Annotated in this window: 107 protein-coding genes, 3 pseudogenes and 1 CRISPR repeat array (2 of these 111 cut by a window edge); of the genes and pseudogenes, 29 read left to right on the top strand and 81 right to left on the bottom strand. The window is 42.0% G+C overall.

Annotated features, from left to right (window positions below; all coding sequences use genetic code 11):
* Both FD05_RS01195 and FD05_RS01190 read right to left on the bottom strand, forming a co-directional pair.
* Positions 1-610, bottom strand: the 5' end (the start) of a protein-coding gene (locus tag FD05_RS01195; protein WP_020281604.1) for a glycoside hydrolase family 127 protein. Its footprint begins 1,358 nt before the window's first position; the window shows 610 of its 1,968 coding nt (coding positions 1-610); it begins with the start codon at positions 608-610; the stop codon falls past the left edge of the window.
* Between the two features lie 14 nt (positions 611-624).
* Positions 625-1,965, bottom strand: coding sequence for an MFS transporter (locus FD05_RS01190; protein ID WP_020281603.1), 1,341 nt, complete (start codon positions 1,963-1,965; stop codon positions 625-627).
* A 151-nt stretch (positions 1,966-2,116) separates the two neighbouring features.
* Here FD05_RS01190 and FD05_RS01185 point away from each other — a divergent pair, with 151 nt between their 5' ends.
* Positions 2,117-3,073, top strand: a complete 957-nt coding sequence (locus tag FD05_RS01185; RefSeq protein WP_039933080.1) for an AraC family transcriptional regulator — start codon at positions 2,117-2,119, stop codon at positions 3,071-3,073.
* A gap of 173 nt (positions 3,074-3,246) precedes the next feature.
* Here FD05_RS01185 and FD05_RS01180 read toward each other — a convergent pair whose 3' ends face one another.
* Complete coding sequence (locus tag FD05_RS01180; RefSeq protein ID WP_020281601.1) at positions 3,247-4,170, bottom strand: helix-turn-helix transcriptional regulator; 924 nt, start codon at positions 4,168-4,170, stop codon at positions 3,247-3,249.
* 198 nt (positions 4,171-4,368) lie between these two features.
* Between FD05_RS01180 and FD05_RS01175 the strand changes: the two genes are divergently transcribed.
* Entirely contained in the window at positions 4,369-6,840 is a 2,472-nt protein-coding gene (locus tag FD05_RS01175; RefSeq protein ID WP_020281600.1) for a DUF5695 domain-containing protein, read from the top strand.
* 59 nt (positions 6,841-6,899) lie between these two features.
* The gene (locus FD05_RS01170; RefSeq protein WP_039933077.1) at positions 6,900-8,474 is read left to right on the top strand and encodes an MFS transporter; all 1,575 of its coding nucleotides are present in this window, start codon (positions 6,900-6,902) and stop codon (positions 8,472-8,474) included.
* Positions 8,475-8,575: 101 nt separating this feature from the next.
* Here the strand turns inward: FD05_RS01170 and FD05_RS01165 are convergent, their stop codons facing one another.
* The 3 genes from FD05_RS01165 to FD05_RS11880 form a co-directional block, all read right to left on the bottom strand.
* Positions 8,576-8,914 (bottom strand): hypothetical protein, encoded by a 339-nt coding sequence (locus FD05_RS01165; RefSeq protein WP_039933075.1) that lies wholly within the window; start codon positions 8,912-8,914, stop codon positions 8,576-8,578.
* A gap of 238 nt (positions 8,915-9,152) precedes the next feature.
* A complete protein-coding gene (locus FD05_RS01160; RefSeq protein WP_020281598.1) occupies positions 9,153-10,847 on the bottom strand; it encodes an oleate hydratase in 1,695 nt (564 codons plus the stop codon).
* 27 nt (positions 10,848-10,874) lie between these two features.
* Positions 10,875-10,997: a hypothetical protein gene (locus FD05_RS11880; RefSeq protein WP_020281597.1), complete on the bottom strand. Its 123-nt coding sequence runs from the start codon at positions 10,995-10,997 to the stop codon at positions 10,875-10,877.
* Between the two features lie 272 nt (positions 10,998-11,269).
* Between FD05_RS11880 and FD05_RS01155 the strand changes: the two genes are divergently transcribed.
* The gene (locus FD05_RS01155; protein ID WP_020281596.1) at positions 11,270-12,709 is read left to right on the top strand and encodes a DHA2 family efflux MFS transporter permease subunit; all 1,440 of its coding nucleotides are present in this window, start codon (positions 11,270-11,272) and stop codon (positions 12,707-12,709) included.
* A gap of 62 nt (positions 12,710-12,771) precedes the next feature.
* Here the strand turns inward: FD05_RS01155 and FD05_RS01150 are convergent, their stop codons facing one another.
* The 9 genes from FD05_RS01150 to FD05_RS01110 form a co-directional block, all read right to left on the bottom strand.
* Positions 12,772-13,947 carry an aminotransferase class I/II-fold pyridoxal phosphate-dependent enzyme gene (locus tag FD05_RS01150; RefSeq protein ID WP_020281595.1) on the bottom strand — a complete coding sequence of 392 codons (1,176 nt, stop codon included), beginning with the start codon at positions 13,945-13,947 and terminating at the stop codon, positions 12,772-12,774.
* A 170-nt stretch (positions 13,948-14,117) separates the two neighbouring features.
* Positions 14,118-14,756, bottom strand: coding sequence for a DUF421 domain-containing protein (locus FD05_RS01145; RefSeq protein WP_020281594.1), 639 nt, complete (start codon positions 14,754-14,756; stop codon positions 14,118-14,120).
* Positions 14,756-15,208 (bottom strand): DUF3290 domain-containing protein, encoded by a 453-nt coding sequence (locus FD05_RS01140; RefSeq protein ID WP_020281593.1) that lies wholly within the window; start codon positions 15,206-15,208, stop codon positions 14,756-14,758. Before FD05_RS01140 ends, FD05_RS01145 begins: the two co-directional genes overlap by 1 nt.
* Before the next feature lie 70 nt (positions 15,209-15,278).
* On the bottom strand, positions 15,279-16,172 hold the full coding sequence (locus FD05_RS01135; RefSeq protein ID WP_020281592.1) for a polysaccharide deacetylase family protein: 894 nt from the start codon (positions 16,170-16,172) through the stop codon (positions 15,279-15,281).
* On the bottom strand, positions 16,153-16,470 hold the full coding sequence (locus FD05_RS01130) for a hypothetical protein (RefSeq protein WP_020281591.1): 318 nt from the start codon (positions 16,468-16,470) through the stop codon (positions 16,153-16,155). Before FD05_RS01130 ends, FD05_RS01135 begins: the two co-directional genes overlap by 20 nt.
* On the bottom strand, positions 16,470-17,684 hold the full coding sequence (locus tag FD05_RS01125) for a glycosyltransferase family 2 protein (RefSeq protein WP_020281590.1): 1,215 nt from the start codon (positions 17,682-17,684) through the stop codon (positions 16,470-16,472). Before FD05_RS01125 ends, FD05_RS01130 begins: the two co-directional genes overlap by 1 nt.
* A gap of 13 nt (positions 17,685-17,697) precedes the next feature.
* Positions 17,698-18,846, bottom strand: coding sequence for a family 20 glycosylhydrolase (locus FD05_RS01120; protein ID WP_191980527.1), 1,149 nt, complete (start codon positions 18,844-18,846; stop codon positions 17,698-17,700).
* Positions 18,847-19,060: 214 nt separating this feature from the next.
* The gene (locus FD05_RS01115; RefSeq protein WP_020281587.1) at positions 19,061-19,837 is read right to left on the bottom strand and encodes an ABC transporter permease; all 777 of its coding nucleotides are present in this window, start codon (positions 19,835-19,837) and stop codon (positions 19,061-19,063) included.
* Position 19,838: 1 nt separating this feature from the next.
* Complete coding sequence (locus FD05_RS01110; RefSeq protein ID WP_020281586.1) at positions 19,839-20,750, bottom strand: ABC transporter ATP-binding protein; 912 nt, start codon at positions 20,748-20,750, stop codon at positions 19,839-19,841.
* Positions 20,751-20,946: 196 nt separating this feature from the next.
* Between FD05_RS01110 and FD05_RS01105 the strand changes: the two genes are divergently transcribed.
* Positions 20,947-21,633: a type 1 glutamine amidotransferase domain-containing protein gene (locus tag FD05_RS01105; protein ID WP_039933071.1), complete on the top strand. Its 687-nt coding sequence runs from the start codon at positions 20,947-20,949 to the stop codon at positions 21,631-21,633.
* Positions 21,634-21,816: 183 nt separating this feature from the next.
* On the opposite strand, the gene FD05_RS11610 is transcribed toward FD05_RS01105, so the two are convergent.
* From FD05_RS11610 to budA, 3 genes are all read right to left on the bottom strand, one after another.
* Positions 21,817-21,975, bottom strand: coding sequence for a hypothetical protein (locus FD05_RS11610; protein ID WP_156401565.1), 159 nt, complete (start codon positions 21,973-21,975; stop codon positions 21,817-21,819).
* 168 nt (positions 21,976-22,143) lie between these two features.
* The gene (locus tag FD05_RS01100) at positions 22,144-23,529 is read right to left on the bottom strand and encodes a sugar porter family MFS transporter (RefSeq protein WP_020281584.1); all 1,386 of its coding nucleotides are present in this window, start codon (positions 23,527-23,529) and stop codon (positions 22,144-22,146) included.
* A gap of 416 nt (positions 23,530-23,945) precedes the next feature.
* Positions 23,946-24,656, bottom strand: a complete 711-nt coding sequence (gene budA / locus FD05_RS01095; RefSeq protein WP_020281583.1) for an acetolactate decarboxylase — start codon at positions 24,654-24,656, stop codon at positions 23,946-23,948.
* A gap of 135 nt (positions 24,657-24,791) precedes the next feature.
* On the opposite strand from budA, the gene FD05_RS01090 reads away from it, so the two are divergent.
* From FD05_RS01090 to FD05_RS01075, 4 genes are all read left to right on the top strand, one after another.
* Positions 24,792-25,475, top strand: a complete 684-nt coding sequence (locus tag FD05_RS01090; RefSeq protein ID WP_020281582.1) for a YjjG family noncanonical pyrimidine nucleotidase — start codon at positions 24,792-24,794, stop codon at positions 25,473-25,475.
* A gap of 171 nt (positions 25,476-25,646) precedes the next feature.
* Positions 25,647-26,987 carry an MFS transporter gene (locus FD05_RS01085; protein WP_020281581.1) on the top strand — a complete coding sequence of 447 codons (1,341 nt, stop codon included), beginning with the start codon at positions 25,647-25,649 and terminating at the stop codon, positions 26,985-26,987.
* A 91-nt stretch (positions 26,988-27,078) separates the two neighbouring features.
* The gene (locus FD05_RS01080) at positions 27,079-27,558 is read left to right on the top strand and encodes a Dps family protein (protein WP_039933069.1); all 480 of its coding nucleotides are present in this window, start codon (positions 27,079-27,081) and stop codon (positions 27,556-27,558) included.
* Positions 27,559-27,628: 70 nt separating this feature from the next.
* Complete coding sequence (locus FD05_RS01075) at positions 27,629-28,537, top strand: aldo/keto reductase (protein ID WP_039933067.1); 909 nt, start codon at positions 27,629-27,631, stop codon at positions 28,535-28,537.
* A gap of 457 nt (positions 28,538-28,994) precedes the next feature.
* Here the strand turns inward: FD05_RS01075 and FD05_RS01065 are convergent, their stop codons facing one another.
* Positions 28,995-29,564 (bottom strand): hypothetical protein, encoded by a 570-nt coding sequence (locus FD05_RS01065; protein ID WP_051990637.1) that lies wholly within the window; start codon positions 29,562-29,564, stop codon positions 28,995-28,997.
* A gap of 271 nt (positions 29,565-29,835) precedes the next feature.
* Here FD05_RS01065 and FD05_RS11440 point away from each other — a divergent pair, with 271 nt between their 5' ends.
* The gene (locus tag FD05_RS11440) at positions 29,836-30,342 is read left to right on the top strand and encodes a helix-turn-helix transcriptional regulator (RefSeq protein WP_223602645.1); all 507 of its coding nucleotides are present in this window, start codon (positions 29,836-29,838) and stop codon (positions 30,340-30,342) included.
* 179 nt (positions 30,343-30,521) lie between these two features.
* Here FD05_RS11440 and FD05_RS01060 read toward each other — a convergent pair whose 3' ends face one another.
* Positions 30,522-31,925, bottom strand: coding sequence for a flavocytochrome c (locus FD05_RS01060; RefSeq protein ID WP_223602651.1), 1,404 nt, complete (start codon positions 31,923-31,925; stop codon positions 30,522-30,524).
* An 8-nt stretch (positions 31,926-31,933) separates the two neighbouring features.
* Positions 31,934-33,124, bottom strand: a complete 1,191-nt coding sequence (locus tag FD05_RS01055; RefSeq protein WP_020281574.1) for an oxidoreductase — start codon at positions 33,122-33,124, stop codon at positions 31,934-31,936.
* 141 nt (positions 33,125-33,265) lie between these two features.
* Between FD05_RS01055 and FD05_RS01050 the strand changes: the two genes are divergently transcribed.
* A complete protein-coding gene (locus tag FD05_RS01050; protein WP_020281573.1) occupies positions 33,266-34,123 on the top strand; it encodes a fructosamine kinase family protein in 858 nt (285 codons plus the stop codon).
* Positions 34,124-34,167: 44 nt separating this feature from the next.
* On the opposite strand, the gene FD05_RS01045 is transcribed toward FD05_RS01050, so the two are convergent.
* Together FD05_RS01045 and FD05_RS01040 are read right to left on the bottom strand one after the other, a co-directional pair.
* Positions 34,168-34,899: a MerR family transcriptional regulator gene (locus FD05_RS01045; RefSeq protein ID WP_020281572.1), complete on the bottom strand. Its 732-nt coding sequence runs from the start codon at positions 34,897-34,899 to the stop codon at positions 34,168-34,170.
* Positions 34,900-35,052: 153 nt separating this feature from the next.
* Positions 35,053-35,787, bottom strand: coding sequence for a sulfite exporter TauE/SafE family protein (locus tag FD05_RS01040; RefSeq protein WP_020281571.1), 735 nt, complete (start codon positions 35,785-35,787; stop codon positions 35,053-35,055).
* 165 nt (positions 35,788-35,952) lie between these two features.
* Between FD05_RS01040 and FD05_RS01035 the strand changes: the two genes are divergently transcribed.
* Both FD05_RS01035 and FD05_RS01030 read left to right on the top strand, forming a co-directional pair.
* On the top strand, positions 35,953-37,101 hold the full coding sequence (locus FD05_RS01035) for a glycoside hydrolase family 3 N-terminal domain-containing protein (protein WP_020281570.1): 1,149 nt from the start codon (positions 35,953-35,955) through the stop codon (positions 37,099-37,101).
* A 95-nt stretch (positions 37,102-37,196) separates the two neighbouring features.
* Positions 37,197-37,592 (top strand): hypothetical protein, encoded by a 396-nt coding sequence (locus FD05_RS01030; protein WP_020281569.1) that lies wholly within the window; start codon positions 37,197-37,199, stop codon positions 37,590-37,592.
* Between the two features lie 47 nt (positions 37,593-37,639).
* Here the strand turns inward: FD05_RS01030 and FD05_RS01025 are convergent, their stop codons facing one another.
* Entirely contained in the window at positions 37,640-38,644 is a 1,005-nt protein-coding gene (locus FD05_RS01025) for an aldo/keto reductase (RefSeq protein ID WP_020281568.1), read from the bottom strand.
* A gap of 85 nt (positions 38,645-38,729) precedes the next feature.
* Between FD05_RS01025 and FD05_RS01020 the strand changes: the two genes are divergently transcribed.
* Positions 38,730-39,158: a MerR family transcriptional regulator gene (locus tag FD05_RS01020; RefSeq protein ID WP_051990634.1), complete on the top strand. Its 429-nt coding sequence runs from the start codon at positions 38,730-38,732 to the stop codon at positions 39,156-39,158.
* 22 nt (positions 39,159-39,180) lie between these two features.
* Here FD05_RS01020 and FD05_RS01015 read toward each other — a convergent pair whose 3' ends face one another.
* From FD05_RS01015 to FD05_RS01005, 3 genes are all read right to left on the bottom strand, one after another.
* Positions 39,181-39,981 (bottom strand): CPBP family intramembrane glutamic endopeptidase, encoded by an 801-nt coding sequence (locus FD05_RS01015; protein ID WP_020281566.1) that lies wholly within the window; start codon positions 39,979-39,981, stop codon positions 39,181-39,183.
* Between the two features lie 284 nt (positions 39,982-40,265).
* A complete protein-coding gene (locus tag FD05_RS01010; protein ID WP_039933065.1) occupies positions 40,266-42,065 on the bottom strand; it encodes an ABC transporter substrate-binding protein in 1,800 nt (599 codons plus the stop codon).
* 216 nt (positions 42,066-42,281) lie between these two features.
* The gene (locus FD05_RS01005) at positions 42,282-42,845 is read right to left on the bottom strand and encodes an SOS response-associated peptidase (protein ID WP_039933063.1); all 564 of its coding nucleotides are present in this window, start codon (positions 42,843-42,845) and stop codon (positions 42,282-42,284) included.
* A 132-nt stretch (positions 42,846-42,977) separates the two neighbouring features.
* On the opposite strand from FD05_RS01005, the gene FD05_RS01000 reads away from it, so the two are divergent.
* A complete protein-coding gene (locus FD05_RS01000; RefSeq protein ID WP_020281563.1) occupies positions 42,978-44,354 on the top strand; it encodes a hypothetical protein in 1,377 nt (458 codons plus the stop codon).
* Between the two features lie 222 nt (positions 44,355-44,576).
* Here FD05_RS01000 and FD05_RS00995 read toward each other — a convergent pair whose 3' ends face one another.
* Genes FD05_RS00995 through hemH form a run of 3 tightly spaced genes read right to left on the bottom strand, consistent with a single transcriptional unit; the run spans position 44,577 to position 47,672 of the window.
* Entirely contained in the window at positions 44,577-45,338 is a 762-nt protein-coding gene (locus FD05_RS00995) for a flavodoxin family protein (protein ID WP_039933061.1), read from the bottom strand.
* A 53-nt stretch (positions 45,339-45,391) separates the two neighbouring features.
* Positions 45,392-46,720, bottom strand: a complete 1,329-nt coding sequence (locus FD05_RS00990; RefSeq protein ID WP_020281561.1) for an Nramp family divalent metal transporter — start codon at positions 46,718-46,720, stop codon at positions 45,392-45,394.
* Positions 46,698-47,672, bottom strand: a complete 975-nt coding sequence (gene hemH, locus FD05_RS00985) for a ferrochelatase (RefSeq protein ID WP_020281560.1) — start codon at positions 47,670-47,672, stop codon at positions 46,698-46,700. The genes FD05_RS00990 and hemH overlap by 23 nt, the downstream gene beginning before the upstream one ends.
* A gap of 179 nt (positions 47,673-47,851) precedes the next feature.
* On the opposite strand from hemH, the gene FD05_RS00980 reads away from it, so the two are divergent.
* The 3 genes from FD05_RS00980 (at position 47,852) to FD05_RS00970 (ending at position 50,893) form a co-directional block, all read left to right on the top strand.
* Positions 47,852-48,157, top strand: coding sequence for a hypothetical protein (locus tag FD05_RS00980; protein WP_039933060.1), 306 nt, complete (start codon positions 47,852-47,854; stop codon positions 48,155-48,157).
* A gap of 62 nt (positions 48,158-48,219) precedes the next feature.
* The gene (locus tag FD05_RS00975; protein WP_020281558.1) at positions 48,220-49,068 is read left to right on the top strand and encodes an aldo/keto reductase; all 849 of its coding nucleotides are present in this window, start codon (positions 48,220-48,222) and stop codon (positions 49,066-49,068) included.
* A 178-nt stretch (positions 49,069-49,246) separates the two neighbouring features.
* Positions 49,247-50,893 (top strand): peptide ABC transporter substrate-binding protein, encoded by a 1,647-nt coding sequence (locus tag FD05_RS00970; protein ID WP_051990633.1) that lies wholly within the window; start codon positions 49,247-49,249, stop codon positions 50,891-50,893.
* 217 nt (positions 50,894-51,110) lie between these two features.
* Here the strand turns inward: FD05_RS00970 and FD05_RS00965 are convergent, their stop codons facing one another.
* From FD05_RS00965 to FD05_RS00930, 8 genes are all read right to left on the bottom strand, one after another.
* Positions 51,111-51,560 (bottom strand): MarR family winged helix-turn-helix transcriptional regulator, encoded by a 450-nt coding sequence (locus FD05_RS00965; protein ID WP_020281555.1) that lies wholly within the window; start codon positions 51,558-51,560, stop codon positions 51,111-51,113.
* 13 nt (positions 51,561-51,573) lie between these two features.
* A complete protein-coding gene (locus FD05_RS00960) occupies positions 51,574-53,328 on the bottom strand; it encodes an ABC transporter ATP-binding protein (protein ID WP_394804947.1) in 1,755 nt (584 codons plus the stop codon).
* Positions 53,325-55,088, bottom strand: coding sequence for an ABC transporter ATP-binding protein (locus tag FD05_RS00955; RefSeq protein ID WP_039933058.1), 1,764 nt, complete (start codon positions 55,086-55,088; stop codon positions 53,325-53,327). Before FD05_RS00955 ends, FD05_RS00960 begins: the two co-directional genes overlap by 4 nt.
* A 197-nt stretch (positions 55,089-55,285) precedes the next feature.
* Positions 55,286-55,981 (bottom strand): glycerophosphodiester phosphodiesterase family protein, encoded by a 696-nt coding sequence (locus FD05_RS00950; RefSeq protein ID WP_020281552.1) that lies wholly within the window; start codon positions 55,979-55,981, stop codon positions 55,286-55,288.
* 94 nt (positions 55,982-56,075) lie between these two features.
* Positions 56,076-57,437, bottom strand: coding sequence for an ABC transporter substrate-binding protein (locus FD05_RS00945; protein ID WP_394804946.1), 1,362 nt, complete (start codon positions 57,435-57,437; stop codon positions 56,076-56,078).
* Positions 57,437-58,267, bottom strand: coding sequence for a carbohydrate ABC transporter permease (locus tag FD05_RS00940; protein WP_020281550.1), 831 nt, complete (start codon positions 58,265-58,267; stop codon positions 57,437-57,439). Before FD05_RS00940 ends, FD05_RS00945 begins: the two co-directional genes overlap by 1 nt.
* Positions 58,267-59,229 carry a carbohydrate ABC transporter permease gene (locus tag FD05_RS00935; protein ID WP_020281549.1) on the bottom strand — a complete coding sequence of 321 codons (963 nt, stop codon included), beginning with the start codon at positions 59,227-59,229 and terminating at the stop codon, positions 58,267-58,269. The genes FD05_RS00940 and FD05_RS00935 overlap by 1 nt, the downstream gene beginning before the upstream one ends.
* Entirely contained in the window at positions 59,222-60,310 is a 1,089-nt protein-coding gene (locus FD05_RS00930; protein WP_020281548.1) for an ABC transporter ATP-binding protein, read from the bottom strand. Before FD05_RS00930 ends, FD05_RS00935 begins: the two co-directional genes overlap by 8 nt.
* A gap of 207 nt (positions 60,311-60,517) precedes the next feature.
* Here FD05_RS00930 and FD05_RS11435 point away from each other — a divergent pair.
* From FD05_RS11435 to FD05_RS00925, 3 genes and pseudogenes are all read left to right on the top strand, one after another.
* Positions 60,518-60,699: pseudogene (locus tag FD05_RS11435) on the top strand (helix-turn-helix domain-containing protein).
* 185 nt (positions 60,700-60,884) lie between these two features.
* On the top strand, positions 60,885-61,034 hold the full coding sequence (locus FD05_RS11430) for a helix-turn-helix transcriptional regulator (protein WP_020281547.1): 150 nt from the start codon (positions 60,885-60,887) through the stop codon (positions 61,032-61,034).
* Positions 61,035-61,084: 50 nt separating this feature from the next.
* Positions 61,085-61,474 carry a hypothetical protein gene (locus tag FD05_RS00925; protein WP_051990631.1) on the top strand — a complete coding sequence of 130 codons (390 nt, stop codon included), beginning with the start codon at positions 61,085-61,087 and terminating at the stop codon, positions 61,472-61,474.
* A 100-nt stretch (positions 61,475-61,574) separates the two neighbouring features.
* On the opposite strand, the gene FD05_RS00920 is transcribed toward FD05_RS00925, so the two are convergent.
* From FD05_RS00920 to sfsA, 3 genes and pseudogenes are all read right to left on the bottom strand, one after another.
* The gene (locus FD05_RS00920) at positions 61,575-63,527 is read right to left on the bottom strand and encodes a S53 family peptidase (RefSeq protein ID WP_039933056.1); all 1,953 of its coding nucleotides are present in this window, start codon (positions 63,525-63,527) and stop codon (positions 61,575-61,577) included.
* Between the two features lie 156 nt (positions 63,528-63,683).
* Positions 63,684-64,376 (bottom strand): annotated as a pseudogene (locus FD05_RS00915) (glycerophosphodiester phosphodiesterase).
* A gap of 109 nt (positions 64,377-64,485) precedes the next feature.
* Positions 64,486-65,235 carry a DNA/RNA nuclease SfsA gene (sfsA, locus tag FD05_RS00910; protein ID WP_020281543.1) on the bottom strand — a complete coding sequence of 250 codons (750 nt, stop codon included), beginning with the start codon at positions 65,233-65,235 and terminating at the stop codon, positions 64,486-64,488.
* 75 nt (positions 65,236-65,310) lie between these two features.
* On the opposite strand from sfsA, the gene FD05_RS00905 reads away from it, so the two are divergent.
* A complete protein-coding gene (locus tag FD05_RS00905) occupies positions 65,311-65,841 on the top strand; it encodes a DUF308 domain-containing protein (RefSeq protein WP_039933054.1) in 531 nt (176 codons plus the stop codon).
* Between the two features lie 57 nt (positions 65,842-65,898).
* Here FD05_RS00905 and FD05_RS00900 read toward each other — a convergent pair whose 3' ends face one another.
* On the bottom strand, positions 65,899-66,252 hold the full coding sequence (locus FD05_RS00900; RefSeq protein WP_020281541.1) for a helix-turn-helix domain-containing protein: 354 nt from the start codon (positions 66,250-66,252) through the stop codon (positions 65,899-65,901).
* Between the two features lie 13 nt (positions 66,253-66,265).
* Positions 66,266-66,601, bottom strand: a complete 336-nt coding sequence (locus tag FD05_RS00895; protein ID WP_020281540.1) for a type II toxin-antitoxin system RelE/ParE family toxin — start codon at positions 66,599-66,601, stop codon at positions 66,266-66,268.
* A 605-nt stretch (positions 66,602-67,206) separates the two neighbouring features.
* Between FD05_RS00895 and FD05_RS11875 the strand changes: the two genes are divergently transcribed.
* Positions 67,207-67,329, top strand: a complete 123-nt coding sequence (locus FD05_RS11875; protein WP_020281539.1) for a hypothetical protein — start codon at positions 67,207-67,209, stop codon at positions 67,327-67,329.
* A gap of 102 nt (positions 67,330-67,431) precedes the next feature.
* Here the strand turns inward: FD05_RS11875 and FD05_RS00890 are convergent, their stop codons facing one another.
* A complete protein-coding gene (locus FD05_RS00890) occupies positions 67,432-68,364 on the bottom strand; it encodes a nucleoside hydrolase (RefSeq protein WP_020281538.1) in 933 nt (310 codons plus the stop codon).
* Between the two features lie 83 nt (positions 68,365-68,447).
* On the bottom strand, positions 68,448-68,870 hold the full coding sequence (gene arsC, locus FD05_RS00885; RefSeq protein ID WP_202803991.1) for an arsenate reductase (thioredoxin): 423 nt from the start codon (positions 68,868-68,870) through the stop codon (positions 68,448-68,450).
* Positions 68,871-69,006: 136 nt separating this feature from the next.
* Here arsC and FD05_RS00880 point away from each other — a divergent pair, with 136 nt between their 5' ends.
* Complete coding sequence (locus FD05_RS00880) at positions 69,007-69,594, top strand: uracil-DNA glycosylase family protein (RefSeq protein ID WP_020281536.1); 588 nt, start codon at positions 69,007-69,009, stop codon at positions 69,592-69,594.
* 112 nt (positions 69,595-69,706) lie between these two features.
* Positions 69,707-69,952: a hypothetical protein gene (locus FD05_RS00875; RefSeq protein WP_020281535.1), complete on the top strand. Its 246-nt coding sequence runs from the start codon at positions 69,707-69,709 to the stop codon at positions 69,950-69,952.
* A gap of 71 nt (positions 69,953-70,023) precedes the next feature.
* Here the strand turns inward: FD05_RS00875 and FD05_RS00870 are convergent, their stop codons facing one another.
* Positions 70,024-71,571: a YfcC family protein gene (locus FD05_RS00870; RefSeq protein WP_020281534.1), complete on the bottom strand. Its 1,548-nt coding sequence runs from the start codon at positions 71,569-71,571 to the stop codon at positions 70,024-70,026.
* Positions 71,572-71,820: 249 nt separating this feature from the next.
* Positions 71,821-72,666, bottom strand: a complete 846-nt coding sequence (locus tag FD05_RS00865) for a YitT family protein (protein WP_039933052.1) — start codon at positions 72,664-72,666, stop codon at positions 71,821-71,823.
* 300 nt (positions 72,667-72,966) lie between these two features.
* Here FD05_RS00865 and FD05_RS00860 point away from each other — a divergent pair, with 300 nt between their 5' ends.
* From FD05_RS00860 to FD05_RS11605, 3 genes are all read left to right on the top strand, one after another.
* The gene (locus FD05_RS00860) at positions 72,967-73,830 is read left to right on the top strand and encodes an SDR family oxidoreductase (RefSeq protein WP_020281532.1); all 864 of its coding nucleotides are present in this window, start codon (positions 72,967-72,969) and stop codon (positions 73,828-73,830) included.
* A gap of 118 nt (positions 73,831-73,948) precedes the next feature.
* Positions 73,949-74,650 carry an ABC transporter ATP-binding protein gene (locus FD05_RS00855; protein ID WP_020281531.1) on the top strand — a complete coding sequence of 234 codons (702 nt, stop codon included), beginning with the start codon at positions 73,949-73,951 and terminating at the stop codon, positions 74,648-74,650.
* Positions 74,651-74,855: 205 nt separating this feature from the next.
* Entirely contained in the window at positions 74,856-74,987 is a 132-nt protein-coding gene (locus tag FD05_RS11605) for a putative metal homeostasis protein (protein ID WP_020281529.1), read from the top strand.
* Positions 74,988-75,058: 71 nt separating this feature from the next.
* On the opposite strand, the gene FD05_RS11600 is transcribed toward FD05_RS11605, so the two are convergent.
* The 15 genes from FD05_RS11600 to leuB form a co-directional block, all read right to left on the bottom strand.
* Entirely contained in the window at positions 75,059-75,208 is a 150-nt protein-coding gene (locus FD05_RS11600; protein WP_020281528.1) for a hypothetical protein, read from the bottom strand.
* Between the two features lie 112 nt (positions 75,209-75,320).
* Positions 75,321-75,554, bottom strand: a complete 234-nt coding sequence (locus FD05_RS00850) for a hypothetical protein (protein WP_020281527.1) — start codon at positions 75,552-75,554, stop codon at positions 75,321-75,323.
* 172 nt (positions 75,555-75,726) lie between these two features.
* Entirely contained in the window at positions 75,727-77,091 is a 1,365-nt protein-coding gene (locus FD05_RS00840) for a serine hydrolase domain-containing protein (RefSeq protein ID WP_223602549.1), read from the bottom strand.
* Positions 77,057-78,334 (bottom strand): D-alanyl-lipoteichoic acid biosynthesis protein DltD, encoded by a 1,278-nt coding sequence (gene dltD / locus FD05_RS00835; RefSeq protein WP_020281525.1) that lies wholly within the window; start codon positions 78,332-78,334, stop codon positions 77,057-77,059. Before dltD ends, FD05_RS00840 begins: the two co-directional genes overlap by 35 nt.
* A complete protein-coding gene (dltC, locus tag FD05_RS00830) occupies positions 78,331-78,564 on the bottom strand; it encodes a D-alanine--poly(phosphoribitol) ligase subunit DltC (RefSeq protein WP_020281524.1) in 234 nt (77 codons plus the stop codon). The genes dltD and dltC overlap by 4 nt, the downstream gene beginning before the upstream one ends.
* Before the next feature lie 20 nt (positions 78,565-78,584).
* Positions 78,585-79,802: a D-alanyl-lipoteichoic acid biosynthesis protein DltB gene (dltB, locus tag FD05_RS00825; protein WP_020281523.1), complete on the bottom strand. Its 1,218-nt coding sequence runs from the start codon at positions 79,800-79,802 to the stop codon at positions 78,585-78,587.
* On the bottom strand, positions 79,799-81,325 hold the full coding sequence (dltA, locus tag FD05_RS00820; RefSeq protein ID WP_020281522.1) for a D-alanine--poly(phosphoribitol) ligase subunit DltA: 1,527 nt from the start codon (positions 81,323-81,325) through the stop codon (positions 79,799-79,801). Before dltA ends, dltB begins: the two co-directional genes overlap by 4 nt.
* 12 nt (positions 81,326-81,337) lie before the next feature.
* On the bottom strand, positions 81,338-81,481 hold the full coding sequence (locus FD05_RS00815; protein ID WP_020281521.1) for a teichoic acid D-Ala incorporation-associated protein DltX: 144 nt from the start codon (positions 81,479-81,481) through the stop codon (positions 81,338-81,340).
* 96 nt (positions 81,482-81,577) lie between these two features.
* Entirely contained in the window at positions 81,578-82,765 is a 1,188-nt protein-coding gene (locus FD05_RS00810; protein WP_039933048.1) for a serine hydrolase domain-containing protein, read from the bottom strand.
* Positions 82,766-83,105: 340 nt separating this feature from the next.
* Entirely contained in the window at positions 83,106-84,464 is a 1,359-nt protein-coding gene (locus FD05_RS00805) for a serine hydrolase domain-containing protein (protein WP_039933046.1), read from the bottom strand.
* Between the two features lie 243 nt (positions 84,465-84,707).
* Positions 84,708-85,649: an Ig-like domain-containing protein gene (locus FD05_RS00800; RefSeq protein ID WP_020281518.1), complete on the bottom strand. Its 942-nt coding sequence runs from the start codon at positions 85,647-85,649 to the stop codon at positions 84,708-84,710.
* Between the two features lie 263 nt (positions 85,650-85,912).
* Positions 85,913-87,376, bottom strand: coding sequence for a zinc ribbon domain-containing protein (locus tag FD05_RS00795; RefSeq protein ID WP_039933044.1), 1,464 nt, complete (start codon positions 87,374-87,376; stop codon positions 85,913-85,915).
* A 175-nt stretch (positions 87,377-87,551) separates the two neighbouring features.
* Positions 87,552-88,451, bottom strand: coding sequence for a hypothetical protein (locus FD05_RS00790; RefSeq protein ID WP_020281516.1), 900 nt, complete (start codon positions 88,449-88,451; stop codon positions 87,552-87,554).
* Positions 88,452-88,726: 275 nt separating this feature from the next.
* Positions 88,727-90,016, bottom strand: a complete 1,290-nt coding sequence (locus FD05_RS00785) for an MFS transporter (RefSeq protein ID WP_020281515.1) — start codon at positions 90,014-90,016, stop codon at positions 88,727-88,729.
* Positions 90,017-90,030: 14 nt separating this feature from the next.
* On the bottom strand, positions 90,031-91,110 hold the full coding sequence (leuB, locus tag FD05_RS00780; protein WP_020281514.1) for a 3-isopropylmalate dehydrogenase: 1,080 nt from the start codon (positions 91,108-91,110) through the stop codon (positions 90,031-90,033).
* Between the two features lie 435 nt (positions 91,111-91,545).
* Here leuB and FD05_RS00775 point away from each other — a divergent pair, with 435 nt between their 5' ends.
* Positions 91,546-92,562: a zinc-dependent alcohol dehydrogenase gene (locus FD05_RS00775; RefSeq protein ID WP_020281513.1), complete on the top strand. Its 1,017-nt coding sequence runs from the start codon at positions 91,546-91,548 to the stop codon at positions 92,560-92,562.
* Positions 92,563-92,670: 108 nt separating this feature from the next.
* On the opposite strand, the gene FD05_RS00770 is transcribed toward FD05_RS00775, so the two are convergent.
* The 19 genes and pseudogenes from FD05_RS00770 to FD05_RS00675 form a co-directional block, all read right to left on the bottom strand.
* The gene (locus tag FD05_RS00770; protein ID WP_020281512.1) at positions 92,671-94,188 is read right to left on the bottom strand and encodes a YfcC family protein; all 1,518 of its coding nucleotides are present in this window, start codon (positions 94,186-94,188) and stop codon (positions 92,671-92,673) included.
* Positions 94,189-94,204: 16 nt separating this feature from the next.
* On the bottom strand, positions 94,205-95,353 hold the full coding sequence (locus tag FD05_RS00765) for an ArgE/DapE family deacylase (RefSeq protein ID WP_020281511.1): 1,149 nt from the start codon (positions 95,351-95,353) through the stop codon (positions 94,205-94,207).
* A 398-nt stretch (positions 95,354-95,751) separates the two neighbouring features.
* Positions 95,752-97,502: pseudogene (locus FD05_RS00755) on the bottom strand (DUF2075 domain-containing protein).
* 18 nt (positions 97,503-97,520) lie between these two features.
* A complete protein-coding gene (locus FD05_RS00750) occupies positions 97,521-97,832 on the bottom strand; it encodes a nucleotide pyrophosphohydrolase (RefSeq protein ID WP_020281508.1) in 312 nt (103 codons plus the stop codon).
* Positions 97,833-98,157: 325 nt separating this feature from the next.
* Complete coding sequence (locus FD05_RS00745; RefSeq protein ID WP_020281507.1) at positions 98,158-98,583, bottom strand: Ltp family lipoprotein; 426 nt, start codon at positions 98,581-98,583, stop codon at positions 98,158-98,160.
* Positions 98,584-98,684: 101 nt separating this feature from the next.
* Complete coding sequence (locus FD05_RS00740) at positions 98,685-98,939, bottom strand: hypothetical protein (protein WP_223602437.1); 255 nt, start codon at positions 98,937-98,939, stop codon at positions 98,685-98,687.
* 319 nt (positions 98,940-99,258) lie between these two features.
* Positions 99,259-100,620 carry a 5-methylcytosine restriction system specificity protein McrC gene (locus FD05_RS00735; protein ID WP_020281505.1) on the bottom strand — a complete coding sequence of 454 codons (1,362 nt, stop codon included), beginning with the start codon at positions 100,618-100,620 and terminating at the stop codon, positions 99,259-99,261.
* 11 nt (positions 100,621-100,631) lie between these two features.
* Positions 100,632-102,122 (bottom strand): McrB family protein, encoded by a 1,491-nt coding sequence (locus FD05_RS00730; RefSeq protein ID WP_020281504.1) that lies wholly within the window; start codon positions 102,120-102,122, stop codon positions 100,632-100,634.
* A 182-nt stretch (positions 102,123-102,304) separates the two neighbouring features.
* A CRISPR array of direct repeats spans positions 102,305-102,942; the repeat unit is 28 nt; unit sequence GGATCACCCCCACATACGTGGGGAATAC.
* Positions 102,943-102,971: 29 nt separating this feature from the next.
* Complete coding sequence (gene cas2e, locus FD05_RS00725) at positions 102,972-103,862, bottom strand: type I-E CRISPR-associated endoribonuclease Cas2e (RefSeq protein ID WP_020281503.1); 891 nt, start codon at positions 103,860-103,862, stop codon at positions 102,972-102,974.
* Entirely contained in the window at positions 103,859-104,812 is a 954-nt protein-coding gene (gene cas1e, locus FD05_RS00720) for a type I-E CRISPR-associated endonuclease Cas1e (RefSeq protein ID WP_039933039.1), read from the bottom strand. The genes cas2e and cas1e overlap by 4 nt, the downstream gene beginning before the upstream one ends.
* Before the next feature lie 2 nt (positions 104,813-104,814).
* Positions 104,815-105,483, bottom strand: coding sequence for a type I-E CRISPR-associated protein Cas6/Cse3/CasE (gene cas6e, locus FD05_RS00715; protein WP_020281501.1), 669 nt, complete (start codon positions 105,481-105,483; stop codon positions 104,815-104,817).
* Positions 105,484-105,495: 12 nt separating this feature from the next.
* A complete protein-coding gene (gene cas5e, locus FD05_RS00710) occupies positions 105,496-106,212 on the bottom strand; it encodes a type I-E CRISPR-associated protein Cas5/CasD (RefSeq protein WP_039933036.1) in 717 nt (238 codons plus the stop codon).
* Entirely contained in the window at positions 106,193-107,329 is a 1,137-nt protein-coding gene (cas7e, locus tag FD05_RS00705; RefSeq protein WP_056938579.1) for a type I-E CRISPR-associated protein Cas7/Cse4/CasC, read from the bottom strand. Before cas7e ends, cas5e begins: the two co-directional genes overlap by 20 nt.
* Positions 107,322-107,951, bottom strand: coding sequence for a type I-E CRISPR-associated protein Cse2/CasB (casB, locus tag FD05_RS00700; protein WP_020281497.1), 630 nt, complete (start codon positions 107,949-107,951; stop codon positions 107,322-107,324). The genes cas7e and casB overlap by 8 nt, the downstream gene beginning before the upstream one ends.
* 19 nt (positions 107,952-107,970) lie before the next feature.
* Positions 107,971-109,680, bottom strand: coding sequence for a type I-E CRISPR-associated protein Cse1/CasA (locus tag FD05_RS00695; RefSeq protein ID WP_020281496.1), 1,710 nt, complete (start codon positions 109,678-109,680; stop codon positions 107,971-107,973).
* Positions 109,670-112,471, bottom strand: coding sequence for a CRISPR-associated helicase/endonuclease Cas3 (locus FD05_RS00690; protein ID WP_020281495.1), 2,802 nt, complete (start codon positions 112,469-112,471; stop codon positions 109,670-109,672). Before FD05_RS00690 ends, FD05_RS00695 begins: the two co-directional genes overlap by 11 nt.
* Before the next feature lie 516 nt (positions 112,472-112,987).
* Positions 112,988-113,995: a LacI family DNA-binding transcriptional regulator gene (locus FD05_RS00685; protein WP_020281494.1), complete on the bottom strand. Its 1,008-nt coding sequence runs from the start codon at positions 113,993-113,995 to the stop codon at positions 112,988-112,990.
* Between the two features lie 201 nt (positions 113,996-114,196).
* Positions 114,197-114,673 (bottom strand): NanQ anomerase/TabA/YiaL family protein, encoded by a 477-nt coding sequence (locus FD05_RS00680; protein ID WP_020281493.1) that lies wholly within the window; start codon positions 114,671-114,673, stop codon positions 114,197-114,199.
* Positions 114,674-114,692: 19 nt separating this feature from the next.
* Positions 114,693-115,343 carry the 3' portion of an MFS transporter gene (locus tag FD05_RS00675; RefSeq protein ID WP_020281492.1) on the bottom strand. It continues 630 nt past the right edge of the window, so only the last 651 of its 1,281 coding nucleotides appear in the window; its start codon lies beyond the right edge, outside the window — the gene reads right to left on this strand; the stop codon is at positions 114,693-114,695.

Raw genomic sequence — 115,343 nt, 5'->3', positions numbered from 1 at the left:
TTTCAATTTCAGGATGTCCTGGAATTCCAAGAATCTTACCTTCACCAGTTCCAAAATGGCTGTCGATACAATCGGCCATCTTCTTGGCAATGTTTAAAGCTTTTTGATTACCAGTAATAGTGTAATAGGCAACTCCTGCTTCAATGTAATGACCCATTGAATATAGTTCGTGTGATTGTTGAAGACGCTTAAATTTACGTTCAGGCATCTCAATTTGGAACATCGTTGAAAGATAACCATCATCTTCTTGCGCATCAGCAATCAAATCAACAACAGAATCTGCTTCTTTTCGAAGCTTGTCGCTTGGTGCATAGTTTAAAACATACGCAGCACTTTCCAACCATTTATAAACATCGGTATCTTGGAAGTCCATTCCAAAGAAGTCGCCTTTGATTCGGCCAGCAGCAATCTTCAAATTGGCAATTGCGTGACTTTTATCGGCAGCTCCACCGGCAGCAAACGGGTCATTTTCAACTTCAACATCGTTGTTGTCGTTAATCATGTCCCATTGGAATGGGATTGAGTCATCAGCCATTAATTTACGGTACCGCTTCCAAAATGGTGATGTAATTTTAAGCTTATTAATTTGAGTACTTTGTTTTGTTTCCATGAGTAAAAACTCCTTTACTTAACGTGCTTGATCCAGAGAATAAATGCTGTACCAACAAGGGTTGTAATGATTGATCCCCAGAATACTAATCCATAGCTTCCAGTTGCAGTAACAATCATTGAGGTAGCAGCCGGTGCGATCATTTGACCAGCAGTGTTGGTCAAATTACCAAATCCAACATACTTACCAGTTGTCTTGTTATCCTTAGCTTCGTCAGGGATAACATCGATGTTCAAAGCCATATCAACAGCCAGGTAAATACCATAACCAAGTCCAGCTAAAACAACGTATCCGATAACACCGTTAACTGACTTGAACAACAGTAAACTAATAGTACCAAGGATCATGAACATACCACCAAAAGCAACAGGAATCTTACGTGCTTTCAAACGGTCTGAGATAGGACCTGAGAATGCAAGTCCAAGCAATGAAACAACTAAAGTAAAGATTGACAACTTGTTCATGGCACGAGCAGCAGCCAATACTGATAATCCAATATGGTTTTCAAGAATATAAAGCAAGTATTGGAAGATCATAGTGTAACTAGTCATAACTAAGAATCGGCCGGCACAAGCCTTGTAAAAATCATGGGCACCGTGCATCTTAGGTGGTAGCAATGTAGCAAAGACACCTAATACTGATTCTTCCTTTGGAATAACTGCGTCTTTTGATGATTTTTCTCTTGGAGTAATCAACAGAACAATTAAACCTGAAAGGGCAATCAAAACACCACCAACGATGAAACCAGTGTTCTGGAATGATTGACCCAAGAAGTATGAACTAATGAACTGACCAACTGGGGCACCAATAGATGTTGCACCGAAACCTGCTGATAATGTACCACGAACGTTCTTAGGTGCACGATCGGCAAGGAAGGCATACATAGGAGTTTGAATAGCGTTTTGACCTAATGTGTTAAAGATGTAAGCCAAAGTCAAACTGGTAGTTGATTCGAAAATTCCTAATGAATACAAACCAATTCCGGCAACGAAGGAACCAACGAAGATCCATGGTGTCCGTTTACCAAATCTTGATCGAGTTTTGTCAGAAAGTGTACCCCAAATGTAACCAACGAACAATGATACCAAAGACGTAACTGATGTAATAATACCGTATGCTGCTGTTGGATTGACAATTCCAACATCTTTAATATGTTGAGGTAACAGTACAGCCCCGTTTAAAGTGAAGGCCGCGTTGTTCAAAATACCATAAATAACAAACGCAATCAGGAAGCGCCAAACATATGACTTTGGCCATGGCTTCCCGGTTTCTGGAGAAATTGTATCGGGATCAGCGGTTGCAGTTGATCCTTGTGTTCCGAATGAATCAAAGAATCTAAAATGTTTTTTTAACATCTTTTCCACCTACAAATTTTATATAAAGTTAGAAAACGTTTTCTACATTCCTTATGATGACGCTTTCACAAATTGAAAAAAACTGCTAAAATACTAATTGTGGTATACTTTTATGACATTTCACGTTTTTATTACGAAAAAGGTGGACAAAATGACGAATTATTATAGTTTTAGTATTGACGATGTGGTGACATTTATGGTTGGTGGGATTTTTACAGCGCATGAAGGCTGGCGACATAATCCAAGATATCATCATGGTGATTTCGAACTCATCATTTGTACAAAAGGAGAGCTTCATTTGAAAGTGGCAGAGCAAGACTACACTTTGAAACCAAATGATCTTTTGTTGGTTCCCCCCTATACTCTGATGCGTGGCACCAAGCCGTCTCCTGGAAATGTTGAGTTCTATTGGCTGCATTTTATTCTGCCAAGCAATACCCAATTATTTGAGAGTACCGGTTCCCTGACACTATCTGATAAGGACGTAAGTCCAAAACATATTCTGATCCCCCAGCAATTTAAATTGCCGGATCTGGACTTTTTAACAATTTTGATTCATCAGTTGCTTAACACCAATTCAGAAAATGCCTATGATCGAAAAATGGCTAACTATTTCATGACGATGATCATCATCAATATCAGTAAATTAACTTTAAATCAACTTGATTTCAAGACCAGAGATAGTGAGCGGATTAATCGATTAAAGGAATGGATTCGAACCAATCTTTACAAGTCACCAACTGTCCAAGACATGGCCGACGTCATGCAATTAAATCCTCAATATCTTTCTCGGCTTTTCAAAAAAGTCGTGGGCATTCCACCAAAGCAATATGTTCTCCAGCTGAAACTCCATACAGCTCAAGCATTGTTAGTCAAAACCAACCTATCAATAAAGGAAATCTCAGCCAATGCTTATTTCGATGGTGAAAAGCTATTCATGAGACAATTCAAGCAGATGACTGGAATGACCCCTAGTGAATATCGGGCACAGTTCGATGAGATTTATCACAATAACCAAGTAATTAGTCCAACATTACCGATTCCAGAAGAGATCACTAAACATTTGAAGGATGTGCCTGATTTTGGAGAGGCACCACAAGATTCATGATGGTTCGACTTTTATATTCAACTGAAGATTTCTGAATCAACCTGTTAAACACCTCACTCGCGGACTTCTTTTTATTTCATCCCAATAAAAAATATGCAAAAAAGGCATTGTTTTCATTAATTTGGAAACAGTGCCTTATCTTTTTACAACAAACTATCTCAATCCTTGAAAATTTAAAATAGTTCTTTCTCATCAATCCCTTTTTCGAGAACCGCAACGATCTTCCCAATATCGTACCCTGGGTCAATTGCTGGACTATTCAAGAAAGTTCGGGTAAATGTGTTCCGATATTTAGCAGGGGTGAGATTGGTATTCTTCTTAAATATTCGAAAGAAATACTTATAATCATTAAAATAACTTTTCTCGGAAATTTCTTGGACCGAATCATTGGTGGTTAACAATAAATATTTTGCTTGATCAATTTTTAGACTGTTCAAATATTCTTTCACCGTAGATCCAGTAATATTCTTAAACATGACCGCCAAATAATTCTGATTGATTTCAAAATGTTCAGCAATATCATGCACCGTCAATTCCTTGTTAATGTTCAGCCTAACCCACTCTTTTATTTGCGTAACTTTGCTTTCATCATTGTCACTTGATGAAAGTTGATTAATGTAATCATTTGAAAGTTCAGTGAGCAGCAATGTTACGGCATAATCTGCGGATGAGATGTGGCCTTGGTGATGTGCAATATCTAATAACTGGATTGCCAGAACCAAGGTACGAGTGGGTTCAGCCATCCTGAAACATCTCGGCAAAATAGCAGTTTCTTTGAGGTCAATATCCCTGTTTAGTTCATTCATGACCTCAAGCGGTGCACGATTTATGATATGGATCCATATAAATTCAGAAGGAATCTGTGCTGGATTGGCACCTGTAATTGTTTCTCCAGGGAAATTAACTAGAACGTTCCCCGGTGTTAAATTAAACTTTTCACTGCCAATAAACAGTGGCACACTACCCGTCAGCCCAATCATGATTTCTGTATCAGACTTTCGAGTAGAGGCCGTGTGCGTCCAACTTTCTTCGGCAATGAAATGACCACACTCCACTAGTTTCAAAGGTTTCCCTAAATCAAAATAACCAAGTTTCATACAGTATTACCTTCTTTTAAATGAGTCAGGATGATTTAAAAAGTGAAAAAAGATACTTTTTATATGAAAATGTGAGTTTTTGCGAATTAACTAAGCGCTTACAATTTAGTCTGTAAGATATAGCTTACAAGATTGTGTTGACGAGCACAATTCTTTTGAATAAATTCCTGGGAAAATAAACTCGTAAGGAAGATTAATATGACTAAATTACACATCCAAAATCTTAATTCCAACGTCGCTTTGCTTAAAAGCTTATCAGCAGAGGATGAAAATTCTGAACTGTTCGATTTTGCCACCAGCAAAGTGAAGGTTGATCGTGCAGGTTCTGATTTTTATCAGTTGGGTGACGTCGAACTGGCATTTAGAAATACCAACGAGCAGCAATGGTCATTCTTTAATACCAAGGATGACCAAACACTGTCAGCATCAGCGATCAAAGTCGACCGTATATGGGACCTTCAAGATGACGACGTTTTATTTTCCGCAACACTCACTAATTCAAGTACCAAGGATATCGAAGTCGGCGGTTTAGGCTTTGCCATGATTTTCAATCAGATATTTACTAATAACTCACTTGATGAAAGTCACAACAACAGCTCGTTCATTGATCCATATATTGGTCAAGATGCCGGTTACCTTCAGGTTGCCCGTCTCAATGGCCAAAAGCCAACTTTACTGGTCGTAAATGCCGGCAATACGCCATTTGAGGCGTATCGGCCACTATCCGATGATAAGACCCAAAAGGACGTTCATTTTGAAGGCTTCTATGAATGGACAGCATTTTCAAAGGCTTACTTTGACACTAACTGGAATGGTAAACGCCAATGGAATACGCCTAGTTCTTTCGTCCTCAAAGCTGGAGATTCAAAAACCTTTGCATTAAAGTTTATTGCCACTACCACGCCAGATAAAATCTCAGAAGTATTGGCACAAAATAAAATTCCAAGTGCTTCCAGTTTCCCCGGCTATGTTCTTCACGGTGAAGAGCAAGCTGAACTAACTATTAATACTGATAAAACAATTTCTAGAATCTATTCAGATCCAGAAAATGCAATTAAAATTTCTAACAGCCGCAAGCAAAATAGCTATCTACTGACGAGACTTCACCATTACTTTGGCCAAGCAAGGATTGAGGTTGTCTACTCGGATAATTCCAAACAAACAATCAATTATTACGTGACTGAATCGGCCGAACATCTGGTAAAGCAGCTAGCTGACTTTCATGAAAAGAATCAATGGCTCGATAAACAAGATAAATACGGGCGTCAACATTCCTTTGTTACCTACGACAATGAAGCTAATCGCCAAGTACTGGATGAATTCCGCTCATACATTTCTGGTGACTCAGATGAAGCCGGAGCTGGCCCAAACCTCCTCATGGCAATCAAGAATTTATATCTGCCGGATGAAAAACAAGTTCACATGCTCGAGCAGTACATCGATGATGTTCTCTGGGGACATTTACAGAATAAGGATTACAGCATCAGGGCCAGCCTGTATTACATGAATAACGATATTATGTATAGCTGGAGTAAATCTCGTTCTGAAGAAACTTGGCGAGCATATAATTACCCCCATCAAGCTGCCATTTACTGGGCAATGTATCGACTCGCTCGAAACTTTGATGGTCTGGTAACCAATCATACCTGGAAATGGTACTTAAACCAAGCTTACCGCACAGTTATGGCAATGCATAAATTCTGTGGTAAAGACGCATTTCTCGAGCTGGAACAATACGGGTTAATGGTTGGAAGTGTTCATAAATCTATTCTAGAAGACCTTCAAAACGAAAATTGGACAGAAGAAGTGAATAAATTTGAAAGTTATATGAAGTACCGTTACGAAACTTGGGCAAAATTACAATATCCATATGGCAGTGAAATGCCTTGGGATTCAACCGGTCAAGAAGAAGTGTACACCTGGTGTAACTACTTCAATGACCAAAACAAGGCAAACAAAACCGTCAATGCCATTCTTGCATATACGCCACTCATCCCTCATTGGGGATACAACGGTGATTCAAGAAGATACTTCGATTCTTTCGTCTATGGCAAACGTGAAAAGATTACCCGAGAATTCGGACATTATGGTTCAAGTCTGAACGCAATTCCAATCCTCGATAACTATAAATACCACGACTCGTGTGACCTATTCAAACTGGAAGTTGGTTATGCTGCTTCAACCAGTATTCTCAGTTCCATTGACCAGAAAGGTTTTGGCTCAATGGCCTTCCTAACTGACCCAGAATTCATGGAATTTGAACCTTACACTTCAGATTTTGGACAAGCCTTCTATGGATATGCGCATGATGCCGGTCAATACATTTATCAAAATTCTAATGGCGAATGGCTCTCATTTGGTGGCCAGCTTGCAAGTCATAACGAATTTCTACGACTTCAACCAACTGACGCATTTAAACATCGTCTGTTCATTCACACCAACGAAACAGACTTTGAAATTAATTCCGAAGTAGCACAAATTGCATCAGCAGACTTTAATGCAGATCTCAATGAAATCGAAATTCACTTTGGAACCTTCTCAGTAACACCAGAAACAATTCGAATTCGAGTATCGGACAACCTAATTCCCGACACCAACTCAAAAATTGTTCGTGGTGCATATACGCTTGATCCAAAAACATCTGTAGTGACATTCAAAATTAGAAGTTAACGATCATTTGGATATTAATGAAAGCGATTTCTACAAATTAAAATATAGGAAGTGGAACCATGCAAAAAACAAATGAAGAACATGATGGTTGGAACGAGTATGCGCACAAAAAAATATATACCCCTCGTGGAAAAATTGGCATCCTCCGGTCCACTGGATTTGGAATGTATGGATTTATTGGGTCAGCTGTTGGTTTAATCTGTTATAACTATATCTCATATTTTTACACCTACTTCTGTGGTTTAAACCCACTCCAGGTAGCATTCATGCTCATTTTTGGCCGAGTATTGGCATCTGGTGTTGCGCTCTGGATTGGGCATTTCTCAGACTCACTTTACAAATTCAAATTTGGTCGGAAATATGGTAGACGACATTTCTTCATCTTGATGACAATTCCATTCTTAGTCTATGCAACCTTAATCCCGATTACCGGGCTGAATTTCTGGTATTATTTTATTACTTACTCAGTTCTGTTGGCATTCTTCAACACTATCCATTTACCTTGGACAACATTGCCAGCCGAAATGACTGATTCCTTCAAAGTCAGAACCATCATGGGCACAGTTCGTGCCGTTGTCGGGGCATTGTTAAACACAATTGCTGCTTTCGTGGTTGCCCAAGTCTTGAACAATTGGCCAAAAAACGACCCTAAGATTTACTTGTATCTGCAAATTGGGCTTTCTGCCGTTGGAATTGTCTTCGCGCTGATTACTTATTACACAACCTGGGAACATTTCGTGACTAAAAATGAAGCAGCTCTCATGGAAGCCGAACATAAGCAAGGCGAAAACATTTCCGCTACCCGCTGGATTCGATTTAAAGAAACAGCTCGTGATTACCTTTCAATCTTCAAAATTAAAAGTTTCAGAAAACATCTGTTTATCGATGGTGCCGACCAAATGGCAGGTAATCTGAACGGATTAATTCTAACCTACTTCATTGTGAATGTGCTCGGGTTAAATGCCTCAGTTACAGCATACTTATCATCCCTAAGCACATTTATCGGAATATTTGTCATGATCGTTGCCGGATATGTGATTAACAAATATGCACCAAGATATATGTACGGAATTGCTTACGGAATGGCCCTTATCTCATGTATTGGCTTTGGTCTGCTCGGATTCATTAAGCCGGATCATCTTGTAATGTGGTTATTAATCGTTCAGATGTTCTCAATCTTCGGAGGACAGCTGTATGGCTTTATCCCTGGAACGGTCTTCCCATCGCTTCCAGTATTGGACACTTTGTTGACCGGTCAAAATCGCGCTGGAACTTTCTCATCACTTGCAGGATTATTCGAGCAAGGTGGGTTCGTAATTACCAACATTCTTGGCGAAGGTGTTCTTCAATTATCAGGATTTAAGAGCAGTACAACCGGTGCCGTCAATCAATCAGCAACTGTGCAACTCACACTTACGCTGCTCATCAGTGTCGGGGTTGGTTTCTTCTTCCTGGTTGCCTTGTATAATGGTCTTTCATTTAAAGCTGATAAGCCCAAACTGGATCTCATCAACAATGAAGTATCTCGTTTGAAGGCCGGTGGAAAAATGTCCGAGGCTTCAAATAAAGTAAAATCTGTTACTAAAGAATTAACTGGTGAAGATTATGATTCCATCGCCGTCTGGAAAAAATAATATCATTTCACTCACTACCTACTGATAAGCAAACAAGCGCCTCAAAACATTTGGCTCAACACCAATGCTTTGAGGCGATTTATTATCAAAAACTGACGTATTTAATTTGACCTTTGGACAAGTCGCTTGTCCCAATAATAAAACACAATTGCAATAACTGGTCCTAATAAATCATAGGCAAGCAATAACCCCACCGCTAGGAAAAAGTTCATCTCACCCACTGTTTTTCCCTTTGCGTCAGCAACTGCTTGAGATATTGGATAAAGGCCTCGAAATTTCATCAAATAAAATTGACTTGCAAAAGATAAAATAAGCCATGCCAAAACTAACCCGATTCGAAGTGTAAAACTTCCATCAGGGTTTGAACAATATAGAAAATAAATTCCTGCAATAATGATTGCTTGAAGAGCAATTCTTAGAACATATACTGGTTTATTCATTTCATTCTCCTTATCTAACATGAGTTAGATTTACGTAATATTGATATCGCTTACAAAATCATTTTACAGTGCGTCATCAAATTAAGTAATCAATAATCTAATCAGGAATTTATAATAACTCACTATTTAGCTTTTTGCATTTAATCAAAAAAACAGCCGGCGTTACGTAAAATAAACGCATTACCGACTGTTATTTTGTTAATTTTTGAAAGCTAATTAGTTTACTTCGTTCTCTATCTTATTCAAACATCTTTCGAGTAGCCTTTGCCAAGGTCTTAACATCCTTATCATAACGTGGATTTTTAACCAATTTAGCCATTGGCACGCCAGCAAAGTGGTAGGCAGCAATTTCACCTGAACGAACAGCACTTTGCTCAGTGAAGACCATCTGATATGGCTGTTCAACAAATTCACCTGTAAATGCCAGGTTGGTTGAGTGCTCTGGAATCACTTTTGGCCGATCCGTCTTGGCACGGTTGTTGAACAAGGCCGAAGCGTATGGCATGTATGCTGGAATATTGTTAATCACGCTATCCATGATTGCCTGCTTCTTATCCATAATATTGCCTGGACCTGGGTCGACTTTAGAAAGTTGGCCGATGAGTTCCTCAACCATTTCTTTACCGGTCATCTTGATGTACTGTTTATCAACAAATTCGCCTGTTCGACGTGGATACAGGAAGTAGCCCCAAATAACCGATTCATTTGGTTTTTGAGTTGTGAAATGAGGTTGATGGTGAACCACGATCGACATGTTGACATCTTTGTTACCCATTGGTGTAATTGGTGAAGTCGAAATAAACGAATTCAGCGCATTGCCTGGAACCTGAGTGGTAATCCGGGTAATTTCATTCAACAAGGTATGATCCTTAGTGGTCAACGTAAAGCTGACCCATTCACTGGCATTTCTATCATTAAAGAATTTATCTGGATTCCCCAAATTGTAGAACCGGTTAGTAGCTTTCTTCCATAGACTGGCTGCTGCACCATAGTCCATATTTTCCGGAGCCGGGGTATTGAAATCACCCAAGGTAGCCGAATCAGTAATTGAACCATTGGTGAAGATTACAGCGGTGTCGTCATCAACCGGCACATCCTCTTCCTCACCGGTTTCGGTATTTGTCATCCGCAATGCTGTAACAGTAATTTCATCCTGCATTGGGGTATTTTTAAATTCAAAGTTTGTTACCCGACGGTTCAAAACGATCTTAACGCCCTGATCCTTCAAATAGTTAATCAAAGGCAGCATGATGCTTTCAAACTGGTTGTATCGGGTTCGGTTAACACCAACCAGATGCTCAATTTGTGTAAATTCATAAATCATTTGGTGCATGTAACGGCGGAGTTCCTGAGCCGAGCTTTGAACTCTAAAGGCAAAGGTGGTTTCCCACATGTACCAGAAATTGGTGGTAAACATGTGAGGATCGTCCTTGAAGTAATCGGCAATTGTCACATTGTCGAGCTTTTCTTCTTTAGAGTCGGGCATCAAAATCAACTCAGTGAGTTTCATTCTGTCCTTATTATTAAGGCCTAACTTGCCACCATTAATGATGCCTTTGCCGCCCTCCATTAACCGAGCTTTATCAAAGGTCCGGTGTTTGGCATCAAAGTCACGGGTATCTTCAGCTGCCGTCATCCCTTGCTCAGTTGCGGAAGGGATTCGGCTCAGCAGATCCATCAGGTCAACGTAAGTCCGGTAGTTTAACATCCTGCCACCACGAGCGATGAACCCTTCACTGTTTTCCAATGGATGGGTCTTATTCCAATATTCATCGGCCGCTTCGCTTGCGGTCGATCCATCGTTTGAACCGTGATCATCTAATGAATAAAACGTAATCTGGCTGCCCTTCCATTTACCTTCTTGAATCAAATAAACAGCCGCAGCCATGTTAGCCAAGCCGGCACCAATCATAATTGCTTTATTTTTTGTCATTGATAGCTCCTCCAGATCTGTTAAAGATTACTTTGCTTCGTATTCATCGTATAAATGTGAATCGTCTTCAAACCAACCGATTGACTTTAAGAAACAAGCGCCTGCAACAACGACGCCAATCCCCGCTACTAATAAAAACTTGTGTTTCATATTTAATCGCTCCCCACATTGTTTTTTGAGAGAAATGCGATAATTATATTCTTCGCATCTGCCTTTATTGTAGTAGATTATTGACATAAATGTGTGGACAATGTGCACGCATCTGTCCATATTTTGATAGCGCTGTCATTAATCATTGATATACCGCGTTTTCATAGATAATGAAACTTTTTGAAAATAATGCTTACGAGAATTTTTTATTTATGGTAATGTAATCAATTGTCGTGATAGAAAAGTTTTTTAGAATTAGGAGAGTCATCTTTATGGAAAAATCATTAAATACAGAAACAACTTCTGTAGAAACAAAACAAAAGCAAGCAGCCAAACCGGTTGCCCGTCCATTCTTAGCTATGTTGGGAATGTTGATCGGTGGATTTGTAGGAATGCTCAGTGAAACTTCACTGAATATCGCCTTACCAAGTTTAATTGCTGAACTTCATACGAGTATTGGGACCATGCAGTGGTTAGTAACCGGCTACATGTTGGTCATCGGAATTGTCTTACCAATGTCTTCATTATTGCAGCGAATTTTCACTACTCGTTCATTGGTCTTATTCGCACTGTGCGATTTCATGGTTGGTGCTGTGATTTCCGCTGTGGCACCAAACTTTGCTATTTTATTAGTTGGTCGAATGATCCAGGGTATTGCTACTGGATTAATTCTGCCACTGATGTTTACTGTAGCCACACTTATCTTCCCACCATATAAGTTAGGTTCAGCAATGGGTATGATCGGATTAGTCATCATGTTTGCGCCAGCTGTCGGCCCAACTTTGGCCGGTATGATTCTCGGTATCCTTTCGTGGCACTGGATTTTCTGGTTGTTCATTCCGTTCTTGTTAATTGCGTTCTTCTTGGCACTTAAATTTCTGCCAAACGTTGGCGATATTACAAAGCCCAAGATTGATTGGTTCTCACTTATCCTTTCAGCTGTCGGTTTTGGTGGCTTGGTTGCCAGTGTTAGTATGGCCAGTGACGCCGGCTGGGGTTCTCCACAAGTATTGGGAACTTTAGTTGTTGCCATTATCGTATTAGCCTTGTATATTCGACGTCAGTTGCGTTCGGAATCCCCTATTTTAAACTTCAGAGTATTTAAAAAGAGCCAATTTACCATTGGTTCCGTCTTGGTTATGTTGGATTTCGCCATTATCTTGTCATCAATGTACTTACTGCCAATGTTCTGGCAAAATGGGTTGGCCATTCCAGTTGCCCTGACCGGTATTGTCATGCTGCCTGGTGGATTTGTAAATGCGCTTGTTTCTGCAATTTCTGGTCGTTTCTCTGATATTGTCAGCACAAAGCTTCTTACCGTTCTTGGATTCGGAGTTACTATCATCGGATTAATCATGTTGCTTTTGGCAAGTTCTACCTCACCAATGTGGTACGTTATCTTAGGCCACATCGTTATTATGATGGGACTTCCATTAGCAATGTCACCTGCCCAAACTTTTGGTTTGAGTGCTTTGGATGAAAAAACTTCTGGAGATGGAAGCACCATTATGAACACTTTCCAACAAATTATCGGTGCTATGGCAACTGCCATCGCAACCAGCTTGTTGGCATTTGGAAATAATGCAGCCGGAAACGTCAGCCATCAAGTTGCCTTTACCAACGGTGTTCATGTTGGCTTATGGTTTGCTTTGATTGTCGCAGCTGTCGCATTCTTATTATCATTTACCGTTAAAGACCAGAAACGTGCTTAATTTAACATGTAAAGTTACAAAAGCCGCCAGCACAACGCTGACGGCTTTTTATATACATAAATTTATTTAGTTGGTTCGACGGAATGATCTGCAACTAACTGCTTCACAGCCTTCATAGCAGCAGCCAATGCTTCGTCACTGGCCGCATAACTAATTCGGACATATTCATTATCGCCAAATGGATCACCAGGCATCAAGCCGATGTGGTATTCCTTGGCCAACGTTTTGACAAATGCCCAACTGTCCATGTGTAACCCTACCGGAATTTTGGCAAAGACGTAAAATGCCCCGCCCGGATGGACAACATCGAAACCAGCTTCAGTCATTTCTTTTGCGACAAAGTCACGGCGTTTTTCATATTCCTGAAGCATTGGTTTGGAATCATCCTGACCATGCTCCAAGGCTTCAATTGCGGCATACTGAACGATTGAGGCAGCCGCAGTTACTGTAAATTGGTGAACTTTGGCAATCTCATCCACAAACCCTGAAGGGCCAAATATAAAGCCCAGACGGTAACCAGTCATGGCATGAGACTTCGATAATCCATTAATGATAATTGTTTGGTCCGGCAGATATTCTGAAATTGAATAATGCTTCTGACCATAAGTTAATTCACCATAGATTTCATCACTGATAACCCAAATACCATTTTTCTTCAAGACGGGGGCCAATGCAGCAATTTGTTCCTTAGAATAAGCCACCCCGGTTGGATTGTTGGGATCGGTCAAAATCAACCCTTTAACATTCAAATCAGGATGATCATCAATCGCCTTTTGGACTTTGGCTGGAGTGAGAATAAAGTCATCATCACTGGTATCCACCAAAAGCGTATTCAGCTCATTTAAAGTAGTTGAGGCATCATATAACGGATAAGCCGGAGTTGGAATAATCACGGCATCACCAGGCTTAAATAACGTTTTAACGGTAACTGCCACTGCTTCGGTTGCTCCAACAGTCACAACAATTTGATCAGCTGGATAATCATAGCCAAATTTATCACGATAATACTTTGAGGCCGCGTCCCGGAGTTCTTGATAACCCCAATAATATGGATAGTGGGACTTGTTATCATTGATGGCATCAATTGCGGCCTGCTTAATATGGTCGGGAACGTTAAAGTTAGGCTCCCCTAAGGTTAGTTTGATAATCTTGGGGTCAACACTGATATCATGATCAAACTTACGCATTGCGGATGGCATGACCTTTAACACGTATGGGTTAATTTCGTTTAATTCCATTTTTGAGACCTCCGGGAAATCTGTATTTAAAAACTGATTCGTTAAAAGTTATTGTTAATAATATAACAATTACCGGAGATGTCAATAAAATCAGCGCAGAAAATGAATAATTATTCTACATGATCACCTTAAATGTGTAATGATACATGGTGAAGTCAGGTGAATTATAATTATTTTTCAGGAAACTGAGCCACTTTCAAAGTGTTTTCTCGATAGGTTGCCCAAAAGACCGACTTCACACTGTCGATCCCCTGTTTCTTTAATTCAGTATCCAGCCAAGCTTCGTCTTTGCCCATCACGTCCAGGACATCTGGGTCAATTTGGCCGTCAACGATCACTGGGTAGCGAATACTGCCTTCGCCTTGATTCAAGACTGTTAGCTGACCATTTTGCTCCAAAATCGCCCGTTTGACGTCTTTCATATCGTACACACCGGCGGTTCGCAGCTTGAAATCAACATCTGAGGCTGACAAATTAGCCTTGATGCAGCTCTCCACCAATAATTGGCCATTTCTCACCAAAGTAATCGGTTCACCCTCAATGAATTTGCCGAACCAGTGAATATGCGTTTTCAAATATCGGGTGACCATGATCAACAGTGCCCACAGCAACAGAATGACCAAAAACTGCGCCATTGTGATCGCGGGATTATAAATCACCCCACCGATAATGCCACCAAGGACATAGTTTTGCAGCTGATCCATTGCCGAAGTTGGAGCCAAGTTACCCTTCCCGGTCAAGTTGATGAGGACCGTGATGAACAAGAAACCCACGATTAATTTGAGTGCCACGTCTGAATATGTAAACATTATTCTGCCTCCTCGACTTTAATGTTGCTTTGACTATCTAATTCCACCCGTTCCAAGACAAATCCCGTGCCCGCAGGATTGTAATCCACCCGGTAAAAGCCATCTGGAGTCTTGACCATCAGATTAGCATTAACGTTGGTGGAATTGACGCTAATGGTCTTCGGACGCACATGGAGTCGCTCTGCCACCTGTTTGACAGTGGAAGTAATTTGTCCGGTCTGCTTGGAGGAAGATTGAATCGCGCTAAAGTCGTTATACTGCATGGCCAGCACCAGCAATAGCAGCGTGGCCACAATGATGCTTAAATCCTTGTATTTGATGTCCATTCGGTTCCGTAGGTAATGGATTAAAAACAAAATAAAAACGACTGCCAGCAAGCTGATAATGATAATTCGGCCGTACTGCCAGTTGCTTTGAGAATTTTTCAGGTAGTCATACGTATAAAATGTCATGTGCATCCCCCTAGAATGTTTCGCTCAATACAGCTTCTCATTCTAAACCAAAAGTGGCCATGACAAAAAATTAATTGTAATTAATCCAACGCTTAACACTGTCCCAACTATTCGAGTTGATGATAACTCTTGGTGTCTGCTTGAGATCACTGTGATCAGTCACAATCCCATCGTTCAAAGTTAAAATAACTTGAAGACGGTGTTGTTGATCCAGAAATTTCTGGATTTGCGGTGTTCCACTCCCGTATGGATAGGTAAAAATTGGTGATTTGTAACCAACTTTTTGCTTCAAAACATCCTGGCTAACCGCATAGTCTCGTTTGAATCGGGTGAAATTCTTCGGCAGATTAAACACTGGTGTGCCATCATGAACCAGATAATGCATGTTGTTGGTGTGAACGCCAAAGGTAACTAACCTGCCAGCACGCTTTTTCATCTTCATAATTGCCGGCCAAGTTGCCAATTTTGTGCCTTGTTTGTACCAACCGGTGTTGCCGGTAATGATTGAATCAGTGAATGGATAGTGGTGCTTTAATAGAACAGGCATCGCGTTATCGATCATCGTCCGGTCAATATCATCAAAGGTAATGACCACGTACTTGCCGTGAAAAGGTGTCCGCTTTTCAACCATTTTCATCATCGTTGGCAGCGAAATGACCTTCACATGGTGCTGTTGAAGATAATTCATTTGACGTTTAAATGACGGGAGGTTGACGTTAAAATCATGAAACTGGGTGTTTGGTGAAACATTTTCATCAAACTTCACCAAGCCATCGGTACTCAAAACCCGGTGGTAGCAAAAGACCATCACGCCATTTTTCACCCGTTCATCATGTTTAGTAATTTGAAAATCCGGCTTGTTCCCCAGTTCATAGGCAATGTTGTGATGAACACTGAATCCCAATAAGATTAAAAACACGACGATCAATCCGCTGAGAATCCATTTACGACTTGTCTTGCTCATGATTTTTCGCCCTCCGCTCCAAAGATCTAATCCGCAGCCAACCAAAAATCGTCATCAGAATTGTGACCACCATTACTAATAGTGCAAACCGCGCATAAGAATAGTATGACAAATTCAACAAGAGATAGTCCGAAACCAATGTATCCGAGTATGCATTTAACAAAAAGCAGACGTTGATGTAAATGATGTAGCCAGTGATTCCCCATAAGATGACTAGGAAAAAGCCACGCCGCAGCATCGTTAAAATTGATGATTTTTTACGAATAATCAGATCTGATTCGGTTTTCTTTTTCATCATCAAAGCCCCCGATCCGGACTGCTCCAGCTGCCAACGTGCCTTGGATCAAGGAAGAACGATCCTAAAGCCGTCAGGCAACTGACCAAGTTGATAAACCAGTAAAAGATTACATATAGCGGCAATAGTAATAGATCATGCCAAGTGATAAAGTCAGACTTCTTGGAATCGGCATAGCCAATTAGGAATTGAATCAAGCTGATTAATAGCAGGAGAAACAAAATCACACCATCCATAATCAAATCACCAGTGAACGCGACTGTTATCAAATAAAATAACGTCACAAAAGCACAGCTCAGCGCCCACAAATCGCTCAAAATCATGTCCATCAGGAGCCACTGCTCACTGAGGCGTCCGGTCACCAGCATTCCCCGGTTTCGATATAAAACTTCAAATCCACCACGAGCCCAGCGGCGGCGTTGATGAACCAAATCGACAATTCGTTCGGGAACCAAAATCCAGGCAACCGATAACGGACAATACGCCACTTGCCAGCCGTGGTGATACAACCGCCAAGTAATATCAATATCTTCTGTGATGGCGTCAGTATTCCACCAACCGGCATCAGCTAAGGCAGATTTTCTATAGGCGACCACCACGCCGGATACGGTCGTGATATGACCGGTGACAAAGGCCTGACCTCGCTTAATGATATCAATGACGCCAACATATTCCAGCAGTTGAAGCCGCCCTAGCAAGCTGGTCCGGTTACGGACAATGGGTTTACCACCGACTGCACCCACTTTGGGATTATCATAAAATCTGGCCATCATTGGCTCCAACGCATTCTTATCAACATAACAGTCTGCATCCAGGCAAAGTAAAAATTCACCCCGAGCTTCTTTAGCCCCTTCATTCAGCGCATTCGCTTTTCCTTGATTTTTCTTAATATCAACGATCCTAATCGGTACCTTGGCCCCATATTTCTCTGCCAATTGGCGCATCACCCGTACCGTTTGGTCGGTGGAGCCATCGTTAATCAAGATCAGCTCAAGCTTGGCGTAAGTCAGTCTGGCAACCGACTCGACCACTTTGTCCAAAGTTTCCTCCTCATTATGAGCAGGAATCAGAACTGAGACCAACGCATCAGGTTTGCCGGCGTGGGCATTATTCAGTGGAACTCGATGTTGTTGAATCGCAAAGAAAATTGAGCCGACAATCCAAACGGTCGAGACAATGACTGGATATAAAATGACGAATGAACTGATCGTATCCATGATGTTCCCCCCCTTAAAGTGGCTTTTGGGCCAGAGCTAAAAATGATGTAATGAATTTTTCACCGGCATGATAAATGCGGCTGTCACTAATCGAACCGGCATCATCTGCCCAAATCGAAGCGCTACTGCCAACAATCCCCTTTAAAGATTTAACCTTGGTCGCATGATCTTCATGCCATAATGCTGGTGTCCAGTATTGCTTCATATCTTTGGTCATGTACGCAACGCTCTGCTTAGTCATGTTGGCTTTTGAGATATTGAAATAAAGATAATAGTCGTTGTAATTGAAAACTTTGAATCCATGCTCAATCAAATTTGGCATTGACGCCCAGCTTTTTTCACGCTGTTTGCCAAGTTCACCATGTTGATCAGCTGTCCAATTCCAGTAAGTCACTTGAATATGGCGGTTGAGATCATTCAAACTGTTGCTTAAAAAGCCGTCATTCCAAGCTTCTGGGATGAACCCTTGTTGTTGAATATTCTGACTGATGGCATTGAGATACTTGATATAAGCAGTATTTTTAGTGGTTTTATCAGTGAACTCATCCCCACCTAAATGAAATCTCAGATTTTGCTGGCCAGCAAAGTCGGCTGCAACTTCGTCATCCAGCTTTTCCACGAAATGAATACTGGTGTTATTAAGATGAAGCTCGTCACCATAACTATTGGAATGCCAACTGATTTGATCTGCTAATTGCTTATGACCGTTGGCTTTCAATGTGTTCACCAGGCCGGTCACGTGCGCGGGCGTATCGATTTCAGGAATCAATGTCACGTTGTACTTCTTTGCATCCTGAATTAGATACTTGATTTCAGCCTTACTATAGAAGAATTGGTTCGTGTGCTTGTTATGCCAAACACCGTCTTTTTTGACAGCATTTTGCCTTGTCTGGCCAACAAAGTTATTTTCAATCGCAAAATTTTTATCATCCGTCAAATGCAGCTGAATAAAGCTGCCATGATGGGTGCCAACCAATTGAATGTATTTAGTCAACGTGGCTACCTTATAATGCCGCCTGGCCACGTCCAGGGTCAGCCCGTTGAATTGCCCATTCTGACTTGAGCTGGTCTTGGCGATCGGCTTGGTTGTTGATTTTTGTGCGCTGCAACCCATCAACAATAAGGTCAGCGGCAGCAATATTAACCATTTATTATGTAGCATGTTGCATTCCCCCAAGATCAAATTTGAAATATGTCTGTAACATTCTTAAATCACGTCAATAGTAACAAAGATCACAAAAAATCCCAGCAAACAGCTCATCATTTTTGAAACGTTAGATACTCTTAACAATCAATGCGGTTTATTAAGATTTACGGGCACGAAAAAGCTGCCCCCATTGCTGGAAGCAGCTTTAATCTATGTTTATTTATTTTGCTTAGACGCTTCTGCGTTTAAACACGACGTAGCTAATTGCCATGAAAATTGCGGTGTAAACTAAACTACCGCAGACCATCTCAGGTGTCGAAAGCAGGGTCATCTTATGAACCGAATCGCTTAAGAGTTGTTGCGGTAAATTCATCATGTTTAACGGATTCCACTTGAGCCATTCCCATTTCTGCATTAAGAGAAACATCACATTGGAAATGATCGACAAAGCAAAGTACCCGATGATTCCGATTGAAATCGCCGCTGCGGTACTCTTGAAAATATTTGCTAACAAGAGAACCAGACTCAATACCAGCCAGACAGTTAGAAATGTCCCGATGATGCCGAGCCATTGTGCTTCAATCACTGAATGACCCGATTGGTAAGTATCAGACAGCTGGAACTTATCGTTGAAAAGAACCACTTTCAGTAGCAGTGACCAAACAAACGCAAGCACGTAGAAGTAAATCGAATAGAGCAACATTGTGATCCACTTGCTCACGAGGATTTGCCCCCGATAATATTTCCGGTATAACAATTCTTTAATCGTGCCATACTGGAACTCCATCGCGATGATTGAACTGCAGGCGGCAATCATAAAGAAGACAATCCAGGTAGCGCCTGTAAACATCCCCACAAATTGGCCTTGAGGGGCGCCCCAATATTTGGGATAGTTCTTGGTGAGTACGGCATAGATCGTCATGATAATCAATAGAGTCGCAGAAACAGCGTAGGTACTTTTCTTATGAAGCAGTTTGAAAGTTTCTTGTTTAACTAAGGTTATCATTCTATGACTCCTTTACTTTGTCGTTTTTGAGCAGGTTCAATAATGAAGTTTCCAAATCACTGTGGACGTGTTGAACATCTTCAATTTCAATGTCGTTGTCAGACAGCAGTTTGATGACGTCGGCCATCTTGGTTTGATCATTTTCGATGACGGCAAGCTTATCGCCATCATCAAGTTGATAATTATTTTGAGCCAGGAGATCTTTTGCCTTGGCATCGTCAGAAGTCTTGAGGACAAGCAACTTCTTGCCGCCGCTTTCAAGATTGGCCATACTTTCGGTGTAAACAATTTGGCCTTTATCGATGACAACCAGATCGTCAATCAATTTTTCCAACTCACTTAAAATATGGCTGGAAATCAAGAAGGTCGTGCCCTGCTTGGCGAGATCAAGAATAATGGTCCGCAAGTCTTTATTGGCTTGTGGATCCAGACCATTCATTGGCTCATCCAAGATGACAAATTTTGGTCGGTCAACTAAGGCCAACGCAATCCCCAACTTTTGTTTCATCCCTAACGAATAGGTTTTTGCCTTTCGGTTGATGTATGAATCCATCTTCATTTTGTCGACGATGTCCATAATTTGATCCTTTGAAGTCGAATCTTTGGAGAAAAGCTGCAGGTGCTGGTACCCTGTTAAAAATGGGTAGATGCCGGGATATTCAATCAAAGCCCCGACTTTGTCCATTGCTTTATGGCTGGTTGGTGACACGGGATCGCCATCAATTGTAATTTTGCCGCTTGCGTAGTTAAATAGACCCAGGACGGCTTTCATGATTGTTGATTTACCGGCACCGTTAGGCCCGACCAAACCAACAATATGGCCAGTTTGGACTGAAAACGAAACATCTTTCAGAACTTGTTTCTTACCAAAGTTCTTATTGAGATGTTCGACATTTAATATTGTGTCTGCCATTTGTTCCTCCTAGTATTTTTGTGTAGCTCTACAAGTAACCACATTTTACTGCGTGGCTGGCTATAAGGATAACATATGTGTTAAAACTTATACAACACCCCATTTCACATCAATCTTAATCATAATCTGCTATGATGGGGGTTGGGTATAATAACGAAAAGTTTATTAAGAATCAAAAATCGAGGTAATTCATTTCATGACAAAAGCATTAATGGTGGTTACAAATAACCCCAAGTTTAAGAAAATTCAGCGGGCCACTGGGATCTGGCTGAAAGAAGCCAGCCATTTCAATAAGGTCATGGCCGATAACGGGATTGATGTTGATTACGTGAGCCCACAAGGAGGTTACGTGCCAATCGATCCTCTGAGCTTGGGCACTGATGATATGGATGCAACCGACTGGGAATACTATCTGGATGATACCTTTCGAAACGAGCATTTAGCCAAATCGTTAAAACCGGCAGATGTCGACCCTCAAGACTATCAAGTGATTTATTTTGTTGGTGGACACGGTTCGATGACCGATTTTACTGAAAATACCGAACTGGCTGCGATTGCTGAAAAAATCTATGCCAATGACGGGGTCGTTGCCGCTAATTGCGTCGGCGTCTGCGGCTTACTGCCAATGCGGACGGCTGACGGAAACAGGTTTGTCCACGGTCGCAAGTTGACTGGCTTTACAAACGATGAAGAAGCTTTGAATGGACTGACCAATGACGTCGAATTTCTTCTGGAAGATGAGTTGAGTAAGGCCGGTGCCAGCTTTGTAAAGGGAACCGCCTTTGAGCCCAATATCGTGGTCGACGATCGATTGATTACCGGACAGAATCCTAATTCTGCAACCGGAGTTGGCGAAGCAATTATTAAAGAATTACTGCAATAGTTCCAAACGATCTGTTTGAGGGGTATTTTGTTAATATCTGCTTGAACAGTTTTTATTTTGGCCATTTTTGGCTTTCTGAGCTTTGCAGTCAATCCGTATGTTATTTAAAAGTGTGCATTCAAGTGCAAAAGAGCTGCTCACGCTAGCAGTCGTGGGCAGTCAGGCAATTCTTTACATTTCAAATTAATTGTAGCATAGTAACTGAAAGGAGAATTTCATTATGAAAAAGGCATCTTTCTGAATCATCTTTTGTTTATCATTAGGATGCATGTTAGCTGCATCTTTCATCCAACCGCTCCTAAAGTCATATTTCGGAAACAACGTGATACTCCCTGATGCCATGTTAATTATCCTCCTTAGTTTATGTTCTGGCCTAATCGCAAGCAAGATTGACCATAAGTTCAATAAAAAATAGCTCGTTGATTGAACAAAACAGCAATAATAGCACAAAAGGAGAAATGCCTATCGAATGGCATTTCTCCTTTTGTGTAAATAGTGATCTTGAAATAGTTATTTATTAATGTTTTCTTCTTCAATATCTTCCAAACTGTGGCCTTTAGTTTCTGGTACACGTGAATGGATGAACCAGACACCTAACAAGCAGATAACACCAAAAATGGCAAATACGGCATCTTGTGGCATGCTGGCAGTCATGATTGGGAAGAGGAGCCCAACTGCGAACGAACCGACCCAGTTAGCTGATGAAGCGGCACCTGAGGCCCGGCCACGAATGGCAAGTGGGAAGACTTCACCGATGAGTACCCAAGTTAATGGTGCCCATGTAAATGAGTAGGCAGCCACGTAGATGCTTAAGAAGACAACAATCATCAGCGGGCTGGCGTTTGGCACCAAGAATTTGATGACTGTTGGCAAAAGAAATGACAATCCCATCACAGTCCCGCCAAGAATCAACAGTGTGCGACGCTTAAATTTATCGGCAATGCCCAAGAATACCAATGACCCAATTACCAAGATAATTCCCTGAATAATTGGCCACATGAGAGCCGAGTTGGCTGCCTCTCCAGTGGCTTTTTCAACGATTAATGGAATATAGTAGAAGATCGCATTGGCACCCTGAAACTGTTGAAAAGCCGCGACTCCGATACCAGCAATGGCCAGATAACGATATTTTGAACTAAAGACAGTTCCCCATGTAGTTGCTTTAGAGATTTTCTTTTCTTGTGACGCGGTATCTTGAATTTGATCAAGTTCTTTATTAATTTCTTCATCATTATTTCGAATGTAGCTCAAAACTCGGCGAGCTTCGTCAGGACGACCATTTTTTACTAAAAATCTTGGTGATTCAGGTAACTTCATAACCCCAAAGAACAGAATTAAAGCCGGTAGTGCGGCCAACCCAAGCATTGATCGCCATGCGAAGTTCTCTGGTAAGTCTTTCAAGACAAAATCCATGACATAAGATAGAAGCATCCCCGAAACGATCATCGTCTGGTTAATTCCCGTTAAGCGACCCCGCATCTTTGCAGGTGCCATTTCTGACATATAGGCAGGAACTAAGGCAGATGAAGCCCCAACAGCTAATCCAAGGAAAACCCGGACACCAATCAAATAGAATTGGCCATCATGAGGTGAAATGGCAGAAAGTAGTGAACCAGCCATGAAAATCAGAGCAGAAAGTAGGATCATTTTACGACGGCCTAATTTATCAGAGAGCTGGCCAGCAATTGCGCCGCCAAAGATCGCCCCAAGCATTACTGCAGAGGTGATCCACCCAACTATTGTGGCGTTATTCTGCAGTCCCCAATCTGTTTGTAAAAATGGCAATGCCCCCGTCATTACACCAATATCATATCCAAATAAAATCCCACCGAATGAACCGAAAAAATAAATAAATCCACTGGAGATTTTCTTTTCTGTTACAGCAACCTTTTCCATGACAATTCTCCTTTGTAATTCTTATCTGTAGCGTTCATTAATGTCGTATCCCATTTCGAAAGGGTTGAAAGGGGTTACATAACAAATCGCACAAATCTTAACCAAAAAATATTAAATACAACTATAAGCAAACATTGCTATAGTAACGCTTACATTCATTTTCGCAGCGATTTATACTTGCCAGCGAAAAATAACCTGCGTCCATAATGTGTTATGTTAACGGATTCATCCGTATAAATCAACCCTAAAATCTAATTGGCATACAAATTCACAAAAATCGCATAATAAAATGCACTCGCCGCAAGGATCACGGCAAGCGCACATTTTTTACTAATGTTATTATTACATTTACTAAAAGGTTATACCTGTTATTCTTTATGATTACTATGATTGATATAATTCATTAACAAGTGCGACTATTCCGACTGATGAATGCCACCTGCAATGTCGTCATTCGAAAAATCATGTTCCATATATTGCTTATTTCCAACAGGTAGATGTTGTTCAAATGTGTCAAACAACTGATAACTAACATCCCCCTTATCAAGATGAAAGCTAAGCACATGGCCGCCAAATTGATGATCGTCAGAGATGAAATGATGATGGAAGCCGCCAACCGTTGCCCCTTCAAATAATTCAGGTGAATAATAGCCCACTAAAGTTCCTTTGACCTGATCCCGATTGAAGACACTTTGATTTTCAGCTGTTTCGGCCAATGTGTTATATGGTGGATTTGATTTGACGGCAGCCCTTGTCTGAACATTTGAGAATACCCCGTGAACTTCAACCGAGAAAAAGGTATTTCTGGCCCGACTCAATGAAATCATTTGTTGATTCAAATCAGCCTCGTCAACGTTCTCCAGCTCTGCCAGTGGTGAATAGCGGGCAAAATGGGCGTTGGCAAATGGCATTGTAAATGAATCCGGGGCAATCGTGATGTCACCCGTTCCGTGAACATGATATGGTTTGCCGTCAAGAATGATCAGCTCACCATCAAGGCCTTCACCGGTTCCGATGCCCGTATCACCATGCTTTAACAGTTCAGCCATTGTAATCGTGCCTGTTAGCAACCCAGGCACCAATAATGCGAGCGTGCCGTGTTGATACAATGTGATTTGATTTGACATGTTCAGATTCCCCTTCCATATCTATGTATTAATTTAATCGTATCACTCTAACGACGGGGAGGTGCACAATTTTAAATGATTTAGTCAGAAATTTTTGTGATAGAATTAAACAAAATAAACGCGAGGTAATGCCCAATGAAGTATTCCACTCTATTATTCGATGTCGATGACACCCTGCTTAATTTTCAAGCTTCAGAACAGCACGCAATGCAGAAACTTTTTGAAAACATCGGCGAAGAACTGACACCGACAATCTATGAAGACTACCATGAACTGAACGAGCATCTTTGGCAGCAATATGAGCGTAAAGAAATCACCCGCGAACAATTGCTGGACACCAGATTTAATCTCTTCTTCGGAAAATATGGTAAGCAGGTTGATGGCCAAGCTTATGAAGCCAAATATCGCAGTTACTTGGCAGAAGGGCATACTCAGATGCCCCACGCGGAGGAATTACTGGCAGACTTGAGTGCCAATCATGACATTTATGTGGTTACCAACGGCATTGCCAAGACTCAGCGTCGACGGTTAAGTGAATCTGGACTGGCACCCTATTTTACGAGTGTCTTTGCATCTGAAGTGATTGGCTATCAAAAACCGGATCCGGCATTCTTTGACTATGTGGCGAGGAAAATTAACGGTTTCTCTAAATCGGCATCCCTTGTCATTGGCGATTCACTGACATCAGATATTAAGGGAGCATCCGCCTATGGCCTAGACTCCGTGTGGTTCAACCCGCATCATCAACAAAACACAACCAAGACCAGCCCAACATATGAAATTGACCATTTGCTAAGATTGGAATCAATTGTTGCATAGTAAATCCCCCAAATCAGCTAGACGAGAATCTGGCTGATTTTTATTTTGCCTTATGTTATGTTTCCTAACATATTCTCTTGCGTGCCATGAATAATTAACCTATACTATGGAACTAATTAGAGAATATCTAATCGGTTTCTGCCACCAACTTTATTCAAGGAGGTTATCAGCATGCAAGTATATAGTCAAAAGCGGATTACCAGCAACATTATCAAAGGCTCATTGGGCAATATGATTGAATGGTTTGACTGGTACATTTATGCATCTTTTGCAATTTATTTTGCCGGCGACTTTTTCCCGGACGGGGATCAAACTGTTGAACTGCTGAGTACCGCCGCTATCTTTGCGGTCGGTTTCCTGATGCGGCCATTTGGTAGCTTTATTATGGGTAAATACGCAGATCGAAAGGGTCGGCGATCTGCATTGACGCTGTCTGTCAGTATCATGGCAACCGGATCCTTGCTAATCGCTATTATCCCCACTTACAGCACAATTGGTGTGTTTGCACCACTTCTGTTGGTTTGTATCCGACTGGTTCAAGGCCTGTCACTTGGTGGCGAATATGGGATTTCTGCAACGTATTTATCAGAAATGGCCACAGCCGGACGCCGGGGCTACTACGCATCATTTCAATACGTCACCCTTATTAGTGGCCAACTAATTGCGCTGGTCGTTCAAATCGTTCTCCAAGCAGTCTTCTCCGATGCACAATTAAGAGCATTTGGCTGGCGGATTCCCTTCGCCATCGGTGCGGTCGGGGCTGTGATTGTGCTGTATCTCCGACTTTCAATGGATGAAACCAATCAATTTAAAAAATCAGAAAAGTCAAAAGCTGCCAAAGGAACCTTGCATGAACTTGCCAAATATCCCAACCAGGTGCTCACCGTTATGGGATTAACCTTTGGTGGGACAATCGCCTTTTACACTTACACCACTTACATGCAAAAATACATGATTAACTCATTGGGATTGGCACCTAAACTGGTCACGATGATTAATTTCGTTGCATTATTAATCTTCATGGGCTTACAGCCACTCTTTGGCCACATCTCGGACAAAATCGGTCGTAAGCCGCTGCTTTACTGGTTTGGAATTGGCGGCACGCTATTGACAGTCCCCATTTTTATGGGACTTAAATCCTTCGATAGTCCAGTTGCCTCATTCCTGCTGATGCTGGGTGGCCTGTTAGTTGTCAGCGGGTACACTTCAATTAACGCAATCGTCAAGGCTGAACTATTTCCCACCGAGATTCGGGCACTTGGTGTCGGCTTCCCATATGGTCTGACAGTTGCGATCTTCGGGGGCAGTGTTGAATACATCGCACTCTGGCTCAAACATATCGGCCACGAAGATTGGTTCTTCTATTATGTATCAGCAGCTGCGTTCGTCAGCTTCCTGGTCTATGTTCATATGTTAGAAACCTCGAAGGATTCAAAGCTGGAAGAAGCATCGCCGATCCCAAATCCACAAGCTCAACAAGATCCTACGGTTACCGGCCCCCGCGACCACTAAACATTTTAAAGAGCAACTTTCTTGATACCCACTCTCCCAATCAGTTACACTATGGATGTAAGCGACTACAATCTTATTGGGAGGTAATATGATGGCAGACAAATATGATTTTCCAAAGACCCGTGAACAGTTGAACCAATTGGTGGCTGATTTAAGTCAGTTGCAAACCAACATCCAGCAAACCCATTGGTATATGCGTGGAGAGAACTTCTTTAGACTCCACCCACTAATGGATGACTATAATGACGAGTTGGCAGATCAATTGGACAATGTGGCAGAACGACTGATCGCTATAAACGGATCACCATTCGCAACCACACATGAATTTATCGAAAATACTGGCCTTCCCGATGAAAAAGTAACCTGGGATCAGTTAACCATGCGCGATTTCATGCAGCGTCTGGTTGATCAATTCAGATACTTACGTGACCAGTACCAAAAGGGCATCGAAGTTACTGATGAAGAAAAAGATTTCCCAACTCAAGATATGCTGAACGGTTTTAAAGAAGCAATTGACAAGAATATTTGGATGATTAATGCATACTTGGGTAAGGGACCTTATGACGACTAATCTATAAATACGCAAAATGGGTTGGAAATTATTTATTTCAACCCATTTTGATTTGAAGGAGGAATTTCAATTGGATCATTTAGTTAAAATCGGCAAAAGTGACGTCACTACCGGCCCACTGGGATTAGGCACAAATAAAGTTGGCGGCCACAATTTATTTGATGGCCTCAAAGATGAAAATGGGGTTGCTGTGGTCAAAGCAGCACTTAATGATGGCATTTCTTTATTAGATACGGCCTTTATGTATGGTTTGGGTAAATCCGAGGAACTCATTGGTGATGTGATTCAAGATTATGACCGCTCCAAGATCGTCATTGCGTCTAAAGCGGCTCAAGATCCCAATAACGACTTGAAGCCAAATAACGACCCCAAGTTCCTAAAGAAGTCCGTTGATGAGGCATTGGAGCGTCTGAACACCGATTACATCGATATCTTCTATATTCATTTTCCAGACGATCGCACGCCAAAAGCCGAAGCCGTGAATGCTTTGGCTGAGGAGAAAAAGGCCGGTAAGATCCGGGCAATTGGGGTTTCTAATTTCTCCCTGGACCAGATCAAGGAAGCCAATGCAGACGGCCAAGTCGACGTGGTTGAAAACCATTATAGCTTGGTTCACCGGCAAGCTGAGAAAGAAGTCTTTTCTTATCTCAAGGACAACAACATTTCGTTCATCCCTTATTTACCATTGGCAATGGGTTTACTGACAGGTAAATATGGCAAGAATGATGCTAGCAAGTTCAGTAAGTTCTCGGCAGAAGAATTCAGTGGCATTATCGATAGCTTAGGTAGAGTGAAAACAATCGCCGACAAACATCAAGCGACCGTTGCTCAAATCATCTTGGCTTGGTACATTGCCAATCCAGACATCAGTGTCGTTATCCCCGGCGCAAGGATTCCCGAACAGGTAGACAGCAATGCTAAGGCGCTTGATGTAAAGTTAAGTGAAGCAGAATTTGATGAAATTGATCAGCTATTTTAAACGATTGGGACTTGGTGATAACTGAGTCCTCTTTATTTTTGTCACAATGCCGGATCCGGTAACGCATCAACACTATTTCGCAATTGCCATAGTATAACCAGATATACAACGATTTTTATTACACAAAAAAGCAAGCAGCCCGATAGCTATTCAGCTGGGAGCTACTTGCTTCATATTAATCGTTAAATGTTGATCATTAAAAGACCACATCAAGTCAGTTATGTTTAGATAAGTGTAAAAATGACTCAGCAAAAAAGGTTATCAACCAAATAATGATAAAGAAAGTTACAATTACATCAGCAATGTACGCATACCCATTTCCAGAGATGATAATCACAATTGTTGAGATAATTCCAGCACTTATCATTAGATTTGATAAACGATCTAAAATCTGGAACCATTTTGAATAATTCTGTAGCTTCTTTTTTTGAATCATCTAATCACTCACACCTCATAATTATTGATTATGAACTGAAATATCAGTCCAGTGTCTGGCAGAGAAAACCTTTCCGTTATGTGTATTACCTGCTGCAATTGTCTCTGCTATAACTTTTCCAAATTGTTTAGCAGCGGAAGCATATTGTCCAAAATAGGCTTCCACAATTATCGCAACCAACCCGGCTGCGCCAGATAATGCATGGTACATAACCATTGTGTTTCTTGAGAGATATAAGTCCACATTGCCATGTCGAGCTTTACCATGCCAAATTATTTTTGTAACACCATTAGATCTCGTAAAGCCATAATGTCCGAGTTCAGCAGGACTAACGCCTTCCTTAATTAACAATTGACGCATATGATAATCAGTAATGGCCACCGTCGTCTCGTCGGTACTCTCATTATAATCAATTGTTGCATATTGAGCGAGGTTAGTTGGTAAAAAATCATTCGATGGATCGGTAATAACCGGACTATTATCAACCGGAACGTTTGATTGCCCTTGAACGTGGTTTGTGCGGAATGAACCCTTATTTGCTGATACAGTGAGACTCGGAACAATAATTCCTGCAAATGACATTCCAGCCATCAGTAAAACACTATACTATTTAAGCTTCATAAATTCCCTCCATTTAAAAATCAATACGTATTGAAAAATTGTTAACAGAGGTAATTATTTCTTGAATGAGGAATAAAATAAAGAAGCTATTTGTTTACCTCATCAAACGTAAACCACCAGTTTACAAAACAGTTTGTGGAGGTAAACATGCGAGATAAAGCTTAGTGTCAGTATTTATAATTTAGAGTATAGATTTTTTTAAAGAAATGTTTATAATGTATATTTAAGGACGTTTATAGGGGTGATTATTATTCTAAGGGTTTTAAATAGCTTAAAAGAAGCACGTAAACAAGCTGGTCTATCTCAGAATGATGTAGCTACCGTTCTACAAGTTTCAAGACAATCAGTATCCAAATGGGAAAATGGGCGAGGGTATCCTGATTTGGATAATCTGATCATTTTAAGTAATTTATATGGCAAATCCATAGATAATCTTTTAAAATGCTGTGACCCCTCATCTCCGAGACCATATAATAACTCACCACATAATCCAAAAGTAAGTTTTGATAAAAGAAGGAAAAACGAGAGCAGAGAAGAGGCTTTTTTGCTACTATTGTCACTAGCATCCTCCCTAATTCCATCAATTGCCGCATTCATGCCAATCTATATCATCCGAAAAAGTAGTAAGCGCAATAGATTTTATAGATTAACGCTTTTTGTTTCAGTTCTTGTGGTGCTTTTTAATGGTTATAGGTTGTATACAAGCATTAGTAATTATTTACTAAACATCACAAGTCTCAACAGATAATTACAACTAATTATCCATTAGCGCATTCCTGAAAGATATAAATGAACCACACATTTAACAGGAAACTTTTTCTGGAAGCCAGTAATCAACATGTTGATAATAAACTGAGACAGCCTAATAATAGGTTCTTCAACAAAATAATTTCCTTCGACCACGGTAACAATTGGTGTGAACAATGATCACATATCAAAAAAATAATCCCGAACCTGCTGGGCGGCACGCAAACCAAAAATGACGGTTTCTGCAATCGAGTTTCCACCAATTCGGTTAGACCCATGGAGACCACCGACAACTTCGCCGGCTGCGTATAGCCCTTGGATTGGCTCACCACCTGATTTAAGCACTTGAGTCTGGTCATTGGTCTTTACGCCACCCATCGTGTAATGAACTGCCGGTGAGATGTGAATCGAATAATATGGTGGCTTGTCGAGGACATGCAAGCCGGTTTTACGGCCAAATGCCATATCCAACCGATCGGAAACTGACCGGTTCCACTTGTCCACTGCCTGATTAAGCATTTCCCCATCAATTCCGGATTTTTCTGCAAGTTCTCCCAAATCAGAACCGCTCTTCACCAAACCAACACTATTGTAAAAATCAATTGCCTTGGCACGATCACGGACTGATTGGTCAAATATTAAGTAGGCACCCGTGCCACCAAGCTTATTAATCGCATTGGTAACTTTGTCACGGGTTTCCATTTCGTTCACAAACCGCTTGCCATCTTGATCGACTAAAATGGCACCTTCACCTCGAACGGTTTCTCCAATTAAGTATACGTGGTCAGTATCTTGTTGGACAGTTGGATGGACTTGAATCTGATCCATGTCGACAACTTGAGCGCCAATATCTTCTGCCATTAAAATACCATCCCCGGTATTTCCGGGCTGATTAGTGGTTTTGTATTTGGATAAGTCTGGTCGATATTGCGCCAGTAGCGCTTTGTTGGCACCAAAACCACCAGTCGCGATAATGACAGCTTTTGACTGAATGGCTTGGTTACCGTTTGCGGTTTGCACTTGAACGCCAGACACTTTATCCTGACCATTAATTGCGGTTACTTTAGCCCCACAGAATAGTGGGATTTGCTTGGCCCGAACCTGTTCTAACAATCCATTCACCAAATACGCACCAATTGGTTCAGTTGTGTGAGGGCGATGAGTTCGGGGAACGCTCATGCCACCGGTAATTGTGAGGTCGTCTAACTGAACGCCTTCTTTATATAACCACTCAATTGCCCGCGAACTATGCTCAGTGAAGTATTTAAGCAATTCCGGGTCGTTTTGGCCGTGTCCGCCACGCAAAGTTTCGTAGTAGAATTTGCCAACACTATCCTCAATTCCGTGTTCGGTTTGCACAAAGGTTTCCGCTGCATTCATGCCAGAAGAAGCCCGTTTGGTATCTCCACCAACGGTTGACATTTTTTCCAGAATCACCGGTTTGAGTCCCAGCTCTGAAGCCTGGATGGCACTCGTTAAGCCGGCACCTCCTGATCCAATCACGATCACGTCATACATATCCTTTAATTCAGCTAAATCATTTGGTTCAAATCTTTGTGACATGCCTTTCTTCCAATCCTTTATTATTTTCTTTATTGTGCCCGGCGTGGGATTAAGCCTTCCGGACCGTGCATTGCAACACTGGCTGCCAGTGCTCGCCAACCACTTGAATAGAGCTGTGGTTGCTTACCTGATGCGATCCGACGAGCCTGCTGTTCACAGTACGCAATCACGAATGCAGCAGTGTATTTTTCATCCAACCGTCGACTTCCCATCGTCAGGGGTAGCCGAACAGCTTGATAAGCACCATTCAAAATCCGGTTCGGCAAATCAGGCATGACTACCATCGGCGTGCAGATTCCAATCATATCCGCATCATCTCGGCCAATCGCCTCTTCCATGGTCGAAATAGTCCGAAATCCACCGCTGAGCACAATTGGAACATTCACTAACTGCCTCAACATGTGCGCATACCCGGAAAAGCCAACCGTTGAATCTTCATAATCATCCCCGGCAATTTCAATCAAGTCAATCCCAAGCTCAGCCATTTTTTCAACAACTTCAATTGAGTCGTGCTCCGTGAACCCATCCGGTCTCAAGTCGAGAACACTTAACTTTAAACTAATCGCAAACTGAGCACCACAAGCTTCCCGGATTCCTTGATAAATCTTAATCAGAAACCGCATTCGATTTTCAATTGAGCCACCAAATTCATCTGTCCGCTGATTATCTTTTTGTGATAGAAACTGATTCACCAGATATCCAAATGCCCCATGAATCTGAACACCGGTAAACCCAGCTTTTTGGGCAATTTCCGCACTATGGACAAAGCGGTCAATAATCGCATAAATTTCTGAGTTTGTGAGCGCACGTGGCACGTTAAAATATTTAGCATTGGGTCCATCAATCCGAATTGCGCTCGGTCCAGCTGGTTGTGCTGACAAATACTTTGGTGACTGCTTGCCGGGATGGTTCAGCTGCATCCACAATTGGGTGTGGTTTCTAGTTCCCGCTTCAGCCCATTTTTGAAGCATTGGCAAGCTGCCTTCATCTTCTACAACCACATTGCCCGGTTCAGCTAGGGCACGGTGGTCAACCATTACATTACCAGTGACGATGACCCCAGATCCGCCAGCTGCCCAAGTACCGTACAACTTTGCAAATCGATGATCCGGTTGATGATTTTCCGCCATCGTTTCACTCATTGCAGACTTGAAAAAGCGATTCTTAATTCGTTGTCCATTGGTTAGTGTTAAAGGCTTCGCAACTTGTAAATAATTCATGTGAACCGCTCCTTTTCCTTAAATGATAGTCAGCAGAATCCATCTAAATTTAATGGTAACCCGATTTATTTCCATAGGCAATTATCAAAGTACACATATTTCTCGATTTTCAGTTACAATGAACCCAGAGGTGATTATTCAATGGATGATCAATGGCTATCACAGCTGCCAATCAAGGAGATTACCAAAGCAGTCCCCGTTGGCGGTGGTGATGTTAATCAAGCATATCGATTAGAAACTAAGGATGACACATACTTCCTGTTGGTTCAACCACACACCACAGCAGATTTTTATGCAGGTGAAATTGCTGGGCTAAAAGCATTCGAGGAGGCCAATGTCTTGGCACCGCGTGTGCTTGGCAACGGGCAAATTGATGGTAATGCCTATTTGTTGCTGAACTTTTTGGAATCAGGTTCGGGCAGTCAAAGTGATTTAGGTGAATTGGTTGCCAATTTGCATGAACATTATAGTAAGAACGGAAAGTTTGGCTTCGACCTGCCCTATGTCAGCAATGACGAAAGTTTCGACAACAGTTGGACTGACACTTGGAGTGAATTATTTGTGGACCATCGTTTAGATCGACTCCGTGACGCCTTGCTGAAGAAACATCTCTGGAATGCCAGCGACGACAGCAAATACAAACAGGTTCGCGAAGTGATTCTCGATAAGCTGTCGAAACACGACAGTGAACCATCGTTGTTACACGGTGACTTGTGGGGTGGCAACTATATGTTCCTGGCGGACGGCCGACCAGCCTTAATTGATCCAGCATCATTCTATGGTGACCGGGAATTTGATTTAGGTATCACCACAGTATTCGGTGGCTTTGATGCTGATTTCTATGCAGCCTACAATGCGGTTTATCCACTGGATCCAGGAGCAAATGAACGACTGAACTTCTACCGGCTCTATTACTTAATGGTTCACACTAATAAGTTTGGGACCATGTACAAGAGTTCAGCTGATAGCGCGATGAACCAGATTTTGGAAAATAAATAATACACAAAAAGTGCCTGATCGCGGACTAACGATCAGGCACTTTGTTATTCAACACTTTGTTTCACATCATAAACCTCAACGCAGTATCCGCGATAACCACAGTGAGGACAAGTTAACTTCCGTGTCTTAGGCGTATGCTTTGAAAACATGAAGTCTCGCCAACTTGGCTTGAAATACTGATGGCAGTTCGGACAAATGTACTCCACCTTGATGTAGTACTCGCGCACAATGACAACTGCTGCCACGATGACCAGTGGGAAAATGATTGCCGCAGGAACCCAGTTGCCTGAAACAATCCACACAGCTACCGCGAAAACTTCCAGTACATCCATCAAGATGCCCCAAAAGAACATCCACCAATAAAATCTTCTTAACTTTGGTTTGCTTTGCATGATATTTTCGATGCCGTCAAGGTCGTTTTGGGAGATCAGTTCGTAATCAGAAAGACTGTCTTGCACTTTACGAAGTGTTTCCAGTTGACCGGCAGTCATTGTCATTTCATGTTTAAGCTTCTTCTCTTGTTCGGTCAGCATCAATGACAAGACTTGTGTTGAATTATCTTCGGACAAAACATCTTTGATCGTCGCTAACGGTAATCCCATTGATTTTAACAACAGAATGAGCCGGAGTGCCTGCAACTCCTTGTCAGTATATAAACGCCGGCCACCATCAGAAATCTTGGTAGGATTCAAGATCCCCTTCTGATCATAATATTGAATGGTTCTGATCGAAACACCACCCAGTTTTGCGAACTCTCCAGTAGTATATGTCGACATCGCTATCACCTCCTGATTCTTTTATATCCCATGACGTCAGGTAATGAGCAAGAATAAGTTTCAACTTTTTTAAATTAAATCAGTTCGCAAACCAAACGCGAACCTTGAATTTGTTAATAGACCGTGGGAGCAAATCCATTTCTGGAAACAATTTTATTTAAATGCGGTAAAGGTTCCCATGACAACTAACAAGACACCTAAAACGGGTTTAATATACTTCGTAAATTTTTGCGGGTCCAATTTGCCCAGAAGAACCGGGGCCAAAAACGATCCCAAAATTGCGCCTGCCATTAAGCCAAGACCCACCGACCAGTCAACATTACCAGCTGATAAATGAAACACCAAGCCAGTTGCGGTCATCACCACGAGCACCAATGAAGAGGTTGCCGCAGCCGTGACCATGTCGGTTCCCATAACCAACAAACCGGCAACCACTGGACCGCCGCCGCTCAAACCACCAATCCCGACCATCAATCCACTGATCACACCATAGACGGGCGCCAGCCACTTATTTGGCTTTTTGCCGCTATTCTGCTTACTAAACAGGGTTTGAATACCCAAAATAGCCAAAATGCCTCCGATAATGTACTGATAAATTTTCTCCGGAATATATGGGGATAACAGTGAACCAACTATGACGGATGGCACCGCAAAGATGATCATTCGCCAAGCAATTCTTAATTTGATTTTATGTAATCTGAAATAGGAATACGATCCAATTAACAGTGATGGAAATGAGGTTACCAGTGAGGTTGCTGCTGCACTTGCCGGTCCCAGTCCAAACACCGTCGTCAAGATACCCAGATAAAACGCAGCCCCACCACCTCCAAGGGTAATGACGACCGTTCCAATAATAAAGCCAACAATAATTAGCAACAGAATATCCATGACGATGTCCTCCCATACATATGATGAGAATATTGTACACCTTATGTTTGAACCGCTGATTCATCATAAAATATACCAAATTATAATAATTATGATTCATGCGTTCACTTTTATCATATACTGGTTATATTGACATAATATGTACATATAAGGAGACGAGCGTTCATGACCATTCATTTTAAACCACTGGTAACATTCGCATCAATCGCAGTTATTTCATGCGGGCTAGGGCTTTCTGTCCCTGGTAATAATCCTCAAACAATTGCATCGGGGACTCACCATAAAATGACGACATCTCAAAAGATCGATAACCGGATTAAGCATATGACCTTGAACGAGAAAATCGGTCAATTGTTCGTCACCGCAGTTTCTAATAATAAATCTGCCACCAAATACAACATTAAGAAATACCATTTAGGCGGGATTATCTTGATGGGCAATAATTATGTCGGCACCCGATCATCATTTAAGTCTCGACTAAAAAGCTATCAGCATAGTGCGAAAATCCCGCTGACCATTTCAACCGATCAAGAAGGCGGAACTGTGTCGCGACTCAGTTCCAATAAACGGATTTCCGGTCACAGATACTACTTGTCCCCTCAACAGGCGCTTCATCGAGGCGGCATGAAGAAAGTTCTTTCAATGTACCGCTACCAAGCTAAACAGTTACATTCACTCGGGATTAACTGGGATTTCGCACCGGTTGCCGACGTTTCCAAGCACCGCAGCAGTTTTATCTATGATCGGACAATCGGTAAAGGGTACAAGAATACCTCGATGTATATTTCTAAGAGTGTGCCCGCAATTCAAGGCCAGCATGTCGCAGCTACCCTCAAACATTTCCCTGGTTACGGTTCTGCCGCAGACACTCACACCGGATCAGCGGGCGTGAACCGGTCACTAAAATCCTTCAAGACAATGGACTTTCTACCATTCAAGGCTGGAATCAACAGTGGTGTTGATTCCGTCATGGTCACGCACATTATTTTGAAAAAAATCGATCCACACAAGCCTGCTTCACTATCCAAGAAAGATATCAGTTTGCTGAGAAACGATCTGCATTTCAAGGGCGTCATCGTCTCTGATAGCCTGCAGATGCAGGCAGTTGGTAACTATGCCGTCTCGCACCATGTCTACCGTGACGTTGCTGCATTCAAAGCCGGCAACGATGTTCTTTTGACCAGCGATTATAAGCGCGGCATCCCTGAGTTGCGTCGTGCAGTTGCCAAAAAAGAAATCTCAGTCAAACACATCAACGCGGCCGTCAAACGAATTTTGACAATGAAAGCCAAAGTCGGCCTGGATATTCACTAACGACAAACTAATAATTTTCTCAAACCTCGCTATGTGTGATACATTTAACATGTAAGTGTTTCCGATTTAACGGATTCCAGATGAGGTGATATAGAATGAATGAAAAAGAAAAGGCCCAAAACGCCAAGCGGGCCAATATCATGTGGGTCATGCTTTCGTTGATGGTGTTAATTGTGATCGCCGGAATTGTCGGGATCATCATGAAGAGCCATCAGACCAATCAATATAAAGATATGATCCGCCAGAGTATCGTCGCTTATAACAAGACGGATCCTGCAACAACCCTTTCACCCGATAGTAAGACTAAAGTCTATCGGGTTCGTAAATCAGGTGATGGTAAGTTCTTCGTTCAATTGAATGGAACTTCACCAAAGTTTGTTTACCAGAAGACTCAAGGTAAATGGTCTTCAGTTGGAACGCAGAAGAAAGCCAATATTGTGCTGAAGTATCGAGCAGTTTATACTTCCAGTCAACCATCAATGGGTAGTTGAAATATATAACAAAGGCAGTCGAAAATTTTCGACTGCCTTTCTGTCTGCTATTTAATTGGTTTTTGAGTTGCCAGAATATTGTCAATCTTCTTAAGCTCTTCGCTAGAAAATTCAAGGTTGTCCAAAGCTTTGACATTGTCGAGTAATTGTTCTGGGCGACTAGCCCCAACCAGGACACTGGCAATTTCTGGTTCGCGTAAGTTCCAAGCCAATGCCATTTCAGCTAATGTTTGGCCACGATCGGCGGCAACTTGATTCAGTTTCTTAACCGTCTTGATGGTTTCTTCAACCTGCTCTTCGTGAAGGAATGGGCTGGTCGACTTATGAGCCCGTGAATCGGCTGGAATCCCATTAAGATACTTGTCTGTTAACAAGCCCTGTGCCAGTGAACTGAAGCTGACAGCTGCTTTGTGTTCCTTCTTCAAAACTGGGAACAAGTCGTTTTCGATATGACGGTCGAACATGTTATACCGGGGCTGGTGAATCACAAATGGCGTCTTCAAATCGTTGAAAATCTTGGTAATTTCTTCAGTTTGCTTGCCATCATAATTCGAAATGCCAATATACAATGCTTTGCCTTCGTGAACCAACTCATCCAATGCAAGCGCAGTTTCTTCGAGTGGTGTGTCAGGATCCAAACGATGAGAATAGAAGATATCAACATAGTCCAAGCCCATCCGCTTCAAACTCTGGTTGGCGCTGGCAATGATGTTCTTGCGAGAACCCCACTCACCGTATGGGCCTGGCCACATGTAGTAACCAGCTTTGCTGGCAATGATCATTTCATCCCGATATGGCTTCATGTCGCCTGCCATAATCCGGCCAAAGTTTTCCTCGGCACTTCCTGGTTCCGGTCCATAGTTATTGGCTAAATCGAAGTAGGTGATTCCCAAATCAAAGGCTTGATGAATAATCGCCTTTTGGTTTTCAAATGAATCGACACTTCCAAAGTTATGCCACAAGCCAAGGCTTAAAGCAGGAATTTTCAAGCCGCTTTTGCCCACGCGGTTATAAACCATTTTATCGTACCGATCTTTGGATGCTTTATACATTTCCCCATCTCCTGATTTGTTTAGCTTAAATGTAACACTTCAAGTATACTTGAAGTAAAATTATTTTACTTCTGGAGGCTACTAATTGAAAACGACGACTGTGAAAACCTATTCAATCACCGAAGTGTCAAAAATGTATCACCTGCCGACTACAACACTGCGCTATTACGAGGATTTGGGGTTGTTATATGACATTCCGCGGTTAAAGGGACGCCGGGCTTACACCCAGCAGCACCTCAACCGGCTGGGGGCAATCTGCTGCTTCAAAGATACCGGCATGACGTTAAAGGAACTGCAGGAATTGTTCGAAGCACAGGACGATGATGCTAATTTGGATAAAACCTGTGAGATCTTGGACAATCATTATCAGCGGGTGCTGGAACAACTGGCCCTCTTGGAAAAAAACGAGCGTCATATCAAACGTAAGGTCAGATTTTACCATGACATCAAAACCGCCAAGGAGAATCACTCGAAGATGCCCAATTGGGAAGATTATCGGGATCGGGAATTTTAATGTGTGAGGTTGGGAAGTTTGATCAAGACTTGTTCAGAGCTTTTACCAACCGGTCCTTTAAATGTGAATGAAAGATAATAATCCCACAGATAACATATAAGCAAGCCACGATAATCGAACCCAGTACAGAGGGTTGTGTCTCAATGCCGGCAGATCGAGAGGCAGCGACACTAATCTGGCTCAAATATATCATCGGGAAGTCGATGATAAAGTGTGTAAATATCACTAAGGAAAGTGAGCTTGTCCTGAGATACACTGCGGCAAAGAGGACACCCATTCCAAAAGTTTGAATTAATTGACATCCCGTAGCCAACCAAGACTGACTGGCTAGGTTACTAAGATGCTGGAGACTGAACAAGAGGCTGGACACAATCACCGCAGTGATGATATTTAGACCGCTCGCATGTCGAGCGGTCAATATCTTTAGTAAGTCTACAAAAATGACACCTCTATAAAGAAGTTCTTCAGAAATAGCTGTCAGCAAAGCTAATCCCAAAGTTGGGAAAAGAAACTTAACCGATCCCGAGTGGATAAACAAGCTAATATAGCCAATTCCACCAACCATAAAGATAATTGTCTTGAAATTAAGGGCGAATGAAAAATATAGTTTCTGCTTGACCAACCAATAGTTCAGGCCCAAGACCAGCAACACTTCTATCCCTTTATACAAGAGATTACTGGTCAAGTCTCCAAATGGCATCTTCAAGATAGCCGGCACCAGCACGCCGTTTTCCAGAACTTTTTCAATCACCATAAATAGAATTAACATCCAGATAATCTTGTTTCGATTTGTAGCCGAACCATGTGTCGATAGACTTGTCATGGGGCACCTCACTTTGAAGTTATTTTAGTTCTACATCCAATATACAAAGTTTCAGAATCTTTACCAGCAAGTATTTGTTGCCTTTGCCATTTCGGCGGAAAGTTTGCGGTTGATGGTTCGCGGTTTCTAAGCGTCAATGTCATCCGATTTTTTTGATGATATCTCTACTAATAATGAATCAAACCTTTATCAAGTTCACTTCAGATAGGAAATGATTTACTATAAACACAAAAACGAGTGACATGAGAGAAAAAGTCTTCTCATATCACTCGTTTAATTTACTTTCATTTAGGCTGGTTCGACGTCAATTCCAAATTATCCCAGAAAGTCGGGAACAGATAATTATTGTAAGCTGCCTGCTTAAAGTTCTTCAGCCGATGGTTAACCGGTGTGAAGCTCAGCAAAGTGCTTTGAGGCGCATAAGCAGCCTGCTCGTTCATGTATTCCTGCCATTTCTTGAATTGCTTGGTCCGATAGCTCTGATTCCAGGCTTTACTATTGTTCAGACTGTTAAGCAGTTCGGTATTCTTCTTGGTAACAAAATGCCCCATGTTATAGGTGGCATCTTCGCCATAGAATTGAGTTGGAGTGGGCTCGTAAGTTAACTGCCAGCCACCAACAAAAACATCGATCTTATTTTGCTTAGGTTCGCCCAAAATTGAGTAGAAGCTATTGATTTCAAGTGGTCGGCCATTCGTCATTTGAACGTTCAAGCCCAATTTACGCCATTGTTGAACCTCATAACGGGAAATTTCGTTGCTGGCAGCTGAACCTTGCATGGCACCGAAGTGGATGGTCAGCTTCTTGCCATTTGGTTGAACATACCATTTACCCTTCTTCTTGTAACCAGCGTCCTTCAGTAATTGCTTGGACTTGGCCATATCATATGGGAACCCAGCCGCTTTATCATCATGATACTTTTTGAAAATTGGTGGAATCAAGGTATTTGGACGCCATTGAACACCACTTAAGAGTTTTTTGTTCACTTTGTCCAGGTCGACCGCGTACAGCATGGCCTTTCGCAAGTTCTTATTGCTCATCTTGCTGTGTTTGTACATCACGTTCTTGTTCTTCTTGGTATCAAAGTAACCGACGTTAAAGCCAAAGTAGCCGTAACTAAGTCCTGGCGCCCCTGCCAATGTATAACCTTTGATGTTCTTAACAGACTTGTATTGACTGGCAGGTAAACCACCGAGTGCAAAGTCAAACTTCTTGGCTTTAAAGGCTGCCGCAGCGTTACTTGATGACACCACTTGGATGTTGATATGTTTAATCTTTGGTTGTGGTCCCCAGTAGTACTTGTTAGGCACCCAAGCGGTTGATTCCCCTTGGACCTGATTCTGAAGTTTGTAGGGTCCTACAAACACTGGGTATTTTCGGACTGCTGGTGCAGATGACAGTTTGGAAATCTTGACATTTTTGATGTGGTTATATGGCACGACAGTTCCCCAAAGAAAGGAATTCCCGGCATACTGCATCGCTGGTGAAAGCCGGGTGTAGTGAATCACGACTTGTTTCCCGTTTTGACCGTCAGGATAAGTAATCCCAGAAATGGTTTTGGCTTTGCCGGTATGGTAGGCCGCCATTCCTTTGATGGTTGCCATATCTGAGGAATACTGTTCAGCGGCCGTGTTCTTGTTACCAATAATCTCGTAGGCATACTCAACATCCTTGGCAATCACTGGGCTGCCGTTCGACCATTTAGCATCTTTTCGAATCGTAATCGTGGCAGTATTGTCAGATCGATCCAGTTTCAGATTGGCCAAACCACCCTTTACAATTTTGAAATCCTTGTTACTCTTGAAAAGTTGATCACCACCGCCTGGCGAATAGACATCAGAATCCTCAACATTATCTTGCAAAACAGCCAGGGTAATCCCGGTAAAGGGTGCATCAACAACTTCAGCAGCATTCAATGTACTGTCGTTACCTGCTTGGGTCGCCTTCCCGGCTGCACTATACGTTGTCGGCATCGAAATTGGTTTGGATTGCGTCTCAGAATTTTTGTTATTCGAACAGGCTGCGAATGCCAGTGTCGAAAGACTGATCGCCCCTAACGCCAACCACTTCTTCATAGTTTTCATGGCAATATCTCCCTCGTAATATATGATATTCAAATGAGACTTTTCTAATATTATTTTAATTATATATCTCATGTGTAAGATATTGCAACACGCAAACCGGAAACCAAACAAAAAAGGCCAGAGATTTCTCCCCGACCAGATCCTAGTGATTGCAAAATGTTTTTCATTAATTTGGGATTTAGCTCCCATATAGATAATACCACACAATGGTATGTTTTAAACACCCCGTGAGCTAAGTAATGGCATTGAAGCTGTTAAGAAGCGGTTCGCAAACTCATAATTATTTAACCAGGGCTTAATTTGGTCTTTCTTCAAAATCAGTGGCATCCGGTCGTGAATACTTGCAACCGATTGATTTGGCGCGGTTGTCAACAAAATACTCTGTGGAGTCCCATCAAAAATATTGTAGAAGCCACCAATATAAAGTGGTTCCGGATCGTCACCATAATTAAACCAATATTTATCTTTATCCTTCGACCACTCAAAGAATCCGGAGGTCGGATACACGCACCTGCGCGTTAGAAAAGACTTGGCAAACATCTTTTTGTCATTGACGGTTTCCGATCGGGCATTAATGATCAATTGACCTTGCTTGAAGCCAGGAAATCCCCACTTCATTGCAACAACCTGAACCTGATCTTGTCCAGGTATGACCAATGCAGTCTGGTCTGATGGGAACACCTCACCAATTTTTGGTTGGTAGCCATTACTCGTTGCCAGCTCATAGATTCGATTAATTTCTGGATTCTTTTTTGGTTCAAACATAAAACGTCCACACATCAAAATCACCTCGAAGAAATTGTAACATGCCATTTAAGGCATAGTAACTGAAAGCGGTAGCAACCATGCATAATCTATGGTAATATCGATTTAAATTATTCCGATACTGTTAAGGGGGAGTGCGAGACGATTATGAATTCCGAAGAAAAACAATCACTCATTAAAGCGGTCAACGAGGCCTCTCCAGAAGGACTTAGACAATTCATAATTAATCAGGCACAATTCGATCCAACATTTTTCAGAGACGTAACAGCTCAATTTGGTGACTTGGATACTGATGCAGAATTAGTGCAAACTAAAAAGTTAATCCAAAGCACCGTTCGAAAGAATAAGTCTTATGGATTTATTGATTACCAAGGCTGTATTGTGGTCTGCAACGTGTTGGACGATGTCATCAACAAATACATGCTGCGATTCAGACAGGGGCACTATCACCACGCCATGAACGGTCTACTGTTAGTCGTCGAAGCCGCAGGCAAGATGCTCAGTGATGCCGATAGCAGCTCCGGGGCGCTTACCGATACGCTTGACCGAGTCTTCGGTTCAATGAAAAACTTAAGCACCAACATTGCTCCCGAGATTCTGGAATCACAAAAAGAAATTGTGATTAAAGATGTGGTTCGCGTTTTCAAACGAAAACTCTTTTCGGGATGGCCTGAAGAACGCTATAAGGTCCTGTACAACGTGTTGCCCCTCGTCACCGTCAAGTCTGCCAAGTCCATGCAAACTGCTTCCAGAGCTGTCATTAAAGCCGCTAACGAAGGCTATGATACCGTTCAGTCCGAAATTTATGATAAGATCCTGCATGCTCGCATACTGATTCAACTTGGGCAAAAATCAGAAGCTGAAAAATTTATGGAGGAAAATAAGAACATTCCACAAATTCGCGAAGTTGAGATTCAAAATTCCCTTATTAACAAAAACTATTCCAGAGCTGAGGAACTGTGTCTGGAAGCTTCAAAGCAAGACCAAGGTTGGCGACGAATTTGGGAGCAATACCTGATCAAGATTTATGATGCCACCGACCAGCAGCAGAAGCAAGAAGGCGTCCTCGAAACGCGATTATTTGCTAACTATCCCGATGCATATGAACCACTGAAAAAGCTTCGGGAACAAGATGGATCTTGGGAGGGTCAGTATTCCAAGTTCCTTGAGCAAGCAGCTAAAAAGCTGACTCCTGAAAATTATGCCTTTATATTGGCAAAAGAACGCGAATTTGCCAAACTCATTAAAGTCGTCATGCAGCATCCTGAACTCACAGAAACCTACAGTAAGGATCTCTACGCGAGTTATCCAGACATTGTCAATAAACTGTATTACCAAAATGTGGTCGTCAACGAAAAACATCCCGGTCGCCAAGCTTACCGGCGAATGGGGCGACGAATTAAGAACTATGCCTCTTTTGGCAGTCGTGAAACTGCAGCGAAATGGATTGACCGTTTAATTGCGGAATACCCATCTCGGCCTGCATTAGCCGAAGAACTTAATAAAGTTAGGCAGAAACTCTGATCAAAAAAGGGCTGTACAAAACTAGCGTTTTGTTAACAACCCTTTTGTGCTTTTATATAACTAGAACGTGTTTTGAAAGGCTGCTTCCTATGCATAGCTACGAATAACTTTCCGAGCTTTCAGCTCAAAAAATTATCCTAGGTTATGCTACGACGGCCATGAAATGCCTAACCTACTCGGCGGAAGCAAAACCGCCTTTCGTCACACTCCATATTGTTTGAATTAACGCCGTCGATGCTTCACAACCGTAAAGAAATGAAGAATGCATCCCAACAACACATAGAAGATCAGAACAAACGAAGCATATCGCCACCAAAAATCAGCGGTGGAAACTAATCGCAAACCGACTTGAATTCCCATTGTCAGCAGGGCCATCACTGCAACCATGAAGAACAATTCAATATATCGTTTCAATGTACTATCATCTCTCTTTTGTTCAGTATTCAGGCGGGCACCCCATTTGAGGCAGGCCTGTTTTTTATTCTCAGGTAATTCTTTCATTCCCCATGTATTAGTCAATACCAGTTCATGAATCTTGATCACACCGGCGGCAGACATCACTTTGTCGATGGTTCGGAAACTTTGATCGGTAACCCCGGTCACCCAGTTTTCAAATGTCCCAGTGAAGCAATCCGTAATGCTTAAGTAGTGCTTATTTTTAAACCGGTCTGGATGAGTGCCACCATCATGGTCAAACCGCACCAATCGTTGGCGCATACAGTCAAAAAAGTCTTTCATCTTACCAGCTAAGCCACCCCAATAAGTCGGTGCAGCAATCACCCAAACATCGCTATCGAGCATTTTCTGTTCAAGTTCATCCAAGACTGGATCTTTATGATTGCCTTGATCCGGCTTAAATGGATAATCCTCCAAGTACACCATATCGGTGGTATTCGGTGCCTTGACAGCGGACAGAACCGTTTCCAACATCATGTCGGTTGCACCGTCACTTCTGTGTGAGCCTAAAATTCCAAGTATCTTCAAGTCCAATCCCCCCACTTTATTAATTTTAAAATGCTGTATCTAGAATTCTGTATTTAGAACGCTGCGATCACAAACTGCAAATTCAAAATGGTAATAATTGATGTCAGCAGATAACCAACAATTGTCACATACCGCTGGTTGGTGTGAACCCCCATCAAATCATGGTTGCTGGTCAGGGCCACCATTGGGAATAACGTAAACGGCAGTGCAATCGATAACGCAATCTGAGCATACACAATAATTTGTTCAAAGTCGTGATCATTGAACCCAACCAGAAACCCAATTGCCAAAATTGGAATCAAAGTCACAAACCGGGTGAGCAATCGCCGTTCCCACAGTGGTAATCGGATGTGCAGATAGCCTTCCATGACAATTTGGCCGGACACCGTACTGGTAATTGAGGAAATCATCCCTGTAATCAGCAACGCGAACGCAAACAAGGTACTCATTAACGGACTGGCAAGGTTGCCGACAATCGCCGAGTTCTTCAAACCATCATAAACATCCTGGAACGCCGACAAATGACCGCCAGCATGGAAGAACAAAGTTCCACCCAACACCAGCAGCAAAGCATTGATCAGAAATGCCGCCACCAAATGGACATTGGAATCCCATTTGGCAAACCGAAGCGCTTCGTTAACCTGAGCCGGATTATGATAATCATACCGGCGACTCTGCGCTAACGAAGAGTGGAGATAAACATTGTGCGGCATGATGGTTGCCCCAACAATCCCCAAACTCATAATCAGCATTTCATGATTGGTTAAAATCTTGGGTGTCGGAATCAATCCACCAGCAATCTGAACCAGGTTTGGGGTTGCCCGGGATACCTCAACTCCAAAAATAACGCCGACAATCAGGATTGCCGTCAAAACGATAAATTCGATTCTTCTAATTCCAAATCTTAAAAATAATAGCACTAACAAAACATCGAATATCGTCAGGAGAATTCCATAGACTAATGGCAATCCAAACAGCAGTTTCAACGCTATCGCAGTTCCAACAACACCGGTCATATCAGTTGCCATCATGGCCAGTTCGTTGATAAACCAGAGGGTGTAGCGCCCAGACTTGGAAACTTTCTGTGCAATAGCCTGGGCAAGATCTAAGCGCGCTACCACGCCTAATTTAATTGACAGTGTCTGCATGAACATAGCCACCAAAATCGACATCAGCAGCACTGAAAGCAATGTGTAACGGTACTGACTACCGCCAGAAAGTGAAGTCAGCCAATTTCCGGGATCCATATAGCCAACTGCAACTAATGCGCCAGGACCACTGTATGCCAGGAATTTCTGGACAAACGAAGTTTCATAAACGCTCGGGGCTTCAACACTCTGGTTAATTTCATCAAGGCTCTTATGCGTTTTTTCCTGGCTCATTGGCGTCGCCTCCCTGAAGCTGCTTGACACTTAAGTCAGCTAGGAAATGGCAAAATTCATCACTGCCATTCATCGGCTTAACTGCGTCAAAGACGTTGCCTCCGCTTGCCTTGAAGGTCTGATAATTCTGAACATTATTCTCCTCAATTGTCTCCAAACAGTCTTCAACAAATGACGGAGTCACCAGTAACACATTTCGTTTGCCCATAGCCGCGAGTTCCATCAGATAGTTCTTCAAGTATGGTTTCAGCCAGGGCATCGGGCCAAATTTAGACTGAAATACCGTCTTAACTTTATCCTTCGGTACCTTGGTGAGGTACTTCATCACGCCTCGGGTCGTTGCTAGACACTCACCTTCATACGGATCCCCCTTCTTAATCATCGACATCGGAATCCCATGATAACTGAAGATGACTGCATCATAGTTCTTCTTGGGATAAGCTTCATCCACCTGTTTGGCTAAAATTTGCTGGTAGACAGGTTCATCATAAAAGTTCTTGATGATATGTGTCGGTACTCCAGATGATTCAACTTTTTCGATAATCGTATCGTGGGTACTCTGCGTATAATTGGGAAATAGCGGCAGGACGACAATCTCAACGTCACCACGATCCTTCATCTCGTGCAAAACATCCACAATTTTAGGTGACCCATAATTCATCGCATACTGAACATCCCAATCGGCTAAATCCTGTTGGACTTTTTGCTTCATGATTTCCGTGTACGCAGTCAAAGGAGAGCCTGCTTTGGTCCACATGTGCTGATAAAAAGTTGCTGATCGCCACGTCCGCGTTGGTAAAATCATCCCACGCAAAATAGGCTGCCAGAACCATTTCGGCAGCGTGACAACATTTTGATCACTCAAGAATTCTTTCAAATACGCTTTAACATCTTTATTACTGGGTGATACCGGTGATCCCAAATTCACAAGTAACAAGCCATTTTTCGCCAAGACGATCCCCTCCTCGTCATATAATATATATTTTAGAGGTTTACCATGTGAAACACAATTCAATGATACATAAATTCGGACATACTATGGAAATGTTCGTCGTTTTGAACTTAATTAGCCATGGACAATGAAATTGGGTGCCAGGTTGGGTACAATGGAGGAAGGAAGGACGTGATACCTTGAACGACTCCAAAGAATATCTGGATTTTTTTAACCAGACTTATAACGACCCCAATAAACATAGCGGATACAGCACAAACAGTAATCTCCGGTTTGAAAGCCGGGCTGATGCCCTGGAAGTAAAAAATATGCTGATCGAAAAAAGCCCAAGCGCAAAAAATTATAATTTTAGTGTGGAATACATCAACCCAAATAAATCGATGCAAGTCGGCTGGTACATCACTGTTAAAAAGATCGATAAGACACCAGTTCAACCAAAGCCAAACAATAATTCTGATAACAAAAATCAAGCAACAAAAAAATAAACTGACTTTTATGCGTAACTAATTAACAGAAAGGTCAGGCAAATCAGTATGGAGGTATGATAATGGCAAATGAAACGATTCCTGAAATAACTTTGAATGATGGTTACAAAATGGCTGCGATTCAATTTGGTACCTTTCAAATTCGCGGCGGTCAAGGACTCCAGCAAACAATGGCAGCGATTAAAGATGGTTACCGAGGCTTGGATACTGCCACCAACTACGATAACGAAGGAATGGTCGGCGAAGCAATTCGTCGATCAGGCATCCCTCGTTCAGAGTTTTTTGTGACCTCAAAGCTGCCCGGAAAATACCATCGATATGATGAAGCAACCAAGGCCATCCAAGAATCCTTGTACCGTTTAGGCCTTGATTATTTTGACCTCTACCTTATCCATTGGCCACTGCCAAAACGTGATCACTACGTTGAAGCATTTCAAGCAATGATTGATGCTCAAAAGCGTGGTCTGATTCGTTCAATTGGTGTTTCCAATTTCGAGCCTGAACATCTAGACCGTTTGATTAAAGAAACCGGCGTCACACCTGCAGTCAATCAAATTGAGGTGCATCCTTATTGGAATAATGAGCGCATGCTCAAAGAAGACCAGCAACGTGGGATTGTGACCGAGGCTTGGAGCCCACTGGGTCGCGGCAGTGCTGCATTGAAGGAACCACTGATTCAGGAATTGGCGAAGAAATACAACAAAAACGTCGGCCAGATCATATTGAGATGGCACACGCAACGAGGTATCATCCCAGTTCCGCGCTCGAGCAATTTAGTTCACCAACGCGCCAACAAAGATATCTTTGATTTTAAGCTAACCGGTGACGAAATTAGTGCAATCAATGGTTTAAGCAAACCTGATGGCCGTGTGGATGGACAGGATCCGAATTCGTATGAGGAATTTGAGTAGATCGTATCTAATTAAGGGACCCCCCTACAATCCACTGATTTGCCACCCCACCGCATTTTATGGTAATATTATTGACCTTGACACTAACAAATTCCAAGTAACTCATCAAATTAATCAACGACTGACCAGCAATCACCAACGTGCTGGCAGTTTTTATGTCAAAAAAGAGGGGTAAATCGTGAAATTCAATAAACACTTATTAACAATTACCGGAGCACTCGCACTCATACTGGTGCTGGCTGGATGTGGAAATAACACTTCCAAACAATCCAGCACTCAGATGGCTAAAAATCAGACGGTCAACATCAGCACCGATTCCGAAATTTCAACTTTGGATACTGCAAAAGCATCCGACAGCGGTAGCCTCACACCCCTTTATCAAATTAGTGAAGGGATTTATCGACTCGGTCCAAATTCAAAGATTGAAAATGCTTTGGCCACCAAAACTCAGGTTTCAAAAGATGGCTTGACTTACAAATTCACTCTACGAACAGACGACAAGTGGAACAACGGTCAACCGGTCACTGCCAACGATTTTGTTTACGGATGGCGACGGGTTGTGAATCCCAAGACGGCAGCCGGTTATTCATACTTGTTTGAGGGTGTAAAGAACTATAACGCCATCCAGAAGAATCGCATGTCACCCAACAAACTTGGTGTGTCAGCGCCTAACAAGCACACTCTGGTTGTCCATTTAAGTCATCCGGTACCATACTTCAAATTGCTGCTGGCATTCCCAACTTTCTTCCCACAACAGGAATCCGCAGTTAAGAAGTATGGAAGCAGTTATGGAACAAACAGTGCCAAAACCTCCTATAACGGCCCATTTAAACTGGCCGACTGGAACGGAACCAGCGATACTTGGACGATGAAGAAGAACCCCAACTATTGGGACAAAAAAGACGTTAAGCTCGATACTCTCAAGTTCCAAGTTGTTAAAACACCAAGTACCGGACTTTCCCTTTATCAACAAAACAAACTGGATGTTGTCACCCTATCTGGTGAAGAGGTCCCTTCATACAAGAACCGGCCAGAATTCAAGAAATTCGTCGGTGGCTCCACCATTTATCTTGAAATGAATCAAAAGCGGGTTAAGGCTTTAAAAAACGTCAAAGTTCGCCAAGCCTTATCACAGATTATCAATAAGAAATCATTAGCGACTCAAGTGCTGCGTGATGGTTCAACGGCTCCAAAAGGGTTTGTTTCCACCAATTTCTTCAAGAATCCGAAAACCGGTGCCGACTTTGCCAGTGACGCCTATGAAAAATCAGGCGTTGCCTACAATGAAGCCAAAGCAAAGAAGCTCTGGGCTCAAGGTCTGAAGCAGGTTGGCAAAAAGAAGGTTCACCTGTCACTGTTAAGTGATGATACCGATCAATCAAAGAAGACCACTCAGTATCTTCAGAGTCAATTTAACAAGCTACCGGGTTTAAGCATTACGATCCACAATGTTCCAACCAAGAGTAAGTTGTCCCGTTCAACAAGCGGTGACTTTGACCTGGTTATCTCATCTTGGGGTGCCGACTTTGCCGACCCAATCAACTTCTTGGATCTGTTAACCAAGAGCAACCCAACTAATAACGGTCACTGGGTCAACGCCAAGTATGATAAATATATTGCCGCATCGAAAACTACTGATGCCAACAATCGCGTTAAACGCTATGATGATTTGGTAAACGCCGAGAAGGTCTTAATGAAGGACCAAGGTGTTATCCCACTTTATCAACCAGCCAACGCCCAACTCTGGCGAACAAATATCCGCGGTTTTGTGTGGAATCCTGCTGGAATGAGCAACGGCTATAAAGGCCTATACGTAACCAAATAGACAATTAAACAGTTACAATCATAATGCAACTTCATTAACGGAGGCTGGAATAAAAATTAAAATTTTATTCCAGCCTCCGTTTGCATTCAAATATAAACTGCATAAAGGCCCCTTTTCATCCATCCAAAAACTCCTTCCTAGGCGATCAAGCTTTATTGCTTGACTGCCCAAGAAGGAGTAAGTCTAAAATGTTTTACCGTTAATTGCTTTCAAGTTGTTACTTTTGCAGGTTTCTCACAGACAGTTCCAATAATTCTCTGAATTTTTGAACATCGGATTGACTCATCCCCTGTGTCATCCGTTCTTCAATCTGGGCAAAAAGGGTTTCAAAGTCCTTTTGGTGCGCCTGCATCTGTTCTCGAGTTTTTTGGGTTAACTGAACTTGTTTAAATCGTTTATCTTCCGGCGATGGAAGAACAGTGATGAAATGATTTTCCCTAAGTCGTTTTACCAATCCGTTAATTGTCGGTCTACTCAAATAAAATATATTTTCCAGATCTCTCTGGTAGACGACTGTATCCTCATGAGTTAATAAATAACCCAATAATCTGGCCTGGGTCCCAGTCAGATATGGAACATCGTTTGCTGCAGAAAGCTGATTATCTAATTCCCGTTCAAATAACGTATTAACAGCTTTAATTAATGGTCCTAATTGATCGTTTTTCATTTAACATACCTCTTTATGAAGTTAGGCTTTCAAATTGACTATTATAAAGGTTAGCATAAAAACCGTTTTCATTCATTAGTTGCTGATGATTTCCCGTCTCTAAAATTTTACCGTCTTTTAGCACGATAATCTTATCAGCATTCTTGATTGTCGATAATCGATGGGCAATCACAAGCGATGTCCGTCCGGTTGTCAAAACATCCATCGCTTTTTGGAGTTGCTCCTCAGTTCGAGTATCGACAGAGCTGGTGGCTTCATCAAGAATTAGCATTGGCCGGTTTCGAACTAGCGCTCTGGCAATGGTCATTAATTGCTTCTGACCAACCGACAAGGTCACAGAATCATCAAGAACAGTATCGTATCCATTTGGTAATGTTCGGATAAAGTGATCAATACCAACCGCTTTAGCTGCTTCAATCACCTTATCATTATCAATTTCTGGATGGTTATATTTCAGATTGTTCATGACAGTGTCTTCAAATAGCCAAGCATCTTGGAGAACCATATCAAACTGATCACGAATGCTTTGCTTTGTGACAGTGTTAATATCCTGGCCGTCGATCTTGATTGAACCTTCGTCAATTTGATAGAAACCCATTAACAAACTAATTAACGTTGTTTTTCCTGAGCCGGTTGGGCCAACGATGGCCACCTTTTCGCCAGGTTTGATATTGGCGTTAAAATCTTTGATAATTGTTTGATCATGGTTGTATCCAAACGAAACATGTTCAAAATCAATCTGACCCTTAGCATCTTTCAGTTCACTGTCGGCTTTCTGGTCAGCTGAATCCTCTGGTTCTTCAATAAACTCGAAGACCCGAAGTAACGCTGCTCGAGCAGATTGGAGGCTGGAAAAAGCTTGGGTAATCTGAGAAAGTGGCTGTGTAAAGATCCTAACGTATACCATAAAGGCAACTACAACACCAATTGTAATTGTGTTGTTGAGTACCAGTAACGCCCCAATAACGCTCACTGCAACATAGCTAAAATTACCAATGAATGTCATCAGTGGCTGCATAATACCAGAGATGAACTGAGACTTCCAGACGCTGGTGGCCAGCTTCTGATTCCGTTCAGAAAATTCTTTCTTGGCATTTGCAGTACCGTTATATGTCTTGACGACCTGATGGCCTGAATAAACTTCCTCAACATAACCTGATACCGACGCAAGGTTATTTTGCTGCTGATTAAAATATTTTTGAGAATGTGTGAGAAGAACCACTGTTAATAAGATGCCAATAAACGCAGATACAACAGCAGTAATGCTCAAGATCCAGTTGGTAAATGACATCATAATAATTGTTCCAGCAATTAAAACAATCGAAGAGATTAGGGTTCCCAAGCTCTGATTTAGCGCTTGGCCAAATGTATCCAAATCATTGGTTACCCGACTCAAAGTGTCGCCTTCATCATGCTTATCATAGTATGAAATTGGCAAACGATTGATCTTTTCACTAACCTTGGTTCGTAAATCACGGGTAAAGTATTGTGAAACATTGGCCATCAAGAACCCCTGACCATACGACATCAATGCGCCAACACCATAGATGATCGCTAAAATGATCACAATTCTCATCACATGACCAACATCAATACTACCCCGCAAACCATTGGAAACCAAATTGGTAATTTTACTTAGTTGGCCAGGCCCTACAATTGTCGTTATACTGCCAAATACAGCAAGGAAAACAGCAATAATCAACTGAGGAATATAGGGTCTTCCATACTTTTTAATTCCCGAAACTAAATGAGTTTGTGTTTTCATTATGCTAATTCCTCCTTTGATAACTGTGAGTATGCAATCTCTTGATAGACTCGATTATCTTTTAGTAACTGTTGATGGGTTCCTTGACCGACAACTTTACCACTGTCAAGAACCACAATTTCATCGGCATCCATAATCGTACTAATTCGCTGCGCCACAATGAGTTTGGTTGTACGACGATGATTCTGTTTTAGCGCATCTCTCAATTTACGATCGGTTGCGTAGTCCAAGGCTGAAAATGAGTCGTCAAACATCAAGACCTCTGGATCCCGCGCAATTGCTCGGGCGATTGCTAAGCGTTGTTTTTGTCCACCAGAGAAGTTATCACCGTGTTGGGCAACGGGTGCGTCCAATTGCTGTTCATTTGAACCAACAAACTCCCATGCTTGAGCTGTCTTCAACGCATTGATAATCTTTTGGTCATTCATCTGACTAGTCTGGCCAGTCTCACCAAAGTCGATATTTGATCGGATCGTCCCACTAAACAGAACAGCTTTTTGAGGAATATATCCCAACCGATTATTCAAGTCTGATTGAGAGTAATTACGGATATCAACGCCATCGACCAAGATTTGACCACTGGTAATGTCATATTGACGCGATAACAAATTGAGTACCGTACTCTTCCCGCTACCGGTTGAGCCGATAAAAGCGACTGTTTGTCCGGGTTCTGCTTTGAATGACAAATGGTCAATGGCACTTGCTTCAGCGTCTTTAAATTTAAAGGAAACATCTTTGAACTCAATCGTTCCCGTCAAAGTTGGTGTTTGCTGAGTCTGCTTTGCATAGTGGATACCGGGTTCAACACTCAAAACTTGGTTGATCCGACTAGCTGAGACGGTGACACGAGGTAAAATGACAAAAATGATTGATAACAGCAGGAAAGCTGTGATGATCTGCATAGCGTATGATGAGAACACAATCATATTGCTGAACAGCGTTAACCGTGCGGCCCCCATTGTGGCATTTTCAATCAATACCGCTCCAATGGCGTAGACGGCTAAGGTAAGACCGTTGGAAATTAACGTCATCAGTGGATTCATCATTGCAAGAACTCGATTGGCAAATAAGTTAGTGGTCGTTAAGTTTTTATTAGCCTTATCAAACTTTTGATTTTGAAATTTTTCAGCGTTGAAAGCATGAACAACGCGCAAACCACTCAAATTTTCACGAACGGTTTGATTTAATTTATCAGTTAACTTCTGAACTTTCTTAAAACGTGGCTGAACCAACGTCAGAATAATCGTCAAGACAACAATCAGGATTGCCACCGCAATGCCCGTTGCAGTTGTCCACTGCCAACCTTTGTTAGCAATCTTTGTGATTGCCCAAACCGCCGTAATGGGCGCTTTGATGGTCACTTGCATTCCCATTGCAATAAACGTTTGAATCTGAGTAATATCATTCGTTGTTCGTGTTAACAAGCTGGGAATGGAAAACTGACTGATATCTTCAGTCGAGTAGTCGCTTACCCGATTAAATACCTTGCTTCGAATCCTGGCACTAAACCCGGAAGCGACTTGGGCAGCGAAGTAACCAACAACAATTGCCGACAGCATACTCAGGATAGAAAGGGCCAGCATCTTTGAGCCTGGACTTAAGATATCCATTGTCGTGCTTCCTTGCGTTCCCAGTGCGTTTGTAATTTGAGTCATATAATCAGGAATTTTCAATTCAAGCCATACCTGAATGGCGATGAACACCGTGCTAATTGCGATCATGGTATAGTCTCGCTTATTAAGTTGTTTTAGTAGTTTGAACATTTTTTCATCTCCGTTAAGATTCTATTAGCATGCTAATTACATGGGAGGGATTTTTGATAGAAATATTTTTGACTCCTCACTTGATTAGCATGCTAACTATTATATCGCCTTGGTTTAAAATGTCAACTCTTATATCGCAAAAACCCGACAAAAAAAGGAACTGAAAAATTCAGTTCCTTAGTTCGATACGAGTTTAGTTACATTGCAACCGCGTTATTCTTCAATCTAACGGCCTGCTCGAAGTTATCGGTGATAATGCCAGCGACATGATCGGCCAACAATTTCTTCTGGTCTTTAGGATCATCCACCGTCCAAATACGTTCAGCAACATTTGGCAATGGTTGATAATGACTTAAATGAAGTCCAGATAAATGATCCTTAACAATCAATGCCTTAGCATCCTGAATCACGTGATCGGATAATAAACAGTATTGCTGTGATGGATCAATCTTGTAAGCAATCTTGAGTGAATCCAGATTAAATGAAGAGAAGATAACTGGATAAATCAAATCGTATTGCTTTACTAAATCAAGCACAATCTGTTCAATATTTGGATAATGAATCTTGTTGGTCTTGAATTCCAAGTTCAAATGCACTGGGCGATGAACAGCTAATGCCAACAATTCTTTCAATGTCGGAATGGTCTCGCCATCCCGCATATGAAACTGTTGAAGCTCGTGCAAAGTATACGAGTTAATCAATCCTTTGCCATCAGTGGTGCGGTTAATCTTTTCATCGTGCATGATCACAGGAACGTTGTCCTTGGTCAAATGGACATCAAATTCCAAACCATCGATGCCATGATCAATTGCATACTTGAATCCTTTCAGTGAATTTTCTGGAAACTTGAATGGGTAACCACGATGCCCAAAAATCAATGTTTTGGTAGTCAAAATGGATAACTTCCTTTCAATTCGTAACTCTCTTTTAATTCAATCAACTTCCCTTTAAGATTCAGGCTGAGTCTTAATGGAAGATTGCGATAAACTACCTGCCGTCAGCTTTATTAGTCGTCTTCAAGTTGGCGTTCATTGCTGTGTCGGCAGTGTTTAAGGCAGAATTGATATTACCACCGTTGTAAACAGTTTCCATCGCAGTCTGTTCCAACTCACGAGTCAGCTGCATCCCTTCCATCAAAATACCTGAATTGGTATTGTTTGGCTTGGCATTTGCCAACTGCTCACCGGGAACTTTTGCCGAAGGAATCTTCTTGTATAAGTCTTTTAAGATCTTGGTCTTTTGAGAATTCTTGTTCAAAGCCAGGTATCCGGTTGCTTTTTGCCATGCAGCCTGGTTCTTAGCGGTTTGGGTAAACTTGATAAACTCCCAGGCACCACGTTGGGTCTTAGCAGGTTTATCGTTGGAAATCCAAAGAGCAGCACCACCAATTCCAACACCGTTGGCCTTCACACCATCTGGATGTGGGAAGTATGAAATTCCCAGTTTGTTCTTGGTTCCAGTGGTCAACTGACCAATGTATGCGGAAGATTGAACAAAGATTCCCAACTTGTTAGCCAGGAAGGCTGCAATTTCGTTGGTTTCAGCGCTGGCACCAGAACCATAGTTGACAAAATCGCCCGATTTAATATTGGTTCTGATCCATTTCAAGAACTTCTGAGTGGTTGGGTTGTTTAAGTTAATCTTGGTTGGATTGCCGGTATGGCCATCACCATTGTTAATCAAAGAAGTATGAGCGTTAGCCAAAGCTTCTTCCATCAGCCAGCCATAGATCTCTATAGTCATTCCCTTAACCTTGTGGTGGGACTTTTCATAGAGTTCCTTTGCAGCACGGGTGACTTCACTATAACTTGGTGATTTGGATGGCGAGGTCACACCATACTTTTTGAACAACGATGCATTGTAGTAAAGCACGGGTTGCGACGTGTTGAATGGCATTGCTAACTGAGTCCCTTTGTTTGAATAGAACGAACGGGCAACAGGTGAAATGTCACTAGTATCGTAGTTGTCTTCATCGATAAATTTCTGAACCGGCGTGGTGTACTTACTGTGCATCATCTGGGCAGTGGAAATATCAAAGGACTGGAATAGTGCCGGTGAAGCACTGGTCCCATGGCTTTGAATAATCTTTTGGACAGCCTCATCATAAGCACCTTGATATTGGGGAATGACTTCGTATTTGTCTTGAGACTTGTTGAAATCATCAACTATTTTATCAAGCGCAACTTCGGCAGGGCCACCCATTTCATTCCAGAAAACAACGGGGATTCGGCCGGCCTTAGCAGTGCTGGCATTCTTGGAACCATTGACAAAGGCAATTCCGAGCACAATCGCAAACACGGCAAAGATTGGTAGCGCATAGGTTTTCACAAAGGCAGCAAATTTCTTCATCATTTGACCGCACCTTCATTCACACCAGATTTGAAGTAATGTTGGCCGATGAACAGCACAATCAACGTTGGAATAACCACGATTGCGGCGGTAGCTTGGATCATGCCCCAATCGTTAAAAGTTTCTTCTGATTGTAGTTGACGAAGACCATTTTGAACAGGTCGAAAGTCATTACTGAAGGTGGTCAGCATTGGCCACAGATATTGGTTCCAGGCACCTAAGAAGCTGTATGCCCCAAGCGTCATCAGTGGGATTCGGTTGTATGGCAAAACCATTTTCCAGTAGAACTGGAAGTGGCCCAAGCCTTCAATATCAGCGGCTTCTTTCAATTCGATCGGCATCTGCATGAATGACTGACGAAGCATGAAGACTCCGAAAGCGGATGTCAGGAATGGAATGACCATGACTGAGTAAGTATTCAAGAGACCAAGTGCTTTCACAGTCTGGAAATTGGGAATAATTTCAGCTTCAAATGGCAGCATCATCGTTGCCAGGAATAAGCCGAACAGGAACTTTCGACCTTTGAACTTGAGGAACACAAACGCGTAGGCACTCATTGAGCAGAAGATCAATTGGGCAATCATGGTTGCCGTTGAGATGACCAAACTGTTTCCCAGATATCTGAGAATTGGCGTTTGGGTAAAGGCATCAATGTAATTTTGGAAGGAAACCTGAGTACTTAAGAAGTTTCCCTTTGCGATTTGCATAGTTGGTAGAAAGCTGGTCCACAAACCGATCAGGAACGGTGCTAGAACGACGACGGCTAGGATGGTCAGTAAAGCATAGTCCCAAATTCGACGTGACAGCTTTGGTTTAGTAATAATATCCATTAGTAGTTCACCCGCTTTTCCAAAACTTTAAATTGCAGAAGCGTAAACAGTGCGATGATAATGGTCAAAATAATTGATTCAGCACTCGCCTGTGCGTAGTTTCCACTGTAAAATGCGTCTTTATAAATCCGGTAAACCAACATGTTAGTTGCGTTGGTTGGTCCACCTTTGGTCATCAAGTCAATCAAGCCAAAGCTCTTGAACGATTCGATCAAAGTAATGATTGAAACGAAGAACAAAGTTGGGGAGATTGATGGAATGGTGATGTGGAAGAATTGGAATCTGGATGAAGCTCCTTCGATATTGGCAGCTTCATATAACGTGGTGGGAACAGAGGTCATTGCCCCAAGCAGAATCAGGAAAGTAAAACCTAAGTTCATCCACACGGTGGTGACAATCACTGCCCACATTGCGGCAGTTGGATCAGTCAACCAAGGGATCTGTGGTAAATGCAGCCATGTACTTGCCAATGATAAGAACCCAGTTGACGGGTTAAAAATGAATAGCCAGAAGATTGCGGCAACGGAAACTGAAACACCCATAGTTGCCGAAAATAGTGTGCGAAAAATGCCAATTCCAGGCAGTCGCTTGCTGGCAAGGTTTGCGAGAACCAGGCCAAGTGCAATTGTAATAATCGTGACTGCGAATACATAGAACAATGTGACACCCAGGCTGGAAAGATAGTCAGCGGAGGTTAATAGATTAATGTAGTTGGAAAGCCCCACGAACACGGTTGTCTTACCAACGGTATTTGTCAGAAATAAGCTGAGATATAATGTCTTAACCATGGGATAGAAAATGAAAACCCCTAAGATTAACAGAGACGGTCCCAGAAAGGCCCAGGCGAAGTACTTATCCTTGGCGTTTAAAGTAAATTTGGCTTCCTGATCGGCAATTTCGCTCTTAGTCTTCTCAACCGAAAGTGGCGTTGTTGGGGTACTTTGTGCTGGAGATTTAAGCATGAACGTAAGCCTCCTTTGAAATATTCATCCGATTGCCTTCTGTATCAAAGAACATCAAATTAGAATCTGCGGAAACTTTGATTGGCTGGAAAATGCGATAGTTGACTTGACCCGGCACAACAACGTGAATATCTTCTCCACTGTTTAAAGTTGCGTAGATGATTGTTTCATCACCTAAAAATTCGGTATTCTTGACGGTGGCATTTGCTTCAACACTCTCAGTTGCTTCCACTTTCATGTCGTCGGGACGAATCCCAATTTTGACATTCTCTGCCGGTACTTCTTCATCCAGTGCAATTTCCAAATCAGATGACACATTCAAAACATGGTTATCGGTTTGCGAACGGTGTGCGTTTAGAATGTTAATTTGTGGTGTTCCGAAGAACTTGGCCACAAAGTCATTGGCTGGATTTTGGTAAATGTCACTTGGGGTACCGATTTGCTGAACATGTTTGTCATTAAGAACCATGATGTGGTCAGCCATGGTCATTGCTTCAACTTGATCATGAGTAACATAAACCAAGGTCAAACCAAGTTTGCGTTGGAGCGCGTAGATTTCTTGGCGCATCTTAATTCTTAATTGCGCATCCAAGTTGGACAAAGGCTCATCCATCAAACAAATCTTTGCATCACTGGCAACCGCGCGTGCTAAAGCTACTCGTTGGCGTTGACCACCTGATAATTCACGAGGTTTGCGTTTTGCGAGCTCAGTTAGGTTAACCATTTTGAGTGCCTCATCGACACGTTGTTTCACATCTGCTTGATCCATTTTACGGGCCTTCAAACCAAAGGCGACGTTATCCCAGACGTTCATGAATGGGAACAAGGCATAGTTTTGAAAGACCATCGTTAATTTCCGTGCCTTGGGGGGTAAATCATTCACAACTGTTTCATCAATACTAACTTCACCGGCCGTGATTGGCGTCAAACCGGCAATCATTCTAAGTAACGTACTCTTACCACATCCGGAAGGTCCAACGATGACGAAGAACTCGCCAGTCTCAACCTTCACCGAAATATCTTTCAGGACCTCTGTCTGCGCGTCATAATCTTTGCGGACGTTTCTTAAAGTAATTGACAAATATCTCACCTCAAAATCATTTATTTGGTTACAAGGATTATTGTGACGGTTCGATGTAAAATCAGAGTTTCGTTAATGTAAATTGCAGGTAAAGATATTTGGAGCTATGTAAAAATTGAATATAAGTCAGAAGATTAAACAAGAAAACGAATTAACTGTGTAAAATCGGGGGAATCTATCTTGATAAAAATTACGTTAAATGTGGTCATGGCGGAGCGAAATATTTCTACTGGCGACCTCGCAAAAAAGTTGGGATTACCCCAACCAATGTCTCGATTCTCAAAACTGGCAAGGCAAAGGCAATTCGTTTCAGCACTTTGGAGAAAATCTGTAAAGCATTAAACTGTCAGCCAGGAGATATTTTAAAATATGTGGACGATGAAGAATGAGTAATAAAGCCACGAAGAGCTGTTTCTAATTTCAGGTAGAATAGAAGCAACTTTTTTCGTATCTATAAGATAACTGCATCACGCACTCATCGCAAACCATATCAACTAAGGTTTGCGATGGCTACAATTCTCAGCTTGTGGCATCCGTCCGTTGATAATATATTGGAAACCAGAGGTGATGATAAATGGACTTTGGTACTAAGATCAAAGAAGCTAGACAAGATCAATTATTAACACAAAATGAAGTCGCAGGAATGCTTCATGTTTCACGTAAGACAATCTCAAGCTGGGAAACTGGACGCAGTTACCATACATTGAGGCCTTGGTACACCTAAGTGACATTTATCAAATAACCCTCGATACATTATTAAGGGAGGATTTATCAATGATTAATCATTACAAAAAAAAGAGTACAGCCGTACACTATAATTTTATTCGTGGGAGTGTGAGTTACTATTTGAACGTCTTTTTGCTATTTCTGACTCTTCTGAATTTCACAAACCTCTTTAATGCTAACTTGAAATATGCCCCACTTCTTCTAATATTCAATTTGGCATTTTTGCTTAGTTATTTCGATTCACATCGTTTTGCTCTCAAAAAAATATATTTATCCACGTTTATAGTAATTGTGGGGTTTGTAATAGCACTAACAGCCATACTTATCCATCAGCCTAAAGCCAATTTCGCTGAGGGACTTGGCGAAGCGATCGGAGTTGCTATCCTCACGACAAGCTTTCTATTAGCTGTATTTGGGAAACCATATATAAAAATGTAATATCACAAACCAAGTTGCGTTACATTGCAAACTTTCATAATCAAATTTCATATAACACAAAAGGCCTCATCGTAAATCCAACGGTGAGGCCTTTCCGTATTTACTTATAAACATCCAACAACTTCCCAAAATCAACCGTTCCAAGCCCGCTCGCTTGATTATAAACGGTGTTCGGTTGCCCGGTATAATACAGATTTGAATTATTCTCAGTGTCATTCAGCGGATGCAGTGGTGAATTATCCTTGGTTGCTAATTGATACAGTTGTGGATTCCAGAAACCCATTCTTGAGTTGCCAGACTTACTGTTAATCAAAGCTGCGACACCGGCAAACTGCGGTGTAACGATACTAGTTCCGCCACTGACGTTCCAGCCGCTGCTCTTTTGGTATGTCAGATATCCCGTTGTCACGTCGGCATTTGCTGAAATGTCCGGGTAGTTTCTCCCAGTATCAGTTCCATGAATCAGTGTACTGTCATAAACAGGCTGACTTAATTGTGACAAATACTCTCGGGCATTGAAGGTGTTCACACCAGGAACACCCTCTTGGTATGAAGGTGTTTGATAAGCGTGACCAAATCCACCGCCACCGCCGCCGAGAATGTCATTCCAATTTTCAGGCATATTGAGCAGATAGTTTGGATAAGAACGTAGAAACGACCAGTAATAATCGGTTCCCCAGCTTCGTTCCTTGGTGGCTTCAATGGTGCCGACAACCTTGTCATTAACCAACACGTGCTTTCGGAACGCTGCAGTTGTGCCACCGGCAGAGGTTACCCAGGGACTGGAAACGTATGGATCGACGTCAGAGATGGATCGATCCATCATGACGTTCTTGCCGGAAACCCCAACAATGGTGTAGTTGAGGGCGCCGTTATCCCCGGCGGCCACAAAGTTAGAAATTCCCTGAAGAGCTGCTTGAGCCAATACCAAGTTCAATACTTGAATATATTGCGAAGGAATCAAGTTCATCTTTTCCAAAATTTGAAAATAGTTGTTCGGCCCGATTCCCCAACTGCTAGACAGCGAGGTCACGTTGTTATCATCATATGCGGTTAAGTAGTCGTTAAGCAGATTAATCAAGGTCGGAATCGGTGAGCCAGCGTAATACATATTGATATTTGCCTGTGGTGCCACGGATCCAGCGTACTCGGCATCCATTGTGGCTTCGGAATCACTACCAGTATCAAGTCCGCCTTTGTAGACGTTGCCCTTTACCTTGACCATGTTGAACCGGGATTTAGAATCATTGGCATTCTCATGTTTCCAAAAATGAGTTAGATCGCTGGTGGTGACATTACCAAATGAAATAATTCCCACGGTTTGACCCTTACCGGTTAACCCTTGATTATATAAAGAATCCACATCGTAATTCTTTGCAAATGTACTGGTATTGCCATAAGCACTGGCGGTTGGCTTATCGGGAATCAGCGGTACGTTATCATCAAAGGAAACATCAGTATCCGGGAAAAAGAATTTTTTGTTATGATCAGCCATCCCAACAATTGCGAGAACAGCATCTTTCAGATTACTTGAAATGTTAGGCTTGGATTCGCCAAATTGCACAGGATCGTTATGATAAGTAGCAGTATTCAGGTTGGTCTTGAACAGCTTGTCCACATACTTCGCCTTGCCGCTCACATAGATCACAAGCCCATTGTTATAAACATGGGTCGTTAAATGATTCTCCTTGAGTAACGATGTCCAGCCGTTAATCACATCAGCGGTCTGACCATAGTTCTGCTTAATTTGATCAGGCGTTAAATAATTTTTGAAATCCGTTTTGGTTGGATCATTCACATCCATGGCCTTTTGGAAATACCCGTCAGAATTTTGCGGTTTCAAGATGATATCGAAACTGGCTTGTGAATTAGGTTTGATCTTAGTCGGCGACATCCGATCAGCCAGCATCATGCCCTCATAAACATTTCCAAAAGCACTGGGTGATGTACTGGTACCCAGGCCACTGGCAGCAAAGGCCGATGTTGACCCCCCAATGCTAAAAATGAATATCACACCAAACGCCAATAATAATTGCTGAATAATATGTTTCATTTGATCCATCCCCCTCAACAAAATCCGTTGTGCTTATGACTCGATTTTAGCATTGAATGGGGAATCTTTGGTTGACTTAGCTTACAAAATTGATGTAGAAAAAAGCATCCTTATCACGCCAATCAGCGAATAAGGATGCTTCTTTTAAACAAGTTATTATACTAAACTATTTGCCTTAATTTTCTCAGCACCTTCAAAGTTGTTGGTAAAAATTCCAGCAACGTTCAAGCCAAACAGGTGCTTTTGAACCTTTGGATCATCAACGGTCCAAATCCGTTCCTTAACATGGCGCATGGGAACATAGTGGCTTAGGTGCAAGCCCACCAAATGTTCCTTTGCCATTAACTCGCGGGGGTTCTTGATATCGTGTTATGACAAAAAGCAGTATTGTTGGTTTGGATCGATCTGATAAGCAATCTTTAGTGAGTCCAAGTTGAATGATGAATAGATCACAGGATAAACCCAAGTGTATTGTTTCATCATATCTAGGACGATCTGCTCGATATTGTCATAGTGAATTTCATTGGTTTTAAATTCCAAGTTCATATGAACTGGCTTATTATCCGCCAACTCCAATAATTCTTTGAGCATTGGAATTGTCTCACCGTCGCTCAAATGGAATTCGCGTAACTCTGACAATGTATATGAACGAATTTCGCCGGTGCCATCAGTAGTCCGGTCGATTTTTTCGTCGTGCATAATGACCGGCACGTTGTCCTTCGTCAAATGAACGTCAAATTCCAGGCCGTCAATCCCATGCTCAATCGCATAGGCAAAGCCCTTTAACGAATTTTCAGGAAACATATGCGGATAGCCACGGTGGCCAAAAATCAGTGTTTTACTTACCATTACTCTTAAAATTTCTTCCTTCCAAAAATCACGTCGTGCGATCAACAATTCTCCATTCGCACCAATGTCTTATTATGATAACACGGCTGAAAATACTTGCAAGCCGTGTTCATTTACGACCAATTGACGATGGTAGTCCGTCACTGACAAACTTCTGATTCAAGTTAAAGGGCACCGGTTGATCCAATTCCAATGAACCTGGCTCAACCTTGCAGTCATAGGCGATAACGTGGACACCCTTCTTTTGGGCTTTATCGATTTCAACCGCCAGCTCCTCAAAGATATCGCGGTCAATGGTCACTGTTTGAATATTTTTCATTTGGATTACAAATAGTAAATAGGCCAAATAGCCATCATCGACAGCTTTTTCCAGTGTCTGAACATGTTTGAGGCCACGAGTTGTGGGTGCGTCTGGAAAGGCAGCAATCCCCTCATTGGCCAAAGTAACCCCTTTGACCTCCAAGAAGAATGGGTGGCCACCGTTATCGGTCCCGGCAAAATCCAACCGGGAATCTAAATAGGTTGTTTCCGGCATCACATTCGCGATTGATTCAATACCGGGGAGTTTGATATAGTTAGTTTCCAACCCGGTTTTAACAATCTTATTGGGTGCTTGAGAATCCACATTAATCCATTGTCGATCGTACTTTTTGGCGGCCACCAAATCATAAGCAGTCTTCCGACTCGGATTGTCGTTGTGGACAAGGGCTGTCGTCACGCCAGGTTGAAGAATGGTTGTCCGGCCGGTGTTTTTGACGTGCGTCGTGACGACCTCATCAGTTTCAATTAGGCGGCAATGAGCAATGAACCGGTTGGGCCGATCGATAAATTTAGCTAAATGAACGTTTGGATATTGCATAACGCACCTCTATACTGTCGTTTTATTCCTATGACTAGTATTATATAGGTAATATAAATATTTAGGGGGATTCATATGTATTCATTTCTTAATCAGATCAGAAATTATATTTGGCTCAAAAGTATCGCGTACATAGTCTTTGGCTTATTCTTCTTATTCGACCCGCACGGCACTTTGAACATTGCCATCAATTTGATTGCCGCATTCTTTATCGTTTTCGGGGTAATCAATCTGATTTCGGCATGGCGACAACGTTCCAATAATGAAGTAACTGATTACAGTTTAGCAATCGGGATTACCCAACTGATCATCGCCGTCATTGTCTTCTTGCTGGCCGAACCATTATTGTCATTCTTACCGTTTATCTTAGGGATCGTTTTGGTCATTACTGGTGTTTCAAACGTCTTCACAGCACTGAATCATCGCCAGTATGTCAACGTTTCCCCAATGCCCTTTGTGTTATATGGCATTCTGCTGATACTGGTCGGCATTTTGCTGGCATTCAACCCGTTTGGCACTGTTCTGGTCTTGCTTCAGATCTTCGGTGCAACGATGGTTGTGATGGCAATTATGGAGATCGTTACTTCTTGGAAATTGGGAATTTAATGTTGAATAAGTAAATAAAAACGTTCGCTCTAATGATGGGCGGACGTTTTTGAGTAGTTACGCATTTACCTTTAATTTAACAAGCTCCTTAATTCGTTGGGGATCATTTTGAATTAAAGTGATAAGCCTGAAAATACTCTGGTTCGGGTGCCGTTTCCCCTGTTCCCAAGCCCTAACAGTACTTGGGGAAACGCCGATCACATCTGCGAACATTTCTTGGGACATATTCAGCGATAATCTAAACTTTGTAATATCAACGGAATTCAAATTAATATTAATGGGTTTGATTGGTGTTGATTTTCCACGTGGCTTAATCATTACTTCATCTGTGCCAGGAACGTCTTTACCATGCACAATATCAGCAATTTCTTTAAATCCCTGCTTAAGTTGTTCAAAATCTTTGTCTTTCATATTAGACACCCCCTTAAAGCTTCAGTTGCTTGATTAACGATCTAATCTCTTTTACTTGAAGTTGCGTCAAATTCGCCTGATCTTGTTTTGCAAAAATGAGAATAAAAAATATGGTATTTATCTTGGAAGATACATAATAAATTGCCCGATATTCCTGTCTTTTACCTACCCGCAATTTCCAAACATTTCCAATTCCTGTGCCTGAGTCGGGAAACTGGAATGTATCATGATTTTGATCTACAAAATATTGGATATCGGCTTCAATCATTCTCTTCACAGCATCTGGATCTTTGACCAACTTCTTTAGCATTCGATTAAAGGACTTAAGATACATAATTCGAACTGACAAGTGCTTACTCCTAAAAATGTATTTACATTATATAATACTTTGTGTTACTTGGCGAACATAATGTATTGTATTCTTTAATGTATATACGAAAAAACAATCAAAATTATTCTACCAGAAGAAAGCAAGAATAATTTTCAACGGAGAAACAAAATAGTCTTGTATACCATTTCACATTATCGTATAATAACTGCGTGAACGCGACCAGCATGACCGCAATCATCACTATTTATAATTCGTTGATCGGTTCACATGTTACGATCAATTATCGTGACGCGGGGAGTATAAGCTCAATACCATTGGGGATCACAATAGATGTGTGTGACTAACGGATGACTCAAGTTTGAACTGAGAATTGATTTGAAAAGTGTGGGGGCACTTGGCACAATGCTTGCGGCGTTGTGTCTTTTATTTTGCTTTCAAACATGGTCTTATTGTTATGAAAACGTAACCATTGCATTTTCACAACATTTATTACAGAAATATGAGCAAATCATTGCAAATGTAATCTTTGAGGGCCTATACTAAAGATAGAGTTGTAAGAGAGAAACGTTAGTGCATTGATTTAACGACGTTGCAACTCAAATATTGATTAGGAGGTCACGCGTATGAAGAAGACATTGGAAAAGATGTTCAACAAGGTTTTTGCAAAGAAGTTTGAAGATGCTGGCAATTTGCAAACCAGTGAAAGCAACCGTCTATTCTGGAACTCCGTTACTAAGGGACAATGAAAATGAATGGCATATTAAATAAGTAGGCAGCTATTTCTAGTTACGAAATAGCTGCCATTTTTGGTTTATTTTATAAAGTTATTCATCACAATTCGAATAGGCCTATTCATCTTTACCCGTCAGAAGTTCGTCAAATTTATCATAGAATGCTTGGCCATGCACGCTTGTAACCAAGTTAATCAGCCGGCCATTGTCGGTTTCAAAGGTTCTTCCGGCACCATCACCACTGGTCAGCACATCACCTTTAATATCTTTGGATTCGATCAAGTCCGGATACTGACTGGCAACCGTCGTCAATACATCCCACAGGTAGTAAGTTGAGTTAGCTTCATATGAAGAAACCAGCGCATATCCTTGGCCAATCAAATCCATCATTGGATAACGGCGCAGACTTGCCCAGTGTTGCTGGACATCAGCATTCAACGGCACTTGGTTGGTGCTTTCCAGCCCAACCATCTGAATCTCAATATCAGCATCCCAAACGGTTTTAACCGCCTCAGGGTCCCAATAGGCATTCCATTCGGCTGTGCCATCATGTTTAGGTTCGAGCACGTTACCTTCAGTCCGCATGGTGCCACCCATCCAGTAGAGCCGCTCGATTTTATCCACAATCGTTGGATCAACTTCAAGTGCTCGCGCGAGATCCGTCAAAGGTCCAGTCATGACCAAATCGGTTTTACCTTCAGTGTTCTGGAGCTTGTCGATCATGTCCAAATGAGCCGGTTTATCAGCTAAAGGGGTTGTTGGTGCGCCATGCTCATTCAATAATGGGAAGGCATCAAATGAAAATGAGCTCAACCGCCATTCCTTGGGAAATTGGTGAACTGCGCGCGAATTTGACGCCGCCACAGACACTTGGGCTCCATGGCCGAATCGGGTAATAATTTTTCTTGAAGCTGGAACCGAACCTTCGATATAACCGTCGGCATCGATCACCCCAACCCCTGTCAGATTAACTTCGGGCATCTGCAGCAACAGCAGTAATGACACCAAATCATCGACGTTTCCATCATGGTCAAAGTAGACATTTTTCAAGATTGCATCCTCCTTGTTTGTTACATTTATTCTACAGGATGCAGGCCTTTTGGTCTAATGAACTTCATTTATTAATATGTCATTTATTTATATAAACCTGACGATAATTCAATTATTTTGTTTTGAATGCCATCCCGAACCGACCGAAAAGCAGCCAACCTTTCCGCCTCATTTCCATTGGCTTTCGCAGGATCAGGAAATCCCCAATGCGCCCGTCTCACTTGCGGTGACATCACCGGGCAACGTTCTTCTGCATCGTCGCATAAGGTAACCACTAAAAAAGCATGATTAAGAATCTTGGGATCGATTAATTTAGAGGTTTGATTCGAGATATCAATTCCGGATTCCGCCATTACTTGAATGGCCAGAGGATTTACCCCATGCCGTTCAATGCCGGCCGACAACGCCAAATAACCATCTGGAAGATACTTTCGACCGAATCCTTCTGCCATCTGACTGCGGCATGAATTGCCAGTACAGAGGAAATACACGATTTTTGGATCCATGATACGCCCACCTTTCATGTCAATCCTAATCACTGATATTTTACTTCAATTTGGAAGCTGGCAGTTGGAAAAACATTGCGTTCGGAAAAATTTAGAGGACAATTGAGAAGTAGATAGGTATTTGAGGGAGAACTTTATGAAAAGCGCAAAGACAATCTTTAAGGCAATTCAAGCGGACCCACAAAACAAACAATTCACAAGTCAGGGTATCTTGCCTCTGTACCATGTCGATCCCAAAGCTGAAATCCTCATCATTAGTCAGGCACCCAGCCGGAAAGCCCAAGAATCGATGGTGTTTTGGGACGACCCAAGTGGGGATCGGTTGCGGGATTGGATGGGTCTAAGCAAAGATGAATTCTACCGTTCAGGCAAAATAGCCGTTCTCCCGCTGGATTTCTACTATCCAGGCAAAGGTGCACATGGCGATTTGCCGCCACGCAAAGGATTTGCAGAAAAATGGCACGCGCCTTTGCTGGCGTTGATGCCAAATATCAAGGTAAAATTATTGATTGGCCAATACGCACAAAAATATTATCTGGGTAAGTCACGTGAGCGAAATTTAACCGAAACGGTGCGCCATTTCGATCAATATTTACCCGAGTATTTTCCTCTTGTCCACCCATCACCGCTCAATTATGGCTGGATGAAGCAACATCCATGGTTCAAGGATGAAGTGGTGCCGGCATTGAGAAAAAACGCGCGTGGAATCATAGATGAACACTAATTTCTATCTCCTTATATTAATATCAGTTTAACGATATTAATCAGCAATAAAATATGCTAAAATATACTTTGTGCTATATTTCACACATACATTATTTGTCGGGGAGAAATTTATGTTAAAGCTAAAAAAGGCAACTTTAACGGTTGCTGTCGCATTCACCGTGGGTGGCGGATTAGTTTCGTTGCCACCAAAGGACGTTTCAGCCAGAACGACATATGTCTGGATCGCACCGCATCATGGAAAGAAATATCACTATTCACGCGGTTGTCGTGGATTGAGTAACGCTGGAGCAAAACGCCATGTTTCATTACGCTGGGCTAAACACCATGGTTATCGGTTGTGTGGTTGGGAACATTAGCCAAGTAATCTTAATTTAAAAAACACGCTGACAAAGATGGATGTCAGCGTGTTTTTGTACATTCAAACGATTTAATTAATCAAGACTTCAGTCACTAACAGTGCCCCACCAAACACGAGCACGAATACAACAACTGGCCAAACAAACCGGAGCCAGTGTGAATATTTCATGTTCAGCATTTGCAATGTGGCCATTACCAACCCAGTTGGTGCCAGGAACAGCATTGCGTACTGGCCGAATTGATAAGCAGTTACAACCACATATCGTGGAATATTAACTGTGTCGGCCAGTGGTGCCAAGATTGGCATTGAAAGTACAGCCAAGCCTGATGATGATGGAACGATGAATCCCAATAGAAAGAAGATCAGGAGCATTACAATGATAAACATTGGCCCACTCATGTGCGCAACCAGTGTCGATGAATATTCGAGCATAGTATCCGAAATCTTACCATTGTTCAACACGAGGTTAATTCCGCGTGCCAAACCAATGATTAACGAAACCCCAACCAGACTGGAAGCCCCTTTAACAAAGGCATCGACAACACCAGTTTCACCGAGCCCATTTTTTCCAGTTGCGGTCAGGAACATAATGATAATCGCAAATGACAGGAACGATGCCGCCATGGTTGGAAACCACCAGCCTTGTGACATCACGCCCCAGACCATCAGCGGGAAAGTAATAACGAATAGTATCAGAATCAATTTCTTCCGAGTAGTGAATTTAGACTTGCCGTCTTCACCTGTCGGGGCAATTTCCCACATACTGTTAAATTCTTCGCGATCATCATATGAATATGAAAATTTTGGATCGGCCTTAACTTTTTTACTATACCAATGCAGATAAGTGATAACGAATCCGGCAGCCACAATACAGCCGATGATCCGTTCTGTCAGCCCTTGAGTAAAGTCGATTCCTGCTGCGTTAGACGCAATCACCACTGAGAACGGGTTGATGGTCGAGAAACACGTCCCGATCGAACTCGCCAGGAAGATTGCGCCCACAGACACGATCGAATCGTACCCCATAGCAATGAAGATTGGCACTAGAATTGGGTAAAAGGCCACCGCCTCTTCCTCAATTCCACATAAGGTTCCACCAAGGACCATCAAAACGGCAACGAAGAAAATGAGTAAAAATTCATGCCCTTTCGTCTTCTTGGTAAGTGCCAGCAGGCCAGATTCAAACGCCCCACTGGCTTTAACGACACCAATCAGACCACCAAGCACCAGAATGAATACCATGATGTCCACGGCTTCGATCGTTCCTTCAACCATGCTGGTTGGTACAGCGCCGATACTTGCCGGCCGCTGTTTCAGTCTTTGATAAGTATTTGGGATCGAGACTGGGGCAGTAATTCCACCTGAAGTAAATTGCTTGATGTTAATTTTGACACCCAGCTTATCCAGTTCCTTTTGAGTGCTTGGGACAGTGGTCACTTTCCCGTGCGGATTGGTTACTTGTAAAGATGAGTGCGAATACGATAACTTAGAATAACTACCAGCAGGAACCATCCATGTAGCTGCGACGGCGACGATCGTTAAAATGAATAAGATAACGAAGGCGCCTGGCATTCTCAGCTTAAAATGCTTCTTGGGTTTTTCAACTTGCGCGTCCATATTTTTCCCCTTTCATAAGTACAACACAAAATAGATCAGCTTTTTCACTGGTCCTGCCTAGTATATGATTACTAATCCATAATCCCCCACCACGAAAATTATGCGATTAATCGTGTATAGCTCAACAAATAATAGTGTACCGTATGTGAAAGCGGTTGACAACACAGCACGTATGGACAAATTATTCAAATTAAATTTTACTGAGTATCAAAAAAGCTCCCGATTTTCAGTTGAAATCAGGAACGACCATTACAATATTTTCTCCAACGCCTCACCCTTGACACTGTGCACATTATCCACCACCACAAAAGCGTCCGGATCCACACTGGAAACCAGCGGCACAATTTGAGCAACTTGTTTGTCCGTACAAATCAAATAAATAATCGGCCGCTTTTCCTGATGATAATAGCCTTTCGCACTAATCAGCGTAATTCCCTGGTGAAGCATCTCTGACAACTCGGACGTAATCTCATCTGTTTGGTTTGAAATGATCGTAACTGCTTTTCGCGCACCAAATCTCGACAGCAAACTATTCAAAACCACTGCAGAAACGTAGAGTTCAATGACTGTCAAGATCATATTTTGGAAACCAATAATGAACACCGACGGGATGGCAACACACAAGTCAAACATCAACATTGCCGAGCCATTCTTCATGCCAAAGTATCGATTCATAATCTTCGCCAAAATCGTACTGCCGGCAATGGTACCTTCACCGCGGAAAATAATCCACATTGAGATGCCCATCAAGACGCCACCCGCAATTGCTGGAATGATGGTTTGCGTTGTCTGGTAATTCAGGAAACGTGGTAATTTTAGAAAAATCGAGATCCACACGATTGCCCACAACGAATACCAAACCGTTTTCTTACTCAAAAATCGGAAACCAACCAGCATCAAGATTCCGTTTAACACGAAGTTCGTCACTGCAGGTGGAATACTCAGTGCGTAGTAACCAATGGTAGTGAGTCCAGTGACCCCACCCTCACCGATTTGATGAGGGATCAAGAAATCATTGATCGCAATCGCGTATATGAACGCGCCAAGGATAATTTGGAGTCCATTTCTAATAATCGTCTTATTAATGAGAAACACCTCTTTTTATGTATAGCTTAATTATAGGACTAATCGCTCAGGTCAACATTCCCAAACGCAAACCGAGAACCACCAATGCGAACCGATCTATTTGATACTGAACATCATAATTCATCATTTGCTCTCCGTCTAAGGCCTCATTTCAGTATAATAGAATTCAGAATAGTTTTCAGAACTAATTGCACACTTTCACCCAAAAACTAACAGGTTCAAATCCTTGTAAGCCTCTTCAATCGCTGGTAACATCAACTTAACGAGAAATTTTAACTGACTCATTAGTCTTGAAGGGGGCTCATTATAATGAAATACGCAGTTACTGGCGCCACCGGAAAATTCGGCCAAACAGTCATCAAGGTTCTGGCTGAAAATGTTGATAATCGAGATATCATCGCACTTGCTCGAAACACCGAGAAGGCCGAAAAATTGTTTCCAGGAATTGAGGCCCGGCCAGGTTCTTATGATTCTGAAGAAGTATTAGAGAAGTCTCTGAAGGGCGTCGATAAATTACTATTGATTTCGTCAATTCCAGGACAAGCAGTCAGCCGAATTCAACAGCACAAAAACGTGATTAACGCTGCCAAGAAGGCTGGTGTCCGCTTCATTGCCTACACCAGTTTTCCACACGCTGATACTGCCAAATCACCATTGGCAATTGACCACAAGAATACCGAGCAAGCTATTCGTGAATCAGGAATCGGCTATTCATTCTTACGAAACAACTGGTATCTGGAAAATGAGCGGATGCAAATTCCTGCCGCAATCAACAACAAGCCTTTCGTTTATTCCGCCGGTGAAGGTCGAGTCGGTTGGGCTTTGGAACGTGAGTACGCGGAAGCCGCCGCTCGAGTATTACTGAGCGATGAACCGAAAACGGTTTACGAATTCTCGGGACCTCAACACAGTTATGATGATCTCGCACGGACCCTCAAAGTACTCACTGACAACGATTTTGAAGTCATGTCATTATCCGATGACGAATACCGGAAACGTTTGGTTGCGACCGGCTACAGCCCACAAGCAGCTGCTGGAATCGTTGGCATGCAAAGGTTGATCCGTGAAGGCGATCTGTCTGAAACTTCAAGCGACTTACCAACAGCTTTGGGTCACCCACTGCCAACGTTTGAAGAATCACTCAAAGAAGTCATTCATAAATTAAAAAAGTAAGTTAAAAAACTTCCTAGCTGGAAGTTTTTTCTTTGCTTAAACTAGGCAATCCTGGTTTGCTTTCCCCTCAAACCACAAGTATCATAATCGGTAAGGAAAACAATTCGGGAGGCACATCATGGCATACATCGACATCAAACACGTTTCCAAAATTTACGGCAGCGGCGAACAGGAAGTCCGCGCTAACGACGACATTAATTTTGAAATCAAAAAAGGAGAACTCACCATCATCGTGGGAGCCTCCGGAGCTGGTAAATCAACGTTATTAAACATCTTAGGTGGCATGGATACGCCAACCAAGGGTGACGTGGTCATCAATGGTCAGGATATTTCTAACTACTCCCCCAAACAACTCACGACTTATCGCCGGCTATCAGTAGGATTCGTCTTCCAATTTTATAACCTAATCCCAAATTTAACCGCCTTGGAAAATGTCGAACTGGCATCACAAATTTCACCTGATTCACTTGATGTGCCTGAAGTCATGAAGGATGTTGGCTTGGCAAAACGAACCAACAACTTCCCGGCTCAACTATCCGGTGGTGAGCAGCAGCGAGTCGCCATTGCCCGAGCCATCGCCAAGAATCCAGACTTATTACTATGTGATGAGCCAACCGGTGCCTTGGATTACAAAACCGGTAAAAGTATCCTAAAACTCCTCCAAGATTTCAGTCACAAGACCGACAAAAATGTCATCATCGTCACCCATAACGGGATGATCAAGCCGATGGCCGACCACATCATCGAGATTGGTGATGGGCAAGTTAAGAATGATGAGATGAATGCTTCACCTGAAGCAGTTGAACAAATTGAGTGGTAACAGTTTCGTTGGAGATTTGACTTACTGATCACCCTTAAAATTGGACAGAAGATAGAGACCAGGATAAAAGCGTAACTTTGTCCTGGCTTTTTTGTTGTCCACAAATTCTGCATTTTCATTTTTAAAATGGGCTTGACAAAGTCCCCGGTAGAAGTTCATACTTTTAAATCGTAATGATTACCATTTATAGTGAGGAGAGAAAAAGATGGAAAAACAAGACTTAGCTTCAGCACGTCGGAGAATGCATAGCCCAAATATCAAAACCCGTAAACGAGCACTCAAAATTATTCATGAAATTAAGCATAAAAAGCAGCAGACCCTTTTGAACAAACAATAAAATAAACCGTCCAGCAAGATCTAACCTGCTGAACGGTTTATTATTTGAAACAACTAGTCCTTAAGCAATCTCTATTCCCGCCGATAAAAAATATCGTGAAGTGAAGTCGGGTAGACACCGTCCTTAGACTTACGGTAACATTCAACGTATAACAAGGCGTTGATCGTAATCGCAACTAAAATGCTAAACACGTAAATTGCGACAAGTTTCAATAAAAACATAAAGCTGACAGTCCTTCCTTTGGATACCGGTTACTAACCTGATTGGAAACTGTCTGCATTGGTGACCTTATATATGATTACATTTTCCCAAATGTCATAATATATAAATCCATCAGCCGACTAAAATTTGATACTTTTCTGGGCCGTCAATCGTATGAACCATGATCTCAAACCCATTCTTCAAACTCGGACCTTCATACCAAAAACCATGGTGGTAATGGGCCGAAAATTCGAAGTCATACCGATAACCGTGGGGCTCGCGTTCGACACGCAGATAACCTTCGTGGCCATCAGACAGTTTGACATCTTGATCCTTGTTGGTTGGCTGGACGTAAATCTTGGTCATGTCATCTCACCTCCTTTTACTTCCACCTGAATAATACGGGTATCTAGACGAAATGGCAATAGGAAATAAAATATTTTGTTGCTCATTCGGTCTTTATTGTTCAATTCCAGCCATGACAAAAGCCCTAGAACTGGTAAATTCACCGATTCCAGGGCTGAGTTGATGATTATAATCAATAATAAGTCGCCACATTATACATCTTAGCCACAAAATTCTTCCCAGAAATTCCGCTGCCAAGTGGTGTCTGGTTCGTGAATACCACGGCAATATGCTCATTATTATCGGTGGCAAAGAATCCGGTGTGATAGCCAGTACCGCCAAATGAACCATTGTTGAAGTATATGCCTGGGCGAGTCACATACACGCCGCCAGAATAGGTCGTCCCATATCCCAGCAGATCATTATGTTGGTCCTCATCCAGCAAAGTGCCATTTCTGATTGCTATGATGAATTTGTAATAATCACTCGGCGTACTCAGTAGATTGCCGGCACCAGGAATCGCCGACATCCGCGGATATGACATCTTCGACGGACTGGTATAATCCTGCCGGCCATTGTTCTTATAGCTCACAGCCAGGGTATCCTTAAACGTCGGCTTGGCGCTGGTAACCATGAACGTATTGCTCATGCCAACCGGATTCAAAATCCGATCTTCCAAATTCTCGGCATAGCTTTGGCCAGTCACTTTGGCAATTATCCCAGCCATCAAAACATAATTTGCGTCACTATAAGAAAATGCGTGATCATTCGTTGAGTCCAAGCTCTTCACCATATTGGCAAATGCCTGGGCCTCGGTCATCTGTTTGGCAGGGGTGGCGTCAGTATTCTCCAACCCAGAGGTCATCGCCAACATCTGGGCAATCGTGATACTACTGCTGTACGGCACTTGTGGGTAATACTTACTCAGCAAAGTTGACGCCGTCAGTTTGCCTTCATCAATTAATTGCTGGATCATCACTGCTGTCATCGCTTTTTGCAGAGACGCCAGTGGATACACGACCGACCCGGTACCACTATTCAAAACACCATGGGCCTTGTCCGCATAACCAGTGCTGACAATGACCGGTGGCTGATTGGTGTAGGGTTCGAGTGCCGCTGTCCCGATCACATCATATTGTTGCATGGTGCCCCGAGCGACTTGGGTAAAGCTCACCCGTTTGATGCCATGAACGTTCATCCAACCCAAGTACTGATTGAAATACCGCAATCGCGCATATGAACCGGTCTTGGTGGTCTTTGTTTGCATGACTCTGACATAGTCGTTATTGTATTTCGAGCCATTCGCAACGGCCCGGACATTTCCTGCGCTGGTATTATACGGTCCACTCGCATACAAATTGTAGCCGCTCTTTAAACTGGTTTGATTCACAATCTGGGCGTCGTAACGTTGATTGCTGGTAGCTGTAACCGGATTGTACGCGGCAAACGATCGCTGCCGTAACGCGTATCCACCAACTATCAGCACTCCCGCCAAAAAAAGCACCACAGTCCGAACTTTTGATTTAGTAGTCAAGATTGCTTTCACTTCCATTTTCATTCTGCCATTCTTTGGAATAGTAATAATCGTCGATCCGGTAGTGAGGGGCCGGAACCGACTTGGTCAAAAACGGCCGAATTGCTTGATCCATCTTGAGCCAGCCACGCCAGCCCGGATGAATCGTGTCGTTCATAAAGTACGGCTGGTTACCGTCGTGACTCAGGTCATCAATGTGATTAAAGCCCTGTGATTTGAGCTGTTCAGTAATCTTCTGGTCAAATTGGTTCAGCATTTTCGCCGACAATCCGGTGTATTTTTGCCACTTGGCATTAATCGGTGGGATGATGAATAACACCTTGGTGTGATCGTCAGCGAATTGGTTCAACACCAACTCAAAGTCGCTATACTCCGGTGACTTGAGAAAACTCATCTTCGTTTGAAATCCCTTGAGCTGTTTAAAATGCGGCTTCAATCGATGCTTCCAGAAAACATTAGAAATGCCGAACTGGTTGGAGGATGTCTTCTTGGCCCCAATTTGGCCAGCCAGTCGATCCAACTTGGCAAAATTATACTGAGCTGGCAACAACCGCCCGTTTTTGGCAATCGTTTCCTCATTATTAAATGGAATTCGATACCTTGAAAAAATTTGATCTTCGTTCAGTAAAATCCGGTTTCGCACATCAACATAAAACATTTGTGAGGAAGTTGGCTTCAGGCCGGCCGCAATTCGTGCTAAGGCGCCGGCAATCACTTTATCCGAGCTCCCAGAGGGCATCTCCAACAAGCGATAAGCCGCATAACGGTCCATCTTCGAGCCACTCTCATGTTCGATCCAGCTAGTCGTCTGCAAAGTTGAATAGTAATACGAAAAGGCATTTGGATCCTCACCAGCCGGCGTAAACCACTGGGGAGAGATGAAGAAGACAGCCTTTTTATTTTTCAGTTGCGGGTTAATCGACTGCATCACAAAGAAATGAGTCAGTGACTGGCTGCCGCGCGCTCCCAAGAGGAATGGTCGGTAGTCACGATGATACTTGGCGGCTAACACCGCCGGATGAAACGGGTCAAACCGCGACCATTCGGAGGAACCAAAGAATGGGACGTAACCATTTTCAAGTGCGTTTCTTTTAATCAATTGGCCTTTTAGAACCTGTGGCGACAGTGATGCGGCCGCATTTTCTTCCACTTTGGGTTTGACGTAATCGAAACCCGACCACAGTGGTGATAAAAACACCGCCAGCATCAGCAGCGCCGCAGCGAAAATCGGCCCAAATATCATGAAGAGCCGCTTTTTCATGCTCATTTGGCTGCTTCAACTTTCGCAATTATTTTAGCGGGAGTGTTCCACTCGTTTCGATCAAATTCTGAAACGGGCGCCTGAACCCCTAATTTATCCTGCAGGTCCAGCAATAGTTGAACCGTCCCCATTGAATCAAGCAACGCACTTGCAAAAAGGTCCTCATCCAAATTGTCTGAAAAGTCCTCACCAGTTAAGTCTTGTAAAATATCTAGTACAGTTTGTTTATCATCCATTATGAACAGCTCCTCTTAATTTAATATGGGTTTGGTGCGAAAAACAGCGTGTTCAGGAATCCTGAGAAGATCAGGAAGCTGAAGCAGACAACGTTAAACGTCAGAAAAATAGAAAATAATTCAGTGAATTTATTATGGGGAATATATTTTTGGTGCTTCTTTTTGAACCGCAGCCAAGTGTCGTTAATAACCATCGCAAAGCCGTGGTAGAGGCCATAGGTGATGTAGAACCAAGTCTCGCCGTGCCAAAATCCCATAATCAACATGTTAATCACGTAGCACACGTTGGCCGTGGTCGTCCGTGATTTGAAAATGTGGTGCTTCATGCAGAAAAAGACCAGCCGCATGAAGATGTAATCCCGGAACCAGAATGATAACGTCATGTGCCAACGGTTCCAGAAGTCCTTGATGTTTTTGGATTTGAACGGCTGATTGAAGTTCATCGGCGTCTTGATCCCCATCAGGTAACTAATGCCAACGGCGAACAAACTGTAACCCGCGAAGTCAAAGAACAGGTCCATGCTGTAAGCGTACATGTAGGCAACAATGTTCCAGGAAAACCCGTGGGCCATCAGCGCCCGCATTTGGATCTGGGGCATTAATACCGTCCCAAAATAGTAGGCCAAGATGAACTTGTACAAAAAGCCTTGGAATACGTAACGGACGCCCGTTTGAATCATGTTAAGGTAGTCGTCTCGAACAGGAACCTTGGCGTAATCGGCTTCAAATCGGCGATATCGGTCAATTGGTCCCGATGAAATCGTCGGGAAGAATAATAGAAACTGGCCGAACAGAACCGGATGAAACTCTTTGATCATGCCATCGCGGGTTTCCATAATCGTTTGGACAACCTTGAAGGTGATGTAGGAAATCCCCATAAAGCCAATGATTGATTGGCGCCCAGGTGTGAACAATGGCGTTAGTTTGACGATCACCAATGGGATAATTGCCAGGACCACAGCGGTGATAAAGATCCATCCCTTATTTGGGGACCCTTTCGGCTGCCGATAGTGGGAATAGAGACCCACTAGAATCATTTGGTAGACCAGGTAGCCAATCAGTGAGATGCCGGTTTTCCAATTCGGCCCACCAAACGTCAAAATCAGGAAGAACAGTGAAATGACGGTCTGGTAGCCTCGAAACCGGCGGCCGTACAGCAAGCCGATCATTAACGGGATAATCGCCAGCGTCAGCCAGATGAAGTAGGTCGGGTTGCCGTACGGAATGTACCATCTCATTGACTATTAACCGCCGTGATCACTGCTTTGATGTCGACCTTCCCGTTAGAGCTCAACGGCAGTGATTTTTGATAAACGATCTTTTGGGGAATCATGTAATTCATCATGTCCCCGGCCAAATTCTTCTTGATGGCGGCTGTTAGTTCCAGGTTGGTTTTAAAATGATGAACTGCCGGCACGACGTACGCGATCAACATGGAAACTGTGTGCTGGGAATTGTACTTGGGCACGACGACCGCCTGCTTGACGTGTTCTTCCTTGCTGACAAGCGCAGAAACATCTTCAAGTTCAATCCGGAAACCATTGAGTTTGATTTGAAAATCCTTGCGGCCAAAGTAACGCAGGAGGCCATCCGGTGCCATGGTGACAATATCACCGGTTCGGTAAGCCTGCTGGTCACCGATTTTGAAGAAGGCCTTCGCATTTTTCTCAGGATTATTAATGTAGCCCTTGGAAACGTTGGCGCCATAAATTACTAACTCACCCTTTTTGCCGTCAGTGATATAACTGCCATTTTCATCGACCACCCGCGCATTCATGGCCGGCTTCACGTAGCCGATTGGCAGCCGTTCATATTCATCGAGGACTTCGTTGGTAATTTCAATTTCAGTAATCGCAACGGTCGATTCGGTTGGCCCATACGTATTGAATATGTGGGCGTCTGGAAACCGTTTCTTGAGTGCTGCCGCGGTCTTGTGGGTTAATTCTTCCCCGCAAAAGAGGAAATTCTGTAATTTCGGATAGTGAGCTTCATCAAAAGTCGGCTCCAGTAAGCAGATGTCAACGAATGACGGTGTGGAAACCCACACGTTGATTGGCATCGTCCGCAGGGCCGTGAAGAGCACGATGAAGTTATCGGTTGTCTTCTTAGATAAGACATGCAGCGTGCCGCCTTGATACAGCGTCGGGTACAGGCTCATGACGGACAGGTCAAACGAGTATGCGGGCTGCTGGAGCATTTGCAAGTCAGCCGGCAGCTTGAACTCATCGCCGACAATCCAGTCCACGAAGCTGATCAAATTGTTGTAGCTGATTTCAACGCCCTTGGGAATCCCCGTTGTCCCTGAGGTAAAGATGATGTAGTAAGTCTGATCACCAGTGATCGGGTGCGTCAGGTGATAGTCGACTTTTTCAAGGCAAATCTGCTCGAGTTGTTTGGCGTTGATTTCTGGAATGTCGGCCAACTGAGTTGGTAATTCTTCGGTTGCGATCACCGCCACTGGTTTGGCAATCTGGTTGATCATTTCCAGCCGTTCCTTGGGTGAATTGATGTCCACCGGGATGTAGGCATGACCGGATTTGACAGCCGCCAAGAAAGCCACAATCATTGAGAAGGACTTACCGCCAAAGATAATGATTGGCTGTCCGAGGGGCAAGTTCATGGCGTCAATGTGCTCGGCCAAGGCATCGGAATAAGCCTTCAGCTCGGTATAAGTGTACTGCTCACCATCGTAGGCGTATGCGACTTGGTCACCTTTGGTTTCCGCGTAGTCGTCGATCACCTGAATTAAATGTTTGGACATGAATCTCCCCCCTTAAAAATCGTTGTAGATGAATTTCGCTTGATTAATGCCACTGTAGTCATACAGATAAAATAGGATCAACATGATCGAAAAGTAGACCAGGGTGTGGAGCAGGAACTGAACAATGGGTTTACTTAACCATTCCTTTAATGGCATGGAAACCATCTCCTTTGTGAAATATATCACTATATTTTTCAACAATATCATATACTCATTTGTGCCAGTTGCAATCAAATGCACTTTAAATTTTAATTAAATGGCAAGGTCGTCAAATAGCTTTGATGCCAGATCTTGAATCGCGTTGGCAGGTCGGTAATCGTTGCTCAAAAGAACAACACCGGAACGGCCATTTCTGGTAATAAAAATTGAGGATTCATAGCCGTAGCCGATGCCGTGGGAACGAATGCCATTGTTCTGGTTATAAATGCCACCACCATAAGGGGCATTGCCACCAGGTTGATGCAGCAGCGTGACGCTCACTTGGGGAATAATGTTGCCCCGCAGGATGTGCTGCTCAGTCTTGTAGAGATCCCAGGTCGTCATGAACACTTGACCAGTTCCCAGTTCGTTTTGCATCGAAGCGGCCGCCTCGTGGTATTGTTTGTCGTAGTTCTGCTTGATTTGAGTCGATTTCAGCCAGTGATAGCCCAATGTGCGGTTCGGTCGATTGCCCCAATGTTGGACGAAACCGGTCCCTTTGAGCTGCAGTGGCTTCGTGAAGGTCTTGTCAAAATATTTGCCATAAGAAGTGTGGGTAATCTTGGCAATAATCCCCGCCAAAAGGACAAAGTTAACCGGCTGGTACCAATCACGATTCTGTGGCGATTTGGCAATCACGTGATCCGTGGCGTATTTGACAACGTCCTTTTCAGTTAAAAGTTTATCGGAGCCAACTTGGTTCATCACCAGGCCGGAATCCATGTCAACGAGGTTGCGGACGGTAATGTTCTGTGAGTTCTTGACCTTGGGATAGTACTTGGATAACTTCGTATTCAACGACAACTTGCCCTGCGTGATCAACTTCATCGCCATCACCGCCGTGAGCGACTTTTGAATTGAGAGAATCTGGTATTCTGACTTGGCCGTGTTGCGTTTGCGGGCCGCGTAGTTGGCATAGCCAAAGCCCTTCCGGTAAATGATCCGATTATTCTTGACGATCAATGCCGAGCCGACAAAATGATTTCGTTTCAGGTAATTGGTAACCTTGGTAGTCTGCTTCGACGACTTGGTGCTGAGCTGCTTGGGCGCCGTCCGATTGACCTTTGCCTGGCGCCGACTTTCTTCCGAGCTGAGTGCCTGCGCCTGTTTGCGCGCCTCTGCCTGCTTGTGAATCTGCTGCGTCCGCAAAACTTCTTGATGCCAGTACATGGCCCCGCCAACAGTGCCAATCACGGCCAGCAACACCGCTATTATGTAAAAGTAAGTGCGCCCCCGTCTCATACACGCCGCCCCCTCTTTGTAAATTCGAAATGCCGCTGTAAACGTCCTGTAACATTTCAGTAATATTGATTACGTCTATTATGAACAGAAACTCATAATTGGCAATTATTTTGTCTCCACTTTGAAAGCCCTTTATTTAAGTTTTAGTTTCTTGGCATTTTCTTTAATTTTCAGTGAATGATTCGGAATAGGTGTGAAGGTTAAACGTTAATTTTCGGGTTATCGTTAGAGTGCGTCTGTGAGTAAAAATCAGAACATAAAAAGCCCTTGATATCAAGCAATCACAAATGTTGAAATCGCTGATATCAAGGGCTTTGGCAATACTATTTAGTTATTAAAATTAGTAATAAGTCGCAATCGTATTCATCTTCTGGGCAAATTGCGCACCGGTCATATTATTCTTGAGTGGTGACTGATTCAAGAAGGTCACAGCGACATGCTGGTTACCGTCTGAGGCATAGTAGCTGGTGTTGAACCCAGTATCGGTATAGGTGCCGTTGTTGAATTTAACACCCTTCTGGTTCACATACATCCCACCAGAGTATTTGGTGCTGTAACTGGTGAGGCTTTGATAACTCTTTGCCGACAAAAGCTTGCTGTTCTGCATCCCAAGGATAAATTTGTAATAGTCGGTTGGCGTGGTCAACACGTTGCCGGCACCCGGAAGTGCGGACAAGGCCGGGTATGAAACCGACTGTGAGTTCTGATAATCCGTTCCATTAGTTGAATTATAGCTGACCGCCTTGATCGCAGTCAGGTCCGGCTGGGTGTCGTTGACGATAAAGGTATTCTTCATGCCCAACTTGTTGAGAATCTTAGACTGGAGTGTTTGGGTGTACGTCTTGCCGGTGACTTTGGCGATGATGCCGGCCAAAAGGACATAGTTGATGTCGCTGTATTTGAAATTGGTCTTGCCGGTGGAATTCAGCGTCTTGATGGCATTGGTGTACGCCTGTGGTTCAGTCAGCTGATCGTCAGGCGCTTTGATCGTGCCAGTAATCCCCGAAGTCATGGTCAGCAGCTGCTGGATCGTGATGGTCTTGCTGTGGGCGATTTGTGGGTAAAATTTGCTGAGTTTAGTTGTCGGTGTGAGTTGTTTGGCGTTGAACAACTTTTGAATCAGCGCGCCAGTCATCGTGTTCTGCAAGGAAGCCAATGGATACAACACCGTGCCATCGCTGGTATTGTTGCTACTGTGAAGCATGTTGGCGTAGCCGTTGTTGACGACGGTCGGCGTGAGACTCTTGTTGTGTGACACCAGGACGCTGCCAATGGCGTTATACTTCTGCATGGTGGCTTGGGCGACGGCCTTGAAGGAAACCTGTGTCAGGCCGTTAACGTTCATCCAGCCCAGCGTCTTGCCGTTATAGCGGACCAGCGCATATGTAGTCGATCCAGACTTCTGAGTTGCCATCACGCGGACATATTGGTTGTTGTATTTGCTGCTGTCGGTCGTGGTGGTTGCTGTGCCAGTGGTGTTCTTGGCGCCAGGAACGTTGGAGTAAATTTGGTAGCCGCTGGCCAGGGACTTTGGTGTCGTGATTTGGGCATCGTAGTGTTTGGTGGTGGCGGTTTTTGTACTGGTTGTGGTTGGTGTTGTCGCTGCGTTGGTGGTTGTTGGTTGAGTCGCTGTGACGCCGAGGAGAAGCGCTCCAGCGGCAATTAATAATGTTGTCTTTAATTTATTCTTTGTATTCATGATTGATGTCATCCCCATTAATTTAGTAATTCTATTCATTGATTGAACTAATTATTCCTAATGCTTCACCAGAATTGTAACATTAGTCGCAAAGAGAATGGCACCATGTCGCTCAGAATTATTATTATCGTTATATTTATCCGATGATTTTTTGAAATGGACATCTATGTCAAAGACGTAAATAATCCTCATGAATTAACCTAGGAACAGGTAATTCATGAGGATTATTGTTTATCAATTATTCTAGTTATTTTCCATTTCTTTATACTGGCCAACATATTGGTGTGATTGGCCAAATTCATCTTTGGTTATCAAGACCATTGTGTCACCATCATGATAAAAGTCCCCGCCAAAAGGTGGTGTGAAAATACCACCATTTTCTGAAGAGATTTCATCTCGGTGGTTTGGATTTGTCGACTCATCATCAATTCCGTCAGTGTAGCCAAACTTCACGCCGTCAGTTACCCAGACACCATATGGGTATTGTTTCAAATCGTTTTTAGTCTTGTATGCCAGATAGGAATTGTCATATGCAATCGTCAGAAGGTCATCTGAATTTGTTAGTTTCAATTGAGGACTTTCTGTAACCAATACCGGCGTATTAATCGTCTTATCGTGTAAGGTTGCGGAAACCACAGCGATTCCATCTGATTTAGCAGTCACAACCCCATCCGATGAAACGTCTGCTACAGATGGATTTGAGCTTTCCCAAGTAGTTTCTGATGCCGTTGTGTTCACATTATATCGAGGTCTTAAGTTGATCTTATCCCCAATGTTTGAAACATCGTAGGTATCATCTGAATTATGATTTGGATTATATATGTCCGTCAAGTTGACTGGACGAACGGTTATCACATGCTTAACTTTGAAATTGTAGCCAGCTTTGTCTTTAATATGGTAAACCACAAAATACTTACCGGGTTTGCTGGTATCAACATAATTTTTCACAGTACCATAAACCTTATCACGTCTAGATGAGGTGTAGGTAACTCCCTTATAAGGATCAAAATTTGCATCCTGATTAACCGTAGAATACTTAAAATAAAGTTTGGGCTTCATAATCTTATATCCATGAATCCTCTTAACAGCAGCATAACTCGTATGTACAACCCCAGGTGCATTCGTAACTGCCACACCCGTTACAAGTGAAACAGCGGCAATAGCCAATAACTTCGCAATCTTCATGAATAATACTCCCCTTACTAATAATTTGTTAGTTAATGTAGGTATAACAAAACACTCACCTTATAACTATATCCCTATTGTTATGTAATGTTAAGCAGGTTTTATAACTCTTGCTAGATTGTATTTTCGCAAAATGGGATGGAAGATGTTAGTCCATAAGCTAGGAAAAAACGATTATCAGTAATACATAAAATCTACAACCAACAATATCGTTGCAGCATAAAAGCCGCATTGATTAAATTTGCTAATCAATGCAGCTTTCCTCAATAAGCTTTGTCGTAATCACTAATCTTCTGATACTGGTTGGAAATCGATTGAATTTCAACAGGATTATCATTATCGTCATTCTTAACGACATTAGCTGTATATCGAAATACCTGAATGTGGTAGTGACCGCCGGTGTCAAATTCATACTTCATGTCGTATGTTACGTCACTACTATTTTCCGAATCAAGCTTGATTGAATCAACAGTTGCGGACACTTTAATCCCATCCAAGTCATCATTTTCATAGTAGCTCTTGCCCATGTGCCTAAATTGACCAAAATACGGACTGGAATCTCCATCGACGAAGAAAGAAGACATGTTATCCCCATCATCATCGGTTGCATCATCAAGGTCCCCGCTGTCGCTGTAACTGGTCATAGCTTCGGACAAATTATCAAATAACGTGTCGGCGTCATCATCACTGACCAAACCCTTAAACACTAAAGAGATGTCATGATTACCATTTGAGCTGCTGATAACCCGTGGTTCTGAAGAAATCGATTTCTTGCCATTCTGGTAGATCCCTTGAACTTTCATCTCCTGAGTCCAGGGGAAATCCTTGAAGGCCATCACACCACTATCTCCAATTTTACCTTGATCCTTTGAGTTAATTTCAACGTGGGTACCTGCTGGGCCACTGACATCAAACGAAACTGTCTTGAGAGTTAATGGGATGATTTGATTGCTGTTTAAATGATAGGTATTGCTATTGGTCAGCTTATGACCATCAAGATTGGCTGAACTGGCAAGCTGGTAGCTGCCTGGTACCAACGGCCCAATTTTCTTTGAATAATGAGGCGTGTTGGAAACCGCAATTTTTGTGGTATTCTCTTTAATCTGGGCATTTTTCTTGTTGACGGTTAAAGTAACGTACACAGGCTTCACTTTAATCTTCCAATTAGGAAAAATAAGGAACTTCTGGCCATTCTTTTGATAACTAAGATGCCGATTGTCAAAGGTTCCCAATCCAGTTAGTTGGGTCTTAAACGATAGGAGTTTGTCAGGATTCTGATTGAAATATTTTGTGAGTGGCTGGAGATTGCCATTTGTCAGCTTAAGGTTCGGATCGCTGGTGTAAAAATAATCATGTAAGTCACTTTGATTGTTTTTCACCGCTGCAACCGCTCGCTTTAACGTGCTAGCTTTGGAATAATAGTACTCACCATATGTAATGCCGCCAATAGCCAAGATAACCACAAAAACGGCCAAAAGTGTTCTGCGTCTGTGGCGTTTTTGCTGTTTGGTTCTAACTTTCTTTTTCGTCTGGCTTGCTGGCTTTTGTGGATTTGTGGCATGTACCGGTTGATTTGGCACTGGCGTTTCATTCTCTTGACGATACTTCTGTAAATTGTATCCACAGTTAGGACAGAAGTCATCATTGTCAGTAACCCGTTGACCACAGTTGGGGCAAAACTGCAACCCATCCTCACCATTTGAAGTGTTTGGTCCCACGAACAACATCTCCTCAGAAGATAATCATTATTAGTATAACTTAATAATTATAATCCTTTGATGGAGGCATGTCATGTGTGTTTGGATGCTGATGTTCACGAGATCAGTAGTTATTTTTCATCGAAATCGTCACTATCTTCAAATATTCCAAAAAAGCTGACACTTCCAAGTCGATCCAGGAAAATTATCTAACCTTTTTACTTTTGAGTTCTTCAGCTCTCTCAATCCGTTTCCTAAAATCTCGAATTGCCACACCTGGGTTATGAATACTGATTTGAGCATCGATACCTTTTTTCATAATATCGATTTCATCTTGGTACCTTTTTTGCTCTCTATACATCATTGCTAAAATATTGTAGATTATGGGATACTTATTTCCTTGAGAAATTTGTTCCATCGCCTCTTTTTTGCACAATTCATACTGCTTGGCATTCCAAAGGTACTGAATCCGTTGATTAGATTTATAGAAGTAGTTATCTAGATAATCTTTGCGTGAACTTTTTGGATATTTCGCTTTGGGAACAACTAGGAGCTTACCGCTAACCCCATGACTTGATGAGTACTTCACTGTACCATCCGCCTCGATTGCCTTTTCAGCTTTGTGTTGCCAAATAATCTTTGCGGATTTATCTATTAAACCTTTGCCTAGTTCTGTGAGTTTATTATCCGAAGTTATCAAGTTTAATGAGTGTAACTTGGAAATGGATTCATAATAATTTACACCATATTGATATAGGAAATATTGAGGAGGATTTGAAATATTCTTCCTACTGGTTGTCCACCACAGCACCAATATCTCACCCCGAAGCAAAGATTGACCATTAAAATTTATTGGATCCATATACTCTTTTGGCACTATGGAAGCAGGAAAATTTCGATATGTAGTTAAAATTCTTTCAGCTTCTTTTTCGCTGGGAACTTTGGGAATTGCTTTATAACCTTTGTTTTTGTATAACCTTTCCAATCGTTTTTGCATTGAGACAGCTGAAACCGGTGATATGTTATGGTCTTGCCTCTCTGGAAATTTGTTTTTAGTAGCACTGTCCCCATGCTTGAATTTATTGAGCAAATCAAAAAAGTTCATATTTTCCTCCTAAGTTTCATGTTTATGGAATTTAGCAGCAGATACATACTCTGTTCGTTCATTATATCTAACAATCAAACTTTAGACGACAACAAACTGTAATCCTTAGAAATTTGATCCAACCAAGCAGGAGATTTGAGCAAAAAAAGCAGACACCATCCCCAATTACACCCGGAGATAATGCCTTACACTTTAAATTTGATTCTAACGATCTATCCTACAGCAGGAAATTATTTTATTTCTGACGTTAATTTAGCTTGGCCACAATGAGAATATTAGCCTATATTCTTCTGATTGGTTTCATCGCCAAATACCCAAACAACAATCCCAGCAAACAATGCAATTCCAGAAATTGTGATGAATATGACACTAGGAGATGAGACTTTTAACATCCAAGCCACGACAATTGGCATCGCAACCGTAAATAGTTTTGCAACTCCGTTAGCAATCCCAGCGCCTCGAACCCTAACCTTTGTTTCAAAAAGTTCTGAAGTATACACTGCGACCACAGCCGCCATCAAAATATAGAAACAAACTTCAAGCATAAATCCAACCGTGATAACACCAGTCATAGTACTTTGTTGAGCATATAGGAAACCAAATACAGCGGTCATAAAAAATGCTGGAATAATTGTTTTTTTGCGTCCAATTCGATCGACAAGTATGGCACCAACACCACATCCCACCGGAGCACCAATTTCAATAAATGCCGTTGTCCAAAGGGAGTTTGAAATATTCAAACCACGTTGACTCAATAGTGTAGGAACCCATGAAGTAAAAGTAAACTGACAAACAATCACTGCTGAAACAGCTACTACTGCGACAAACAGGCTGACTCCAAATGAATGACGATGGATCACTTGTTTCGGCGCAAAAGAATCTGTATCTTCTCGAACACCATTAACTTCAAGCTTTTCAATGGTTTTGTTCGCTTCCTGCATTCGTCCATGTGCAATTAACCAACGGGGAGATTCTGGAATATCTCTTCTGAGATACCATAGAACACCGGCGACAATTCCAACACCAATGAATAGAACACGCCAGCCAAAACGAGGAATGATAATTGACGCCGTGACTAAGGTTACTGGTGCACCTGCATTTGCAACCAATGCGGTAATTGCACACCATCTGCCACGAGTTTGAACTGGTGCAAATTCGTTGATCATTGCATAGCCAGTGACAATTTCAGATCCCAATCCGATTGCAGCAACCAACCTACAAATGATCAAAAAAGCCATATTAGGAGCAAATGCTGCTAAAAATGTAAATACACTGAATAATAGCAAGTTAAATTGGTAGGCTACCTTTCGTCCCTTAAAGTCCCCAATAAACCCAGCAAGAATTGATCCAATAAATAACCCTAAAAAGCCGCTAGAAAGAAAATATGATTCTTGTGACAAAGTAGCCCATTGACTCTTTAAAATTGTTGTTGCTACTGCACTGGCAAGGAAAACATCACAGGCATCTAGAAACATGCCTCCGGCTACAAGCGCAAATATTTTGTAAAACAGTGGTGATTCCTTTGTTTTATCAATTCGTTCTTGAACTTCCATTTGTTGTTCCATAAGCAATACCATCCTTATTTATTTTTGATATATCTAGAATATTTCGTATTTTTCTGAAGCCGGTCAATAATCTTATTTGTTACTTGTTGCGTACTAGAATCACCTCCTCGATCTGGTGTATTGATCCCTTGACTTGCAACAGCATCAACAGAATCTAGTATTTGTTGTGATAAGTCGGATCGGTTAAAGGAGTACTTTAACATCATTGCAACACACCTAATCATAGATAATGGGTCAGCAATCCCCTTCCCTGCAATGTCAGGTGCGGAGCCATGAATTGGCTCGTATAGAACCGGTCCTCCAGCACCTTTGCTCATGGAGGGGATTGTTCCAAGAGACCCCGTTATCTCAGCTGCCTCATCACTTAAAATATCGCCGAACAAATTTTCTGTAAGAATCACGTCAAATTGATTGGGAACACTAATCAGTTTCATTGCAGCTGCATCGACATATAAACGGTCAACCTCAACATTAGGATATCCTCTGGCAACTTCATGAAAGACCTTTTCCCAAAGCTTACTTGTTGCTAATACATTTGACTTATCCACTAATGTGACATGCTGTCGTCTTTGTACTGCCATGTCAAACGCAATCTTTGCGACCCTTTCAATTTCTGAACGGGTGTATCGCATCGTATCAAAAGCACCATCATTAGCCAGTTCTCGGGGCTTTCCAAAATAAATTCCACTGGTTAATTCCCGGACAATAACAAAATCAACAGGCTGATAAATTTTTAAGGGGGAATATTTCATCGCATCAGCCGTTATTTCCGTTGGTCTAATGTTTGCAAACAGATTTAATTTCTTCCGTAATTGTAATAAGCCATTCTCGGGACGTTCAGGGTTATCATCCCACTTGGGCCCACCAACTGCAGCAAGTAAAATTGCATCCGCTGAGCTAGCGGCATCTAAAGTTGAATCAGGTAGCGGTGCGCCAAACTGATCAATTGCTTCACCACCAAATGGGGCAAAATTCAATTGATAATTGAATCCTTCACTACTAACTGCTTTAAGAACCGCTAGACCCGCTTTCATAATTTCAGGACCAATATAATCACCTTGTAAAACTGTTATGTTTGCTTGCTTGTTAGCCAATTTTGTACCTCCTCACAATATAAAAAAGGCGTCCTTTCATAAATACTGAAAGGACGCCTACGCGTGTTACCACCTTGATTTTTGACGCATTCACATGAGCCAACTTATTGAGTACAAAAATACTATACTCAGACATTACTAACGGATGTCAAACCTAAGCTTCTCGAAAAAAGCTTATCCAAATTAATCTTTTTCTGATCAGGAAAATGCATCGTCCCATCATGGATGCTCTCTTAAAATTTCGCTGACAAATACTCCATCAATTCATTGATTGTTATGTAAAAATGATTGAAGCTAGTATACAAGCTTAATTATGAGAATGTCAATACTTGAATGAGAATTATTTTAATGTTCGGCCATTTATCGTTCAGATGCCACCACCACTGTAAATAAATGGTCTATAATGAGTTTATAATATGTGAAGGAGTGATCAATGTGAAGGGTGTCATTTACAAAGGTATTCATGATATTGAAGTTGAAGAACTACCTATGCCAGAGCCAACAGATAATGATATTGTTGTGAAAGTTATGCGTAACGGCATTTGTGGCTCAGATTTGCATGCTTATAATTTGGGTGGCGATGAAATTGGTGTATATCCAGGTGCAGCAATTGGTCATGAATTTGTAGGAATCGTAACAACAGTCGGAAAAAACGTTATAAATATTAAACCTGACGATCATGTCTTCATAAATCCAAGTATTGCCAAAAAGAATCCCGGAATGTTGGCAATGGCAGGTGGTCTTTCCCAATATAATTTAATTGAAAATGCTACAATAAATAAAAATGTGTTTGAACTTCCAAAAGATCTACCTTTTGATCGAGCGGTTGTCATTGAACCCTATTCTGTCGGAATCCACGGCAAAAACTTGGCACATCCGGATAAAACCATGAGTTACTGCATTTTTGGTGCTGGGCCTGTGGGTCTTGCTGCTGCATCTGGATTATTAATGCAAGGCATCACAGATGTAGTTGTAGTTGATATCGATGATAAAAGGCTTCAATTTGCAGCTAACCTAGGAGCTAAAACTATTAATTCCTCCGATACAAATCTTCATGACAATTTAATCTCATTGTTTGGTTCTGGAAAAGGTCTCATGGGCGATCAGCGTGTTGGTGTTGATGTCTATATTGATTGTGTCGGCATTCCCACATTTATCAACGACGTTATTACTTTTGGCAAATTTGGCGCAAAATTTATCGTTGTTGCTCTCGGGGATCAACCCGTAACCTTCAAACCGCAATTCTTAGCAATGAACGAAATTAGTTTAATCGGGTCGGCTATTTACACCCCTATCGATATCAAAGAAGCAATCAGTAACATCAAACATACGGACAATCCATTTCCTGAAATTGTTTCGGTTCATTATCCACTCGAACAAAGTCGAGAAGCATTTGATCGAGCTAATACAGACAAAACTATGGTTAAGGTAGTTATTGATGTGAATGAGTAAAAAATAATCGTAGAATTAACATAATCTCCGTGAATTCATGCCATCGGCATTAACTCACGGAGATTATGTTTTTCTACAACAATTTGTGTACCTTTTGAATCAAACATCCTACATAACAGCAACAATTGCCAAGAAACCACAGGTAACTGCAAACAATGAAATAATCAGTTTCGATGTCCATTTCCACCAAACCGCCAAGCTAACATGCGAAAGCGCAAGTGCGCCCATTAGAATTGCAGAGGTTGGAGTAATCGCTGTGATTAGACCTGAGGCAGCTTGGAAAGCCGATACCATCACACTTCCATCAACGTGAGAAAAGGCTGCTAAGGATCCCATAATCCCCATTGTGGCAGCTGCTAATCCAGAACTAGATGGAATAAGTAAGGAGAGAACACAGAAAAAGGCAAATGCTAAGATTGCAAAAACTGGTTTTGGTAATCCGCTCAGTCCACTTTCACCCCAATGAAGAATCGTTCCTGTAATCATTCCGCTGTTCATAATAGCCTGAATTCCACGGGCAACAGCAACAATAATTGCAACATTAAGCAACTCAGCCATCCCATTCATAAACGCACTAATGAAATCAGCCTCTTTCATGTGGCTTACAAACATGATTACAATTGACATCAGCAAAAATAGCAAGGTAATTTCGTTGAAATACCAATTTCCTAATGGAACAATATCTTTACCAAGCACAGTTCCTAAAAATGCATTGCTGGTTATCCAGCCATTGAAAGTATTAAAAAATGTCCAACTCTTGTTAATGCTTGTCCAAGGAATTAGCCCAACGATCATGATCACGAAAGTTAGACAAAATAACCATAAGACATGTTTTTGAGATTTGCTCAATGGCTGTGCAGCACTAGTCCGATCCTCAACAGAGAATCGTTTCATATCCTCCTGTCGCTGGTTGTAAACAAGTGACTTGGTTGGATCCTTCTTAACTTTTTCTGCATAATGGATGACAAACCAGATAGCCATGGCAGTTACGATAACTAACAAAATAACTCGTGAAAAAAGGCCGACACCTGGTGAAATTTTGATAATTCCTGACGCAACACCAGTTGCAAACGGGTTAACGGTTGATGCTAGATCACCCACACGAGTGCTCAACAAAATAATTCCTACAGCAACTAATGAGTCATACCCAACACCCATCATAATCGGAATGAGCAAAGGAAAAAATGCCATTGTTTCTTCGCCCATACCATATGTGGATCCACCAGCAGAAAATAAAATCATCAAGATAATAATTAACCGTTTTTCATGACCGGTATAACGATGAACAATGGCACGAATACCATCATCCAATGCTCCTGTTTTATTGACAACACCTAGGAACCCACCGATTACCAGAATAAAAATCGATATTTCAATTGCGCCAGTGGTGGCTTTGTTTCCAATCATCCCAATAATTGGAGCCATCAGGACGTCCCAAAGGCCTTGAGTGTGGCTAGCAACCGTATGATAAGTCCCACTAATCAACGTGCCATCCGCCGTTGTATTATATGTTCCTGCAGGAATGACCCATGTCATAACGGCAATAAAAATAATAATTCCAAAAAGAATTGTAAACGCCGAAGGCATCTTAAAACGATGCTTCTTAATTGGTTCCGGATTATTCATTGATTTCCCCTCCAAACTAATTAAAGAATTCTTGGGCTAACTGCTTATAAAATTCTACAGATTTATGATACACATCCACATCGACATATTCATTGCTTTGATGTGAAGTATCATTACCAGGGCCTAGCAATGCAATACTAAAGTCACCTTTTGCATGCAAAAATTCAGAACCATCACTCGCTCCTGTCTGTCCATTGGCAACCAGCGGCTTGTCAAACATTTCATCATGAACCTTTTTAATTAACTTAATAAATGGTGAATTAGCATCCCCAGGCATTGCTTCTTCTGGGAAACTATATTCGAGAGATAAATCATAACCAGGTTTCTCATTTAGTCTTTTTACTAAACTATTAAGGGCATCAAAAACAACTTGATTAGGATATTCAGGAATTGTCCTAATATTTCCCTTCATAACCGCCTTTGCTGGAACGCTATTGATTTGCTCTCCACCGTTAAACAAGCTTTGGACATGCGTTAGCTTTCCCAATACTGGATCAACTTTGTCGAACTTTGCCATCAATGGTTTCACTTCGTTAGCAAAATCGATTAAATGGTCAATCGCGTTGATTCCTTTTTCTGGTTGAGAACTATGAGCCCCTTTTCCAATTGAAGTTACAATATAGTCAATAACACCTTTAGAGGTAAAACCAACCTCACTCATCGTATTACCTGGTTCGGCAATCATTAATCCATTAAGACCGTCAACATAGCCTTCTTTAGTCAGCTGAGCTGCACCGTATTCACCCGTTTCTTCACCGACTGTCGCCAGTAGCTTAATCTTGCCAGGCACGGAATCAGTGTCCAGCATGTCCAACATGGCAATAATAACAGCTGCCAAACCGCTCTTCATATCAGTTGCACCACGTCCATACAATTTTCCATCGCGGATAGTTGCTGTAAATGGATCACTGTTCCAAGCTTCCAAGTCGCCCGCATCAACAACATCTTCATGTCCCGAGAAGCCAAGCGTTCTTTTGCCCTCTCCAATGGTTACAACCAAACTATCCCGTTTTGGTGCATAGGTAACGTGCTCAATCTTGACACCTTCATTTTTGTAAGGCTCAAACAACGAAGAAATGTAATCAGCCACCATCGATTCATTATCATTCACTGACTGAATTGAAATCAGATTCGAAAGAATATCAATTTGTCTTTGCTTATCCATACTAACAACATCTCCTAAACATATTTTTGTGAACTAAATCACATTCCTGGTTATGAAGCAGCGTAATTCACCGTACAACAATACTTTATCATCTGATGTAAGCGATTACAACGTTGATTTATCAGTGTATATATGGTCTTGAACATTTATATAAATATTCAAATATTGTGTGCAATTTGATCATAAAATTCATGAAATTCATTGCATATTTTACGCTTATCATTAATTTTGTTAATAGGTGTCATTAATTATTTCTATGATCAAACCAAATAGTAGTCCACTAGAAGAATGAATTCCAGTGCACTACTATGATTAAAAAATTATTTATGGCTTAACCCGTTGATTCACCACTTATAGAAAGTTATTTGTCATATCTGCATCAGAGCAACGCTGTAAAATCAATTAACCGATCTTAACAATACATTCCTCAACTCATCATCCACAGCATAAATATAAAGCCCATTAACTCCACGAGTAAGCAAAACATTCAACTCATTAGGAAGCAGCTGACTGGCGACTTTCCGCTTCTGTCCATCTTGTAGTGTTCGATTTCGAATAGCATTAGTATTTTCACTTGCATCCGGATCAAAAATAACGTGGCCATTTCGATACTTAACAGATGGGCCAATAATGACGCCACAATAATTCAAATCAAAACCCTGAATAGTATATGTCGAGCCAACTTCATCAATAGTTTGTTCTTGCTCAGCCCAAGCCAGCTTTTTTAATGTACGGTCACCTTTGGGCTTAAGCTGCAGATTCCACGGTAATGTCAAATCTCCAGCGGTCACCATCCAATAATCGCCATGATCAGGTTTTCTCTTGCTGTTATATTTCCAATCAAAAGTAGCAAGTATTCTAGAAAGTCCCGCTTTTTGATCACCTAAAGCCTTCTCTCGTATTGCTTCATACAATTTTTAGCATCGTCAAATATCCTCAAGTCATATTTACTGTCTTTGGGGATTTTTTTGATTATTTTTTTATCGGTAATGTCTCTAATCCATTGAATTGTTTCCTTGTTGGCATCAATACGCAGCTGATTACTCAACATAATCAGATTATTCTGCTCCATGGCTTTTTCTTCCATATTTTGAATTTGCTGAGGCTCCAAATATTCCTCAGTCTTCAAAATCTGGTTACGGTCAAAAATTGCGACAGTAATCCTAGCACGCTTCAAAATGTCATCAAGCTGATTCTCGCCTCGATATGCTTGCTTACCTTGAGTCCACAGCAAGTGAGCTTCATCAACTAATACAACATCAGCAGGATCACTTTCATCATGCGAGTTAATAAAATGAGTCGGCTTACTAACAACATCATCATTTTTATAGTTCAAATTCAGTTTATCAATGATGTCCTCGTATACCTTCAGCTGCTCATCATGGTTAACCAAAACATAATTTTTCAAGTTGTCAAAGCCTTGGCGAAGTGGACTCCCATCATCCTTCAATGTACTGATTAGATAAAAGATCGTACTCAAAAGAACCGTTTTCCCAGAACCGGCTTCCCCTTCAACCAAAATCAGTTGACCCTTTTTCTTTGAAAGCAATGCATCAATTACCCGATCAATAATAATATCCTTGGCATTCTTCTGTTCGGTTGTTAAGTTATGGAATGGTGACGCTTTAAAAATCGCAGAGTCGCGAATTATACTTTCAACGGGGAATAAGTCCTTATCAAATCCACGAAGTTTACGCCAAATTCTGGAAAAAATTTTATCTTTTTCGTTTGAAGTATAGTATTCATTTTGCTCATTTTCACGGCGATTGTTCAGCCTTTTCACACTGGGAACACCAAGCATAAAAAGCATCATTTGGTTTTCGATATCAAGCGTCAACGATTTATTGAAATGGTCATGGCCAATCACAAACATCTGGGCATCCTTTGATTTCGAAAGCTCACGCCAATCATCCCTAACTTTGGGATCCTCGTTCAAATGCTGCTCTGTTCGGCGTTCAATGTCATTCGTTTCTCCCACATAAACTTTATAGCCGCCGGACTTGATTGGTGAATAGATGACGTACACCGTTGGGTAGTCCATTAGCAACTTATGTTTAAGCTTATCGCCATTTATAGCATCTTCAAGCTCACCAGTAGCCTGCGGATCATATTTAATTTGTTCAATTACTGGATACCCAATATCACTCATGGCAGACGCCTTTCAAACTTATTCATCAAATTTCCAATGTCGGTTTTTGTTTATGTCTAATTTTTCTTGAACAATGTCATTAGGCTGAACACCCAATTTGTCACACATATAATAGCAGTACGTCAATATATCAGCAAGTTCAAGCTCCATGTCATGTTTTTGTTTTTCGGAAAACTTCTGGTCGTTTTCCATGTCCCATAGAAACAATTCATTTAACTCTCCCGATTCAATACCCACAGCTCGCGCTAAGGCTGGTAGTGTGTGATATTGGTTCCAGCCACGACTATTACGGAAGTCAGTTAGTTCTTTGATCAGCTGATTGTATTCCATATTGTAAACCTCCATTTCAAAGTAGCTTTAATATGGGATCATCATAACTCCCACATCAAACACTTTGCCTTTAAATACGCTTACATTATACCAGATCAGAATCATCGAGAATCTCGAAAAATAAATAGCTCAAATTTGAATTCTCAAAAAGATGCAAAGTTTCGAAAATCTGATGATTCTTCATACTTCCAGTTATATTTAGTACAAAATAAGCAATGGATAAATTTCATTTGGACATACCATAAATCCAATGAAAACTATTACTCCAAGAATCTAACGAATAAATACGAGTTCAAAACAAGTGATAAACAGCTTAGCTATATTTTTATAGATGGCGAACTGCATATCGGGCTTGGGATCGAGTAAACATGTCTCCATATGATGATATGAGTTGATCATAAATTGCCCTATTGGACATATGTTCGCTATGACGGTAAAAATGGGCAGATTTTAAAGCGTTACGATTCCAACTAATTCCATGAAGGTGACGAACAGCATAGCTCGCTGCGTGTTTTGAAAATCCATCACCATATTTTGAAATTAATTGGTGATAAATTGCCCGCTTGGACATATGTTCAGATCGAGCATAAAAATACGCACTAGACAATGCAGCCCTTTTTGAAGATGAAGCACTTGCGACAATGGTATTAGGTGTATTAGTAACTATACTAGGAACTGTTATCCCCCCAATTCCCAACGATAATCCAACAATTAATGCAATTCCGGTTTTCTTAATACTACTAGTTTTCATGATATACCCTCCAATAAAATATGAATAATTCCCCGGCAGGAGTTGAACCTGTCTTTGGCACCGGCGGGGAAAAGGAAAATAATTATAGTTGAATCGTGAAACTATGAACCATATGATGATGTAAAACCATATCCGAACCCCGTTAAACCAAGGTATAAGAAAATAATGGCAAATACTAGTAGTACAATTCCAGCAGTCTTTGATTTACTTTTAACAATATCTAAGATACCAAAAATAATTGCTAAGATGCCGATAAATGGAACAAATAAACTAATAACTGCTGATACCCATCCAATAGATAAAAATGCGGCATGACCACTTGAATGACTTTGACTGTTACTCTCCAAACAAATCACCTCCCCTCAGAGTGTTTTCATTCGGTACATATACACATTAAATTCACCCTCGCGAGATAGTGTGCGTAAAACCATTCAGTTATAGCATAAATTGAAACATCGGGTTCTTGTAGAATTGGTCTCCCACAAAAAGTAAGCAAGGTGCCTAAAATGACTGACATCTTATAATGATACAGCAAATCACGTGGAATAACTATATAGTTATCCAATTTCAGTGTAAAAAAATGACACCCACCAACTGAATGCCATTTTGCTTCTTAAAAATATCCATCAGACTGATAACGATCACATTTCAAAATTTACCAATACTATCAAATATCTAAGCTCCAATTTTTGCTACAAGATCTTCCACAAATTCCCGGATCCTCCCAGCATACTCACCAGCACGTTCCCACTGCAACGGAAGTCCAACGACCCCAACGTAAATATCACTATATTGAACTAATTCAAACTGAATGTCCGGTTCCATAACAGGTGCAACTAAAATTGCAATTTTTGATTTGACCAAGCTTGTGTACGCAATAATCTGATGAATATCTGCACGCATCCGATCTCTTTGTGATTCTCTTGTTTCTGGTCGACGTTTAAAGAAGTACGACTTGTACTTCGCATCAACAATGATGTGGTGCCCACCAAATTCTGCGATGATATCTGGTTCCAAATATTGTGGAAACAACTTTGTAACTGTCTTTCCATACCCTGGAACATTAAGTTGAGGAATTCGATCATTATTTTTAACGGATTCTAATGCCAATTGAATAATTCTCTGAACATAGCTTTCATACAGCTTCGAAAAATCAATTCGCCAGGCAAAGTTTTGTTCAGACTCATTCCTTATATAATTATTGATAGCTTGTTTTAGCTCACGTAATGATTTTGGCTCTTGATGCAATACTTTGAAGGGCTTATTACATAGTGATTGAAATCCCTTGATTCCACTAAAAAGCACCCGATTTTGAATCTGGTCAATAGTTGACTGCAATGGGATCCTGACAGACAGGGGTGTTTTGAAGGAGTGCACCTCGCTGATTGCTGCATCAAGATAAGCTAAAGCATCCCTGAATTCGGGATTGTTCTCAGAAATAGAGTTAATACTAGTATCAAAAAATAAACGTTTCTGAGGATCTACTGTATTAACGGCATATTTGTTCCAATTAACGTTTCCAATTGGTCGATCGACAATTTTTTGCAAACTATCAAATTTTCGCCAAACTCGTTCTTTCAGAACTGGTAAGAATTTTAAAATAATTTCTTTTGCCAATAAATATTTTGGCGCCGGGCTACCTTCAATTCTAGTAAGTGGCAATAATTCATCACGTTCTGACATCAAAGTATACTTTGAAAATTCGGCTAGACCCAGCATCCATTCATACCAATTACTCGAGAAAGTTGATTCATAACGTGGTTTCACGATTAAATCAGTTTTTGGTGTACCTGCACCCCCATTTGGCATCCTTATAGGAATAGCACCAACCAGCTCATTTGCCTTAAAATGAATTTTCCCGGATTCACCATAGACATCGATGTTCAAGAATTCAAAAGCCTGTTTATTTAGTTGAATAAACTTGTCATTATCCTCATTAGGATACCGACGATCCCCACGCATACTTTTTGGCAAGACGTATTCCTTGTCTGAAAAGGTTGTTAGTTCAATGGCTGAAATATGAGTATTCTTACCCATAAATTACCTCCTTATAAGTAAATGGGTTCACCAATCGTATCGATGAAGAACTGGTTGAATTCATCTGCAGCACGGGCTAAGTAACCGTTATCCAAGTATTCTCGAATTAACGGTAATAGTTCATATCTAATTCGCTCTTTCAACGATTGGTTATTCTCGGTAATAAAGTACGCCTGCCCTGGTTCCATCATCAATTCTTGAGAAGTCGCAAATTCCACAAAAATAGAGTGAATAGCGTCAAACTCATCTGAATGAAATATTTCGTTGTCAGTTAGTTCAGCCTTACTTAATTTTCGTGACATCATTGTGTACCATGCAAAGCGTCGTCTTAATGCGAAATCAATAACAGCAAGTGAGCGATCAGCCGTATTCATTGTGGCAATCACATACAGGTTATTTGGTAAATGCTTCAATGAAAGATATTTTCTTCGATCATCTCCCATACCAACAGGTTCACCTAATTCAATGTCGGCCCGATTTTTTGTTCCTGAAGTTTCAAAAAGGTAGAATGATTCACCTAAAACATTGCTTAGATTAGCCCGATTAATTTCATCAATGACCAATAAAACTTTGTCGGTTGGATTGTTTTGAGCCCGTCTAATGGCCTGAATCAACGGACCTTCTTGATATTCGTAAGATAAACCAGTGGTTAACTCTACAGGTTTATATCCGCCAACAAATTCGGAATATGATGTTTCGGCGTGGAATTGCGTAAAAATGACATTATCCGGCTCATAGTCTTCTGCAATTCTTGAAGTCAGATACGTCTTTCCAGCACCCGGGGCACCTTGGAGAACTACGTAGTGTCTTGATGCCATTAAAGCTTTCACCTGGTCAAAATTGCTCGCGGATGCAGGTGTCTTTAATTCAAAAGCATTCTTGAATTTGCGAATTGTTGTTCGTTCACCTTTGTTGGGCCAGTTGCGAATCTCTGAATAAGTGGCAATCATGGCTTTATATATCTTCCAAAAGTCCTCATCATCATTTATGCCATCATCAATTGTTGGCTTATCAACATATACAGCAAACAAATCTTGGGTGTGGGAGTTAATATCATCGTCGACAAACTGATCTTCTAGCCTTTTGAGTTGAGGTTTCTTTTGATCATCAGCAAAATTAAATGCACAGAAACATGAAATCTTCTTGCCATTTTCCTTTGCATACTCATTGATTGTGCTCTGCAGTTCAAGGAACCTTCTTCTTGTACCTGGTGTTGCTGCCAGCTGGTAATCATCTCCAAATCCCTCACTTCCAATATCTAGCGAAATTCGATAGTGATTGATACCCGGGTTTACTTTCATGGATAGACCAGAATATGGACCACTAACTGGCTGATCGTTTCTGATTAACGAGATGAAGGCATAATTTTTACCATCAGGCGTTAGTTCATCAGTTACAGCCGCCCGAGTAACAAAAAATTCATTACCTCTGGAATCTTTCCCGCCAACTTCTTTTGCGAATGTTTGTAAGCTCTCAACTAAGATTTGTTTTGATGTTGCCATGTTTATTCTCCTATCAGTTATTATTAAGTTAAGTATGATGAATCGATTTGTGTTGTGCAAACAATTTTTACAATAGCAAAAGGTTACATCCTGTTCATATTAAATAAGTCACGAAAGAGTTTTTAGACCCCCACATGCGTGGGGAATACAAAGAAGTCACTGGAGAAGTAGTCCTAAAGGACGGATTACCCCTACATACGTGGGGAATACACCACAATCCAAGCATGGGAATTGTTGTAGTTAGGATCACCCCCACATACGTGGGGAATACAATTGAGAAGAATCAATTACACGCTAACTATGGGGATCACCCCCACATACGTGGGGAATACACTGACGCGCAGAAACAGGAACTCAAAGACTTGGGATCACCCCCACATACGTGGGGAATACAAGCCGAGCTTGGTAAATCAGCTTTGAAATGGAGGATCACCCCCACATACGTGGGGAATACTCACCATTCAATCTGATGTCTATGGTAATGGTAGGATCACCCCCACATACGTGGGGAATACGGAAACGAACAGCAGATACCTCATAAAGAATGAGGATCACCCCCACATACGTGGGGAATACCGTTTGATACATTTTGCTAGTCCGTTCGAGAAAGGATCACCCCCACATACGTGGGGAATACTCTCCATTTAGCTTCACAGTGATTGCTTTAGTGGGATCACCCCCACATACGTGGGGAATACTACACCATTGTCTAAGTATCAACTATCCTTGTAGGATCACCCCCACATACGTGGGGAATACCTTGAAATTCTTTAACTGCATTTCCACCATAAGGGATCACCCCCACATACGTGGGGAATACACTAAACAAACAGCGTCCTAAAGCCATTTTCAAATCGACAAATGCCCGTTTTTTATCAACTTCAACGCCAATTCCAAGGTCGCTTTCGCATCTGACAACGCATGATGTGGAGATGAATTGTTAACATGATATTCTCTGAGCACCGTTTCCAAACGATAATTATCCAGAAATTGATCAGCCTTCTTCACAACTGGCATCAAATCAATCATCTGATTATTTAAATCATTTTGCCCTAACTTGCTAAAAGCCATAGAAAGAAATGATTGATCAAAATGTAAATTATAGCCAACAACTGGAAGTCCTTCTATAAAATCTCGTAAAGCTAATAAAGACGCTTCTAAGCTCACGCCTTGATCGGAGAGGATTGCTGATGAAATTCCTGTCAACTCCGTTATTTTATCGGGTACAGCCTCATCAATTTTAACAAGCTGTTGAAATTCAACGACATTATCGTTCGCGAGATATTTAGCAGCACCAATTGAAATAATACTGTTCTTGGTAACATCTAATCCAGTTGTTTCGATATCAATGGCTACAAATTGAGGAACAGTAGAATGACGTGAATTATTTGACACCTTATGTGTCATCACTTTGGCCTTATGAAATTTAGCCGCATTACTAAATCCATGCTTCACAGGAGTTTTTAACGAATTCAGACGCATCATCAAAGGAATCCCATCAAAGTCCACAACTTCATATTGCGTCCTAGTTGTTTCAATTTGATAACCCAGCTCATTGTTGGCGTTATAGACCATAGTTGCTTCGCCATTACCGATCCCTTTGAGAACCCGCGCCCACAACAAGTCTCGTATTCGAGCGCTCACGTTCCCAACGTACACACCGGTCTGAACTTCTTGATACCATTTGGTCAAGTCACCCCGAAGTGATTGAGGGACTTTGGTCAAAGTAATGACGATCATGAGTCGCCATCTCCTTTAAATTCGTGATACTGAACGCCAAACTTTTGTAAGCCCATCCTGTCATCCCAGAGGTTGATAACTCCAGCACCAATACTGGTTTCAGTGACACCTAATAAGTTTCTCAAATCGGTTACCATGCGGACAAGTAGCTTCCCATCCGTGAAAGCATCCCGCATTGCCAGTCTAGTTCTAGCACCAATGTCTTTATCATCACCAAATTCTGCAGCAACTCGAAAAGCCACTGGAATCGACATTTCTGCTTTATACAAATCGGCAAAATCATACACAAATGATAAATCATGGCCAGTATGGACAAATCCCAAACCAGCTGAGGTGCCCATTGCCACAATAACACTGTAACTTAACCCATATAATGCCTGGTGAGCTGCGGTTAACGCTTTATTAATTGGGGAGCTGGCCTCAAAATTATCCGGATTATATTCCCGACGAGACCATGGCACGTTATTTTTCTGTGATTGGCTTCGGTACACCTGCCGCACACGACTGCCTTCTTTTCCTCTTAATACTTGCATCGATAATCCTGACACATCTTCATCGGGGAACCGCATTTGATACATCTTGCGTGCTACTGCCACTCTGGTCCGTTGATTCGAAACCAATCTGGCCTGCGCTTCAAGCAACTTTGATGAATGGTTGAGCGGGCGCCCGTGGGCATATTCACGAACCCCTTGTTCACCAACCCAGGCAACGCCCAAACCGGAATCGCCAATCAATTCCATAGCCCGATGAGTAACATCAACGCCAGGCCCTAGCATCAACACGCTAACAATGGCTGCGGGAACAAAGACCGTTCCTCGATTGTCGGTCACAACGATTGCACTATCTTGACGATTGAGCTTGGCATGCTCCAAATATAAGAATGTTATTCGATCCCGTATCCTGCTTAACTCAGAAATTTCAGGCTTTTTTGCTCCAAATTTTCTATCCATGATTAACCTCTTGGGATCACCGTCATCAATCCCATACCGAATGCCTTCTCACGGCCAATGCCGTTCATCAAGGTCTGCTTGAACGTATCTAAATCATCGACACGAAGTAATCCCTCGTAGGTTACCCGACTTAGACGAATGGTTCGATGACCCCTTTTCAAGATTGGCCAATCACGGCTCACAATATCAAAATTTTCGATCTCCTCAGAATCCATCAAGCCTGCTGTAGCCGTCTTAACAACTTGAAAGCCAAGCTTCGCAGCTCGTTCAGCCAGCCATTGTCGCTGCTGATTCACGGTGACATGAGGTACTATCCTTGGCTGATTTTTTCCGGGTTGACTAATTGCATGGGTGGGATTTGCGGTCAATCTGAACTGCATGATTTGCCCTTCTTTAACTTGATCTAAGAACGGATCATAAGATTTTGTCATTGCCGTCTTCTCGACTCCGTATGCACCAAGTTGATCCAAATTGGGTGCTTCTTGGCTCAATACTAACAAGTATGTTTTCCCTGCCAAACGATCAATCCGCCACAGATGTCGCAGTCGCTTGTGATCCGCGATTTCATTAGGAAAACCTTGTTCAACCCAATTGTGGTAGGCACCAAGATGGGTCAGTTCTTTTGTCTTCTGACGGTTATTAATGTCAATTTCAACTCTTGATAAATACATATTGGCTCCTTTCTAAACCGCACCGAAGATGTCATGGCCGGTTTCTGGATTCGCCTTTTGTGCGTGAGGATTAGTCAAGACAATCGTTTTATCCCCTGTTTTTCGAAATCCATACTGTCGGTTTCTTTGATCAAAAGACTTCACGCGATCTTTAACGAGTAGAGTTCTGACGTTATGTAACAAATCAGCATCCGCTACAATATCTACGGGAACCTCGGATTTTCTGCGAAGCCTTTTTTGATACCAAGTTGATGCCTGCCACTGTAAATGTTTTAAAACGTCAATTGGGCCTTCATCCGGGAAACTCTTGAGATTTAAAACACCAGCTGGAACATTTGCGCGGCGACCAAGAAATAACGGGAAATAAGGCCTTTTCAAGGCAAATTCAATATTATCAATCAACTGATCATCCTCACTGCCAAGTGCCACTATAAACACAGCGTCCTGTAAATACTCCCGATAACTTAGTTGTCGTTTTCCAGCTTTTTGATCCCATTCAACAATTTGAAAATCTGTCATAATTTGACCGGGTTGATCAACTCTAACTGCAAAGTTCAATTTATTAAGCTGAACAATCCGTTTATCATTACGCTGATAGCCCATTGCTGCGGCAATCATGCCGATAACCGCACTTTTCGATGGGTAATCCCAGCTGGTTCGTCGGTTAAAGCTGGCCTCATTTCCGTAAGACTGCATGGGAGACGTCAATCTAATCGTTAGTGTTTTCATCCTGCACCGCCTTTTCCAATACCTCGGTGACTTGATCAATTAAATCAGGCAAATTAGTTGCTTGGTTTTCAATTTCTGATTCTGTTTTGCTTTCGCTTAAAGCAATAGTTTCGATGGGTTGATCCAATACAAACCTCAAGGTTGACTGGTACTCATCTTCCAACTTTTTAACTGAGTTTTTAAGGTAGCCGTCCTTTGACTGAACCGGTTCTTCAAATGCTGATACTAAATTGACGGGGGTGTCGGTTCGCACCGTAATCAAAACATAGTTTGGCAAGGTTTTGTTAGCATAAGAATTTTCCTTACCAGTTGGCATTGACAGGATAAAGCTCTTAATAAAATCAGCCGCTCCCGTAATGGCGTTATCGTCTCCCAAGTTCCCAGCCAGTTCTCTAACGTTTATATTAGCGTAGCGATATAAGGTCGAGGAATTAAACTCGCTAGTACCAATGAACCCAGCCCCGTTGGTATCATCACCTTTTAAGTCATCCAAAGCAGTGTAGTAATCAAACTCAGGAACGATTTCATGTGTTGAAATTGCGTGGGCTACCTGAGCAGTTCCTTCAACGTTTAACTCAGGATTATCGGCCACCATCCGGCCAAATAAGGCTAGATCCAAGGTGTTTTCATTGTTAATGGCTTTTTTAACATCGCGCTTCAATTCTTTTTTAACCTTTTCTGGCATTGCCTTATTTTTTTTTGATACATCTAAATCGTCATGACTAACCGCAAATTGAGCCAGCTTTTCAATCTGACCGGGAGAAACAAACAAAAGTGCTCTAGTTTTGTTTTTTTCTTTCTTATCGAAGGTAATTCCGGCTGCGATAAAAATTTGATGCGACTTTTCATTGGCAGCGTCTTGGTCAAGAGATGCGTCAAGCTCCATAATCTTCTCGGTTAGTAATTTAGCAGCTTCTCTAGTTCGGCTGCCTCGCTTAACTCCTGATTCTTTAAATGAGTGGCGTATGGCTTGCTTCCAAGCTTGTGAGGAAACTCTGGCACGGGTTACCCCACCATAAATGGCCGTTTTGGGAGCACCTGTGTCGTCTCGGTTAATGTTAGATGATGGCACGGTTTGAATTACGTTTAGGTCAAGATATAAATTTTTGTTAGCCATGGTCATTTTCTCCTTTGGGTGTAGTAACTGGTTTAATGAAACGGTAATATTGTTGCCCCCAAGCAAGTTGAACTTCTCTAGCCTGTTTAAAACCAATTTGGAAAACATAAAGTTCACTTGCTAAACGGGCGTAATCAATTTTTTGGTGTGTTGAACCGGCTTTTAAGATGGCTACCAAATGGGTTATCCCGTTGATCACACTGGTAATGTTGGTTGATTTTAACACTGCCTGTACTCGCCGGTCTAAAGCTTTTTGGGCGTTTTCATCCCTTCTAAAGTTACTTAATGCCGCCCAGAAAGTTACTCCATCAGCGGTATCATCATTACCTGCCCTGCCAAAGACAAACTGGTCTTGGCTCTGCTGATGGATGGCGTATAGATACACTGTTGTATAAATAGCCGTTTCAAAGATGGTTGGCTTCCCAGTTCTGCTAAGCATCCCTTTATCCAGCTTACCAAACATCATCGGCCACACGTCCTGCGCCCCGGGATCAGTAACAACCGGTGCCCGGCGGATACCTGACAACACTCGTTTGTTGGGATTGCCGTTGGCATACAGCTCGTGGATAATGCTCCTGGTTATTTGAGCAACTTTATCCTTTTTTGATTTAATGGTTTCCATAAATTAATCACCCTTTCTGTTACTGCATGCGTTGAAAAACGTTTCGGCGTAATTGATTGCTAATGGTGAAGATATTCATCACGGTACCTGTTTTAGTTGTCACTCCGCTAATATCCCGTGGTGAACTGGAATCAACTACTTGATTGGCAGTTCTAAACGCATAGGCTTGCAGCTCAGCTTTCCACTGATTGCTTTTAGCATCCCGGTCTTGATCGTTGGTTAAGCTTTGCAGCCAGCGGTTAAACGGTTGATTTAGCCCAGCATAGAATTGACTGGTTAGCTGTCCGGCAAACGCTTTTTCAGGAACATTGCGGATGGTTGCCAAATTATTGGCAAAATGCCAGTAATCATCCCCTATGGTTTGTGTCAAATCAATCATGTCTTCGATCCGAATGGGCCACCGCTGCGCTTTAATCGGGTCTTCATCGAATAAAACATCAGCATTTACTTTCATCTCATCTGCTATTTCAGCCGATGGCATTTGTGAGGCTGAGTTATCGTCTTTAACTAGGGTCACCCCTGCCAAAGTAACTTTAGTAGTTGGGGAGATGGCCTGCATATCCTTTAAATACCGTAACCACTTAACAATACCGGGTTCAGACTGACTGTTGGGTTGTTCAACATCCACATAGTCGCCAAAGTTCCGCCACATAGATCTATTCATTGTGTCCAGCCATTTTTGTGCTGGCATGTGGACTTTATCTTTTTTCTTGTAGTGCCACGTAGTCATGGGCTCAATAAAGGCTCCGGCACTGCTAAAAATTGGCAGCCCGGCACTATAAATGGTCGGCTGGTCATTGTCTGACCACTCAATATGTAATAGCCGTGACCAAGTAGTGTAGAGTTCTGCTAGATTATTGGGTTGCAGTTGTTTCTTCCGTTCTTCAACATATGCTGGTACTACAAACTCCCAGACTGGTCTTTGTTTAGTGTAGGGATATTCTGGTTGACTTTGATTAATTAGGATCAGGTTCAAAATCAAAGTTTGAAAAAGATCAGCCCCTTGGACAAACACCGGGTTTAGTTGATACAGCCAGCCTGCTGAAAGCGAATATTTGTCCGGCATGGCGACTTTTGACTTATCAGTTACTCCAGTGTAGTTCTGATAGGTGATCAGCCAGCGGGTTAGCTCATCAAGCTTGATTTGGTCTTTGGTTTCAGTAACCCGCGGAATAAATAACGCTTTTTTATTATTACTTTCAGACACTTTCCGGTTAATCTGTCTGACTGCTACCGTACCGGGATGCTTTTTGTCAGTTATCTGCTTGTCTTTTGTCACGAAGTGGTTGTAATCAGTTAAACTGACTTGATAAAACGGAGTATCGCCAAACAAATCCAACTGTTTGGCATTCTGTTTCAAGTAAGTTGTTACCGCTGCGGTAAAACGTCCTTGCCGATACAGTTCTTTCCACGTTCCTAATAGATCAGTCATTATCCGATGGCTGTCAAATTGGTTATCTTGGTCAACATTCCCGTTAAGTTGGTAGTTGTCTCCTAGCCAATCATACGGTTGATCATTGCCATCAGTACGGGAATAAACCGTGGTCAAAATTGCCAGTAGGAATCGGAAAACAGCTAGGTCCTGCGCCCGCATCTCACCGGCTAATCGCTGGTACTTTCCGGCATTCTCAAACAGCTCAATTAAAGAAACCGTTTCTTCCTGCATGGTATCTTTGATGATTACTTTTAGCCACGGGTCAATCGTTAAATTAAAGCTTTTAATTGTCATTGTGACTCTCCTTCACATAGCTCATCCCTAACCCAGTTGAGTAGCTTAACTGCCAACTGCCTAACGTGGCAGTTAAATGGTTATCCAATGGTAAGGCCAGACTCCCTTTTAACCAGACATCATTTTGCCAGTTTGGATAAAGCTGGCTGGTGATCTCGGTTAGCTCGTCAAGTGCTTTATTTAAGTCCTCCCCAGCCGTTACTACTGCCGGGATCCGAATCACTTGTTGGGCAATTTGATTATTACTTGCCTTGGCGATTGGTGTGGGCTTTTGACCGGTTTGTTTAGGGATCAAAAAATCGCCTTTGTCCGTATGCTGCAATAACACGACTTCCAAAGTTTCTTGAATGTCCCGGACTGCGGCACTGGCTTTTTGCTCGTCTTGATCGATATCCTTTTGTGGCCGGGTCAGCCAGCCGTGTAAATCAGCAAAATAGTTGGGTGAATTGACTTGATAGGTTTGCGCTTTAGCCGACTCTTTTTTCACATAGTCGTTAAAAACTTTTCTAACATCGGCTAAGCTCGGCATTTGTTCTACTGGTATCTGGTTATCATTAGCCTGCTCATAGACCGCCTGCACTAATTTTGATACGTCTTGCGGGATGCTAATACGATCGCCCAGAGAATAATCGGTTTTCATTAACAGATACTTTTGGTAAATAAACTCATTCGCCTTGCCGTAATCACCGGGGCCGTTAATCCCCATTACAAACAGCTCTGGTGTTTGTAAATTTTTAGGTCGCTTAATCTGGTGTCGATGCATCCGCCCAGCCCGCTGTAAGATTAAATCCATCGGGGCAATGTCGGTATACAGCACGTCAAAGTCAATATCCAATGACTGCTCAAGGACTTGCGTGCCGATCACAATCATTTTTTTAGGCCGCTGCCCGCGTTTACCGATGGCTTTTTGCAGCTTTTCTTCCTGTACTTCTCTGGCTGGCGCTAAAAATGCTGAGTGTAACATCATCAGTTCTACACCTTTTGGGACTAACTTTGCCAAAGCTTGCGCCCGCTTGACGGTATTGACAATGATTCCGGCAACCCCACCTTCAGAAATTTTCGCTAACACCGCCTGAATTAATTGGTTATTATCAGGATTGATTCGTTTCACCTGTATGTGAAACGGCTTTTGGTCACTGTTACCTTCAAACTTAGTAACCTGCTTTAATTCCGTCCCATCCACGATGCTAACGAGTGGATAAGCTTCACTTTCCTGCCAGTTTTTAGGTGCTTTGAAGTTTTTAGGATGCTTGGTACCATATTTACCGACTAAGTATGCTTCGATTAAGGCATTCCGTTTAGCTTTTGGCAGTGTGGCGGACAAGATTACCAATGGTACATGATAAGCCCCTAACCAGTTGATCGCTTTATATAAGTATTGGTTCATAAAACTATCATAGGCATGGACTTCATCAATAATCACCACTTTACCGCTTAATCCCAGATGCCTTAGGAATAAATGCTTTTGCTTGAGTCCCATCAGTAGCAAGTGATCAATTGTCCCCACAGTAAATTCGGTTAAAATTGACTTCTTACCGGAGAACCAGCCGTTGACTGTGACACTAGCTGCTCGGGTACTTGGGTCTTCCACGTTAGATGCATTGGGAATCCTTTCGTAATGTTTATTAAAGCGGGCTTTTCCGTGCATAAGTTTAATAGAAAAACTTTCGTCTTGTGATTGGGCTACTTTTTCCAACCAGTCGTCTACCCGATCAAACATGGCATTAGTCGTTGCTTGGGTTGGTAAGCCCATAAAAACGCCATTTTCTCCGTCAATGTAGGCTAACTGTTCCGCAGCAACCAAGGCAATTTCAGTTTTTCCTAGACCAGTTGGTGCTTCAACGATCAACATTCCCGGTTCTTTGGTTTTGGCAACCGCTTTAGTGATGGCTGCCTGTACTGGTCGGGCATCAAAGCCCCAGCGTTTCTGATAAGGGTCACTACTGGTGGAAACTACTTGTGGCAGCCAGTGGCCGCTTAAATTCCAGTTTGCCATCGCATGCTTAAAACGTTGTTCAGTGTCAATGTCTTTCCATGAGGTATTGAGCGGTACCAGTGGGAATAATTCAACCCGATCTTCATTACTCAAATACTCACTTGATGCCAGCCAGTCAGCCATAATTAGCAATCCTTCTAAAATAACGGCTTGCGGTTGGTCAACACTCGGAATTTCATTCACAGCCCGATACCCAGCCAGATTTAGCCCATATTCAAATAGTTCTGTTTGAGTTCGTAGCCAAATATTATGCTTATCAGGTTCTTCATCCGTTAGAAAATAGTTGTTTGTATAAGCATCAATCTGTCTATCGGGCTTTTCCTCTAGGGGCAATCCATGATGGCCACCAATGATTGCACCAATGCTAACCGGCACCTGCCAGCGTTCAAGCAGTGCTTCACCAGCCGTTGCGTGTGGTGACTTTTTAGTATTGGATAGTTCGTTAACATTCAGCCCAGCAAATCCGCTTTTTAGTAATTGCTCCATTACGCGAGTGTCTAGTTCAGCGTCATGGGCGTGAGATGGTTTTCTTTGAAAAACTGGAGTAGCTTTACCGATGTCGTGACAAAAGCCAATGAATTTAACTAACTTTTCAACATCTGTCTTTTCAAGATTGGCACCAAGTGGTGATTGTTTGAACAGTTGTCTTTGACTATCACTTAGCCAGTTCTGATATAACCAATTCATCACATTTTTAGTATCAATCAGATGAGTAACCAATGGTAACCAAAGATCTTTCCCATTTTCAACTTTCTTTTTAGCCCAAAGACTGCTGGTGCTCTGCGATATACTCATTTACTCACTTCCTTAAACTTTTGTATTCACATTGCTATTAATAACCCCCATATACGTGGGGAATACCCCTTTTGCATGTCATCGAAATCACCGACGGTAGGATCACCCCTACACACGTGGGGAATACTTAGTGTAATCTTGTTGACCGTCAGCACCGTAGGGATCACCCCTACACACGTGGGGAATACACTAAACAAACGCCGTCATTAAGCCATTTGAAAACACAAGGTCATTCGTTTTCAATGACTTTTTGATCTGCTTGCAAACTTCTACGATATGCTTAAGTATATCATCAAGGATTAGTGATAAAAAAGAGCAAATTAAAGCCCCTTGAATTTTGATTTTAATGTATTGACACCCCTATCCTCGCTATTTCTCATGAACGAGTGTAGCCATTTAATCAACCATTACAAAGCAGAATGCCAAACTGGATGAAATATTGGTGGCCATAAAACTATCAGCACATCTGCAAGTAAAAAGTGTTTTGCCAACTTCAGTGGACAAAAAAAACGCCGATCAATACGATCCGCGCATCTTAATCATAGTAGGCACCTCAATCAACTGAGGCACAAAATGTTTAGTCTTTTCATCCTCTAGCTTACGAACAAGTGTATTCACAGCCGTGACGCCTAAATTAAACGAATCCTGATGGATACAACTAATTCCAGGCTGAATGATCTCCATCCAATCTAAATCCTCATAAGAACCAATTCCAACGTCATCTGGATAGCGATAATTGAGAGCCTGCATTGCCTTAAGCAAATGAAGCAAGACTCGTCCGTTCATTGTAAAGAATCCAACTTTACCTGAACGCTTTCGATCAACAATTTGTTTAATCTGACTAATAAAGTATTGATCATCACCACTATCATCAACCAAAATCAGATGACTATCATCCTTGATTCCCGTCGCCGTCTTGAACCCACGATAACGTTCTAACCGCGTGCTGACATTTCTAAGTGGCCAGCTGATGAAGTACAGATCTTCATCGATATAACCGCTTTTCTTCATATTTCCAACAAACTTATTCACTGCATTATAGTTATCAGTCACCACAGAATCAATTTTGACAGCTGCCGCCTGCCGGTCAATCATGACTGTTGAATCATTGCTTAGAGTCTTAAAAATCGCATTCTCGGCATCGACTGGGTCAATGATCAACCCTGACACTTCTTGGTGTTTCAGCTTGTTAACGTTATCAATTTCCCTTGTAGAATCACTGCTGGCATTTGTAAACACAACAGTGTATCCCAACTTTCCGCAAGCATCATAGATTCCTGAAAGAACCGTAGATGTGAAAGGATTGGTAATATCAGCAACAGAAACACCAATGGTTTTATTATGATTTGTTGCTAATCCTCTAGCAACGCTACTCGGCACGTAGTTTGTTTCCCGGATCATATCTTCAAGTCTCTTACGAGTTTTTTCAGACATTCTGGAATAATTACCATTTAAGTAATTAGAGACAGTAGCCGTGGAGACGTCCGCTAGTCGAGCAATATCTTTAATTGTGAGCTTTTCCACAACTTTTCCTCCAACATTTCATTCTTTTTAATTCGTAATACATACTTACTCAAATGATTATAAAACAATTTCGAATAAAAAACACTGAAGCCCCTTAATTACCGTGCAAGGCAAAACGAGCAACCATTCATGATCATCAGATCAATCCGATTGCTCGTTGTGTGAATATTTACAGTTTAAGAGTCAATTAGTGAAAGTGATCTAATTTACTTTGGTTGAAATTTTGACACAGAGCTTGCGGTTGTGAGCAACTTTGCCGTCAACCATCCCATGAGCTGCATGTAGATCAGCTGGGTAGAAGATTGCATAATGGCGGTCAGTCAACAATGCTTTGCCATGCGGTGTCTTTGGGTGACCAAAGAATTGAATTTCTACCTCTGGATCATATTCGCTGACAGGGTCAGCTGTACCGGCATCTGCCCAGCGTACCCATTCAGCACCTTTGATCATGTAATGAATATCAATATGCTCACGATGAGTTTCGTAGTTCATCGTTGCGTATTCGCGGGTGTCATATGATTGGAAACGAAGTTCAACACCTTCAGCAATTTCCTTGTTGCCAATTGGTTCAGCTAATAATTCATCAGTTGAGCGAGCGTCAAGCCAGTCAAGTGCAGTTTGAATCCGTTCTTGAATGACAGCGTTATATTTATGATCTTTACTATTTCCAAATTCCATGATTAATTATCTCCCTTTTCTACTTTTCTTCTGCTTGTGTTACTGGTTCAACATCTTGAGTAGCATCTGATTCACGCACGAACATCAATGCAACAACGGCGATTAGTGGGAATGCTGCAATGATCAGGTATGATTCAACATAACTGCTTGTGGCAGCTAAGATTTGTCCTAAAATAACTGGGGCAATGAAAGAGCCGACCTGGTTAAACGCATTGATAAATCCTGAAACGGTACCACGTTGATCTGGAGGCGCAACTTCAACAGATAAGTTGTTGGTAATGGTACTAAACATGAAGGCCCCGACACCCATAGCTCCAGTCCAGAAGTAAAGCCAACCAAAGCTACCGTGTGGAATAAAGGCAAATCCGACAATCGTTGGTGTGAAGATTGCCATAAAGATTGCAGCCCATGTATGACGGCTCCACTTCGAGTGATCGGATATATATCCAGCAACAATCATTGAAATAACTGAGGTAATCCCAAAGAGCGACATTGCTTTTCCGGCAGTAACAAGATCAAACTTCAAGCTCTTAACAATGAATAGGTTGGCCCAGTTAGTAACACCCCATTTTGCACCAGTGGCAAATAATCCAGTGATAGCTAACATCCAAACGCTTCGGTTATTAATTGCTTTCTTCAAGCGCATCATTGCGGTTTCAGTTTCAACTTT

Source organism: Lentilactobacillus otakiensis DSM 19908 = JCM 15040, assembly GCF_001434145.1.
Taxonomy (GTDB): domain Bacteria; phylum Bacillota; class Bacilli; order Lactobacillales; family Lactobacillaceae; genus Lentilactobacillus; species Lentilactobacillus otakiensis.
Note: the sequence above shows the minus strand (reverse complement) of the source record. Positions and strands in the feature narration are given on the sequence as shown.

Excerpts from the sequence above, each read along its gene's own strand:
- FD05_RS01190 (WP_020281603.1), bottom strand. The coding sequence starts at position 1,965 with ATGTTAAAAAAACATTTTAGATTCTTTGATTCATTCGGAACACAAGGA.
- FD05_RS01185 (WP_039933080.1), top strand. The coding sequence starts at position 2,117 with ATGACGAATTATTATAGTTTTAGTATTGACGATGTGGTGACATTTATG.
- FD05_RS01180 (WP_020281601.1), bottom strand. The coding sequence starts at position 4,170 with ATGAAACTTGGTTATTTTGATTTAGGGAAACCTTTGAAACTAGTGGAG.
- FD05_RS01175 (WP_020281600.1), top strand. The coding sequence starts at position 4,369 with ATGACTAAATTACACATCCAAAATCTTAATTCCAACGTCGCTTTGCTT.
- FD05_RS01170 (WP_039933077.1), top strand. The coding sequence starts at position 6,900 with ATGCAAAAAACAAATGAAGAACATGATGGTTGGAACGAGTATGCGCAC.
- FD05_RS01165 (WP_039933075.1), bottom strand. The coding sequence starts at position 8,914 with ATGAATAAACCAGTATATGTTCTAAGAATTGCTCTTCAAGCAATCATT.
- FD05_RS01160 (WP_020281598.1), bottom strand. The coding sequence starts at position 10,847 with ATGACAAAAAATAAAGCAATTATGATTGGTGCCGGCTTGGCTAACATG.
- FD05_RS11880 (WP_020281597.1), bottom strand. The coding sequence starts at position 10,997 with ATGAAACACAAGTTTTTATTAGTAGCGGGGATTGGCGTCGTTGTTGCA.
- FD05_RS01155 (WP_020281596.1), top strand. The coding sequence starts at position 11,270 with ATGGAAAAATCATTAAATACAGAAACAACTTCTGTAGAAACAAAACAA.
- FD05_RS01150 (WP_020281595.1), bottom strand. The coding sequence starts at position 13,947 with ATGGAATTAAACGAAATTAACCCATACGTGTTAAAGGTCATGCCATCC.
- FD05_RS01145 (WP_020281594.1), bottom strand. The coding sequence starts at position 14,756 with ATGTTTACATATTCAGACGTGGCACTCAAATTAATCGTGGGTTTCTTG.
- FD05_RS01140 (WP_020281593.1), bottom strand. The coding sequence starts at position 15,208 with ATGACATTTTATACGTATGACTACCTGAAAAATTCTCAAAGCAACTGG.
- FD05_RS01135 (WP_020281592.1), bottom strand. The coding sequence starts at position 16,172 with ATGAGCAAGACAAGTCGTAAATGGATTCTCAGCGGATTGATCGTCGTG.
- FD05_RS01130 (WP_020281591.1), bottom strand. The coding sequence starts at position 16,470 with ATGATGAAAAAGAAAACCGAATCAGATCTGATTATTCGTAAAAAATCA.
- FD05_RS01125 (WP_020281590.1), bottom strand. The coding sequence starts at position 17,684 with ATGGATACGATCAGTTCATTCGTCATTTTATATCCAGTCATTGTCTCG.
- FD05_RS01120 (WP_191980527.1), bottom strand. The coding sequence starts at position 18,846 with ATGCTACATAATAAATGGTTAATATTGCTGCCGCTGACCTTATTGTTG.
- FD05_RS01115 (WP_020281587.1), bottom strand. The coding sequence starts at position 19,837 with ATGATAACCTTAGTTAAACAAGAAACTTTCAAACTGCTTCATAAGAAA.
- FD05_RS01110 (WP_020281586.1), bottom strand. The coding sequence starts at position 20,750 with ATGGCAGACACAATATTAAATGTCGAACATCTCAATAAGAACTTTGGT.
- FD05_RS01105 (WP_039933071.1), top strand. The coding sequence starts at position 20,947 with ATGACAAAAGCATTAATGGTGGTTACAAATAACCCCAAGTTTAAGAAA.
- FD05_RS11610 (WP_156401565.1), bottom strand. The coding sequence starts at position 21,975 with ATGGCATCAGGGAGTATCACGTTGTTTCCGAAATATGACTTTAGGAGC.
- FD05_RS01100 (WP_020281584.1), bottom strand. The coding sequence starts at position 23,529 with ATGGAAAAGGTTGCTGTAACAGAAAAGAAAATCTCCAGTGGATTTATT.
- budA (WP_020281583.1), bottom strand. The coding sequence starts at position 24,656 with ATGTCAAATCAAATCACATTGTATCAACACGGCACGCTCGCATTATTG.
- FD05_RS01090 (WP_020281582.1), top strand. The coding sequence starts at position 24,792 with ATGAAGTATTCCACTCTATTATTCGATGTCGATGACACCCTGCTTAAT.
- FD05_RS01085 (WP_020281581.1), top strand. The coding sequence starts at position 25,647 with ATGCAAGTATATAGTCAAAAGCGGATTACCAGCAACATTATCAAAGGC.
- FD05_RS01080 (WP_039933069.1), top strand. The coding sequence starts at position 27,079 with ATGGCAGACAAATATGATTTTCCAAAGACCCGTGAACAGTTGAACCAA.
- FD05_RS01065 (WP_051990637.1), bottom strand. The coding sequence starts at position 29,564 with ATGGCTGGAATGTCATTTGCAGGAATTATTGTTCCGAGTCTCACTGTA.
- FD05_RS01055 (WP_020281574.1), bottom strand. The coding sequence starts at position 33,124 with ATGAATTATTTACAAGTTGCGAAGCCTTTAACACTAACCAATGGACAA.
- FD05_RS01050 (WP_020281573.1), top strand. The coding sequence starts at position 33,266 with ATGGATGATCAATGGCTATCACAGCTGCCAATCAAGGAGATTACCAAA.
- FD05_RS01045 (WP_020281572.1), bottom strand. The coding sequence starts at position 34,899 with ATGTCGACATATACTACTGGAGAGTTCGCAAAACTGGGTGGTGTTTCG.
- FD05_RS01040 (WP_020281571.1), bottom strand. The coding sequence starts at position 35,787 with ATGGATATTCTGTTGCTAATTATTGTTGGCTTTATTATTGGAACGGTC.
- FD05_RS01035 (WP_020281570.1), top strand. The coding sequence starts at position 35,953 with ATGACCATTCATTTTAAACCACTGGTAACATTCGCATCAATCGCAGTT.
- FD05_RS01030 (WP_020281569.1), top strand. The coding sequence starts at position 37,197 with ATGAATGAAAAAGAAAAGGCCCAAAACGCCAAGCGGGCCAATATCATG.
- FD05_RS01025 (WP_020281568.1), bottom strand. The coding sequence starts at position 38,644 with ATGTATAAAGCATCCAAAGATCGGTACGATAAAATGGTTTATAACCGC.
- FD05_RS01015 (WP_020281566.1), bottom strand. The coding sequence starts at position 39,981 with ATGACAAGTCTATCGACACATGGTTCGGCTACAAATCGAAACAAGATT.
- FD05_RS01010 (WP_039933065.1), bottom strand. The coding sequence starts at position 42,065 with ATGAAAACTATGAAGAAGTGGTTGGCGTTAGGGGCGATCAGTCTTTCG.
- FD05_RS01005 (WP_039933063.1), bottom strand. The coding sequence starts at position 42,845 with ATGTGTGGACGTTTTATGTTTGAACCAAAAAAGAATCCAGAAATTAAT.
- FD05_RS01000 (WP_020281563.1), top strand. The coding sequence starts at position 42,978 with ATGAATTCCGAAGAAAAACAATCACTCATTAAAGCGGTCAACGAGGCC.
- FD05_RS00990 (WP_020281561.1), bottom strand. The coding sequence starts at position 46,720 with ATGAGCCAGGAAAAAACGCATAAGAGCCTTGATGAAATTAACCAGAGT.
- FD05_RS00975 (WP_020281558.1), top strand. The coding sequence starts at position 48,220 with ATGGCAAATGAAACGATTCCTGAAATAACTTTGAATGATGGTTACAAA.
- FD05_RS00965 (WP_020281555.1), bottom strand. The coding sequence starts at position 51,560 with ATGAAAAACGATCAATTAGGACCATTAATTAAAGCTGTTAATACGTTA.
- FD05_RS00955 (WP_039933058.1), bottom strand. The coding sequence starts at position 55,088 with ATGTTCAAACTACTAAAACAACTTAATAAGCGAGACTATACCATGATC.
- FD05_RS00945 (WP_394804946.1), bottom strand. The coding sequence starts at position 57,437 with ATGAAGAAATTTGCTGCCTTTGTGAAAACCTATGCGCTACCAATCTTT.
- FD05_RS00940 (WP_020281550.1), bottom strand. The coding sequence starts at position 58,267 with ATGGATATTATTACTAAACCAAAGCTGTCACGTCGAATTTGGGACTAT.
- FD05_RS00935 (WP_020281549.1), bottom strand. The coding sequence starts at position 59,229 with ATGCTTAAATCTCCAGCACAAAGTACCCCAACAACGCCACTTTCGGTT.
- FD05_RS11430 (WP_020281547.1), top strand. The coding sequence starts at position 60,885 with ATGGACTTTGGTACTAAGATCAAAGAAGCTAGACAAGATCAATTATTA.
- FD05_RS00925 (WP_051990631.1), top strand. The coding sequence starts at position 61,085 with ATGATTAATCATTACAAAAAAAAGAGTACAGCCGTACACTATAATTTT.
- FD05_RS00920 (WP_039933056.1), bottom strand. The coding sequence starts at position 63,527 with ATGAAACATATTATTCAGCAATTATTATTGGCGTTTGGTGTGATATTC.
- sfsA (WP_020281543.1), bottom strand. The coding sequence starts at position 65,235 with ATGCAATATCCAAACGTTCATTTAGCTAAATTTATCGATCGGCCCAAC.
- FD05_RS00905 (WP_039933054.1), top strand. The coding sequence starts at position 65,311 with ATGTATTCATTTCTTAATCAGATCAGAAATTATATTTGGCTCAAAAGT.
- FD05_RS00900 (WP_020281541.1), bottom strand. The coding sequence starts at position 66,252 with ATGAAAGACAAAGATTTTGAACAACTTAAGCAGGGATTTAAAGAAATT.
- FD05_RS11875 (WP_020281539.1), top strand. The coding sequence starts at position 67,207 with ATGAAGAAGACATTGGAAAAGATGTTCAACAAGGTTTTTGCAAAGAAG.
- arsC (WP_202803991.1), bottom strand. The coding sequence starts at position 68,870 with ATGGATCCAAAAATCGTGTATTTCCTCTGTACTGGCAATTCATGCCGC.
- FD05_RS00880 (WP_020281536.1), top strand. The coding sequence starts at position 69,007 with ATGAAAAGCGCAAAGACAATCTTTAAGGCAATTCAAGCGGACCCACAA.
- FD05_RS00875 (WP_020281535.1), top strand. The coding sequence starts at position 69,707 with ATGTTAAAGCTAAAAAAGGCAACTTTAACGGTTGCTGTCGCATTCACC.
- FD05_RS00870 (WP_020281534.1), bottom strand. The coding sequence starts at position 71,571 with ATGGACGCGCAAGTTGAAAAACCCAAGAAGCATTTTAAGCTGAGAATG.
- FD05_RS00860 (WP_020281532.1), top strand. The coding sequence starts at position 72,967 with ATGAAATACGCAGTTACTGGCGCCACCGGAAAATTCGGCCAAACAGTC.
- FD05_RS00855 (WP_020281531.1), top strand. The coding sequence starts at position 73,949 with ATGGCATACATCGACATCAAACACGTTTCCAAAATTTACGGCAGCGGC.
- FD05_RS11605 (WP_020281529.1), top strand. The coding sequence starts at position 74,856 with ATGGAAAAACAAGACTTAGCTTCAGCACGTCGGAGAATGCATAGCCCA.
- FD05_RS11600 (WP_020281528.1), bottom strand. The coding sequence starts at position 75,208 with ATGTTTTTATTGAAACTTGTCGCAATTTACGTGTTTAGCATTTTAGTT.
- FD05_RS00850 (WP_020281527.1), bottom strand. The coding sequence starts at position 75,554 with ATGACCAAGATTTACGTCCAGCCAACCAACAAGGATCAAGATGTCAAA.
- FD05_RS00840 (WP_223602549.1), bottom strand. The coding sequence starts at position 77,091 with ATGAAAATGGAAGTGAAAGCAATCTTGACTACTAAATCAAAAGTTCGG.
- dltD (WP_020281525.1), bottom strand. The coding sequence starts at position 78,334 with ATGAGCATGAAAAAGCGGCTCTTCATGATATTTGGGCCGATTTTCGCT.
- dltC (WP_020281524.1), bottom strand. The coding sequence starts at position 78,564 with ATGGATGATAAACAAACTGTACTAGATATTTTACAAGACTTAACTGGT.
- dltB (WP_020281523.1), bottom strand. The coding sequence starts at position 79,802 with ATGAGATGGTACATTCCGTACGGCAACCCGACCTACTTCATCTGGCTG.
- dltA (WP_020281522.1), bottom strand. The coding sequence starts at position 81,325 with ATGTCCAAACATTTAATTCAGGTGATCGACGACTACGCGGAAACCAAA.
- FD05_RS00815 (WP_020281521.1), bottom strand. The coding sequence starts at position 81,481 with ATGCCATTAAAGGAATGGTTAAGTAAACCCATTGTTCAGTTCCTGCTC.
- FD05_RS00810 (WP_039933048.1), bottom strand. The coding sequence starts at position 82,765 with ATGAGACGGGGGCGCACTTACTTTTACATAATAGCGGTGTTGCTGGCC.
- FD05_RS00805 (WP_039933046.1), bottom strand. The coding sequence starts at position 84,464 with ATGAATACAAAGAATAAATTAAAGACAACATTATTAATTGCCGCTGGA.
- FD05_RS00800 (WP_020281518.1), bottom strand. The coding sequence starts at position 85,649 with ATGAAGATTGCGAAGTTATTGGCTATTGCCGCTGTTTCACTTGTAACG.
- FD05_RS00795 (WP_039933044.1), bottom strand. The coding sequence starts at position 87,376 with ATGTTGTTCGTGGGACCAAACACTTCAAATGGTGAGGATGGGTTGCAG.
- FD05_RS00790 (WP_020281516.1), bottom strand. The coding sequence starts at position 88,451 with ATGAACTTTTTTGATTTGCTCAATAAATTCAAGCATGGGGACAGTGCT.
- FD05_RS00785 (WP_020281515.1), bottom strand. The coding sequence starts at position 90,016 with ATGGAACAACAAATGGAAGTTCAAGAACGAATTGATAAAACAAAGGAA.
- FD05_RS00770 (WP_020281512.1), bottom strand. The coding sequence starts at position 94,188 with ATGAATAATCCGGAACCAATTAAGAAGCATCGTTTTAAGATGCCTTCG.
- FD05_RS00765 (WP_020281511.1), bottom strand. The coding sequence starts at position 95,353 with ATGGATAAGCAAAGACAAATTGATATTCTTTCGAATCTGATTTCAATT.
- FD05_RS00750 (WP_020281508.1), bottom strand. The coding sequence starts at position 97,832 with ATGGAATACAATCAGCTGATCAAAGAACTAACTGACTTCCGTAATAGT.
- FD05_RS00745 (WP_020281507.1), bottom strand. The coding sequence starts at position 98,583 with ATGAAAACTAGTAGTATTAAGAAAACCGGAATTGCATTAATTGTTGGA.
- FD05_RS00735 (WP_020281505.1), bottom strand. The coding sequence starts at position 100,620 with ATGGGTAAGAATACTCATATTTCAGCCATTGAACTAACAACCTTTTCA.
- FD05_RS00730 (WP_020281504.1), bottom strand. The coding sequence starts at position 102,122 with ATGGCAACATCAAAACAAATCTTAGTTGAGAGCTTACAAACATTCGCA.
- cas2e (WP_020281503.1), bottom strand. The coding sequence starts at position 103,862 with ATGATCGTCATTACTTTGACCAAAGTCCCTCAATCACTTCGGGGTGAC.
- cas1e (WP_039933039.1), bottom strand. The coding sequence starts at position 104,812 with ATGGATAGAAAATTTGGAGCAAAAAAGCCTGAAATTTCTGAGTTAAGC.
- cas6e (WP_020281501.1), bottom strand. The coding sequence starts at position 105,483 with ATGTATTTATCAAGAGTTGAAATTGACATTAATAACCGTCAGAAGACA.
- cas5e (WP_039933036.1), bottom strand. The coding sequence starts at position 106,212 with ATGAAAACACTAACGATTAGATTGACGTCTCCCATGCAGTCTTACGGA.
- cas7e (WP_056938579.1), bottom strand. The coding sequence starts at position 107,329 with ATGGCTAACAAAAATTTATATCTTGACCTAAACGTAATTCAAACCGTG.
- casB (WP_020281497.1), bottom strand. The coding sequence starts at position 107,951 with ATGGAAACCATTAAATCAAAAAAGGATAAAGTTGCTCAAATAACCAGG.
- FD05_RS00695 (WP_020281496.1), bottom strand. The coding sequence starts at position 109,680 with ATGACAATTAAAAGCTTTAATTTAACGATTGACCCGTGGCTAAAAGTA.
- FD05_RS00690 (WP_020281495.1), bottom strand. The coding sequence starts at position 112,471 with ATGAGTATATCGCAGAGCACCAGCAGTCTTTGGGCTAAAAAGAAAGTT.
- FD05_RS00680 (WP_020281493.1), bottom strand. The coding sequence starts at position 114,673 with ATGGAATTTGGAAATAGTAAAGATCATAAATATAACGCTGTCATTCAA.